The organism is Streptomyces sp. FXJ1.172 (assembly GCF_001636945.3).
In the GTDB taxonomy this organism is placed as follows: domain Bacteria; phylum Actinomycetota; class Actinomycetes; order Streptomycetales; family Streptomycetaceae; genus Streptomyces.
In genome coordinates, this window is sequence record NZ_CP119133.2 from 7447202 (window position 1) to 7562544 (window position 115343).

The following is a 115343-nucleotide window of genomic DNA, read 5'->3' on the forward strand; positions in this document are numbered from 1 at the left end:
TCCACCAGATGCTCGAACCCGTCCAGCACCAGCAGGACCGGGCGGCCGGCGAGATGCCCGAGCAGGGTCTCCCGGGGCGGCCGGGTGGTGTGGTCGGTCAGACCCAGCGCCTCGACCACCGCGTACTCCACGAACTGCGGATCGCGCACCGGCGCCAGCTCCACCCGCCCGCACGCCCCGGACGCCCACCCGGCGGCAGCCCGCGCGGCCAGCCGGGACTTGCCGACGCCCCCGAGCCCGGTCACGGTCACCAGCCGCGCCGCACCGAGAGCCGCGGCCAGCTCGGCGAGTTCGGCCGAGCGCCCGACGAAAGTGGTCAGTTCCAGGGGCGGATCGCCGTCGGGGAAGGGGTCTGGGCGCTGAGGACCTCGCATGGGACACGGAGCGTACTGAAGTGTGCGCATTGCGTACAATCGCTTCCCGCAACTCCGTCCCCGCCACCGGGTAATCCGGTACGGAGCGCAGGTCCCGGCGCGATAGGCTCGGACACGAGTTTTTCGATGTTTTCGATGTCGAGGCACGTTTCAGGGAGCGGGTGCGCACAGTGTCCGGTGGAGAGGTGGCCGGGATCCTGGTGGCCGTCTTCTGGGCGATCCTGGTCTCCTTCCTCGCGGTGGCTCTCGTGAGGCTGGCCCAGACGCTCAAGGCGACCACCAAGCTCGTGGCGGACGTGACCGACCAGGCCGTCCCGCTGCTCGCCGATGCCTCGGCGGCGGTGCGTTCCGCGCAGACCCAGATCGACCGCGTCGACGCGATCGCCTCCGACGTCCAGGAGGTCACGTCGAACGCCTCCGCGCTGTCGACCACCGTCGCCTCCACCTTCGGCGGCCCGCTGGTGAAGGTCGCCGCCTTCGGCTACGGCGTCCGCCGGGCGCTGGGCGGCCGCAAGGAGGACGTGCCCGCGAAGGCGCCCCGGCGTACCGTGATCGTGGGCCGCACGGTCCCCGCCGCACGACGCAAGCGGAAGTAAGGACTGAGACCGAGCGATGTTCCGCCGTACGTTCTGGTTCACCACAGGTGTCGCCGCCGGGGTGTGGGCCACCACCAAGGTCAACCGCAAGCTGAAGCAGCTGACCCCCGAGAGCCTCGCCGCGACCGCGGCGAACAAGGCCCTGGAGACCGGTCACCGGCTGAAGGACCGCGCGGTGGGCTTCGCGCTCGACGTCCGCGACAACATGGCCGTGCGGGAGGCCGAGCTGGAGGAGGCCCTCGGGATCCACGAGAACCCCGAACTCCCCGCACCCCGGCGGTTCGCCGCCATCGAGAACAACCGCAGCAACCCGAAGTACATCCAAGCCCCGATGTACTCGTACAACCGGAATGAGGACCACTGATGGAGTCGGCTGAGATCCGCCGCCGCTGGCTGAGCTTCTTCGAGGAGCGCGGGCACACCGTCGTGCCTTCGGCGTCGCTCATCGCGGACGACCCGACTCTGCTCCTCGTCCCGGCCGGCATGGTGCCCTTCAAGCCCTACTTCCTGGGTGAGGTCAAGCCGCCGTTCCCGCGCGCCACCAGCGTGCAGAAGTGCGTGCGCACTCCCGACATCGAAGAGGTCGGCAAGACCACGCGCCACGGCACGTTCTTCCAGATGTGCGGCAACTTCTCCTTCGGCGACTACTTCAAGGAAGGCGCCATCAAGCACGCCTGGGAGCTGCTCACCACGCCCCAGGCCAAGGGTGGTTACGGCCTGGCGCCGGAGAAGCTCTGGATCACCGTCTACAAGGACGACGACGAGGCCGAGCGCATCTGGCACGAGGTCGTCGGCGTGCCGAAGGAGCGCATCCAGCGCCTCGGCATGAAGGACAACTACTGGTCCATGGGTGTGCCCGGTCCCTGCGGCCCCTGCTCCGAGATCAACTACGACCGCGGCCCCGAGTTCGGCGCCGAGGGCGGCCCCGCCGTCAACGACGAGCGGTACGTGGAGATCTGGAACCTCGTCTTCATGCAGTACGAGCGCGGCGAGGGCATCGGCAAGGACAACTTCGAGATCCTCGGCGAGCTGCCCAGCAAGAACATCGACACGGGCCTCGGCCTGGAGCGCCTCGCCATGATTCTGCAGGGCGTGCAGAACATGTACGAGATCGACACCTCCATGGCCGTCATCAACAAGGCCACCGAGCTGACCGGCGTGGCCTACGGCGACGCCCACGCGTCGGACGTCTCGCTGCGCGTGGTCACCGACCACATGCGCACCTCCGTGATGCTCATCGGCGACGGTGTCACCCCCGGCAACGAGGGCCGTGGCTACGTCCTGCGCCGCATCATGCGCCGCGCCATCCGCAACATGCGCCTGCTCGGCGCCACCGGTCCGGTCGTCAAGGACCTGATCGACACCGTGATCGGCATGATGGGCCAGCAGTACCCTGAGCTGATCACCGACCGCGAGCGCATCGAGAAGGTCGCCGTCGCCGAGGAGAACGCCTTCCTCAAGACGCTGAAGGCCGGCACCAACATCCTCGACACGGCCGTCACCGAGACCAAGGCCGCCGGCTCCACCGTCCTGGCCGGCGACAAGGCCTTCCTGCTCCACGACACGTGGGGCTTCCCGATCGACCTCACCCTCGAAATGGCCGCCGAGCAGGGCCTCTCGGTGGACGAGGACGGCTTCCGCCGCCTGATGAAGGAGCAGCGGGAGCGCGCCAAGGCCGACGCCCAGGCCAAGAAGACCGGTCACGCCGGTGCCGGTGCCTACCGGGAGATCGCCGACAAGGTCGGCGAGACCGACTTCATCGGCTACACCGACACCGAGGGCGAGTCCACGATCGTCGGCATCCTGGTCGACGGCGCCTCCTCGCCGGCCGCCACCGAGGGCGACGAGGTCGAGATCGTCCTCGACCGGACCCCGTTCTACGCCGAGGGCGGCGGCCAGATCGGCGACACCGGCCGGATCAAGGTCGACTCCGGTGCCGTCATCGAGGTCCGCGACTGCCAGAAGCCGGTCCCGGGTGTGTACGTCCACAAGGGCGTCGTCCAGGTCGGCGAGGTGACCGTCGGCGCCAAGGCCCACGCCTCGATCGACTCCCGCCGCCGCAAGGCCATCGCCCGCGCCCACTCGGCCACGCACCTGACCCACCAGGCTCTGCGCGACGCCCTCGGCCCGACGGCCGCCCAGGCCGGTTCCGAGAACCAGCCCGGCCGTTTCCGCTTCGACTTCGGCTCCCCGGCCGCCGTTCCGACGGCCGTGATGACCGACGTCGAGCAGAAGATCAACGAGGTGCTCGCCCGCGACCTCGACGTGCGCGCCGACATCATGGGCATCGACGAGGCCAAGAAGCAGGGCGCCATCGCCGAGTTCGGCGAGAAGTACGGCGAGCGGGTCCGCGTCGTGACCATCGGCGACTTCTCCAAGGAGCTGTGCGGCGGCACGCACGTGCACAACACCGCCCAGCTGGGCCTGGTGAAGCTGCTCGGCGAGTCCTCCATCGGCTCGGGTGTCCGCCGTATCGAGGCCCTGGTCGGTGTGGACGCCTACACCTTCCTCGCCCGCGAGCACACGGTCGTCAACCAGCTGACCGAGCTGCTCAAGGGCCGCCCGGAGGAGCTGCCGGAGAAGGTCTCCTCGATGCTCGGCAAGCTGAAGGACGCCGAGAAGGAGATCGAGAAGTTCCGCGCCGAGAAGGTGCTCCAGGCCGCCGCCGGTCTCGCCGGGTCCGCCAAGGACGTCCGCGGCGTGGCCGTCGTCACCGGCCAGGTTCCGGACGGCACCACCCCGGACGACCTGCGCAAACTGGTCCTCGACGTGCGCGGCCGCATCCAGGGCGGACGCGCCGCCGTTGTGGCTCTTTTCACAGTCACGAGCGGCAAGCCGCTGACGGTCATCGCCACCAACGAGGCCGCCCGTGAGCGTGGTCTGAAGGCCGGTGACCTGGTCCGTACCGCCGCCAAGACCCTCGGCGGCGGCGGTGGCGGCAAGCCGGACGTCGCCCAGGGCGGCGGTCAGAACCCGGCCGCCGTCGGCGAGGCCGTCGACGCCGTCGAGCGCATGGTCGCCGAGACCGCCAAGTAACGGGCACGTAAGGAAACGGTCGGAAATGCGCAGAGGACGTCGACTTGCGATCGACGTCGGGGACGCCCGGATCGGGGTCGCCTCGTGTGACCCCGACGGTATCCTCGCCACCCCGGTGGAGACCGTCCCCGGCCGGGACATCCCCGCCGCCCACCGCCGGCTGCGGCAGCTGGTGGAGGAGTACGAACCGATCGAGGTCGTCGTCGGACTCCCTCGCTCCCTCAAGGGGGGCGAGGGCCCGGCCGCGGTCAAGGTCCGCGCCTTCGCCCAGGAGCTGGCCAAGGGCATCAAGCCGGTGCCGGTCCGCCTGGTGGACGAGCGGATGACGACCGTGACGGCCAGCCAGGGACTGCGTGCCTCGGGCGTGAAATCGAAGAAGGGCCGCTCGGTCATCGACCAGGCAGCCGCCGTCATCATCCTCCAGCAGGCCCTCGAATCCGAACGGGTGTCAGGTAAAGCACCGGGCGAGGGCGTCGAAGTGGTCATCTGATCGCGATACGGTAACGTTCCGCGCGGTGTGCCGGTGTTCGAACAGCCGGCCCACAGCAACAGGAGGCGGAACGGAAGCGGGCCCACCGGCCGCGTGCCCGGTCGGCCTCGCGGCTCTAGGGGATCGATGACTGAGTATGGCCGGGGCCAAGGCTCCGAACCGTGGCATCCGCACGACCCGTTGTACGGGGACGGCGGATGGGGAGGGCAGCAGCCGCACGGCGGCCAGCAGCCTTACGGCGGCCAGCCGCAGCACTACCCCCAGCACTACCCTCAGCAGCCGCAGTACGACAACTGGGGCCAGGAGCAGCAGCCCGGATACGGCCACGAGCAGTACCCGTACTACGACGAGCAGGGGCATCCGCAGTACGCCGGGCCCCAGCAGCAGTACCAGCAGCAGGGCGGCTGGGACACGACCGGAACCCACGCCCAGGTCCCCTACGCGGCCGATCCCGGCGACCCCTACGGCCCGCACCCCGGCGCCTACGGGGGCGAGCAGCCCGACTTCTACGGCACCGAGGACGCCTACCCGCCGCCGGAGCCGCCCGGCCGCCGGCGCCCCGGGCCGGAGCTGGATCCGGATCCGGATCCGGAGGACGTGCCCGAGGAGGAGAATCACCCCTTCTTCACGGGCGGCGGCGACGACGATGACGACGACGAGGACCACGAACTCGCGGGCCGGCGCGACCGGCGAGGCAAGGGCAAGAAGCCGGCCAAGCCCAGGAAACGGCGCACCGGCTGCGCCTGCATGGTGGTCGTCCTGGTCTTCGGCGGCGGCCTCGGCGGCGCCGGCTACTTCGGCTACAGGTTCTACCAAAATCGTTTCGCCCCGGCTCCCGACTACAAGGGCGACGGCGTCGGCGGGACGGTGACCGTCGAGATCCCCAAGGGCGCGGGCGGCTGGGACATCGGCAACCGCCTGAAGGAGGCCGGCGTCGTCAAGAGCGCCGAGGCCTTCGTGCACGCGCAGGGCGAGATCCAGGGCGGCGGCGGCATCCAGGCCGGCGCATACCTCCTGAGGAAGGAGATGTCCGCCGCCAGTGCCGTGAAAATGATGCTGGACCCGAAGAGCCAGAACAATGTCGTGGTGACCCCGGGCGAACGCAACGCGGGTGTCTACGCGGCGATCGACGAGAAACTCGAACTCACCGCCGGTACCACCAAGAAGGCCGCCCAGGCGGAATACAAGAACTTCGGCGTGCCGGCCTGGGCGCAGAACACCGCTGAGGTCAAGGACCCGTTGGAGGGCTTCCTCTTCCCGGGCACCTACCCGGCCGCCAAGGGCATGAAGCCGGACACGATCCTGAAGCAGATGGTCGCCGAGGCCAAGTCCAAGTACGACGCCTACGGCCTGACCGCCAAGGCCGAGTCCCTGGGCCTGAACAACGCGTTCCAACTCGTCACCGTCGCGAGCCTGGTGCAGGCGGAGGGCAAGACTCACGACGACTTCCGCAAGATGGCGGAGGTGGTCTACAACCGCCTGAAACCCACCAACACCCAGACGAACCAGCTGCTCCAGTTCGACTCGACGTACAACTACCTCAAGGGCACCAGCAACATCCACATCTCCGAGAGGGAGATCAACAGCAACCACAACCCGTACAACACGTACACCCACAAGGGGCTGCCGCCCGGTCCGATCGGAAACCCCGGCGAGGACGCGATGATGGCGGCACTGAATCCGACCCACGACGGCTGGATCTATTTCGTGGCGACCGACGGCCAGAACAACACCGAGTTCGCCAAGACCTACGCCGAATTCCAGCAGCTCAAGGAAAAATTCAATGCCACATCGGGCAACTGACGCCCGCCGCGCCGCCGTGCTCGGGTCGCCCATCGCCCACTCCCTCTCCCCGGTGCTGCACCGGGCGGCGTACGACGAACTCGGGCTCACCGACTGGTCGTACGACCGCTTCGAGATCGACGAGGCCGGCCTGCCCGGCTTCTTCGAGACGCTCGGACCGCAGTGGGCGGGGCTGTCCCTGACCATGCCGCTCAAGCGGGCGGTCATCCCGCTGCTGGACGAGATCAGCGACACGGCCGCCTCCGTCGACGCGGTCAACACCGTCGTCTTCACCGAGGACGGCCGCCGCGTCGGCGACAACACCGACATCCCGGGCATGGTGGCCGCGCTGCGCGAGCACGGCGTCGAGCAGGTCGACTCCGCCGCGATCCTCGGTGCCGGTGCCACCGCCTCCTCCGCCCTCGCCGCCCTCGCCCGGATCTGCACCGGCGACATCACCGTCTACGTCCGCAGCGAGGCCCGTGCCGCCGAGATGCGGCAGTGGGGCGAACGGCTCGACGTGGACATCCGCACGGCGGACTGGGCGGACGCCGGGCAGGCGCTGCGCGCGCCCCTGGTGATCGCCACCACGCCGGCCGGCACCACCGACGCCCTGGCCGCCGCCGTACCCGAACGCCCGGCCACCCTCTTCGACGTGCTCTACGAGCCCTGGCCCACCGAGCTGGCGGCCCGCTGGTCCATGTTCGGCGGTGCCGTGGTCGGCGGCCTCGACCTGCTGGTCCACCAGGCCGTCCTCCAGGTCGAGCGGATGACCGGCCGCTCCCCGGCGCCCCTGGAGGCGATGCGGCACGCCGGCGAGAAGGCGCTCGCCGCCCGCTGACGCCCCGCTCGCCACCTCCTTCGCGTCCGTTTGCTGGACCGGCGGCCGGACGGACACCCGGACGTGGGAGGATCGGAGGTGGCGTACCGGGGTCGCGCACCCGGTGGCGCCGTCGCCGTACGCGAGGACACGCGTACGCAGGGCAGTACCGGGCGCGAGCATTGAGGAGCACCGTTGAGCAGGCTGCGTTGGCTGACCGCGGGAGAGTCCCACGGTCCCGCACTTGTCGCGACGCTGGAGGGCCTTCCCGCCGGCGTGCCGATCACCACGGAGATGGTGGCGGACCACCTCGCGCGGCGGCGGCTCGGCTATGGCCGCGGTGCGCGGATGAAGTTCGAGCGTGACGAGATCACCTTTCTCGGTGGCGTCCGGCACGGTCTGACACTCGGCTCCCCGGTCGCGATCATGGTGGGCAACACCGAGTGGCCCAAGTGGGAGCAGGTCATGGCGGCCGACCCGGTCGACCCCGAGGTGCTGGCCGGGCTCGCCCGCAACGCGCCGCTGACCCGCCCGCGCCCCGGCCACGCCGACCTCGCCGGCATGCAGAAGTACGGCTTCGACGAGGCCCGCCCGATCCTGGAGCGCGCCTCCGCCCGCGAGACCGCCGCCCGGGTGGCGCTCGGCGCGGTCGCCCGGTCGTACCTGAAGGAGACGACGGGCATCGAGATCGTCTCGCACGTGGTCGAGCTGGCCTCCGCCAAGGCCCCGCAGGGCGTCTACCCGACCCCGGCCGACGTCGAGCGGCTGGACGCCGACCCGGTGCGCTGCCTGGACGCGGACGCCTCGAAGGCGATGGTCGCGGAGATCGACCAGGCCCACAAGGACGGCGACACCCTCGGTGGCGTGGTCGAGATCCTGGCCTACGGTGTGCCCGTCGGCCTCGGCTCCCACGTGCACTGGGACCGCAAGCTGGACGCCCGGCTGGCGGGCGCGCTCATGGGTATCCAGGCGATCAAGGGCGTCGAGATCGGCGACGGCTTCGAGCTGGCCCGGGTGCCCGGCTCGCAGGCGCACGACGAGATCGTGAAGACCGACGAGGGCATCAGGCGGGTCTCCGGCCGGTCCGGCGGCACCGAGGGCGGCCTGAGCACCGGCGAGCTGCTGCGCGTGCGCGCCGCGATGAAGCCGATCGCGACCGTGCCGCGGGCCCTGCAGACGGTCGACGTCACCACCGGCGAGGCGGCCCAGGCGCACCACCAGCGCTCCGACGTCTCCGCGGTGCCGGCCGCCGGCATCGTCGCCGAGGCCATGGTCGCGCTGGTGCTGGCCGACGCGGTCGCGGAGAAGTTCGGCGGCGACAGCGTGGCCGAGACCCGCCGCAACGTGCGGTCGTACCTCGACAACCTCCGCATCCGGTGAGCGCCGTGCCTGCGGTCGTGCTGGTCGGCCCGATGGGCGTCGGCAAGTCCACCGTCGGACAGCTGCTGGCCGAGCGCCTCGGTGTCGGCTACCGCGACACCGACGACGACATCGTCGCCGCAGAGGGCCGCACCATCGCCGAGATCTTCGTCGACGAGGGCGAGCCCGCCTTCCGGGCGATCGAGAAGCGGGCGGTCGCCACCGCTCTCGCCGGGCACGAGGGCGTCCTCGCGCTCGGCGGCGGCGCCGTCCTCGACGCCGACACCCGCGCACTGCTCGCCGGGCACCGCGTGGTCTACCTCTCGATGCACGTGGACGAGGCCGTCAAGCGCACCGGCCTGAACGCGGCCCGCCCGCTGCTCGCGGTCAACCCGCGCAAGCAGTGGCGCGAGCTGATGGAGGCCCGGCGGCACCTGTACGAGGAGGTCGCGACGGTCGTCGTACCGACCGATGGCCGCACCCCCGAAGAGGTCACCCAACAGGCCTTGGAAGCACTGGAGTTGAAGAAGGCATGAGCGAGGCAGTCACGCGGATCCAGGTCGCCGGCACGGCGGGCACCGAGCCGTACGAGGTGCTGGTCGGCCGCCAACTCCTCGGTGAGCTGGGCGGATTGATCGGCCGGCAGGCCCGGCGGGTCGCGGTGATCCACCCGGAGGCACTGGCCGAGACCGGTGACGCGCTCCGTGCCGACCTGGCCGAGCAGGGCTACGAGGCCGTCGCCATCCAGGTGCCCAACGCCGAGGAGGCGAAGACCGCCGAGGTCGCCGCCTACTGCTGGAAGGCGCTCGGCCAGTCCAACTTCACCCGCTCCGACGTGATCGTCGGCGTGGGCGGCGGCGCGAGCACGGACCTCGCCGGTTTCGTGGCCGCGACCTGGCTGCGCGGGGTCCGCTGGATCGCCATCCCGACCACGGTCCTCGCCATGGTGGACGCGGCGGTCGGCGGCAAGACCGGCATCAACACCGCCGAGGGCAAGAACCTCGTCGGCGCGTTCCATCCGCCGGCCGGCGTCCTGTGCGACCTCGCCGCGCTGGACTCCCTCGCGGTCAACGACTACGTCTCCGGGCTCGCGGAGGTCATCAAGGCCGGTTTCATCGCCGACCCGGTGATCCTGGACCTGATCGAGTCCGACCCCGAGGGCGCCCGCAGCCCGGCGGGCCCGCACACGGCCGAGCTGATCGAGCGCTCGATCCGTGTGAAGGCCGAGGTCGTCTCCTGCGACCTGAAGGAATCGGGTCTGCGGGAGATCCTCAACTACGGCCACACGCTGGGCCATGCCATCGAGAAGAACGAGCGCTACACGTGGCGGCACGGCGCCGCGGTCGCGGTCGGCATGCACTTCGCCGCCGAACTGGGCCGTCTGGCGGGCCGGTTGGACGACGCGACGGCGGACCGGCACCGTACGGTCCTCGAGGCGGTCGGCCTGCCGCTGCACTACCGCTACGACCAGTGGCCCAAGCTGCTGGAGACGATGAAGGTCGACAAGAAGTCCCGCGGCGACCGGCTGCGCTTCATCGTCCTCGACGGCCTGGCCAAGCCGACGGTCCTGGAGAGCCCGGACCCGGCCGTGCTGCTCGCCGCGTACGGCGAGGTCGGTCAGTAAGTCCCCGACTGTTCCGTCCGTCCGATTCCCGTCCGATCTCCTTTCCGGAATGGGCACTTCAGGCCGCCCCCGGCCGTTCACCAAACGCCGGCCGGGGACGGTACCGTTCGGTAGGGAGCGGGGCTCGACCCCCGCTACCAGCACGAATTGCCTGCCGCGAGTGAGCTGGAGGGGCGCTTCGGTGTCGAGGGGCCGTGAGGGAGCGCGGAAGCCCGAAGGGCTGAGCACGCTCGGGCCGTCGACACCGGCTCAGGCGCCCCGGAGGTGAACGAGCCGAAGACGACGAGACGGAGTGGCAACGGATGCAGCACGCAGTGGGGTCGCCGCTGCCGCCGCCCCAGCAGCCGGGGCACGGGCCGCAGGCCGCCTGGACACCGGCCGCACACCACCCGGTCCGCCCACCGTCCCCCACCCAGGGCACCACAGCCCCCTCCCACCCGGCGCCCGCCCCCGTGCCACCGCCGCATCACCTGTCCGCCCAGGGCCCTGGTCCCGTGCCACAGCCGGATCCGGGTCCTGTCCAGGGGTCCGCGCCCGTTCCTCCCGTGCCGCCCGCCCAGGGCCCCGCGCCCGTTCCTCCCGTGCCGCCCGCTCAGGGCTTTCCCGGAGCAGGTGTTCCGCCGGCTCCGGCCGGTCCCGTGCCGGCGGCCCCCGCGCAGCCGCTTACCCGCAGCACGCCGCGGCGGCGCCCGGGCACGACGCCACCGGCCATGTGCCGCTGCCGCCCGGTGGTCCCGTCGGCGTGCCCATGGCGCCGCCGGCCGCGGCCGCGGTGCCCGATCCGACGACCACCACCCTGGCCGTCCTGCTGATCGGCCCGGCGGGCGCGGGCAAGACCAGCGTCGCCAAGTACTGGGCGGACCACCGCAGGGTGCCCACCGCGCACATCAGCCTCGATGACGTCCGCGAATGGGTCCGCTCGGGCTTCGCCGACCCCCAGTCCGGCTGGAACGACAACTCCGAGGCCCAGTACCGCCTGGCCCGCCGCACCTGCGGCTTCGCCGCCCGCAACTTCCTCGCCAACGGCATCTCCTGCATCCTGGACGACGCCGTGTTCCCGGACCGCCCGGTGGTCGGGCTCGGCGGCTGGAAGCGGCACGTCGGCCCCGGCCTGCTCCCGGTCGTCCTCCTCCCTGGCCTGGACATCGTCCTCGAGCGCAACGCCGAACGCACCGGCAACCGCCGCCTCACCGACGAGGAGGTGGCCCGCATCCACGGCCGCATGGCCGGCTGGTACGGCTCCGGTCTCCCGATCATCGACAACTCCCAACTGGACGTCCCCGGCACGGCAAGAGTCCTGGACGAGGTGCTGGCCAGGGCGATAGCAAGCCCCCCGAGCTGGTAGGCCCGCACCGGCCCCGCACCCACTCGGCCCCCGCAAATCAGCACAACCGCCACAAAACTCCTACGCTCGTCTCATGTCAGAGGTGTACGCGACCCGTCGGTCCCGGCTGAGAGACCACTTCACCGCGGCCGGCACCGCGGCAGCGCTCGTCACCCGCCCGGCCAACGTGCGCTACCTCGCCGCCGCGGCCCCGCAGGGTTCCGCCCTGCTGCTCGGCAAGCGCGAGGATCTCCTCGTCTGCGCCGGCCCGCCCGACGACCGCCCCTACGAGGGCCGGCCAGACGAGAACCTGCGCCTGCACGTCCTCCCCCCGAACGGCGGCGACGCGGCGGTCGTGGCGGCGGACCTGGCCGTGGCCCAGGACGCCGACTCCCTGGCCCTCGAGGAACACCACCTCACGGTCGCCCGGCACAGAGCCGTCCGCGCCGTAGCCCCCGGACTGCGCCTCGGCGACCTCGGCGGAGCCGTCGAGCAGCTCAGGGTGGTCAAGGACGAGGAGGAGATCTCCTGCCTCCGCATCGGCGCCGAGATCGCCGACCAGGCCCTCGGCGAGCTGCTGGAGTCCATCCTGGTCGGCCGTACCGAACGGCACCTCGCGCTGGAGCTGGAGCGCCGCCTGGTCGACCACGGCGCCGACGGACCGGCCTTCCCCACCTCCGTGGCGACCGGCCCGAACTCCGGCCGGCCCGGTCACCGCCCCACCGACCGCCGGGTGGAGGAGGGCGACTTCCTCTCCGTGTGCCTGGGCGCGACCTATCGCGGCTACCGCTGCGAGATCGGCCGTACCTTCGTGATCGGTACGTCGCCCGCCGACTGGCAGGTCGAGCTGTACGACCTGGTCTTCGCCGCCCAGCGCGCCGGGCGCGAGTCCCTGGCGCCCGGTGCCGCCCACCGTGACGTGGACCGCGCGGCACGCCAGGTGCTGGACTCGGCCGGCTATGCGGAGGCACTGTCACCGTCGACCGGACACGGCGTCGGACTCGAAATCGACGAGGACCCGCAGTTGGCGCCCGCGTCCATGGGTAAACTGGACGCTTGCGTGCCGGTCACCGTCGAACCGGGGGTCCACCTCCCGGGCCGGGGCGGCGTCCGGATCGATGACACGCTCGTCGTACGCCCCGAGGCGGACGGCGGACCCGAGCTACTCACCATCACGACCAAGGAGCTGCTCGCCCTCTAGGCAGTGGCGTGACCCGGGGTCGTACGTCAGTCCAGGAGATTCCGCAACCGTGGCTTCCACGAACGACCTCAAGAACGGCATGGTGCTCAAGCTCGAAGGCGGCCAGCTCTGGTCCGTCGTCGAGTTCCAGCACGTCAAGCCCGGCAAGGGCCCGGCCTTCGTGCGCACCAAGCTGAAGAACGTGCTGTCCGGCAAGGTGGTCGACAAGACCTTCAACGCCGGCGTCAAGGTCGAGACGGCCACTGTCGACAAGCGCGACATGCAGTTCTCGTACATGGAGGGCGACTACTTCGTCTTCATGGACATGGAGACCTACGACCAGCTGCACATCGACCGGAAGACCGTCGGCGACGCCGCGAACTTCCTGATCGAGGGCTTCGAGGCCACCGTCGCCCGCCACGAGGGCGAGGTCCTCTACGTCGAGCTGCCGGCCGCCGTCGAGCTGGTCATCAAGGAGACCGAGCCCGGCGTCCAGGGCGACCGCTCCACCGGTGGCACCAAGCCCGCCACCCTGGAGACCGGCCACCAGATCCAGGTCCCGCTCTTCATCACCACCGGTGAGAAGATCAAGGTCGACACCCGCACGAGCGACTACCTCGGCCGGGTGAACAGCTAACCGTGGCTGCTCGCAACACGGCCCGCAAGCGCGCCTTCCAGATCCTCTTCGAGGGCGACCAGCGCGGCGCCGACGTCCTGACGGTCCTCGCCGACTGGGTCCGGCTGTCCCGGTCCGACACCCGGCAGCCCCCGGTCAGCGAGTACACGATGCAGCTGGTCGAGGGCTACGCCAAGCACGCGAGGCGCATCGACGAGCTGATCGCCCAGTACGCGGTCGGCTGGACGCTCGACCGGATGCCGGTCGTGGACCGCAACATCCTGCGGCTGGGCGCGTACGAGCTGATCTGGGTCGACGAGACCCCGGACGCCGTCGTCCTGGACGAGATGGTGCAGCTGGCGAAGGAGTTCTCCACGGACGAGTCGCCCTCGTTCGTCAACGGCCTGCTGGGCCGTCTGAAGGAGCTGAAGCCCTCGCTGCGCCGCGAGGAGGCGTAAGCCGGTACAACAACGCCGGAGGGCCCGCAGCGCGTCCGCTGCGGGCCCTCCGGCGCTTTGTGTGTGCTGCCCGCACGACAGCGATGCGCCGATGCGCCCGCACCGCGTCAAAAGCCGCCGGGGCAGCCGGAACCATAGGTTCCGGCCACCCCGGCGGCGGCACGTTTCTGCGCAGGTGCTGAGCGGGTCAGCCCTCTTCGTGCGTGGCCACCGCGCGGCGCGCGTCCGCGTCCAGGACACCCCAGCTGATCAGCTGTTCGGTCAGCACCGAGGGGGACTGGTCGTAGATGACGGCGAGTGTGCGCAGGTCGTCCTGGCGGATGGAGAGCACCTTGCCGTTGTAGTCACCACGCTGGGACTGGATCGTCGCCGCGTAGCGCTGAAGCGGGCCCGCCTTCTCGGCCGGCACCGTGGCCAGCCGCTCCAGGTCCAGGACCAGCTTCGGCGGCGGCTCGGCGGCGCCGCCCGGCGTCGTGCCCGGCAGCAGCTCCTGCACCGGAACACCATAGAAATCGGCCAGCTCGGCGAGCCGCTGCACGGTCACCGCACGGTCGCCACGCTCGTACGACCCGACCACCACGGCCTTCCAGCGACCCTGGGACTTCTCCTCGACACCGTGGAGGGAAAGGCCCTGCTGGGTGCGGATGGCCCGGAGCTTGGCCCCGAGCTGTTTGGCGTATTCGCTGGACATATAGCTCCCCGGACACTGTGTCGACGCGGCCGGCGCTGTTGCCCGCCGCGCGGCTGGTAACTCACTGTGAGGTTACGCAGCGTGACTCTTGTGCGTCAAGCCGAATGGTCCACACCGACTCTTCCGTGGTGGCGGCATCCGGTTGGGCCAAGGGAGTGAAGGAGGGGGTGATCGGGGGGCTTCCCGCGACCTGATACGGTGGATGGCGCAAATCCGACGTCCTTTAAGGTCCGTCCCGTGAGGCGGAGAAGGAGGTCCGTTTCGTATGGACAAGCACGACTCGTCTGCGCACCCGCAGGCGTCCGATGCGCGGCCCGTTCTCGAGGGCCCCGACATCGCGCGGGTACTGACCCGCATCGCCCACGAGATCGTCGAGCGCGCCAAGGGCGCCGACGACGTGGTGCTCCTCGGCATTCCCACCCGGGGCGTCTTCCTCGCCCAGCGGCTCGCCGTCAAGCTGGAGCAGGTCACCGACCGCAAGATCCCGGTCGGCTCGCTCGACATCACCATGTACCGCGACGACCTGCGCATGCACCCGCCGCGCGCGCTGGCCCGCACCGAGATCCCCGGTGACGGCATCGACGGCAAGCTGGTCGTCCTCGTCGACGACGTGCTCTTCTCCGGCCGCACCATCCGGGCCGCCCTGGACGCCCTGAACGACATCGGGCGCCCGCGCGCGGTGCAGCTCGCGGTCCTGGTCGACCGGGGCCATCGCGAACTGCCGATCCGCGCCGACTACGTCGGCAAGAACCTCCCCACGTCGTTGCGGGAGACGGTCAAGGTCCAGCTCGCCGAGGAGGACGGTCGCGACACCGTGCTGCTCGGCGTGAAGCAGACCGGCCAGTAGCCAATCAGGCGCGCAAGTCCGCTTCGGCGTACCCGCGTACGCGCCTGTTTGCCCCGAATCTCCCGAATGAACTGCCTTACGGAGCCTGACAGATGCAGCGCCATCTCATCTCGGCCGCCGACCTCACCCGTGACGACGCCGTCCTGATCCTCGACACCGCCGAGGAGATGGCCCGGGTCGCCGACCGGCCGATCAAGAAACTGCCGACCCTGCGCGGCCGCACCGTCGTGAACCTCTTCTTCGAGGACTCCACGCGCACGCGCATCTCCTTCGAAGCCGCCGAGAAGCGCCTGTCCGCCGACGTCATCAACTTCTCCGCGAAGGGCTCGAGCGTCTCCAAGGGCGAGTCCCTGAAGGACACCGCCCAGACCCTGGAGGCGATGGGCGTCGACGCCGTCGTCATCCGGCACGGCGCCTCCGGAGCCCCGTACCGCCTTGCCAACTCCGGCTGGATCGACGCTGCCGTCATCAACGCCGGCGACGGCACCCACCAGCACCCCACCCAGGCCCTGCTGGACGCCTTCACCATGCGCCGCCGGCTGATCGGCCGTGACACCGGCCTCGGCAAGGACCTGGCCGGCAGGCGCATCACCATCGTCGGCGACGTCCTGCACAGCCGGGTGGCCCGCTCCAACGTCGACCTGCTGCACACCCTCGGCGCCGAGGTCACCCTGGTCGCCCCGCCCACCCTGGTGCCGGTCGGCGTCGAGAACTGGCCCTGCGAGGTGTCGTACGACCTCGACAGCGCCCTGCCGAAGTCCGACGCGGTGATGATGCTCCGTGTCCAGCGCGAGCGCATGAACGCCGCGTTCTTCCCGACCGAGCGCGAGTACTCGCGGCGCTACGGCCTCGACGGCGAGCGCATGGCCAAGATGCCCGAGCACGCCATCGTGATGCACCCCGGCCCCATGGTCCGCGGCATGGAGATCACCGCCGAGGTCGCCGACTCCGACCGCTGCACCGTCGTCGAGCAGGTCGCCAACGGCGTCTCCATCCGGATGGCCGTCCTGTACCTGCTGCTCGGCGGCAACGAACCCGCCGTCAGCCACGCCCGCACCAACGAGGAGAAGTAAGACCCATGAGCAAGATCCTGATTCGTGGTGCGAAGGTGCTCGGCGGCGAGCCGCAGGACGTGCTGATCGACGGCGAGGTCATCGCGGCCGTCGGCACGGGGCTGTCCGCCGAGGGCGCTCAGATCGTGGAGGCCGCCGGCAAGGTGCTGCTGCCGGGCCTGGTCGACCTGCACACCCACCTGCGCGAGCCGGGCCGTGAGGACTCCGAGACGGTCCTGACCGGCACGCGCGCGGCCGCGTCCGGCGGCTACACGGCCGTGTTCGCCATGGCCAACACCTTCCCGGTCGCCGACACCGCCGGTGTCGTCGAGCAGGTCTACCGGCTCGGCCAGGAGCACGGCTACTGCGACGTACAGCCCATCGGTGCCGTCACCGTCGGGCTGGAGGGCAGGAAGCTCGCCGAGCTGGGCGCCATGCACGAGTCGGCCGCCGGCGTCACCGTCTTCTCCGACGACGGCAAGTGCGTGGACGACGCGGTGATCATGCGCCGTGCGCTGGAGTACGTGAAGGCCTTCGGCGGTGTCGTCGCCCAGCACGCGCAGGAGCCGCGGCTGACCGAGGGCGCCCAGATGAACGAGGGCGTCGTCTCCGCCGAGCTGGGCCTGGGCGGCTGGCCGGCCGTCGCGGAGGAGTCGGTCATCGCGCGGGACGTGCTGCTCGCCGAGCACGTCGGCTCCCGCGTCCACATCTGCCACCTGTCGACCGCAGGCTCCGTCGAGATCGTCCGCTGGGCCAAGTCCCGCGGCATCGACGTCACCGCCGAGGTCACCCCGCACCACCTGCTGCTCACCGACGAGCTGGTGCGGACGTACAACCCCGTCTACAAGGTCAACCCGCCGCTGCGCACCGAGCGGGACGTGCACGCCCTGCGCGAGGCGCTCGCCGACGGCACGATCGACATCGTCGCCACCGACCACGCCCCGCACCCGCACGAGGACAAGGACTGCGAGTGGGCCGCGGCCGCCATGGGGATGGTGGGGCTGGAGACCGCGTTGTCAGTGGTGCAGGAGACCATGGTCGACACGGGCCTGCTGGACTGGGCCGGCGTCGCCGACCGGATGTCCGTCAAGCCCGCACACATCGGACAGGCCACCGGACACGGCCGTCCCGTCTCGGCTGGTGAGCCCGCCAACCTCACCCTCGTCGACACGGAATACCGTGGCCAGGTGGACCCCGCGGGCTTCGCCTCGCGCAGCCGCAACACCCCCTACGAGGGGCGTGAGCTGCCGGGCCGTGTGACGCACACGTGGCTGCGGGGCAAGGCCACGCTCGTCGACGGGAAGCTCACGTGACACCTCTCATCCTGCTCGCGGAGGCCAAGAAGTCGGCCGCCGTCACCGACTGGCCGGCCCGCATCGGCTGGCTCGTCGGACTCGTCCTCTTCATCGCGCTCGTCTACTGGCTGATGCGCGAGGGCTGGAAATGGCGCGGCACGCTCCAGAGCGACCTGCCGGAGCCGCCCAGCGCGCCGGAGGAGACCGGCCCGGCGAAACTGAGCATGAGCGGCCGCTACCACGGCTCCACCACCGCCGGGCAGTGGCTGGACCGCATCGTGGCCCACGGCCTGGGCACCCGCAGCCGGGCCCAGCTCACCCTGACGGAGGCGGGCCTGGAGGTCGAGCGTCCCGGGGCGGCCGACTTCTTCGTCCCCACCGCCGCACTGCGCGGGGCCCGGCTGGACAAGGGCATCGCCGGCAAGGTCCTCCCCGAGGGCGGACTGCTGGTGGTGACCTGGGCACTGGGCGACAAGCTGATCGACTCCGGCTTCCGCTCCGACCACGTGGCCGAGCACGCCGAGTGGGTCGACACCCTGAACGACATGATCAACGACACGGAAGGCGCACGATGACGACCTCCACCAGGGGAGCCGCCAAGGTTCCCGCCGTACTCGTCCTGGAGGACGGCCGCACCTTCCGCGGCCGCGCCTACGGGGCCGTGGGGGAGACCTTCGGCGAGGCCGTGTTCTCCACCGGCATGACCGGCTACCAGGAAACGCTGACCGACCCGTCGTACGACCGCCAGATCGTCGTCGCGACTGCCCCCCAGATCGGCAACACGGGCTGGAACGACGAGGACGACGAGTCGAGCCGGATCTGGGTCTCCGGCTACGTCGTGCGCGACCCCGCGCGCGTGCCCTCCAACTGGCGCGCGAAGCGCTCCCTGGACGACGAACTGGTCGCGCAGGACGTGGTCGGCATCTCCGGGATCGACACCCGCGCCCTCACCCGCCACCTGCGCGAGCGCGGCTCGATGCGCGCCGGCATCTTCTCCGGCGAGGCGATCGCCCCCGAGGCCGAGCTGCTCGAGCGCGTGCAGGCCCAGCCGCACATGAAGGGCGCGAGCCTCTACGAGGAGGTCGCGACCAAGGAGGCCTACGTCGTCCCGGCCATCGGTGAGAAGCGGTTCACCGTCGCCGCGATCGACCTCGGCATCAAGGGCATGACCCCGCACCGCATGGCCGAGCGCGGCATCGAGGTGCACGTCCTGCCCGCGACGGCCACGGCCGACGAGGTCTACGCCGTCAGCCCTGACGGTGTGTTCTTCTCCAACGGCCCCGGCGACCCGGCCACGGCCGACGGCCCGGTGGCGCTCATGACCGCCGTCCTGGAGCGGAAGACGCCCCTGTTCGGCATCTGCTTCGGCAACCAGATCCTCGGCCGCGCCCTCGGCTTCGGCACCTACAAGCTGAAGTACGGCCACCGGGGCATCAACCAGCCGGTCCAGGACCGTACGACCGGCAAGGTCGAGGTCACCGCGCACAACCACGGCTTCGCCGTGGACGCGCCGCTCGACACGGTCAGCGAGACGAAGTTCGGCCGCGCCGAGGTCTCGCACGTCTGCCTGAACGACAACGTCGTGGAGGGGCTGCAGCTGCTCGACCAGCCGGCCTTCTCCGTCCAGTACCACCCCGAAGCGGCAGCGGGCCCGCACGACGCCGCCTACCTGTTCGACCGCTTCGTTTCCCTGATGGAGGGCCAGCGTGCCTAAGCGCACCGATATCCAGTCCGTCCTGGTCATCGGCTCCGGCCCGATCGTCATCGGCCAGGCCGCCGAGTTCGACTACTCCGGCACCCAGGCGTGCCGCATCCTGCGCGCCGAGGGCCTGCGCGTGATCCTCGTCAACTCCAACCCGGCGACGATCATGACCGACCCGGAGATCGCCGACGCCACGTACGTCGAGCCGATCACCCCGGAGTTCGTCGAGAAGATCATCGCCAAGGAGCGCCCCGACGCCCTGCTGCCCACCCTGGGCGGCCAGACGGCCCTGAACACCGCGATCTCGCTGCACGAGAACGGTGTCCTGGAGAAGTACGGCGTCGAGCTGATCGGCGCCAAGCCCGAGGCCATCCACAAGGGCGAGGACCGCGACCTGTTCAAGGAGGTCGTGGAGGAGGTCCGGCGCAAGACGGGCCATGGCGAGTCCGCCCGCTCGGTCATCTGCCACTCCATGGACGACGTCCTCCAGGGCGTCGAGACCCTCGGCGGCTACCCGGTCGTCGTCCGCCCGTCCTTCACCATGGGCGGCGCCGGCTCCGGCTTCGCCCACGACGAGGAGGAGCTGCGCCGCATCGCCGGCCAGGGCCTGACCCTCTCGCCGACCACCGAGGTGCTCCTGGAGGAGTCCATCCTCGGCTGGAAGGAGTACGAGCTGGAGCTGATGCGCGACAAGCACGACAACGTCGTGGTCGTCTGCTCCATCGAGAACTTCGACCCGATGGGCGTGCACACCGGTGACTCGATCACCGTCGCGCCCGCGATGACGCTGACCGACCGCGAGTACCAGATCCTGCGCGACATCGGCATCGCCGTGATCCGCGAGGTCGGCGTCGACACCGGCGGCTGCAACATCCAGTTCGCGGTGAACCCCGAGGACGGCCGCGTGATCGTCATCGAGATGAACCCGCGCGTGTCGCGTTCCTCCGCCCTCGCCTCGAAGGCGACCGGCTTCCCGATCGCGAAGATCGCCGCCAAGCTCGCCGTCGGCTACACCCTGGACGAGATCCCGAACGACATCACGCGGGAGACCCCGGCCTCCTTCGAGCCCACGCTCGACTACGTCGTCGTCAAGGCCCCGCGCTTCGCGTTCGAGAAGTTCCCGCAGGCCGACTCCACGCTGACCACCACCATGAAGTCGGTCGGCGAGGCCATGGCCATCGGCCGGAACTTCCCCGAGGCGTTCCAGAAGGCGCTGCGCTCGCTGGAGAAGAAGGGTTCGCAGTTCACCTTCGTCGGCGAGACGGGTGACAAGGCGGCACTCCTGGCGGAGTCCGTACGGCCCACCGACGGCCGGATCAACACGGTCATGCAGGCCATCCGCGCGGGCGCCACGCCCGAGGAGGTCTTCGAGTACACGAAGATCGACCCGTGGTTCGTGGACCAGCTCTTCCTGATCAAGGAGGTCGCCGACGAGCTGGCCGAGGCGCCCGAGCTGACCGCCGACCTGTTCGCCGAGGCCAAGCGGCACGGCTTCTCCGACGCCCAGATCGGTGAGATCCGCGGCCTGCGCGAGGACGTGGTCCGCGAGGTCCGCCAGGCCCTCGGCATCCGCCCGGTCTACAAGACGGTCGACACCTGTGCGGCCGAGTTCGCCGCGAAGACGCCGTACTTCTACTCCTCCTACGACGAGGAGAACGAGGTCGCGTCCCGCGAGAAGCCCGCCGTCATCATCCTGGGCTCCGGCCCCAACCGCATCGGCCAGGGCATCGAGTTCGACTACTCCTGTGTCCACGCCTCCTTCGCGCTCAGCGACGCGGGCTACGAGACGGTGATGGTCAACTGCAACCCGGAGACCGTCTCCACCGACTACGACACCTCCGACCGCCTGTACTTCGAGCCGCTGACGCTGGAGGACGTCCTCGAGATCGTCCACGCCGAGCAGCAGGCCGGCCCGGTGGCCGGCGTGATCGTGCAGCTGGGCGGCCAGACCCCGCTCGGCCTGTCCCAGGCCCTGAAGGACAACGGCGTGCCGGTTGTCGGCACCTCGCCGGAGGCGATCCACGCCGCCGAGGACCGCGGCGCCTTCGGCCGGGTCCTCGCCGAGGCCGGCCTCCCGGCCCCGAAGCACGGCACCGCCACCACCTTCGAAGAGGCGAAGGCGATCGCCGACGAGATCGGCTACCCGGTCCTGGTCCGCCCGTCGTACGTGCTGGGCGGCCGGGGCATGGAGATCGTCTACGACGAGACCCGCCTCGCCTCCTACATCGCCGAGTCGACCGAGATCAGCCCCTCCCGCCCGGTCCTGGTCGACCGCTTCCTGGACGACGCGATCGAGATCGACGTCGACGCCCTCTACGACGGCGAGGAGCTGTACCTCGGCGGCGTCATGGAGCACATCGAGGAGGCCGGCATCCACTCCGGCGACTCGGCGTGCGCCCTGCCCCCGATCACCCTCGGCGGCTTCGACATCAAGCGCCTGCGCGCCTCGACGGAGGCCATCGCCAAGGGCGTCGGCGTACGCGGTCTGATCAACATCCAGTTCGCGATGGCGGGCGACATCCTCTACGTCCTGGAGGCCAACCCGCGCGCCTCGCGCACCGTGCCCTTCACCTCGAAGGCGACCGCGGTACCGCTGGCCAAGGCCGCCGCGCGGATCTCGCTGGGCGCGACCATCGCCGAGCTGCGCGCCGAGGGCCTGCTCCCGGCGAACGGCGACGGCGGTGAGCTGCCGATGGACGCGCCGATCTCCGTCAAGGAAGCGGTCATGCCGTGGTCGCGGTTCCGCGACATCCACGGCCGCGGCGTGGACACCGTCCTCGGCCCGGAGATGCGCTCCACCGGCGAGGTCATGGGCATCGACTCCGTCTTCGGCACGGCGTACGCCAAGTCCCAGGCGGGGGCCTACGGCCCGCTGCCCACCAAGGGCCGGGCGTTCATCTCGGTCGCCAACCGGGACAAGCGCTCGATGATCTTCCCGGCGCGCGAACTGGTCGCCCACGGCTTCGAGCTGCTCGCCACCTCCGGCACCGCCGAGGTGCTCAGGCGCAACGGCATCAACGCCACCGTCGTGCGCAAGCAGTCCGAGGGCACCGGCCCGAACGGCGAGCGGACCATCGTCCAGCTCATCCACGACGGCGAGGTCGACCTCATCGTCAACACCCCCTACGGCACGGGCGGCCGGCTCGACGGCTACGACATCCGTACGGCCGCGGTGGCCCGCTCGGTGCCGTGTCTGACGACGGTGCAGGCCCTCGCGGCGGCCGTCCAGGGCATCGACGCGCTCAACCACGGTGACGTGGGCGTGCGTTCGCTCCAGGAACACGCGGAACACCTGACCGCGGCCCGCGACTAGCAGCCCCGAGGGGGACACCGGAAACGGTGTCCCCCTCTGTATGAGGACCCTGAGGACTTTCTGGATGTACAAGCTCTTCTTCCGTCTGGTTTTCAAACGGATGGATGCCGAGAAGGCCCATCACCTGGCCTTCCGCTGGATCCGCCTGGCCGTGCGCATCCCCGTGCTGCGCACCTTCGTCGCGGCCGTCCTCGCGCCGCGCCACAAGGAACTGCGCACGCAGGCCTTCGGGCTGCGCATGCACGGGCCCTTCGGGCTCGCCGCCGGCTTCGACAAGAACGCCGTCGCCATCGACGGCATGTCGATGCTGGGCTTCGACCACGTCGAGATCGGCACGGTGACGGGGGAGCCCCAGCCCGGCAATCCCAGGAAGCGGCTGTTCCGTCTCGTCGCGGACCGCGCACTGATCAACCGCATGGGCTTCAACAACGACGGTTCGCTGGCCGTGGCGGCGCGCCTCGCCACGCGCAAGCCGGTGTTCAGGACCGTTGTGGGCGTCAACATCGGCAAGACCAAGGTCGTCCCGGAGGCGGAGGCCGTCGGCGACTACGTGAAGTCCGCCGAGCGGCTCGCGCAGTACGCCGACTACCTGGTGGTCAACGTCTCCTCGCCGAACACGCCCGGCCTGCGCGATCTGCAGGCCACGGAGGCGCTGCGGCCGCTGCTGACCGCGGTGCGCGAGGCGGCCGACCGCACGGTCGCGAACCGCCGCGTCCCGCTGCTGGTGAAGATCGCCCCGGACCTCGCCGACGAGGACATCGACGCCGTCGCCGACCTGGCCGTGGAACTGGGCCTGGACGGCATCATCGCCACCAACACCACCATCGCGCGCGAGGGCCTCGGCCTGCGCTCCGCGCCCTCGATCGTGCATGAGACCGGCGGCCTGTCCGGTGCTCCCCTCAAGGAGCGCTCCCTGGAGGTCCTGCGCCGCCTGTACGCGCGCGTGGGCGACCGGATCACCCTGGTGGGCGTCGGCGGTGTCGAGACCGCCGAGGACGCCTGGCAGCGCATCCTGGCCGGCGCCACGCTGGTCCAGGGCTACAGCGCCTTCATCTACGAGGGCCCCTTCTGGTCACGCGCGATCCACAAGGGCCTCGCCGCCCGCCTGCGCACCAGCCCCTACACCACCCTCGCCGACGCGGTCGGCGCCGACGTGAGGAACTCCCGGTGACCAGCAAGACCCCGACGGAGCCCTTCGGCGCCCGGCTGCGCCGCGCCATGGACGAGCGCGGCCCGCTGTGCGTCGGCATCGACCCGCACGAATCCCTGCTCGCCCAGTGGGGCCTGGACGACGACGTGGCCGGTCTGGAGAGGTTCAGCCGTACGGTCGTCGAGGCCGTCGCCGACCGGGTCGCCGTGATGAAGCCGCAGAGCGCCTTCTTCGAGCGCTTCGGCTCCCGTGGCGTCGCCGTCCTGGAGACGGTCGTCCGGGAGGCGCGCGCGGCCGGCACGCTGGTCGTGATGGACGCCAAGCGCGGCGACATCGGCTCGACCATGGCCGGCTACGCGCAGGCGTACCTGCACCAGGACGCCCCGCTGTTCTGCGACGCGCTGACCGTCTCGCCGTACCTGGGCTACGGCTCGCTCAGCCCGGCCGTCGCGCTGGCCCGGGAGAGCGGTGCCGGTCTGTTCGTGCTGGCGCTGACCTCGAACCCGGAGGGCCCCGAGGTGCAGCACGCGGTCCGCGCCGACGGCCGCAGCGTGGGCGCGACGATGCTGGCCCACCTGGCCGCCGAGAACGCGGGGGAGGAGCCGCTGGGCTCCTTCGGCGCCGTCGTGGGTGCCACGGTCGGTGATCTGTCGTCGTACGACCTCGCCATCAACGGCCCGCTCCTCGCGCCCGGCGTCGGCGCGCAGGGGGCGACGGCGGCCGACCTCCCCAAGGTCTTCGGGCCGGCGCTGCGCAACGTCGTGCCGAACGTCAGCCGGGGTGTTTTGCGTCACGGTCCCGACGCCGGGGCGCTGCGCGCCGCCGCGGAGCGCTTCGCCGAGGAGATCCAGGCCGTCGTCACGGCTTTCTGAGCCCTTTCGGCGGGTTCCGGAGTCCTCCGACGAGTGCCCCGGCGGGCGGCGGCCCGGCGACTTGAGTGTGAATACATCCTCAAATCGGGGGCATTATGTCTGAAATGTCCGGCCTGACGGAGGCTGACCAGGACTTTTCCGCTGTTCTCGCTGACTCTGGCGGACTTGCCCGCTAGTCTCCGAGCAGTGGGGGCACCTCCCACGCCCTTCAGGCAGTGGGGGAGAACGGGCAGCGTGTTGCTCGTGGCTCCCCAGGTGTGGGGCGACTAGGTTCCTCACCGGTCCGTATCCGACAGTTCGACATCCGAGGTGACGTAGGCGTGGCTCTTCCGCCCCTTACCCCTGAACAGCGCGCAGCCGCGCTCGAAAAGGCCGCCGCGGCTCGCCGGGAGCGGGCCGAGGTCAAGAATCGACTCAAGCACTCCGGCGCCTCCCTGCACGAGGTCATCAAGCAGGGCCAGGAGAACGACGTCATCGGCAAGATGAAGGTCTCCGCACTGCTCGAGTCGCTGCCGGGCGTGGGCAAGGTCCGCGCCAAGCAGATCATGGAGCGTCTGGGCATCTCCGAGAGCCGCCGCGTGCGGGGTCTCGGTTCCAACCAGATCGCTTCCCTGGAGCGTGAGTTCGGCAGCACCGGCTCCTGAGTCCGTCTCCCGACGGACCGGGAGTCCCGGGCACCCCGGGATTGCTGGAATAATCGCTGCATGAGTGAACGTCCGCGGCTGACCGTGCTCTCCGGCCCCTCGGGGGTCGGCAAGAGCACGGTCGTCGCCCATATGCGCAAGGAACACCCCGAGGTCTGGCTCTCGGTCTCGGCCACCACCCGCAAGCCGCGCCCCGGCGAGCAGCACGGGGTCCACTACTTCTTCGTCACCGACGAGGAGATGGACAAGCTGATCGCCAACGGTGAACTGCTGGAGTGGGCCGAGTTCGCCGGGAACCGCTACGGCACGCCCCGCGCGGCCGTGCTGGACCGCCTGGAGAACGGCGAGCCCGTTCTGCTGGAGATCGATCTCCAGGGCGCCAGGCAGGTCCGGGAGTCGATGTCCGACGCCCGGCTGGTGTTCCTGGCTCCCCCCTCCTGGGAGGAGCTGGTGCGCAGGCTGACCGGCCGGGGCACCGAGCCGCCCGAGGTCATCGAGCGCCGCCTGGACGCGGCCAGGACCGAGTTGGCGGCCGAGCCGGAGTTCGACATGACCTTGGTCAACACCTCCGTCGAGGACGTGGCGCGCGAGCTGCTAGCCTTGATGGACATTGTGTGATCGTGACTGATCTTTTCCCCTCTTTCGGAAGGTAGAGCGTGTCCTCTTCCATCACCGCGCCCGAGGGCATCATCAACCCGCCGATCGACGAGTTGCTTGAGGCCACCGACTCGAAGTACAGCCTCGTGATCTACGCCGCCAAGCGGGCCCGTCAGATCAACGCGTACTACTCCCAGCTCGGCGAGGGCCTCCTCGAGTACGTCGGTCCCCTGGTGGACACCCACGTCCACGAGAAGCCGCTTTCGATCGCCCTGCGCGAGATCAACGCGGGCCTGCTGACGTCCGAGGCCATCGAGGGCCCCGCCCAGTAGTCCTGTGCAGTAGTACTTTCAGACTGCGATCGACTTATCCACAGGCCCGGCAGCACGTTGCCGGGCCTGTGGTGTGTGATGGACTCGTACGGTGCCGAGCCGGGGAGAGATGCGGGGAGCGATGGTGGACAAGCCGAGGGTCGTCCTGGGGGTCAGCGGCGGAATCGCCGCCTACAAGTCCTGTGAGCTGCTGCGCAGGCTGACCGAGTCGGGTCACGACGTACGCGTCGTCCCGACCGCGTCCGCGCTGCACTTCGTGGGTGCCGCCACCTGGTCCGCCCTGTCGGGCAACCCGGTCTCGACGGAGGTCTGGGACGACGTCCACGAGGTCCCGCACGTCCGCATCGGCCAGCACGCCGACCTCGTGGTCGTCGCACCCGCCACGGCCGACGTGCTGGCCAAGGCCGCCCACGGCCTCGCCGACGACCTGCTGACCAACACCCTCCTGACCGCCCGCTGCCCGGTCGTCTTCGCGCCCGCCATGCACACCGAGATGTGGGAGCACCCGGCCACGCAGGAGAACGTGGCCACCCTGCGCCGGCGCGGCGCCGTCGTCATCGAGCCCGCCGTCGGCCGGCTCACCGGCGTCGACACCGGCAAGGGCCGGCTGCCCGACCCGGTGGAGATCTTCGAGGTCTGCCGCCGGGTGCTGGCCCGCGGGGTCGCCGAGCCCGACCTCAAGGGCAGACACGTGGTCGTGTCCGCCGGCGGCACCCGCGAGCCCCTGGACCCGGTCCGCTTCCTGGGCAACCGGTCCTCCGGCAAGCAGGGCTACGCCCTCGCCCGCACCGCCGCCGCCCGCGGCGCCCGTGTCACCCTGATCGCGGCCAACACCGGCCTGCCCGACCCGGCGGGCGTGGACGTCGTGCCGGTCGGCACGGCCGTCCAGCTCCGCGAGGCCGTCCTGAAGGCGGCGGCGGACGCCGACGCGGTCGTCATGGCCGCGGCCGTCGCCGACTTCCGTCCGTCGGCCTACGCCGCCGGGAAGATCAAGAAGAAGGACGGACGGGAGCCCGACCCGATCGTCCTGGTACGGAATCCGGACATTCTCGCGGAGATCTCGGCCGATCGCGCCCGCCCGGGACAGGTGATCGTCGGCTTCGCCGCCGAGACCGACGACGTGCTCGCCAACGGCCGTACCAAGCTCGCCCGCAAGGGCTGTGACCTGCTGGTGGTCAACGAGGTGGGGGAGCGCAAGACGTTCGGTTCCGAGGAGAACGAGGCCGTCGTGCTCGCCGCCGACGGCAGCGAGACCCCCGTACCGCACGGGCCGAAGGAGGCCCTGGCCGACACCGTCTGGGACCTCGTCGCCCAGCGGCTCGGCTGAGCGGCGCGCCCTCGCGCACGCCCGCTGGGGGCGCACGCGAGGAACGATCAATTCGCGTGTGGCGACCCTGGCCAACGCGGCCCGGCATTGTGCAGAATGCCCGTGCCGCAGGTCACAGCGCTCCCGAGAGGCGAGACGGTGGCCCACAGCGCGAGTGCGACCGATAAACTGTTCAGGGTCGGCACCGGGCGCAGCCCTCGTGCCGACTGCAAATGATCAGCCAGCAGCCGCTGCAACCACAGGGAGCGTAGTGTCCCGTCGCCTGTTCACCTCGGAGTCCGTGACCGAGGGTCACCCCGACAAGATCGCTGACCAGATCAGCGACACCATTCTCGACGCGCTTCTGCGTGAGGACCCGACCTCCCGGGTCGCCGTCGAGACGCTGATCACCACCGGCCTGGTGCACGTGGCCGGCGAGGTCACGACCAAGGCTTACGCGGACATCGCGACCCTCGTCCGCGGCAAGATCCTCGAGATCGGCTACGACTCCTCCAAGAAGGGCTTCGACGGCGCTTCCTGCGGCGTGTCGGTCTCCATCGGCGCGCAGTCCCCGGACATCGCACAGGGTGTCGACACGGCGTACGAGTCCCGGGTCGAGGGCGCCGCCGCAGGCGACGAGGCCGACGAGCTGGACAAGCAGGGCGCGGGCGACCAGGGCCTGATGTTCGGCTACGCCTCCGACGAGACGCCGACCCTCATGCCGCTGCCGATCTTCCTGGCGCACCGCCTGTCCAAGCGCCTGTCCGAGGTCCGCAAGAACGGCACCATTCCCTACCTGCGCCCCGACGGCAAGACGCAGGTCACCATCGAGTACGACGGCGACAAGGCCGTCCGCCTCGACACGGTCGTCGTCTCCTCGCAGCACGCCTCCGACATCGACCTGGAGTCGCTGCTCGCTCCCGACATCCGCGAGTTCGTCGTGGAGCCGGAGCTGAAGGCCCTGCTGGACGAGGGCATCAAGCTGGAGACCGAGGGCTACCGCCTGCTGGTCAACCCGACCGGCCGCTTCGAGATCGGCGGCCCGATGGGCGACGCCGGCCTGACCGGCCGCAAGATCATCATCGACACCTACGGCGGCATGGCCCGGCACGGCGGCGGCGCCTTCTCCGGCAAGGACCCGTCCAAGGTCGACCGCTCCGCCGCGTACGCGATGCGCTGGGTGGCGAAGAACGTCGTGGCGGCGGGCCTGGCCTCCCGCTGCGAGGTCCAGGTCGCCTACGCGATCGGCAAGGCCGAGCCCGTCGGCCTCTTCGTGGAGACCTTCGGCACCAACAAGGTCGAGACCGAGAAGATCGAGAAGGCGATCGACGTCGTCTTCGACCTCCGCCCGGCCGCGATCATCCGCGACCTCGACCTGCTCCGCCCGATCTACGCCCAGACGGCTGCGTACGGCCACTTCGGCCGTGAGCTGCCCGACTTCACCTGGGAGCGCACCGACCGCGTGGACGCCCTCCGCAAGGCAGCGGGCCTGTAAGCCCGCACCTCCTTCTCGCCGAGGCCCGGCTTCCCTTCGGGGGCCGGGCCTCGGCGTGTCCGGAGCGGTCCGAGGCGGCGGGGGCCGTTGTCAGTGGGGTTTGGTAAGAATGCAAGCGTGAGCAGCGAGAACGGGGTGTCCCGGGCAGCGGGGGACGGCGGGGCCGAGGGTGCGCCGCCGGAGCAGCTCGCGCTCATCCGGGAGAGCGTGCGCAAGGCGAACACGCCGCGCGCCAAGCCGCGCACCTGGCGGGGGGCCGCGCTCGCCAAGGAACTGCCCGTCGCGCGGGTGCTCGTCGACAAGGGAGTACTGCACCTCGACCGGTACTTCGACTACGCCGTGCCCGAGGAGCTGGACGGCCAGGCGCAGCCCGGAGTGCGCGTGCGGGTCCGGTTCGGTGCCGGGCGGCACCGGGTGCGTGAGGGGCGCCGCGAGGGCGGCGGGCTGATCGACGGGTTCCTCATCGAGCGCCGCGCCGAGTCCGACTACTCCGGGCCGCTGGCCGCGCTGGCCCAGGTCGTGTCGCCCGAGCCGGTGCTGAGCGAGGAGCTGCTGGGCCTCGCCCGGGCCGTCGCCGACCGCTACGCGGGCAGCCTCGCCGATGTGCTCCAGCTGGCCGTGCCGCCGCGCAGCGCACGTGCCGAGCAGCGGTCGTCGCCCGCGCCGCTGCCGCCGCCGCACACCCCGGACGCCGGGCCCTGGGCGAGGTACGAGCACGGGGGTGCCTTTCTCGAGGCCCTGGCCTCGGGCGCAGCACCCAGGGCCGTCTGGAACGCGCTGCCGGGTCCGTCGTGGAGCGAGGAACTGGCCCGGGCCGTCGCCGCCACGCTCGCCTCGGGACGCGGCGCCCTCGTCGTCGTACCGGACGGGCGGGCCGCCGCGCGGGTCGACGTCGCGCTGACCGCGCTGCTCGGCGCGGGCCGGCATGCGCTGCTCACCGCCGACGCGGGTCCCGAGAAGCGGTACGCGCAGTGGCTCGCGGTGCGGCGTGGATCCGTACGGGCCGTGGTCGGGACGCGGGCGGCCATGTTCGCGCCCGTGCGGGATCTCGGGCTCGTCGCCGTGTGGGACGACGGCGACGACAGCCTCAGCGAGCAGCATGCCCCGCAGCCGCACGCGCGCGACGTGCTGCTGCTGCGCGCCGCGCTGGACAAGTGCGCGTTTCTGCTCGGCGGATTCAGCTGCACTGTCGAGGCCGCCCAGCTGGTGGAGAGCGGCTGGGCCCGGCCGCTGGTGGCCGGCCGCGAGCAGGTCCGGGCGGCCGCGCCCCTGGTCCGCACGGTCGGGGACGACGACCTCGCACGCGACGAGGCCGCCCGCGCCGCCCGGCTCCCGACCCTCGCCTGGCAGGCGGCCCGGGAGGGACTGCGGCACGGTCCGGTGCTGGTGCAGGTGCCCCGGCGCGGCTACGCACCCCGCATGGCCTGCGCCCAGTGCCGGGCGCCCGCGCGCTGCCGGCACTGTTCAGGACCGCTCCAGGGGCAGGACGCGGGAGTTCTGCGGTGCGACTGGTGCGGGCGCGAGGAGAGCGCGTGGCACTGCCCGCAGTGCGGTGGCTTCCGGCTGCGCGCCCAGGTGGTGGGAGCGCGGCGGACGGCCGAGGAACTGGGGCGCGCCTTTCCCGCCGTACCGGTGCGGACCTCGGGACGGGAACACGTGCTGGACACCGTGCCGGACACACCCGCGCTGGTGGTGAGCACCCCGGGCGCCGAACCCGTGGCGGAGGGCGGCTATGCGGCGGCCCTCCTGCTGGACGGCTGGGCCATGCTCGTACGGCCCGACCTGCGGGCCGGCGAGGACGCGCTGCGCCGGTGGATCGCGGCCGGCGCGCTGGTGCGGCCGCAGGGCGAGGGCGGCACGGTGGTCGTGGTGGCCGAGCCGACCCTGCGGCCGGTGCAGGCGCTGGTGCGCTGGGACCCCGTCGGGCATGCGGTGCGGGAACTGGCCGAGCGGGCCGAGCTGGGCTTCCCGCCGGTGTCCCGGATGGCGGCCGTCACCGGGGCGCCCGCTGCCGTCGCCGAGTTCCTGACCTCGGTCGAACTGCCGCCGGACGCCGAGGTGTTGGGGCCGGTGCCGGTGCCGTCCACACCTCCCGGCCGACCGCGCAGGCCCGGGGCGCCGCCGCCCGGTGAGCACTGGGAGCGGGCGCTCGTCCGGGTCCCGCCGGGGAGCGGGGCGGCGCTGGCCTTCGCGCTGAAGACCGCCCAGGCCGCTCGGATGGCGCGGGGGAGCGGGAGCGCTGAGGCGGTTCGGGTACGGATCGATCCGCCGGACATCGGCTGAGGGGGGAGCAGCGGGAGGCCGCGGCGGAGGGGCCGGCGGAGGGCTTCCGGGACAAGTCTGCCCTCCCGGAAAGGGGCCGGGAGGGCAGGGCGGGGGCGTCAGCCGTTGCACGGCTCGGGGAACGTCAGCCGTTGCGCGGCCCGGGGAACGCCGTCGGGCGGGCGTCGTCGCGCAGGGCGGGGCTGCCCGCGGTCGGCTGGGTGGGCATGGAGCGGGCCGCGGGAACCGTGGGGACCGACGGCAGGCCCGTGTTCACATTGAGCGTGCGCGTGCCGGACGGCTCGGGGGACCGCTCGGCCTCGGCGGCCGCCTGGGCCGCGGCACGGCGGGCGCCGTAACGGCGGTGCACCGCCTGCTTGGTGACTCCGAGCGCCGAGCCCACCGCGTCCCACGAGAAACCGAGTGAGCGGTCGAAGTCCACGGCGGCCGTGACCAGGGTTTCCACGCTGTCGCGGAGTTCCTGGGCGAGGCGGACCGTCGGGGCGGGGGCGCGTCCGTAGACAACGAAGCCTGTGGACGGGCCGGAGCGGCGCGGGCGGTAGACGTTGCCCAGCTGGGCGGTGAGCGTACGCAGTGCGTCCACCTGCCGGCGGACCCGCTCGATGTCCCGCACCAGCAAGTGCAGGCTGGCCCGGGCCTGGGCGTCGTGGGTTGCGTGGTCGGCCATGAACAAGCCTCTCGAACCGGCGTTGAAAGGAATTGGGCCGCGAAAGCGGCCCGATGTGGTCAACTCTTTCTTGACCAACGCGTGTGCGCTCCGCTGGTCACGGGCTGGGGGCGTACGGGCATATGCGTACGCCGTGTGCCCACCCGCGCGCCGCCTGTTCTGTCGGCGGACAGGCTGGACAACCTGTGGGTGCGCTCGCCGTCGGCGGCTTTCCGCCCGTGGTCATAGACTGGTGCGCTGCCCGTCCAACCCCCGCCCGAGAGGCCCGATCCCGCCCATGAAGCTTGTCTTCGCCGGTACCCCCGAGGTCGCAGTTCCCGCCCTGGACGCTCTGATCGCCTCCGGGCGGCACGAGGTGGCCGCCGTCGTCACGCGGCCCGACGCGCCGGCCGGGCGCGGGCGCAGGCTGGTCGCGTCGCCCGTGGCCGAGCGGGCGATGGAGGCCGGGATCGAGGTGCTCAAGCCCCTCAAGCCGCGCGACCCCGAGTTCCTGGAGCGGCTGAAGGAGATCGCCCCGGACTGCTGCCCGGTCGTCGCCTACGGCGCCCTGCTGCCCAGGGTGGCCCTCGACATCCCGGCGCACGGCTGGGTCAACCTGCACTTCTCGCTGCTGCCCGCCTGGCGCGGGGCCGCGCCGGTGCAGCACGCGATCATGGCGGGCGACGAGATCACCGGCGCCTCCACCTTCCTCATCGAGGAGGGACTCGACTCCGGGCCCGTCTACGGCACCGTCACCGAGGAGGTCAGGTCCACCGACACCAGCGGAGACCTGCTCACGCGGCTCGCCTTCGCCGGAGCCGGGCTGCTCGCCGCGACCATGGACGGCATCGAGGACGGCAGCCTGAAGGCCGTACCGCAGCCGGCCGAGGGCATCACCGTCGCGCCGAAGATCACTGTCGAGGACGCCCAGGTGGACTGGGCCGCGCCCGCGCTGCGCGTGGACCGCGTCGTGCGCGGCTGCACCCCGGCGCCCGGTGCCTGGACCACCTTCCGCGGCGAGCGGCTCAAGCTGATCCAGGTCACGCCGGTGCCCGAGCGCACCGACCTCGCACCGGGCCGGATGGCGGCCGGCAAGAACAGCGTGCACGTGGGCACGGGTTCGTACGCCGTCGAGCTGCTCTGGGTGCAGGCCCAGGGCAAGAAGCCGATGCGTGCGGCCGACTGGGCCCGCGGTGTGCGCATCTCCGAGAGCGACACGCTGGGCGGCTGAGGCCCGCGGGGCGGCATGGTTCCCGGGCCGCGTGGTGCCCGGGACCCGGGGCGTGGGTGCGGGCGGTCGTCGCCCCGGACCGCCGGTGCGACGTCGCCTCGACGTACGCTGGACACCGCACCCTTCCTTCATATCCGGAGCACCTTTTTCGTGACTGAGCAGTCCCGGCGGCCCCGTAAGCCCGCCAAGCCCTACCGTCGTCCGCAGAAGGATCCCGTCCGCATCCTGGCCTTCGAGGCCTTGCGCGCGGTCGACGAGCGGGACGCGTACGCCAACCTCGTGCTGCCGCCGTTGCTGCGCAAGGCGCGGGAGAAGGAAGGACCGGAGAAGTTCGACGCCCGGGACGCGGCTCTCGCGACCGAGCTGGTGTACGGCACGCTGCGGCGGCAGGGGACGTACGACGCGGTGATCGCCGCTTGTGTCGACCGGCCCCTGCGCGAGGTCGACCCACCGGTGCTGGACGTGCTCAGCCTCGGTGTGCACCAGCTGCTCGGCACCCGGATCCCCACGCACGCCGCCGTGTCGGCCTCCGTGGAGCTGGCGCGGGTGGTGCTCGGTGACGGGCGGGCGAAGTTCGTCAACGCCGTGCTGAGGAAGGTGGCCCAGGACGATCTCGACGGGTGGCTGGAGAAGGTCGCGCCGCCGTACGACGAGGACCCGGAGGATCACCTCGCCGTCGTGCACTCGCATCCCCGCTGGGTCGTCTCGGCGCTCTGGGACTCCCTCGGCGGCGGACGCGCCGGGATCGAGGATCTGCTGGAGGCCGACAATGAGCGGCCCGAGGTGACCCTGGTCGCGCGGCCGGGGCGGGCCACCGCCGGGGAACTGCTGCGCGAGGAGGCCGCCGTGCCGGGGCGCTGGTCGCCCTACGCCGTGCGGCTCGCCGAGGGCGGTGAGCCGGGCGCGGTGGAGGCCGTGCGCGAGGGGCGGGCCGGGGTGCAGGACGAGGGCAGTCAGCTGGTCGCCCTGGCGCTCGCCAACGCGCCCGTCGAGGGGTCCGACACGAAATGGCTCGACGGCTGCGCCGGGCCCGGTGGCAAGGCCGCGCTGCTGGCCGCCCTCGCCGCCGAGCGCGGAGCCACGCTGCTCGCCTCCGAGAAGCAGCCGCACCGGGCGGGGCTGGTCGCCAAGGCGCTGGCCGGCAATCCCGGGCCGTACCAGGTCATCGCCGCCGACGGCACCCGGCCGCCGTGGCGGCCCGGGACCTTCGACCGCGTGCTGATGGACGTGCCGTGCACCGGGCTCGGCGCGCTGCGCAGGCGGCCCGAGGCCCGCTGGCGGCGGCGCCCGGAGGACCTGGAGAACTTCGCGCCGCTCCAGCGCGCCCTGCTGCGCACCGCGCTCGACTCGGTGCGCGTCGGCGGGATCGTCGGTTACGCCACCTGCTCGCCGCACCTTGCCGAGACCCGGTCGGTCGTCGCCGACGTGCTCAAGCAGCGCCCGGAGACGGAGCTGGTCGACGCGCGCCCGCTGCTGCCCGGCGTGCCGGCGCTCGGCGATGGGCCGGACGTCCAGTTGTGGCCGCATCTGCACGGCACCGATGCGATGTATCTGGCGCTCATCCGTCGTACCGGCTGAGGCCACGGGCTCGTCGGGCGTCGTCCACAGGCGGAGGCATTCGTCGTACTCGTACGATGAACTGGTCCTGCCTGTGGACCGGCGCGAACATCAGTGCTCCGGACATGGCAGTCTTGGGGCATGGCCGTGCAGATCAACCCCAGCATCCTGTCCGCCGACTTCGCCCGCCTGGCGGAGGAGGCCAAGGCGGTCCAAGGCGCCGACTGGCTCCATGTCGACGTGATGGACAACCACTTCGTCCCGAACCTCACGCTCGGCGTGCCGGTCGTGGAGTCCCTGGCGCGTGCGACGGACACCCCGCTGGACTGCCATCTCATGATCGAGGATCCCGACCGCTGGGCCCCTCAGTACGTCGAGGCGGGCGCCTCGTCCGTCACCTTCCACGTGGAGGCCGCCGCCGCGCCCGTGCGACTCGCCCGCGAGATCCGTGCCAAGGGTGCCCGCGCCTCCATGGCGCTCAAGCCGGCGACGCCGATCGAGCCGTTCGAGGACCTGCTGCCGGAACTCGACATGCTGCTGATCATGACGGTCGAGCCCGGCTTCGGCGGCCAGGCCTTCCTCGACATCATGCTGCCGAAGATCCGCCGCACCCGGGAGCTGATCGGCAAGCATGGCCTCCAGCTGTGGCTGCAGGTGGACGGCGGTGTCTCGGCGTCGACGATCGAGCGGTGCGCGGACGCGGGAGCGGACGTCTTCGTGGCCGGCTCGGCGGTGTACGGGGCCGAGGACCCGGCGGAGGCGGTCCGTGCCCTGCGCGCCCAGGCGGAGGGCGTTACCGCCAAGGCGTCCTGGGCATGCGACCACTGAGCCACAGATACGTGAACGGTTAAGTGAACGGCGCCCATCAGGGCAGATCAGTCGCCCCGAATCTGCAAGGATGAACGGCGAATCCAGAGTGTGAACAGCAGTGAGGAGATCGCCGTGTCGGGTATGTCGGCGGGCCGGTCAGCCATGCGGATGGGACCCGCTGAGCTGGTCCAGGCGGCGGCCATGGCCCGCCGCTTCTACCTCGAGGGGAAATCCAAGATCCAGATCGCAGAGGAGTTCGGCGTCAGCCGCTTCAAAGTGGCCCGGGTCCTGGAGACGGCCCTCGAACGGGATCTCGTGCGTATCGAGATCCGTGTGCCGGCCGAACTGGACGCCGAGCGCTCCGACGCGCTCCGCGCCCGCTACGGCCTGAGGCACGCCGTCGTGGTCGAGTCCCCGGCCGAGGCCGAGGAGACCCCCGACCCCGAGAACCTCGGCGAGGTCGCCGCCGACCTGCTCGGCGAACTGGTCAACGAGGGGGACGTGCTGGGGCTGGCCTGGGGCCGGTCCACGATCCACATGGCGGCGGCGCTCGACCGGCTGCCGCCGTGCACGGTGGTGCAGCTGACGGGCGTGTACGACGCCGGGACCGCCGAGCGCGGCTCGGTGGAGGCCGTGCGCCGTGCCGCGCAGGTGTCGGGCGGGGACGCGCACCCCATCTACGCGCCGATGCTGCTGCCGGACGCGGCCACCGCGGCGGCGCTGCGCAATCAGACCGGGATCGCCCGGGCCTTCGAGTACTTCGACAAGGTCACGGTCGCCTGCGTCTCCATCGGCTCCTGGGAGCCGGGCATCTCGACGGTGCACGACATGCTCAGCGACGAGGAGCGGGCGCACTACGCCTCGCTCGGTGTCGCCGCCGAGATGTCCGCGCACCTCTTCGATGCCGAGGGACGCAGGATCGGCCGGGACCTGGGGGAGCGGTGCATCACGGTCAAGGCCGACCAGCTGCGCCGGATCCCGGAGGTCGTGGCGATCGCGGGCGGGCAGCGCAAGGCTGCCGCGATCGACGCGGTGCTGCGGTCCGGGCTGGTCACCAGCCTGGTCACGGACACCTCGGCCGCGGACTACCTGATGACAGCGGGCCCGACCCCGAAGCCCGCACTCAGCCGGGCGGACCCGGACGGGCTCTGACGGGGCCGGTCCTGCGGATCCTCACGGTCATGGCGGCCCCGGCAGGCCGTGGCGGCTCGGTCGGTTGTGGCGGCTCGGTCGGTCGTGGTGTCCGGGCGGCTCGCCGAGGCGCGGTGGGTCATGGCGTCCCGGCGGGTCGTCCTGGCCGAGGAGCGGGCTGGGCGTGGGAGCATCTCCGCATGCTGTCGCGTTTCGGCCCCCACATGCCGAGAGTGCCCCGGAGCCTGCCCCGTGCGCTCGCGGGGCTGCTGGCCGTCGTGCTCGCCGTGCTGCTCGCGGGGTGCTCGTCCGGTCCGCAGGCGAGGTCCGGTGCCGGGACCGGTTCCGGCACGGAGCCGGCCGCGTCCGCTCCGGCGTGGGCCCACGGCATGGGCACCGTCAGGGAGTCCCAGCTGCCGGCCGAGGCCCGCAGGACCCTCGCCCTGATCGACAAGGGCGGCCCCTTCCCGTACGCCAAGGACGGGGTCGTCTTCGGGAACTTCGAGGGACATCTGCCCGGGCGCCCGCGCGGCTACTACCACGAGTACACGGTCAGGACGCCCGGCTCGCGCGACCGTGGGGCCCGGCGCATCGTCACCGGCCGGGGCGGGGAGATCTACTACACCGATGATCACTACAACTCGTTCCGGGCGGTGCTGAGATGAGCGAAGACCTGGCGGGCCGCCACCTGGTCACGCTGGATCTTGACGGTGTGACCGACAAGGCCAGCCTGATGGACCGGGCCGCCCGCGCCCTGACGCTGCCCGACTGGTTCGGCCGCAACTGGGACGCGCTGGCCGACTCGCTCGGCGACCACACCGTGTGGCCGCCGGGCGCCGTGGAACAGGGGATGCTGATCGTCGTCCGGGGCTGGCAGCCGTATGCCGAGGCGCGCCCCGAGGAGTGGCGGACGGCCCAGGAGGTGTTCACGGAGGCGGTGGACCGTACGCCGTCCCTGGCCGTCGTGCTGGCCCTTGGAGGAACCTCCTAAGGCCCTGCCTCCGGCCTGGACGTTCTGTTGGGGCATGACAAGTCTCCCGTCATGGGACAATGAGGTACGTGCTCTTTTCCCCTGGCACACCTGTCGGGGGTCACCTCTGAACGACTGGGATGTGCAGCACGTGCGTTTCCTCAATGACATCCAGCCCGCGTACGACCTGACGTACGACGACGTGTTCATGGTGCCGAGCCGCTCCGCGGTCGGCTCGCGTCAGGGCGTGGACCTCAGCTCGCCGGACGGCACGGGCACCACCATCCCGCTCGTCGTCGCCAACATGACCGCCATCGCCGGCCGCCGCATGGCCGAGACCATGGCCCGCCGCGGCGGTCTGGTGGTCATCCCGCAGGACATCCCGATCGACGTCGTCACTGATGTCGTCTCCTGGGTGAAGAGCCGCCACCTGGTGCTCGACACGCCGATCGTGCTGGCCCCGCACCAGACGGTCGCCGACGCCCTGGCCCTGCTGCCCAAGCGGGCCCACAACGCGGGTGTCGTCGTGGACGAGAACCGGCGGCCCGTCGGTGTCGTCACCGACCAGGACCTGACCGGCGTCGACCGCTTCACCCAGCTCGAAGTGGTCATGTCCAAGGACCTGCTGCTGCTCGACGCGGACATCGACCCGCACGAGGCCTTCAACACCCTCGACCACCACAACCGCCGCTACGCCCCGGCCGTCGACAAGGACGGCAAGCTGGCCGGCATCCTCACCCGCAAGGGCGCCCTGCGCGCCACGCTGTACACGCCGGCCGTCGACAAGGACGGCAGGCTGCGCATCGCCGCCGCCGTCGGCATCAACGGCGATGTGGCGGGCAAGGCCAAGCAGCTGCTCGACGCGGGCGTGGACACGCTCGTCATCGACACCGCGCACGGTCACCAGGAGTCGATGATCAGCGCGATCAAGCTGGTGCGCGCGCTCGACCCGCAGGTGCCGATCGCCGCGGGCAACATCGTCTCCGCCGAGGGCGTCAAGGACCTCATCGACGCCGGCGCGGACATCATCAAGGTCGGTGTGGGCCCCGGCGCCATGTGCACCACCCGCATGATGACCGGCGTGGGCCGGCCGCAGTTCTCCGCGGTTCTTGAGTGCGCCGCCGAGGCGAAGAAGTACGGCAAGCACGTGTGGGCCGACGGCGGTGTCCGGCACCCGCGCGACGTGGCCATGGCCCTCGCGGCCGGTGCGTCCAACGTGATGGTCGGCTCCTGGTTCGCGGGCACCTACGAGTCCCCGGGCGACCTCCAGCACGACGCCGACGGGCGCGCCTACAAGGAGTCCTTCGGCATGGCGTCCGCGCGCGCGGTGGCCAACCGCACGTCGGAGGAGTCGGCCTACGACCGGGCCCGCAAGGCGCTGTTCGAGGAGGGCATCTCCACCTCCCGCATGTTCCTCGACCCGGCCCGCCCGGGCGTCGAGGACCTGATCGACTCGATCATCGCGGGCGTCCGCTCCTCCTGCACCTACGCGGGTGCCGGCTCCCTGGAGGAGTTCGCCGAGAAGGCCGTCGTCGGCATCCAGAGCGCCGCCGGCTACGCCGAGGGCAAGCCGCTGCACGCCAGCTGGAGCTGACCCTCAAGGCCTCCAGGCCTCTCAAGTCCCTTCCGTACGGCCCCCGTTGATCCCGAGCCCGGGACCGGCGGGGGCCGTCGGCATGTTCAAGACTTCGCAAAGGGGATCTGTGGGACAGCTGCGCAACGGTCGGCAGCCCGTGTGCAACGAATTGGCATTCTCGGCCGATGAACGCAATGATCATCCGGGGACGCGCAAGGTTGCTGCATTACGTCCGTGAAGGCCACCCCCGTAGGGTGCTGCGCTGTACGTGGCGTGGCGGGGACTCCGCTCGGTGGGTTCCTGCCCCTGCAGGGCTGCCCCCGGTCCCCGTCCGCAATGACCGGCAGCGATAAGGAGCCAGCGCGTGCTCGACCAAGGTGCACCCCCGCACGACCGCACAGCGACCACCCCCGCGTCCCCGGGTGTCGCAGCGCGCCTCATGCGGCGCAAGCCCGTGGAACGCCTGGTCGCGGAGGGCGGCCAGGGTGAGGGAGGTTCGCTGCGGCGATCCCTCGGGCTGTGGCAGCTGACCATGATCAGCATTGGCGCCACCCTCGGCACCGGCATCTTCGTCGTCCTCGGCGAGGCCGTCCCCAAGGCGGGTCCGGCCGTCACCCTCTCCTTTGTGATCGCCGGTCTCACCGCGCTGTTCTCGGCCCTGTCCTACGCCGAGCTGGCGGGCACCATCCCGGTCGCCGGCTCCTCGTACTCGTACGCATACGCAACGATGGGCGAGCTGATCGCCTGGGTCTGCGGCTGGTGTCTGCTCCTGGAGTACGGCGTCTCGGTGGCCGCGGTGGCCGTCGGCTGGGGCCAGTACCTGAACGAGCTGCTGGACGGCACCGTGGGCGTCACCATCCCGGACGCCCTGTCGGCCCCGCCCGGCCAGGGCGGCATCTTCAACCTGCCCGCCCTGATCGTCGTCCTCCTCGCGATGGTGTTCCTGCTCGGCGGCGCCAAGGAGTCCGCGCGGGCCAACACCGTCATGGTGTCGGTGAAGATCGCCGCCCTGATCCTCTTCTGCGCCATCGGCTTCATGGGCTTCAAGTCCGGCAACTACTCGAACTTCATGCCGCTCGGCATGGCGGGCGTCAGCGCGGCCGGCGCCACGCTGTTCTTCTCGTACATCGGCTTCGACGCCGCCTCCACCGCCGGTGAGGAGGCGAAGAACGCCCAGCGTGACCTGCCGCGCGCGATCATGCTGTCCCTGGTCATCGTGACCGCGCTGTACGTCCTCGTCGCGGCCGTCGCCGTGGGCGCCTGGCCCTGGAAGAAGTTCAAGGACTCCGAGGCCGCGCTCGCGCAGATCATGACCGACGTCACCGGGCAGAGCTTCTGGGGCACGCTGCTCGCGTTCTGCGCGGTCATCGCCATCGCCAGCGTCGTGCTGACCGTGCTCTACGGCCAGACCCGCATCCTGTTCGCGATGTCCCGCGACGGCCTCGTGCCGGGGATCTTCGCCAGGGTGCACCCGAAGACCGGCGCGCCGCGCGCCAACACGGTCATCGTGTCCGTGTTCTGCGGTGTCCTCGCCGCCGCCATCCCGCTGGGCCAGCTGGCGGACGCCACCAGCATCGGCACGCTGTTCGCCTTCGCGCTGGTCAATGTCGCGGTGGTCGTGCTGCGCCGCACGCGCCCGGCCATGCACCGCACCTTCCGCGTGCCGCTGTCGCCGGTACTGCCCGCGCTGGGCTTCCTCTTCTGCATCTGGATGATGGGCAGCCTGTCCGAGGTCACCTGGATCGTGTTCGGTGTCTGGATGGCCCTCGGGCTCGTGTTCTACTTCGTGTACGGCTATCGCCGTTCCCGTCTCGCGACCGGTGAGGACCTCGCGGTGACGGCAGAGAAGTGACCGGACCGAAGAAGTGAACCACCCGCTGTGCTGAACGATCTCGACGAACGCATCGTGCACGCCCTCGCCGAGGACGCCCGCCGCTCCTACGCGGACATCGGGCAACTGGTCGGACTGTCCGCGCCCGCCGTGAAGCGGCGCGTGGACCGGCTGCGCGCCACCGGAGCCATCACCGGATTCACCGTCCGGGTGGATCCGGCGGCGCTCGGCTGGGAGACCGAGGGGTTCATCGAGATCCACTGCCGGCGCAACACCTCGCCGGAGACCATTCAGCGGGGCCTGGAGCGCTACCAGGAGGTCGTGGCCGCGTCGACCGTCACCGGCGACGCGGACGCGATCGCCCAGGTCTTCGCCTCCGACATGCGTCACTTCGAACGGGTCCTGGAGCGGATCGCCGGGGAGCCGTTCGTGGAGCGGACCAAGTCCGTGCTGGTGCTGTCGCCGCTGCTGCGGCGCTTTTCTTCCGGGGCGCCGGGGTAGGGGACCCCAACGGCAAAGCCCCCCGAGTTCTATCCCGGTGTCGTGCGCGCCAGCGCATTGTTGCCGATTGAATTGTGCACACTGAAGCTCACCGCGTCCGAGCGGTACCGGTCGTCCGACCACTCCACCGGCCGCCCCTCGCGGGTCGTCGTCACACGCCGGACCCGAAGGAGCGGACTTGTGCGCCGCACCCCCAGCAGCTCCGCGTCCTGCGCGCCTGCCGCCACCGCGTCGATGACGTGCTCGCCGTAGGCGAAGACCAGCCCCGTGTCGTCGTACAGCCGCTGGGTGACGGAGGGGCAGTCCGGTTCGATCGACTCCACCGCGGGGGAGATCCAGTCGGCGTACACCGTGCGCTCCAGCAGTACCGGTTCGCCGTCCAGGCCGCGTACCCGGAGCACCTGCAACACCCGTGTGCCGATGGGGAGTTGGAGACGTATGGCGTCCTCGTGGGTCGCCGGGCGGTACTCCTGTGCCACCACGTGGCCGGTGGCCTCGCGGCCCATCGCGCGGGCCCACTGGGCGAAGCTGCGCAGTTCCTCGAAGCTCTGGCTGCGGCGGCTGGCGAGCACCACGCGCCGGGCGCCCTGGCGGGAGCCGATCAGGCCCTCGGAGGTCAGAGCCGCGACGGCCTGGCGGACCGTGCCGCGTGAGACGCCGTAGTGCGCGGCCAGTTCCGACTCCGAGGGCAGCCGGCTGCCGACCGTGTACTCCTCGCGGTCGATGGCTCGCCGCAGCTCGTCGGCGATCTCCTCGTGTCGCGCCGTCATGCTTCCCCTCTGCTCGGGTCACTGTGCACAGCGTGACCAGCCTAATCGACACACCTTGGTGATCCGTGTCAGTCGGAAGTGTGCAGGGAAACAGCGGGCGCTGTTTCGGCGCCGTTCATGAACAGGACACCGGGGCCGGGCGTACTGAGGCCAACTTGTTCAGACAAGTTCTCCCCTCGCTTCTCATGTGTCCCCCTGGAGAGACCGTGAACGTGTCCTTGCCGAGAAACGCCGTGATCGGCGGCTGCACCGCCGTCGTCGCCGCGTTCGCCCTCAGCGCCTGCGGCGCCGCCCCCGACAACGCGTCGACCACCACCAAGGACGGCAAGAGCGCCGCCACCGCCACCTCCGCGGCCGCCTTCGGCGGCATGGACGCCCTGGTCAAGGCGGCCAAGAAGGAGGGCACGCTGCACATCATCGCGGTGCCCCGCGACTGGGCCGACTACGGCGCGATCATCGACGGCTTCCAGAAGAAGTACGGCATCAAGATCGACGACGAGAGCCCCGACGGCACCAGCCAGGACGAGATCAACGCCGTCACCTCCAGGAAGGGCCAGGACCGCGCCCCCGACGTCCTCGACCTGGGTAGCTCCTTCGCGCTGAGCGCCGCCCAGCAGGGGCTGCTCGCGCCGTACAAGGTGGCCTCGTACGGGGACATCCCCGAGGCCCAGAAGGACCCGCAGGCCCGCTGGTACAACGACTACGGCGGCTACATCTCCATCGGCTGCGACGACAAGCGCGTCAAGGACTGCCCCACCAGCTTCAAGGACCTGCTCAAGCCCGAGTACAAGGGCCAGGTCGCGCTCAACGGCAACCCGACCAAGTCCGGCTCGGCCTTCGGCGGCGTCTACGCGGCCGCGCTCGCCAGCGGCGGCTCCTTCGACGACATCCAGCCCGGCCTGGACTTCTTCGCCAAGCTGAAGAAGAGCGGCAACTACACGCCCGTCGAGTCCACCCCGGCCACCGTCGAGAAGGGCGAGACGCCGATCTCCATCGACTGGGACTACCTGAACGCCGGGTACGCCGACGAGTTCAAGTCCAAGGGCCTGGACTGGAAGGTGAACATCCCCACCGACGGCCAGTACGCCCAGTACTACTCCCAGGCCATCAACAAGGACGCCCCGCACCCGGCGGCCGCCCGCCTGTGGCAGGAGTACCTCTACAGCGCCGAGGGCCAGAACCTGTGGCTCAAGGGCTACGCCCGTCCGGCCCTGATGGCCGCCCTGGACAAGGCCGGGACGCTGGACAAGACGGCCGCGGCCAGGCTGCCCCAGGTCACCGGTACGCCCTCCTTCCCGGCCGAGGCCCAGCAGAGCAAGGCCAAGACGGTCATCGCGCAGGGCTGGGGCAAGGCCGTCTCCGGATGACCGCCACCCTCACGCGCGCGGACGTGGCGCCCGTCGCTTCGGCGAAGCGGCGGCGCCGCGCCCCCGGCTGGCTGGCCGTCGTACCGCTGCTGGTGTTCGCCGCCGTCGCCTTCGGCCTGCCCGCCTTCGCCATCCTCGACGGCGCCTTCACGGTCGAGGGCCACTACGGCACGCGGAACCTGACCGGCTCGCTCCAGGGCCCGTACCTCACCGCCCTGCTCGGCAGCGTCAAGCTGTCCGCGATCGCCGCCGCGCTCGGCGCGCTGCTCGGGCTGCCGCTCGCCCAGGCCGTGGTCGGCTCCCGCTCCCGCTGGCTGCGCGAGGCCGTGCTGACCGCCTCCGGCGTGCTCGCCAACTTCGGCGGCGTCCCGCTGGCCTTCGCCTTCGTCGCCACCCTCGGCAACGCCGGCGTCCTGACCGTCCACCTCGGCCTGAAGGACAGCGGCTGGAACCTCTACAGCTTCTGGGGCCTGGTCCTCGTCTACCTGTACTTCCTCATCCCGCTGATGGTCCTCACCATCACCCCCGCGCTGGACGGCCTGCGCACCCAGTGGCGGGAGGCCGCGCTGAACAACGGCGCCACCGGCGTGCAGTACTGGCGCCATGTCGCCCTGCCCGTCCTCGCGCCCTCGCTGCTCGGCGGCCTCGTGCTGCTCTTCGGCAGCGCCTTCGCCGCCTACGCCACCGCCGCCGCCATGGTCGGCAGCGCGGTCCCCCTGGTCACCCTGCAGATCGCCGACGCCCTGTCCGGCAACGTGCTCGTCGGCCAGGAGAACATCGCGCTCGCCCTCAGCCTCGACATGGTCCTGGTGGCCGGCCTGGTGATGGCCGTGTACCTGCCCCTGCAACGCCGGAGCGCCCGATGGCTCGACGCCTGACCCCCTGGCGCTGGGCCGTCCTCGGCCTCGCCGCCCTGTACTTCCTGGTGCCGCTCGGCGCGTCCGTGATCTTCACCGTCGACGTGCCCGGCCAGGGCGTCTCCTTCGACGCCTACACCAAGATCCTGTCCGCCGACGGCTTCGTCTCCAGCCTGCTGCTCTCGCTGGAGCTGGCCCTGGCGACCATCGCGGCCGTGCTGCTGCTGATGGTGCCCGCCATGGTCGCGCTCCGGCTCGGCGCGCCCCGGCTGCGGCCGGTGGTCGAGGTGGTCTGCTCGCTGCCGCTGGTGGTGCCGCCGATCGCGTTCGTCGCCGGGATCGTCACCGTGCTCAAGTGGGGCCCGGACCATCTCTCCCGGACCCCGCTGTTCGAGACGTTCGTCGCGATCCAGAACCCGAGTTTCCCCCTCGTGCTGGTCCTCGCCTACGTCGTGATGGCGCTGCCGTTCGTGTACCGGGCGCTGGACGCGGGCCTGCGCGCCATCGACGTACGCACCCTGGTCGAGGCCGCCCGCAGCTGCGGTGCCTCCTGGCCGCAGGCGCTGGTCCGGGCCGTGCTGCCGAACCTGCGCGGGGCGCTGCTCAACGCGTCCTTCCTCACCCTGGCGCTGGTGCTCGGCGAGTTCACCGTCGCCCAGCTGCTCGGCTACCAGCCCTTCGCCGTGTGGATCTACAACGTCGGCGGCTCGCAGGCCCAGATGTCCGTCGCCGTCTCCGTGCTCAGCCTGCTCGTCACCTGGGCCCTGCTCCTCGCGCTCGCCGGTGCCGGCGGCGGACGCACCCGAACCGCCAACTCCCGGGGATGACACACACCATGACCGCCACCACGCTCGAGAAGGCCACTGCCGAAAAGGCGGCGACCGTCGAATTCCGCTCACTGCGGCGGGAGTTCGGGGCCACCGTCGCGCTCGACGGACTCGACCTCACCGTCCGCCCCGGGGAGTTCCTGGCCCTGCTCGGCCCCTCCGGCTGCGGCAAGACCACCGCGCTGCGCATGCTCGCCGGCTTCGAACACCCCGACTCCGGCGCCGTGCTGGTGGACGGCGAGGACGTCACCCACGTCCCGGCCCACCGCCGCGACGCCGGGATGGTCTTCCAGTCGTACAGCCTCTTCCCGCATCTGAGCGCCGTCGACAACGTCGCCTTCGGGCTGCGCATGCGCGGCGTCCGTACGGCCGAACGCCGGGCCCGAGCAGCCGAGTTGCTGGAGCTGGTCGGCCTCGGCGACAAGGGTGAGCGCTATCCGCACCAGCTCTCGGGCGGCCAGCAGCAGCGCATCGCGCTGGCCCGCGCCCTCGCGCTGCGCCCGCGGGTGCTGCTCCTCGACGAACCGCTCTCCGCGCTCGACGCCAAGGTCCGCCTGACCCTGCGCGAGGAGATCCGCCGGCTCCAGCAGGAACTCGGCATCACCACCCTGTTCGTGACGCATGATCAGGAGGAGGCCCTGTCGGTTGCCGACCGGGTCGCCGTCATGCGCGCCGGACGCCTCGAACAGTGCGCCGAACCCGCCGAGTTGTACGGCCGGCCCGCCACCGCCTTCGTCGCCGAGTTCGTCGGCACGATGAGCCGGATCCCGGGCGAGCTGACCGACGGCACGGTCCAGGTGCTCGGGCAGCGGCTGCCCGCCGACGCCGCGGTGCCGGACGGACCGGTGGACGTGCTGGTGCGGCCGGAGGCCGTACGAATCCTTGCCGACGAGCAGGGCACCGCCCGCGTCGTCGCCACCGCCTTCCTCGGCGCGGTCGTCCGGGTCGCCGTACGGCTCGCAGACGGCACCGAGGCCAAGGCCGACCTGCCCGCGCACGAGGCCACCGGGCTCGGCGCCGGAGCCGCCGTCGCCGTGTCGCTGCCCGAGCGGCCGGTGCTGGTGGCCGAACGCATCCAGAAGTGAGGACTGACCCGAACGTGACCCCCCACACCCCCCGACTCCCGCTGCAGGCCGTCCTGTTCGACATGGACGGCACGCTCGTCGACACCGAGCGGCTGTGGTGGGAGGCGGTCGAGCAGGTAGCCGGACGCCCGCTGACCGAGGCCGACCAGCCGGACGTGCTCGGCCGCCCGGTCGAGCACACCGCCGCCTGGCTCGGCGCGGCCACCGGCCGGTCCGCCCCGGACCTCGCCGCCGACCTGCACCGCGAGTTCGCCGACCGCGTCCGCACCGGCATCGTGCCCCGCCCCGGCGCCCTGGACCTGCTGGCCGCGCTGGCCGCCGCCGGCGTCCCGACCGCGCTGGTCACCGCGTCCCCGCGGGCGGTCGCCGACGTCGTCCTCGACGCCCTGGGCGCCGGGCGGTTCGCGGCCTCCGTCACCGCCGACGACACCGCCCGCACCAAGCCGGCCCCCGACCCGTACCTCGCCGCCTGCCGGGCCCTCGGCGTTGACCCGGCCGGCTGTGTGGCCGTCGAGGACACCGAGACCGGGGTGGCCTCCGCCGAGGCCGCCGGCTGTGCCGTACTCGCCGTGCCGTCCCTCGCCCCGATCGGCGCGGCACCCGGCCGGAGCGTACGGGAGAGCCTGGCCGGGGTCACGGTCGAGGAGCTGCGCGCGATGGCCACGCCCGAACTGCGGGTCATGAGCTGGAACCTGTGGCTCGGCGGCAGCCCCGTCGACGACCACCGGGCCAAGCAGCTCAAGGTCATCCTGGAGAGCGGCGCCGACGTCGTCGGCCTCCAGGAGACGGGCGGCACGGCAGCCGAGGAGCTGGCCGAGGCCCTCGGCTGGCACCACCACCGGGCCGGCGAGAACCTCGGCGTCATCAGCCGCCACCCGATCACCGCCCGCTTCGGCGACCCGGACGTCGGCTTCTACGGCGCCGCGGGCGTCCGGATCGCCGTGGCGCCCGGCCGCGAGGTCGACGTGTGGACCGCGCACCTGCACTACACGCCGTACGGGCCCTACGAGTCCGTCTTCGACGGGCTGCCGGCGGCCGAGCTGATCGCCCACGAGGAGGTCCGGCTCGCACAGATGCGGGACGCGCTGGAGCGGATCGACGACTCCTCGGCCCACGGCGTCCCGGTGGTCCTCGTCGGCGACTTCAACTGCCCCTCCCACCTGGACTGGCCGGCCGTCGCGTGGCCGGTGACCAAAGCCGCCGAGGACGCGGGCTTCGCCGACTCCTACCGCGAGGCCCACCCGGACCCCGCCGCCGCGCCCGGGCACACCTGGTCGCCGATCCACCCCGTGCACGAGGACGGCAGCGGCCGGCTCGAACCGCAGGACCGGATCGACTACGTCCTGCACCGCGGCCTGACCGTGCTTCAGGCGCGCACCCTCGTCACCGGCACCCCGCGCCCCTGGCCGGACGTGGCCGGCAACGACTGGCCCTCCGACCACGCGGCGGTCGTCACGACCTTCGCGCCGCCTTCGAGGTGACCTGGGGTTACCGCAGGTCACCATTGCGGCGCGGAGATTGATCCCGTAGGTTGTGCCGCGCTCTCTACTGACTGGTAACACCGGCAGGTACTCCATGCGCTGGCCCATCCGCCGCCCCACCACCGTCCGCGCGCGGATCGTGGCGCTCGCGCTCGCCCCGGCCGTCGCGCTGATGGCGCTGTGGAGCTTCGCCATGTGGTCCGTCACCGGCGAACTGCGCGCACTGGTCCGGGTCCAGGGGGTGTACGAGGACTTCGGCACCCCCGTGGACACCGCGATCGGTCAGATCCAGATCGAGCGCCGGTTGTCCGCCGCCTACCTGGGCGCCCGCCTCGACACGGCCGCCGCCGGCCAACTGCTCGAGCAGCAGCGCCGTACCGACCAGGCCGTCGAGGCCATGAAGCGGGCGGTGCAGGGCGGCGACCGGAGCCGGCTGACGGCCCGGCAGCGGCACGCCGTGGACGCCATGGCCGCGGCCACCGGCCGGCTGGAGGGGCTGCGCGAGCGCGTGCTGTCCCGGGACATCACCTGGGACCGGGCGGTCGACGAGTACAGCGCGCTGGTGGAGCCCGGCTTCGACGTGCAGTCCACGCTCACCTCCCTGCAGGCCGGACAGCTCGCCCGCGAGGCCCAGGTCGTCATCGAGCTGGTGCGGGTCCGCGAGTACGTGTCACGGGAGGACGCGCTGGTCGCCGGGGCGCGGGCGGCCGGCACCCTGAGCGGCCGGCAGTACGGCGCACTGACCACGACCATCGAGGACCGGCGCGTCTTCCAGCGGACGTACGTACCGGACCTGCCCGCCGACTCGCGCGGTCTGTTCGACCAGTTCCAGCGCGGTGACCTGTACGGCTCGCTGGTACGTGGCGAGGACGCGCTGCTGCGGGCCGGCGCGTCCGGCGCCGGGAAGGCCGTCCGGGCCGGCACCTGGCGCTCGACCGTCGACCGGGCCGTCGTCCGCTACCGCGAGCTGTGCACCAGCTCCGCCGAGAACTCCGCCGCGCGCGGGCGCGCCTTCGCCTACCGGGAACTGGCCAAGGCGGCCGTCGTCGGCGCGGTCGGGCTGGCCGCCGCCGGGGTGTCGCTGTGGTTCGCGGTGCGCGGCGCCCGGCGCATCTCGCGGCGCCTGGAGACGCTCAGGGACGCGGCCGACGTCCTCACCAGGGACCAACTGCCGGACGTCATGCGCAGGCTGAGCGCCGGTGAGGAGGTGGACGCGCTCACCGAGGCACCTCCGCTGGCCGCCGACGAGGTCGGCGACGACGAGATCGGGCAGGTCGGCCGGTCCTTCAACACCGCGCGGCACGCCGCCGTCGAGGCCGCGGTCCAGCAAGCCGGGCTGCGACGGGGGCAGTTCGCGGTGCTGCTCACCATCGCGCGCCGCAACCAGGCCCTGGTGCACCGCCAGCTGAAGCTCGTCGACACGCTGGAGCGGCGCACCGACGACCCGGACGTGCTGCGCGAGCTGTTCGGCATCGACCACCTCACCACCCGTATGAGGCGGCACGCCGAGAGCCTGATCATCCTCTCCGGCGCCACGCCCGGCCGCCGCTGGCGCCGGCCGGTGCCGCTCGCCGACGTCGTCGCCTCGGCGGTGGGTGAGATCGAGGACTACGCGCGCGTGGTGGTGCCGCCGATGCCCGAGGTGGGAGTGGCCGCGGACGCGGTCGCCGACGTGGTCCATCTCGTCGCCGAACTCCTGGAGAACGCCACGGTGTTCTCGCCGCCGCACACCCGGGTCACCCTGCGCACCGGGCGTGTGGGCAGCGGGTTCGTCCTGGAGATCGACGACCGGGGCCTCGGCCTCGACACCGACGCTCGTGCCCAGGCCCACGCCACCCTCACGGACCCCGACGCCTTCGACCCCACCCGCCACGACCGGCTGGGCCTCTACGTCGTCGGCCGCCTCGCCGCCCGCCACGGCATCGAGATCACCCTGCGGGACTCGCCGTACGGGGGGACGACGGCGGTGGTGCGACTGCCTTCGGCGGTGCTGGCGGAGGTGGCGGAGAGGGAGCCGGCGGAAGGGGAGCCGACGGGTGCGGGCGTGGGTGCGGGTTCCGGTGCCGGGCTGCGGCAGGCGGGTACGCCCGCCGAGCTGAGGCCCGCCGGAACGACCGCGGTCGTACGGGAGCTGCCGACCCGGAAACGGACAGGTGCCCGGCCCGCTGCCGACAGGGCGCTGCCGCCACGGAAGCCGTCCGCCACGGAACCCGCCGCCAGGCCGGTGGTGCCCGTGGAGTCCGTCGCGCCGGAGGTGCCCGACGAGCCGCCGGCGGTGCCCGGGGCAGAACGCCCCGCCCCCGTCCCGGCCCCCGCTCCCGTGCTCCCCACCCGTACCCGGCAGGCCTCCCTCGCCCGGGAGCTGCGGGACGATCCGCCGCCGCGGTCGGCGCCGCCCGGGCGTGAGGTCGATGCCGACGAGATGCGGGCGATCTTCGGCGCCTTCCAGCGCGGCCTCGACCGCGGCCGCCGGGGCCTGCCGGCGACGGACGACGTGACGCCCTCCGGCACCGGTGCCCCGAGGCCGACGGCACCGCGGCTCCCCGGGGACGCGACCAGCCCCCACGTACCCGCACCCGGCCAGGCACCCGGCTCCGGCCCCGCGGACCATGAGGCCGCCGACACCGACACCGACACCGACACCGACACCGGCACCGACGCCGTGACCACCCACGCCCACGAAGGGACGGACACCGACGATGCACGGTGACGATCAGACCCCCGAGACCCCTGTCCCGCCCGCGGGAGCGCCTGGTACGGATCTCGGCTGGCTGCTCGACGACCTCGTGGCCCGCACCGGCGAGGTCCGCCAGGCCGTGCTGCTCACCGCCGACGGCCTGCCGATCAGCAGCTCCGACGGCATGCGCCGGCCGGACATCGAGCATCTGGCCGCCGTCTGCTCCGGCTTCCACGGCCTCGCCCGCTCGGCGGGGGAGCGGTTCGGCGCGGGCGAGGTCCGCCAGACCATGGTGATGCTCGACGACGCCTACCTCTTCATCACCCCGGCCGGCCACGGCAGCCGGCTCGCCGTCCTCAGCGAGGCCCACACCGACGTCGGCCAGCTCGCCCACGAGATGGCCCTGCTCGTCCGCCGCCTCGGCCGCCACCTGGACGCGGCCGCCCGTACGGCCCCCTGATCCCACCGTGAGCGACGAGCACTGGTACGAGGACGAGACCGGGTCGATGGTGCGCCCCTACACGGTGACCCGGGGCCGCACCCGGCCCTCCGGCGCGCACGCCATCGACCTGATGTCCCAGGTCGGCGCGGTGGAGATAGACGCGCCGGGCCCCGACATCGACCACGCCCGTGCCGCACTGCTCGACCTGATCCGGCGCGGCCGGCGCCCCGTGGCCGAGCTGGCCGCCGACGCCGACCTGCCGCTGACCGTGCTGCGCGTCCTGCTCGGCGACCTGGCCGAGGCGGGCCTGATCCGCATCGACGCGCCCCGCCGCTCCCCGGCGGGCGGACCGGCCGCCGATCCGGAGCTGCTGCGGGAGATCGTGGAGCGGTTGCGGGAGATCTGAGCAGGTCCGGAAGCTCTTGTAACAGGCACGTACTAGGGGTGTGCCGAGCGGAACGGCGCAGGCGCCCCGGACGGTCTCCCTGGGCGGCACGTCACCCGCGCCGCTCGCGCCGATCAGTGAGCGGCAACGCCCTGAAGGGGAACCATGCGCGTCCAGAAGCTCTCGCTGCTCGCCATCGCCGCCGTCGCCGGTCTGTCGCTCACCGCCTGTTCGGGCAGCGGCAACGGCTCGTCCGGCAAGAGCGGCTCCCCCACCCCCGGCCAGAGCGCTGCCTCCCAGGACTCCGGCTCCCAGAGCACCGGTGGCAGCGGCGCGACCTCCGGCAAGGGCACCGGCACCGGCCAGTCCGGCTCGGGCGGCGGTGGCACGGCCGTGGGTGGCGGCGCGGGCGCGTGCCGGACCTCCCACCTCGTGTTCAGCACCTCCGGCGCCATGGCCGAGGGCGAGCTGATCGTGAACCTGAAGAACGCCGGCTCCGCCACCTGCACCCTCAAGGGCTTCCCCGGCGCCGACCTCAAGAGCAAGGACGGCACCATCAGCGCCAAGCGCAGCACGGTCGCCCCCGTGCCGGTGAGGATCAAGCCGGGCGAGGAGACCCGGTTCACGCTGCACTACCCCCCGAACACCTCCGGCGGCACCGGTGAGACCTTCACCAGCCTGATCGTCACGCCGCCGAACGAGACGCACTCGCACGCCCTGCCGGTCACCATCAACGTCCCCGTCTCGGACGGCACCGGCTCCGCCATCACCGTCGACCCGGTCGGCACCGGGAAGTAGCCGGAAAGCGGTACGGCCCCCGGCCGCCACTCACGACCCAGGCGTCACCCGGTCCCCGTCCGTACCCCGCACCCGCGGAGGACCGGGGACCCTCCCTTGCGGGCGCGCAACGAATCGCCGCCCTGCCCCCGCCGCACGCAACAAACCGCGCACCGGCGCGCAACGGCTCCTTCTTGTCCGGCCGAGCGCGCCGACCGTACCTTCTTTGTGGCCCCCCAACCCCCCGTTCGGTGAGGATCACGCATGCGCACCGCCCTGCTCCAGAGCTCAGGCCGCCCCGGCTCGACCGCCGAGAACCTCAAGGTCCTCGACGCCGCCGCGGGCCGGGCCGCCGCCGCGGGTGCCGCGCTGCTCGCCGTACCGGAGATGTTCCTGACCGGGTACGCGATCGGCGACGACATCGCCCGCCTCGCCGAGCCCGCCGACGGCGACAGCGCGGACGCGATCGCCGAGCTGGCCCACCGGCACGGCCTGGCGATCGCCTACGGCTACCCGGAGCGCGACGGCCAGACCGTGTACAACTCCGCCCAGCTGATCTCCGCCGACGGCGCCCGGCTCGCGAACTACCGCAAGACCCACCTCTTCGGCTGCTTCGAACGCGACCACTTCACGCCGGGCGAGCAGCCGGTCGTCCAGGCCGAGCTGAACGGCCTCACCGTCGGCCTGATGATCTGCTACGACGTCGAGTTCCCGGAGAACGTGCGCGCCCACGCCCTGGCCGGCACCGACCTCCTCGTCGTCCCGACGGCGCAGATGCACCCCTTCCAGTTCGTCGCCGAGTCCCTCGTGCCGGTCCGGGCCTGGGAGAACCAGATGTACGTCGCGTACGTCAACCGGGCCGGCCAGGAAGGGGAGTTCGAGTTCGTCGGACTCTCCGTGCTCGCCGGCCCCGACGGCATCGCCCGCACCCGCGCCGGCCGCGGCGAGGAGCTGGTGTTCGCCGACGCCGACCCCGCCTTCCTGGCCGCGTCCCGCGAGGCCAACCCGTACCTGCAGGACCGCCGCCCCGGTCTGTACGGGTCCCTGGCCTGACACCCTCCGAGCTTCCCCCGAGCTTCCCCCGAGCCTCCCCCGAGCTTCCCCCGAGTTCTTTCGCGCAAGGAGTCCGTACCCCATGACGTCCACGGTGCCCAACGCCGTCGAGCACACCGACGAGCAGCAGCCGCCGATCACCATGTTCGGCCCGGACTTCCCCTACGCCTACGACGACTTCCTCGCCCACCCGGCGGGCCTCGGCCAGATACCCGCGACCGAGCACGGCACCGAGGTCGCGGTCATCGGCGGCGGTCTGTCCGGCATCGTGGCCGCGTACGAGCTGATGAAGATGGGTCTCAAGCCCGTCGTGTACGAGGCCGACCAGATCGGTGGCCGGCTGCGCACCGTCGGCTTCGAGGGCTGCGACGAGTCGCTGGGCTGCGAGCTGGGCGCGATGCGCTTCCCGCCGTCGTCCACCGCCCTGCAGCACTACATCGACCTGGTCGGCCTGGAGACCAGGCCCTTCCCCAACCCGCTGGCCGAGGCGACGCCCTCCACCGTCGTGGACCTCAAGGGCGAGTCGCACTACGCCGAGACCATCGACGACCTGCCCCAGGTCTACCGGGACGTCGCCGACGCCTGGAACAAGTGCCTCGACGAGGGCGCCGACTTCTCCGACATGAACCGCGCCATGCGCGAGCGGGACGTGCCGCGCATCCGCGAGATCTGGGCGAAGCTCGTCGAGAAGCTCGACAACCAGACCTTCTACGGCTTCCTCTGCGACTCCGAGGCCTTCAAGTCCTTCCGGCACCGCGAGATCTTCGGCCAGGTCGGCTTCGGCACCGGCGGCTGGGACACCGACTTCCCGAACTCCATCCTGGAGATCCTGCGCGTCGTCTACACCGAGGCCGACGACCACCACCGCGGCATCGTCGGCGGCTCCCAGCAGCTGCCGCTGCGCCTGTGGGAGCGCGAGCCGGAGAAGATCGTCCACTGGCCGTACGGGACCTCGCTGAAGTCCCTGCACGCCGACGGCGAGCCGCGCCCGGCCGTGACCCGGCTGCACCGCACCGCGGGCAACCAGATCACCGTGACCGACGCAGGCGGCGACATCCGCACCTACCAGGCGGCCATCTTCACCGCCCAGTCCTGGATGCTGCTGTCCAAGATCGCCTGCGACGACTCGCTCTTCCCGATCGACCACTGGACCGCGATCGAGCGCACCCACTACATGGAGTCGAGCAAGCTCTTCGTGCCCGTCGACCGGCCGTTCTGGCTGGACAAGGACGAGGAGACGGGCCGGGACGTCATGTCGATGACGCTCACCGACCGCATGACCCGTGGCACCTACCTGCTGGACGACGGCCCGGACAAGCCGGCCGTGATCTGTCTGTCGTACACCTGGTGCGACGACAGCCTGAAGTGGCTGCCGCTGTCCGCGAACGAGCGGATGGAGGTCATGCTGAAGTCGCTCGGCGAGATCTACCCGAAGGTCGACATCAGGAAGCACATCATCGGCAACCCGGTGACCGTCTCCTGGGAGAACGAGCCCTACTTCATGGGCGCGTTCAAGGCCAACCTGCCCGGCCACTACCGCTACCAGCGGCGCCTGTTCACGCACTTCATGCAGGACCGGCTGCCCGAGGACAAGCGGGGCATCTTCCTCGCCGGCGACGACATCTCGTGGACGGCCGGCTGGGCCGAGGGCGCGATCCAGACCGCGCTGAACGCGGTCTGGGGCGTCATGCACCACTTCGGCGGCGCGACCGACGCGACGAACCCCGGCCCGGGCGACGTCTACGACGAGATCGCCCCGGTGGAGCTTCCCGAGGACTGACCGGGCTCACCGGCAGCAAGGACCAAGGCGTGGGCGGCCGGCCTCAGACTCCGGCCGCCCGCGCCTTCTCAAACACCTCGGCGGCGACGTCCTTCAGCTCCTGCGCGTCCCGCGCGGTGCCCTGCAGGTCGATCAGGATCTCGTCCATGCCGAGCGCCGCGTGCTCCACGAGATCCGCCACGATCTGGTCGGCACTGCCCTGGAAGGGCCTGCGGTCGGCACCCTCGTACGGTTTCGCCTCGCGCGTGGCGTTCACGCGCAGCACCGTCCGGATCGGCCGCGTACGGCCCCGCTCCTCGGCCAGCTCCCGCAGCTGCCGCCACTGGCCGGCGACCTGCTCGGCGCTGAAGCCCGCCGGCAGCCAGCCGTCGGCGTGGTCGACCAGCCGCCTGAAGGCCCGCCTGTTGCCCGCGGCCAGCATGAGCGGGATCGGCCGCACCGGCTTGGGCCCGACCACGGCGGAGGCGATCTTCGTCAGGGCGCCGTCGTAGCGGACCGGATCCGGTCCCCACACCGCCTGGCAGACCTCGATGATCTCGTCCAGCACCTTGCCGCGCTCCTCGAAGGGCCGGACCGCCGAGGCCGCGTACTCGTCCAGGGACCAGCCGGTGCCCAGGCCCGCGATCACCCGCCCGCCGCTCGCCACGTCCAGCGAGGCGAGCGCCTTGGCGAGCTGGAACGGCACGTGCAGCGGGGCCACCAGGACGCTGGAGCCCAGCTCCGCGCGCTCGGTGGCGGCCGCGGCCAGGGTGAGGGCGACCAGCGGGTCCGCCACACTGCGGTACTGGTCCGGCCAGGGCAGGCCCGCCATGTTGTACAGCCCCTGGGTGGCGGGTTCGGGGAACAGGGCCCGCTCGAAGACCCACAGGCTCTCGTATCCGATCCGCTCGGCGGCACGGGCCACATCGGGCACGTCCTTGCCGATGGAGTACTGCCGCATCTGGGGAAGACCGAGACCGAGCCGCGTTGCCATGTCCGCTCCTTCGCGATGGGGTGCCCGGGGTCAACGCGCGGCGACGACACCGCTGTTCCGGGATGCCCGGCGCGGGGTCCGGATCCGGCCAGGCGGCTTCGTGCTCAGTTTGCGAGCGGAGTGAGCAGCATCCGGCCCGCGAAACCCACGGCCGCGTCCAGCCGTTCGGTGAACTCCTCGGCGACCTCGCCGCAGTGGCGCAGCGCCCACAGCGCCCGTGCCGCCGCCCAGGTCGCGTCCCGGGCCCGCTCCAGGCTCCAGGAGCCCAGCAGATGGGTGAGCGGATCGGCGATCTGGAGCAGATCGGGGCCCGGCATCAGATCCTCGCGGATGCGCTCCTCCAGCGATACGAGGAGATCGCCCACGCGGTCGAACTCGTCCTCCAGATCGGCCGGTTCGCAGCCGAGCGTACGGCAGGCGTCCACCACGGCGAGCGCCAGGTCGTGCCCGATGTGGGCGTTGATGCCCGCCAGCGCGAACTGCAGCGGCCGTACCCCGGGATGGCCGCGCAGCTGGAACAGCGGCCGCCAGCAGGCGGGCGGCCGGCGGTCCGCCGCGGCCGCGTCGACCGCCGCCAGGTAGCGCTCCGCGAACCGCACGTCCAGCGCGGTCGCCGCCCGCGGGTCCGGGAACTCCCCGGCGTCCAGGCGCCGGTCGATCTCCTCGGTGACGGTGAGGTAGACGCGGTTGAACACGGCGACCCCGTCGCGCTCGGGCAGGGCCGCGTCGAGGGCGCGCATCCGAAGGACCACCGCGTCGACGGGAGTGGTGAAGTGTTCCAGCTGCGCCATGGGGGAAGGGTCCCAGCCCCGGACCGGCCGGCGTGCCGACCGGCCCGGCGCTTCGCCGGAACGGGGGAACGCCGGACGGGGCCTGGGGGTGCGGGCCCGGGGGACGTGTCCCTGTGCGGAGGGGGGAACGGCACGGTGTCAGGCTCACGGGTCCGGCGCCTCGCGGAGCGCCGGGCCGCGCGCAGGCGTGCCGTGCGGCGCACGGCGATGGTTGGCGCTGGCCTCGGCGGTGACCGCGATCGCCACCTACCTCTGGGTGAAGCTGCCGGGGGAGTCCGACGGATGCCGGGGGGCGGCCGGGACGTTCAGCCCGTCCTACGCCTACGACTTGGCGCGCGGCTCGCCGGCGTCGTAGCTGGAGGTGCCCTCGTCCAGCAGCGGCTCCTGCTTCTTCAGGTGGGCCGGGGCGAAGGCGCGCAGCGCGTGGTAGCCGGTGATGACGACCAGGGTGCCGAGGGCGATGCCGCTGAGCGAGAAGGTGCTGGTGAACTTCATGCTCACGTTGCCGACGCCGATGATGATGCCCGCGGCGGCCGGCACCAGGTTCAGCGGGTTGCGCAGGTCCACCTCGGCGTTGAGCCAGATCTGGGCGCCGAGCAGGCCGATCATGCCGTAGAGGATGACGGTGATGCCGCCGAGCACACCGCCCGGGATCGCTGCCACGACCGCGCCGAACTTCGGGCAGATCCCGAAGAGCAGGGCGAAGCCGGCGGCGGCCCAGTAGGCGGCGGTGGAGTAGACGCGGGTGGCGGCCATCACGCCGATGTTCTCCGAGTACGTGGTGTTCGGCGGGCCGCCGACGGCCGTGGACAGCATGGAGGCGACGCCGTCCGCCGAGATCGCCGTGCCGAGCTTGTCGTCCAGCGGGTCGCCGGTCATCTCGCCGACCGCCTTGACGTGGCCCGCGTTCTCCGCGACGAGCGCGATGACGACCGGCAGCGCGACCAGGATCGCCGACCACTGGAAGGCCGGTCCGTGGAAGTGCGGCAGCCCGATCCAGTGGGCCTTGCCGACGCCGGACAGGCCGAGGCGCCAGTGGTCGGTGATCCTGCCGCTGCCGTCGGTCGAGTGGATCTTGCCGAAGATCCGGTCGAAGACCCAGGAGATGCCGTACCCGAAGACAAGTCCCAGGAAGATCGCGATGCGCGACCAGAAACCGCGCAGACAGACGATCGCCAGGCCGGTGAAGAGCATGACCAGCAGGGCCGTCCACTGGTCCTGCGGCCAGTAGGTGGAGGCGGTCACCGGGGCCAGGTTGAAGCCGATCAGCATGACGACGGCGCCGGTGACGATCGGCGGCATGGCCGCGTGGATGATCCGCGCGCCGAAGCGCTGCACCGCGAGTCCCACCAGGAACAGCACGGCGCCGACGACGAGCACCGCCCCGGTCACGGTGGCGCTCGTACCGCCCTGCGCGCGGATGACGGCCGCCACACCCACGAACGACAGGGAGCAGCCGAGATAGCTCGGCACCCGGCCGCGGGTGGCGAGCAGGAAGATCACGGTCGCCACGCCCGACATCATGATCGCCAGGTTCGGGTCGAGACCCATGAGTACGGGTGCGACGAAGGACGCCCCGAACATCGCGACCACATGCTGGGCGCCCAGGCCCACCGTGCGGGGCCAGGTGAGCCGTTCGTCGGGGCGTACCACCGCTCCGGGCGCGGGCGTACGCCCGTCACCGTGCAGTTTCCAGCGCACGCCGAGGTCCATGGTGCGGTTTCGCTTTCTTACGTACGTGAAGACGGTCCGCACCATTGTCACGGGTGACGAGCGGCTCTACGCTCACACGGTCCTAATCGTGAACCGAGTTCACATAGCTGGTTCAGCTTCGACGGACGGGACGCAGACCTGCGCCCAGGGCACCGGGGTGCTGCCCGGCCGGCTGACGTCTCTCAGGGGTGCGGGTCGGGGACGGCGGCGGACTGCGCGGCGATCCTTGCCCGCCCGTCGCGCTCGGCGCCGCGCAGCACGCCCGCGAACACCGCGAGCCCGCAGGCCAGTGCCGTCACCACGCAGAAGGACACCACCAGGCTGGTCGCCTGGGCCACCCCGCCGATCAGGCTCGGCGCGACCAGCCCCGAGGTGTAGGTGATCGTCGCGACGCCCGCTATGGCCTGGCTGGGGTTCGGCCCCGCGTGCCCGGCCGCGGCGAAGCACAGCGGCACGACCACCGCGATCCCGAGCCCCATCAGCCCGAACCCGGCCATGGCCACCACGGGGTCCCCGGCGAGGACGATCAGCAGCCCGCCCAGCGCGGCCAGCACTCCGCCGGCCCGCACGGTGCGGACCGTGCCGAACCGGTTCACGATCGCGTCACCGGCGATCCGGGCCACGGCCATCGTCAGCATGAACCCCGTCGTACAGGCCGCCGCCACCGCGGCCGAGCTGTCCAGCCGGTCCCGCAGGAACACCGCCGACCAGTCCAGGCTCGCGCCCTCGGCGAACACCGCGCAGAAGCCGACCGTCCCGATCAGCAGCGCCGAGCGCGGCGGCAGCGCGAACCGCGGCGGCGGCTCCTCGTCGGCGGCGGGCTGGACGTCCAGCACCCAGGAACACGCCACCAGTCCGAGCACGGTGAGCACGGCCGAGGCGAGCACGAAGTGCAGGCGGCCGCCCGCGCCCAGGTGCGCGGCGAGCGTGCCGGCCGCGGAGCCGGTCAGCGCGCCCGCGCTCCACATGCCGTGCAGCCCCGACATGACCGACTTGCCGAGCAGCCGCTCGACCTCGACGCCGAGCGCGTTCATCGCGACGTCGGCCATGCCCGAACTCGCGCCGTAGGCGAACATCGCCAGGCACAGGGTGTACAGGTTCGGCGCCAGCGACGGCGGAACCAGTGCGAGCGTCCACAGCGCGAGCAGTCCGCGCAGCGCCGTACGGCTGCCGAAGCGGTGGCTGATCCGGCCCGCGAGCGGCATCGCGCACGAGGCGCCGAACGCCGTGAACGCCAGGGCGAAGCCCAACTGGCCCGCGCCGAGCGAGGCATGGTCCTGGATCCACGGCACCCGGGTGGCGAAGGAGCCGGTCACCGCGCCGTGCACGGCGAACACGGCCGCCACGGCATACCGGGCGCGCCTCACCTCGCCGGGCGCGTACCCCATGTCACCCATGTTCCATTCCCTCCCCACAGGTCACCCTCGCGGCACGCGGCGTAAACTATCAGGGACCCTGCCTGATAGATAGACGGTTTTACGGCCGCTGCCCGCAGGTGAGTTGCTCCGGGGTGCGTTGCTCCGAGGGCGCGTCGCTCGAGGGCGCGTCGCTCCGGGAGGGCGGCCGATCTGGGAGGATTCCCGTCATGCCCGCATCACCCAGCACCGCCCGGGCCATCAACGACCGCCTCGCCCTGCGCCTGCTCCAGCAGGAAGGCCCGCTGACGGCAGGGCAGTTGAAGCAGCTGACGGGGCTGTCCCGGCCGACGGTCGCCGACCTCGTCGAGCGGCTCACCACCGCCGGGCTGATCACGGTGGTCGGCGAGTCCGGCGAGCAGCGCCGCGGCCCGAACGCCCGGTTGTACGGCATCGTCGCCGACCGCGCCCATCTGGCCGCGCTGGACGTGCGCACCGAGGGTGTCTTCGTGCTCGTCTCCGACCTGCTCGGGCGGGTCCTCGCCGAGGCGTCCGTGCCGATCGGCGCGGGCACCGGGACCGGGCCCGCCGTGGAACAGGCGGTGGCCGCGGTGGAACGCACCGCCAAGGAGGCGGGGGCCGACCGGCTGCACACCGTCGGCATCGGCGCCCCGGGCCTCGTCGACCCCGCCACCGGCGACCTGCGGGACTCCGGCGGGCTGCCCGCCTGGCACCGCAGCCTGGCCGCCGCCCTGCAGGAACGACTGCCCGGGGCCCGCGTCACCGTGGAGAACGAGACCAACCTCGCCGCCCTGGCCGAACAGCGCGAGGGTGCCGCCCGGGACCGGGACACCTTCGTCCTGCTCTGGCTCGGCCACGGTGTCGGCGCGGCGGTCGTCCTCGACGGCACCCTGCGCCGCGGCGCCTCGGGCGGCACCGGCGAGATCGGCTTCCTGCCGGTCCCGGGCACCGGCTCCCTGCCCTCGGCGACGGACTGCGACGGCGGCTTCCACTCCCTGGCGGGCGCGGCGGCGATCGGCACCCTGGCAGCGGCCTGCGGCCTTGCGGTACCGGCCACGATGGACGGACCGGGTGCGGCGTCGGTGATACGGGCGGCCACGACGGAATCCGCCCCGATCACCGCCGACGGTGATCCGGCCCCGGCCGTGTCCGGGGAGCACCCCGCCGGTCGCTTTCTGCACGCGCTCGCCGATCGGATCGCCGTGGGGGCCGCCTCCGTCGTGGCCGTCCTCGATCCCGGCTGTGTGGTGCTCGGCGGGGAGGCCGGGCAGGCCGGCGGGGCGGTGCTCGCGGGGCTGGTGGAGGAGCGGCTGCGCCGGATGTCGCCGCTGCGCACGCAGGTCCGGGCGAGCGCCCTCGGCGGCACGGCGGTGCTGCGCGGGGCACTCCTGACAGCCCGTGACCGCGCCCAGGACGAGCTGTTCGCTCCGCCGGGCCCGAGCTGACCCTTGTCTCCTCGGCTTTCTCCTCAGCCGCCGAACCGCCGCCCCGGGTACTCCTCGAACGTCACCTTCCCCACCGCCTGTTCCGGTGCAAGACGGCCGCCCGCGCGGACGACGCGGCACGTCCTGCCGGGCGGCGGCACCCGGGCCACCGCCCGGCGGCGGCCACCCGCCCGGCCGGCGCGGCGAGCGCCAACTCGGCCAGCCGGCCGACGACTTCGGTCACCTCCACCGGCTGGTCCGGCACGGTCAGCTTCGGCATGCAGTGGCCGAACGGCACCGGGATCGTGGTCATGCTGTCGGCCTGCGAGAACACGCCCTGCGCCGGGGCGGCGTGACCTGGCGGCCCGGCGACGGGCAAGGGCCGTCGTCACCGCCGCCGGACCCGTGCGCACCCTAAAAGGACTAGACCAGTACGGTCAATGGTCCGGACCGCCGTCAACCCGTCACTCGCGTAGGGCAGTTGCCGCACGTGACTGCGCCGCGCAAGCCCGGCGACACGTGCTGTGAGGGAGCCCACACCGCTCGCCTGTCTGGATGATGCTTCGGCGTGGCACACTGGCCGTGTACCAGAAGCAGCGCACTCCGGGGTCGGTGAAAGTCCGAACCGGCGGTTACAGTCCGCGACCCGGTCGCTTCCAGCGGCCGGTTGACCAGGTGAAATTCCTGGACCGACGGTTAAAGTCCGGATGGGAGGCAGTGCGCGGCGAGCGGGCACACATCCGTGCGCGCCGTCGTATCTGGACGCGTCCGCACCCGGACGGGTCCTTGTCGGCGTCAGCGTTCACGGTGTTGCTCACTCGTACATTCTGTCGTCATCGACAGGCCCCGGAGTCCGTGCCCGAATGAGGCAGGAGGACCCGGGAAGTGTTCACCGGAATCGTCGAAGAGCTGGGTGAGGTCACCGCCGTCGAGAACCTCGGCGACGCCTCCCGCTTCAGGCTCCGCGGCCCCGTCGTGACCGAGGGCGCGCAGCACGGCGACTCCATCGCCGTGAACGGGGTCTGTCTCACCGTCGTGGAGCACGAGGGCGACGAGTTCACGGCCGACGTCATGGCCGAGACCCTGAACCGCTCCAGCCTCGGCGCGCTCGCCGTCGGCTCCCGCGTCAACCTCGAACGCCCCATGGCCGTCGGTGCCCGCCTCGGCGGCCACATCGTGCAGGGCCACGTCGACGGCACCGGCGAGGTGCTGGAGCGCAAGCCCTCCGACAACTGGGAGATCGTGAAGATCTCGCTCCCCGCGGACCTCGCCCGCTACGTGGTCGAGAAGGGCTCCATCACCGTCGACGGCATCAGCCTCACCGTCGTCGAGGCCGGCCCGGACTTCTTCACGGTCAGTCTCATCCCGACCACCCTCGACCTCACCACGCTCGGCCACAAGCAGCCCGGCGACCCGGTCAACCTCGAGGTGGACGTCGTCGCCAAGTACGTCGAGCGGCTCCTCGGCGACCGCGCCCAGGGAGCCGGCAAGTGAACTGGCTCAACTCCGAGGCGTTCACCCTCTTCGGCCAGCACATCATCTGGTCGGACATGGTCGGCAACATCCTCGGCCTGATCACCCTCGCCCTCGGCTGGCGCCGCTCCCTGTGGACCTGGCCCGTGCAGTTCCTCTCCGGCCTCGTCCTGTTCGCCGCCTTCTACGGCCACCTGACCGGCAGCGCCGGCAAGCAGGCCGTCGTCATGGCCGTGGCCCTCTACGGCTGGTGGCAGTGGCAGCGCACCAGGGACCGGGCCGGCGACGGCCACATCGTCCCCCGCTTCGCCACCTGGCGCGAGCGCGCGGCCATGCTCGCCGCGGCCGCCGCCGGCACGGTCGCCGTCGCCCTGTTCTTCCAGGCCCACCCCAGCCTGTCCTGGGACCCCTGGCCCGACGCCTACATCTTCGTCGGCACCGTCGTCGCCATGTACGCCCAGGCCAAGGGCATGGTCGAGTTCTGGATCGCCTGGCTCCTGGTCGACCTCGTCGGCGTCCCCCTCAACTTCACCAACGGCTACGCCTTCTCCGGTTTCGTCTACGTCATCTACGGCGCGCTCGTCCTGTGGGGCATGCGCGACTGGTGGCTGCGTTCCCGCAGGCATCCGCAGCCCGTCCTGGAAGGAGCACCGGCATGACCCCGGCAACTCTGCTCTATGACACCGACCCCATCGAGGACTTCCTGCTCGACCCCGTCGAACAGGCTATCGCCGACATCGCCGCCGGCCGCCCGGTCGTGGTCGTGGACGACGAGGACCGGGAGAACGAGGGCGACCTCGTCATCGCCGCCGAGAAGGCCACCCCCGAGATCGTCGCCTTCATGATGAGCGAGTGCCGCGGGCTCATCTGCGCCCCCATGGAGGGTGAGGAACTGGACCGGCTGCGGCTGCCGCAGATGGTCGAGGACAACACCGAGTCGATGAAGACCGCGTTCACCGTCTCCGTGGACGCCTCCGCCGCGCACGGGGTGAGCACCGGCATCTCGGCCGCCGACCGCGCGACCACGCTCCAGCTCCTCGCGGGCGGCACGGCGGAGCCCGCGGACTTCGTCCGTCCCGGCCACGTCTTCCCGCTGCGCGCCAAGCCCGGCGGTGTCCTCGTGCGCAACGGCCACACCGAGGCCGCCGTCGACCTCGCCCGGCTCGCGGGCCTGCGCCCGGCCGGCGCCATCGTGGAGATCGCCGGGGAGGACGGCCGGATGCTGCGGCTGCCCGAGCTGATCCCGTTCGCCCGCAAGCACGGCCTGACGATCATCTCCATCGAGGACCTGATCGCCTACCGCCGCAGCAGCGAGCCCACCGTCCGCCGCGAGGCCGAGACCCGACTGCCCACCGTCCACGGCACGTTCACCGCCTACGGCTACCGGTCCACCGTCGACGGCGTCGAGCACGTCGCCCTCGTGCACGGCGAGATCGGCGACGGCGAGGACGTCCTGGTCCGCGTCCACTCCGAATGCCTCACCGGCGACGTCTTCGGCTCCCTGCGCTGCGACTGCGGCCCCCAGCTGGACGCCGCCCTGGAGCGCATCCAGAAGGAGGGCCGGGGCGTGGTGGTCTACCTGCGCGGACACGAGGGACGCGGCATCGGCCTGCTGTCCAAGCTCAGGGCCTACGAGCTGCAGGAGCAGGGCCGCGACACCCTCGACGCCAACCTCGAACTCGGCCTGCCCGCCGACGCACGCGACTACGGCGCCGGCGCGCGGATCCTCACCGACCTCGGCGTGCGCAGCGTCCGGCTCATGACCAACAACCCCGACAAGACAGACGCGCTGCTGCGCCACGGCCTGAAGGTCACCGGCCGCGAGCCGATGCCGGTCCAGGCCGGCGAGCACAACCTGCGGTACCTGCGCACCAAGCGGGACCGGATGGGACACGATCTGCCCTGGCTGGACACGCCCGCCGTGCCGGCCTCCTGCGGCAACCAGTAAGCACGAACGCACTGAGGAGAGAAGTGAGCGGCAAGGGTGCACCGGAACTGTCCGTACGAGGCGCGAGCGACCTCAGGGTCGCCGTCATCGCGGCACAGTGGCACGAGAAGGTGATGGACGGTCTGGTGAACGGTGCCCTGCGCGCCCTGCACGAACTGGGGATCGACGAGCCGACCCTGATCCGGGTCCCCGGCAGCTTCGAACTGCCGGTCGCCGCCAAGGCCCTCGCGGGCCGCGGCTACGACGCGGTGGTCGCCCTCGGCGTCGTCATCCGCGGCGGCACCCCCCACTTCGACTATGTGTGCCAGGGCGTCACCCAGGGCCTCACCCAGGTCAGCATCGAGACCGGCGTCCCCGTCGGCTTCGGCGTGCTCACCTGCGACACCGAGGAGCAGGCCCTGGACCGGGCCGGCATCGAGGGCTCGAACGAGGACAAGGGGCACGAGGCGGTGACGGCGGCGGTGGCGACGGCAGCCACGCTGCGCTCAGTATCCGAACCCTGGCACTAGGTCGGCCGCCATTACGGCTAGGGTGGGGCACACCATGTCCAAGAAGACGTTCGAGCAGCTCTTCACCGAGCTGCAGCACAAGGCCGCCCACGGCGATCCCGCCACCTCCCGCACCGCAGAGCTGGTCGGCAAGGGTGTCCATGCCATCGGCAAGAAGGTCGTCGAAGAGGCCGCCGAGGTCTGGATGGCCGCCGAGCACGAGGGCAAGGAAGCGGCCGCCGAGGAGATCTCGCAGCTCCTGTACCACGTGCAGGTGATGATGGTCGCCCGCGGGATCTCCCTGGACGACGTCTACGCCCACCTGTGAGCCACGCGCCGCAACACGCGCAAAAGCCGTACAAGCCGTAAGCCGTAGAAACCCGTCACGCAAAGGAAGCCGACCTCATGCTGCGCATCGCCGTCCCCAACAAGGGTTCACTGTCCGGCCCTGCGGCGGACATGCTGCATGAGGCCGGCTACCAGCAGCGCCGGGAGTCCAAGGAGCTGCGGATCGTCGACCCGGAGAACGAGGTCGAGTTCTTCTACCTCCGCCCCCGCGACATCGCGATCTACGTCGCCTCCGGCCGCCTCGACATGGGCATCACCGGCCGCGACCTGCTGATCGACTCCGGCGCCGACGCCGAGGAGATCCTCCCGCTCGGCTTCGCCCGCTCCACCTTCCGCTTCGCCGCCAAGCCCGGCACGGCGAACGGCATCGAGGACCTCAAGGGCAAGACGGTCGCCACCTCCTACGAGGGCATCGTCGCCGGACACCTCGCGGACAGCGGTGTCGACGCCTCCGTCGTCCACCTCGACGGCGCCGTGGAGACCGCGATCGAGCTGGGCGTCGCCGAGGTCATCGCCGACGTCGTCGAGACCGGCACCAGCCTGCGCAACGCCGGCCTGGAGGTCTTCGGCGAGCCGATCATGAAGTCCGAGGCGATCGTCATCCGCCGCACCGGCGCCGCCGAGGAGGCGGCCGAGCCGAAGGTCCAGCAGTTCCTGCACCGCCTCCAGGGCGTGCTGGTCGCCCGGACGTACGTGATGATGGACTACGACTGCCGCGTCGAGCAGCTGGAGAAGGCCGTCGCGCTCACTCCCGGCCTGGAGTCCCCGACCGTCTCCCCGCTGCACAACGAGGGCTGGGTCGCGGTGCGGGCCATGGTCCCCGCCAAGGAGGCACAGCGGATCATGGACGACCTGTACGCCATCGGCGCCCGCGCCATCCTGACCACGGCCATCCACGCCTGCCGCCTCTGAGGGGTACGCCGACCGATGTCCGACCTGACCCCCCTTCCCGACCTCCCCGTCACCTTCCGGCCGGGCCACACCCGGGCCATCCTGCTCACCGCGGGCGTGGCGATCTTCCTGACGATCACGGCGATCGCGCTGCTGCTGGAGCATCTGGGCCCGGGGGAGCGGCTCAGCTTCATCGTCACCGGCGCGCTCATCTCCTGGGTCCTGGCCCGGCTGGCCCGCATCAAGGTGGTCGCCGACGACTCCGGTGTCACCGTGGTGAACATCGCCGGCAAGCGGCGCCTGGACTGGGCGGAGATCGTTCAGGTGAACCTCCGTCCGGGCGACCCGTGGGTCTTCCTCAACCTCAGTGACGGCACCAGCCTGCCCGCGCTCGGCATCCAGCCGGGCCTCGCCAAGCAGCGGGCCATCGCCGACGCGCGGGCCCTGCGGGCGCTCGCCGAAGTCCGCTCGACGGCCGCCGGAGCCGAGCACAGGGGCTGATCCGGGGCACCTCGGGGCTCGCTCGGGGTGAGATCGGGGCCGACTCGGGGGCGCCCACCCTGCCCGAGCGGCCCGTGACTTGATTAATCTGGTGGCGGAGGCCATTTCGCTGTGCCTCCGCCCCTGCGCACCGCCCGGTGTCCAGGGGTTCCTGCTACCCGAGGAGTGACTCCCTCCAGCGATGGACGGATCGTCCTGTAGTACCTGCGCCGCCCCGACCCGACATACCGGGAAGGCGGCGGCATCGTGACCACCTCTCTGCTGCTCCTGGCAGCCGCCCTCCTGCTGATCCTCGCCAACGGGTTCTTCGTGGCGGCCGAGTTCGGCCTGGTGACGGTCGAGCGCCCGGAGGCCGAGAAGGCCGCCGCCGACGGCGACCGACGCGCCCGTACGGTCGTGGAGTCGCTCAAGGAGCTGTCCTTCCAGCTCTCCGGCACCCAGCTCGGGATCACCATCACCTCCCTGGTCGTCGGCATGCTCGCCGAACCGGCCCTGGCCCGGCTGCTGCACGGCCCCCTCGCCGCGCTCGGCCTGCCCGACGGCGCCGTCTCCGGGATCGCCGTGGTCGTCGGCATGCTGCTGGCCTCCGCGATCCAGATGGTGATCGGGGAACTGGTGCCCAAGAACTGGGCGGTGTCCAAGCCGCTCCAGGTCGCGCGCTTCGTGGCCGGCCCCCAGCACCACTTCTCCCGCCTGTTCCGGCCGGTGATCGCCGCGCTCAACACCGTCGCCAACCGGCTCGTACGGGCCCTCGGCGTCGAGCCGGCCGAGGAACTGGCCTCCGCCCGCACCCCGGGCGAACTGATGTCCCTGGCCCGGCACTCCGCCCAGGCCGGCGCCCTGGAACAGGACACGGCCGACCTGTTCGTACGGACCCTGTCCCTGGGCGAGCTGACCGCACAGCACGTCATGACCCCGCGCGTGAAGGTCAGCGCCCTGCAGGACTCGGCCACCGCCGAGGACGTCGTCAACCTCACCCGGGCCACCGGCCTGTCCCGCTTCCCCGTCTACCGGGGGAAGATCGACGAGATCGTCGGTATGGCCCACCTCAAGGACGCCCTGGCCGTCCCGGTGCGCGACCGGCTGCGCACCCCGGTCGGCCGCATCGCCCGCAAGGCGCTGCTGGTCCCCGAGACCCTGCCGGTCCAGCCCCTGCTCGCCCGGCTGCGCAGCGAGCAGCCCATCGCGGTCGTCGTCGACGAGTACGGCGGCACGGCCGGCGTCGTCACGCTGGAGGACATCGTCGAGGAACTCGTCGGCGAGGTCCGCGACGAGCACGACCGCCCGGACGCGCCGGAACTCGCCGCTGCCCCGCCGCAGGACGGCAAGCCCGCCTGGGACGTGGACGGCAGCGTCCGTGTCGACATCCTCCAGCGCATAGGCCTGGACGTGCCCGAGGGGCCGTACGAGACGGTCGCCGGCCTCGTCGCCGACCTGCTCGGCCGGATCCCGGTCCCCGGCGACCGGGCCGAGCTGCCCGGCTGGCGGCTCTCCGTCCGCCGGGTCGGCCACTACCGCGCCGAACGGGTCCGCCTGGTCAGGACGGCCCCGGCGGCGAACGCGATGGAGGCCGCCCGATGAGCGTCCTCCAACTCGTCTTCGCCGGGCTGCTCGTGCTCGCCAACGGCTTCTTCGTCGGCGCCGAGTTCGCGCTGGTCTCGGTGCGCCGCAGCCAGATCGAACCGCTGGGCACGGCGCGGGCCCGCCAGGTGCTCTACGGCCTGGAGCGCCTGCCCCAGATGATGGCCGCGGCCCAGTTCGGCATCACCGTCTGCTCCCTGACACTCGGCGCGGTCGCGGAGCCGACGGTGGCCCGTCTGCTGGAGCCGGCGTTCGCGGCCGTCCACCTCCCGGACGGCGTGATCCACCCGCTGGGCTATGTCATCGCCCTGGCCGCCGTGGTCTTCTTCCACCTGGTCATCGGCGAGATGGTGCCGAAGAACCTCGCGATGGCGGCCCCCGAGAAGGCGGCGCTCTGGCTCAGCCCGGGCCTGGTCTACTTCGCCCGCCTGTGCAAGCCGATCACGGTGTCCCTGGGCGCCTGCGCCCAGGCCATCCTGCGCCTGTTCCGGGTCGAGCCCAAGGACGAGGTGGAGGCGGTGGTCACCAGCGAGCAGCTCAACCGCCTGCTGGAGGACTCCGGCCAGGCCGGTCTGCTCGACCCCGAGGAGCAGGAGCGCCTCGAGGACGCCCTGGAGCTGGGCTCCCGCCCGGTCACCGACGTCCTGCTGCGCCGGGAGTCCCTGGTCACCGTGCCCCCGTCGGTCACCCCGGGCGAGATCGTCGAGCTGACGGCCCGCACGGGCTACTCCCGCTTCCCGGTCTCGGCGACGGACAAGGGCGCCTTCATGGGGTACGTCCACGTCAAGGACGTCCTGGACGTGGAGCACTCCGACCGCGCCGTCCCGCAGCACCTGTGGCGCCCCATGACCACCCTGCGGGCCGAGCTGCCGCTCGACGACGCCCTCACGGTCATGCGCCGGGCGGCCACCCACCTGGCCCAGGTGGCGGACGCCTCGGGCCGGATACTGGGCCTGGTGGCCCTGGAGGACGTACTGGAACTGCTCGTGGGCGAGGTCACCGACCCGGCCCACCGGGAGATTCCCGGCGTGAAGCTGACCGAGCCGAGGGCCGCCGGGGAACCGGAGGGAGTGCTCGCCAACTAGGTGGTGACGGGGCTGTGCGGCCGCGGGCCGTTCGCGGCCGGCCGGGCCGGCGCGGCGGAGCCGCAGGACGGCACGGCCCCGCGCCCCCGCGGGCGCACCCGCGCCGGCGCTCACAGACCCGGCGGATCCTGCGGCCCCCGCCCCGACAGCACCTCCCCGTACGCCTGCATCAGGTCCGCCAGCCGCAGGGTCGCGAGGTCCTCCCGGCAGAGCGTGCCCGGATAGGCGGACAGCCGCAGGTCCCGGTACGCACAGCTCTTCTCGTACAGCGTGCGCAGGAAGCGGCCGTTGCCCAGCTCGTCGATCCATCCCTGCTCCACGACGTGCCCGGCGATCGACCGCAGCTCCTCCAGCGCCTCCTCGTCCCACATGTCCCCGTTCTCCGCCGCCAGCACCTTGCCGATCTCGGTGAGTTCCTGCGGCCGGTAGGAGGGGAAGTCGACACGGGTCGTGAAGCGGGAGGACAGCCCGGGGTTCGCCGCCAGCAGCCGGTCCATGCCCTCGGGGTAGCCGGCCAGGATCACCACCAGGTGGTCCCGGTTGTCCTCCGCCCGCTTCAGCAGCACCTGCAGGGCCTCGTCGCCGTACGCGTCCCCCTTGCCGTAGCCGGAGTTGGACAGCGAGTACGCCTCGTCCACGAACAGCACGCCGCCGATCGCGGAGTCGATCAGCTCGTTGGCCTTCACGGCGGTCTGTCCGAGGTACTCGCCGACGAGGTCCGCCCGCTGGGCTTCCACCAGATGGTCCCCGCCGAGCAGGCCCAGTGCGTAGAAGACCCGGCCGAGGATCCGGGCCACCGTGGTCTTGCCCGTCCCCGACGGCCCCGAGAAGACGAAGTGCCGCTTGGGCGGCTGCACCGGCAGCCCCTGCCCGGCCCGCAGCCGGGCCATGTTCAACTGCGCGGACAACGCCTTCACCTGGCGTTTCACCGGTTCTAGCCCCACCATGCGCTCCAGCTCGGCGAGCGCCTCCTCGAGGAGGGCGGGATCGGTCGGCCCGGCCGGGATCGGCGAGGAGTCAGCGGACTTCGCCCGCACCGCCGGACCGGGCGCCGACGGCAGCGGTCCGGTCGGCAGATCCGGCTCCGGGAGCCGCAGATCACGGCCTTCGGTGCCGAAGAGCGGATCGAAGCCGTCGGGCCCGTCGACGCTGTCCTGCCCGGCGCCGGTGAGGCTGATCGCGGCGAGGTCGGCGCTGTCGTCGTACCCGTCGCCCTCGGCGATCGCCGCGAGCCGTGCCGAGGTGTCCATGAAGGCCGGGTCGACGCGGTGCACCGCCCGGTACAGGGGCAGCGCCGCCGCCGAGCGGCCCGTGCCCTCGTGCGCCCGCGCCAGCCAGTAGCGCAGCTCCTTGCGCTGCGGCTGCTCGCTGCGGCAGCGCATCAGCGCCGCCGACAGCAGCGGCTCGGCCTGGCCGTACATCTCCAGCCTGACCCGGGCCATGCCACCGAACAGGCCCGCCTCGATGCCGAGCAGGGCATCGTCCAGCAGCGGATCGGTGTGCCGGACCAGCTGTTCCCAGTCCTTGACCAGATAGGCGCGGCAGGCGTGCAGGAAGCGGACCTGGGGGTCGGTGTCGACCGGGGGCAGCCCGGCGAGCGCCCGGTCCAGCTCCGGCACGTGCCGGCCGTCCAGCCAGTGCGAGGCGTGCGCCAGCAGCAGATCGCGCGGACTCTCCAGCACCGGCTGCACCCACCAGCCGAGCCAGTACCAGGAGTTGAGGGTTCTGCGGTGCCGGGCGCGCTGTTCGCCGAAGCGGTCGCGGTGCCGGAACATCCGCAGCAGCGCGGTCGTCGTGTCGACCCGGAGGGCGTGCAGTCCGAGCCAGCCGTCGGCCATCCCGGCGTCCATCCGCACCGCGGTGCGGAACTCCTCCTCCGCCTGCGGATAGGCCCCCATCGTGTAGGCGTCCACACCCCGCAGCCAGGCGAGGTCGGCCGGGGCGTCGCGGCCCTGCGTGCCGAAGTCCATCCGTCCCCCCACAGACCGTGCCCCCGTGGTTCACCACCGGGCGGTCGCCCGGGGCCCGCCGCGGTCGAACAGCCCTGCCGCGGACCGGAGTTGCAGGTGCGCGAGGCAGCTGCTCGAAGGTCGCACCGAAGGCATCGTACCCGCGGTACGACCGCGTGCCGAAGGGTGTCGTACAGGCCGTTCGACGAGGTGGGAGCAGACGGGCGCGCAGGCTGTCGTGACCGAGGGTGAGCGGATCGGTGCGCGGGGCGCCCGGAAAACCGCTTCGGAGCAGAACGAAGCCCCCGGTCACGGGGGAACAACCGGGGGCTTCGCGTCACTGGGCGGTCCTCAGCGACCGCTCATTGAGAACGTAAGTCCTGTACGGGCCCCGGGTCAAGCGGAGTTGAGGCACTCCGGGAAGTTCACCCGCAGGCGCCTTCACAACTTCACCACAACGCGGACGACCCGTCACCCTGCGTCACATTCTGGTCCGGTCCAGGGGTTGACCCGGGCCCCGGCAGCACCTCGTACCCCCCGGATTTCTGCAGCACCAGGAGATCGGCATGGGGGCGCGAGGGGTCCTCGGCGAAGTGTGCGTGCTCCGCCTCGACCCAGCCGTCCCAGAACTCCCGCTGCTCCATGCCGTCGCGCCGCCGGCCGCGCGTCCAGGACTCCCCGCGGGGCAGCTCCATCCACAGCAGCCGGGCCAGATGCGGCCTGAGGGCGCGGCGGCCGGCACCGACGCCCTCCAGCAGCACCACGGGTGCGGCCGGCAGCGGGCGCGGTGCGCCGAAGGCCCGGGCCCGCCAGTCGTAGGGGGTGTAGTGCCCGCTCTCGCCCCGGGCGAGCGGGTGGATCACCTGGGTCATGAGCCGGCCGGTCCACGCGAAGAGCTGCTCGTGGCTGGCGATGTCGTCGAGGTGCAGCACCGGGGCTCCGCCCAGCTCGGCGGCCAAGTGCCCGGCGAACGTGGACTTTCCGGAGCCGGCGTGCCCGTCCACGCCGATCAGCCGGACCGGCCCGAGGGAGGGGGGAAGCCGGCGCAGCCGGGCGGCGAGGTCGCGAATGGTCATTCCCGTGGTGTGGGGCGGTGTGGGTGGTTTTCCGGAAACAGTGTAGTAGGGGCCCATAGGCGCCGGACCGCCGCGGTCTCGAGGGCGGAAAATGTCGCGGTTTGAATCACCGGCTGGCAGCCAGTCAATGGCCCCGGATAAACATTCGGGGACCACCTGGCCGATATGTTGAATCAGGCGTTCCGGGGATGCCCGCCGCTGAGTAGGGTGCCTTCAGCGCACCTACGGTGCGTCGTACGGGGACGGGCAGGGGGACATGGCCGCGGAGTTATTCGAAGGGCACTACGTCTGGCATCCGGCGGCCGACGACCGTGTGCTGGCGAGCGTATGCGTCGATGTGCGCGCCGGACGTTATCGATACGCGTACGAGGCGCTCGCCGAGACCCGCTCCGACTTCGGTCTGCGCGCCCATCGCTCGCTGGTGCTCGCCTCCGAGGCCGCCGGCACCGATCTGGTCGAGCGCTGGCTGGCCGAGGAGCCGAGCCCCGAGGCCGCGCTGCTGTGGGCCCGGGTCGCCGTGCAGCGCGCGCTGCGGGCCGCCGACGCGCGTGACGAGCGCGTCGAGGCGCTGGAGCGGATCGCGCTGACCGCCTGCGACCGGGCCGCCGCCCTCGCCCCCGGGGATCCCACCCCCTGGGTCGCCAAGCTGGCCATGGCCCGGCTGCACCGGCTGCGCGACCCCGCCCCGCAGGGCCTGCTGACCCAGCCGAAGGGCCCCTGGCGGCTGTTCGCGCACATCCTCTCCCTCGACCCCTGGCACCGCGAGGCCCACCACCGCTTCCTGTCGTGCTTCTTCACGCGCCACGGCGGCTCCGTCAACGCGGCCTGGGACGTGGCCGCCTTCCTCAGCCAGCGGGCGCCCGCCGACTCCGTCCTGCGGCTGCTGCCGCTGGTGGCCCTGGTGGAGAGCTACAACCCGACCCAGCTGCTCGCCGACCGGGTCTGGGAGCAGCCGCAGTGGCGCTCCACCGCGCTGACGATCTACCAGAACTGGCTGCCCGCGGTGGCCGGTTACCGCTTCACCCCGGTGCTCGACCTGGCCTACCTCGCGCACGCGCTGGTCATGGCCCAGCGCGAGTTCGAGGCCCGGGCGGTGTTCACGGCGATGGGCCCGTACGCCTCGCGGATGCCCTGGAGCGCCTTCGGTGACCCCGCCGAACAGCTCTCCCGGGCCCGGCGCGGCTGTGGCCTGCCCGTCCCGGGAGCCGCCTGACCCTCCACGTGCTCCGCCCCCCACCGAGAGAAAGGCGAACTGTGCCGGAACGGATGTCCGCAGGCCGGGCGAAGGCCCGCGCGGGAGAAGACCGGGTCGTGCTCGACGACGACGCGACCCTGCATGCGATGGGTTATCCCAGAAAACTCACCAGGCGTTTCCAGGCGTTCGACAATTTTGCGATCTCCTTCACCATCATCAATATCCTCTCGGGAATTTTCTCCTCCTTCGGATTCGGTATGGGCGCGGGCGGTCCCCGCATTCTCGTATTCGGCTGGATCGGTGTCTCCGTCATGGTGCTGCTCATCGGCGCGGCCATGGCGGAGGTGGCCTCGGCCTATCCGACGAGTGGCGCCCTGTATTTCTCCGCCGGGAAACTCGCCAAGCGGCACAAGGGGGCCTGGTCCTGGTTCACCGGCTGGCTGAACTTCGTGGGCCAGATCGGCGGCACCGCCGCCACCGGTTACGCGGCCGCCACCTTCATCCAGGCCTTCGTGAACCTCCAGTGGCCCTCCTACCGGCCCACCGCGCACCAGACGGTGCTGATCACGGCCCTGATCATCGTGGTGCAGGGACTCGCCAACACTTACACCGTCCAGCTCGTCGCCGTGCTGAACCGTATTTCCGTGTGGTGGCTGCTGGTCGGACTCGTCGTGATCGTGGGCGCACTCATAGTGATGCCGGATCATCATCAGCCGGCGTCCTTCGTGACGCATTTCGAGAACAACACCGGCTTCACGAGCGGACTTTACGGCGGCATGCTCGGTCTGCTGGTCACCAGCTGGACCTTCACCGGCTTCGACGGCAGCTTCCACATGTCCGAGGAAACGGTCCGCGCGACGGTCAATGCGCCGAAGGGGATCACGCGGGCCATCGGCTATTCGGCGATCACCGGCCTGATCCTGATGCTGGCATTGGTCTACAGCATTGGCGACTACGCCAAGGTGGCCTCTTCCAGTGCGCCACCCGTCCAGATCCTCATCGACGGCCTCGGCCTCGGTACCGCCAAGGTCATGCTTTTCATCGTCATCGGTGCGATGCTCTTCTGCGGTCTCGCCAACCTCACCAGCAACACCCGGCAGATCTTCGCCTTCTCCCGGGACGGCGCGATGCCCGGCTCGCGCTGGTGGCACTCGGTCTCGACGCGCACCCGGACGCCCGTGAAGGCGGTGTGGCTGGCGGTGGCCTGCTCGCTCGCCCTCGTCGTGCCCGGCTGGTGGTCGCACACGGCCTTCACCGCGATCGTCAGCGTCAACGTGGTCGGCCTCTTCCTCGCCTACGCCGTGCCGATCTTCCTGCGGCTGCGGCTCGGCGACGCGTTCGAGCCGGGGCCCTGGCACCTGGGCCGCTGGGGCCGGCCGGTCGGCTGGCTCGCGGTGATCTGGATCCTGCTCAGCAGCGTCCTGTTCATGCTGCCGCAGGCCTCGCCGATCACCGTCGACTCCTTCAACTACGCGCCGATCGCGCTCGCCGCCGTCCTGCTCGTGGCCACGGTGTGGTGGTTCGCCACGGCCCGCCGCCGCTTCCAGGGCCCGATCAGCTACGGCCGCCCCGACGAGGTCGCGGCGATGGACCTCATCTGACCGACGCCCACCTCACGGCCCCGGCCCACGTCACCACGTACGGGCCGGGGCCGTTCGCCGCGTGCGTCCTTCCAGTGGCCGAGACCAATAATCATCGCGCGGCATGCGCCGAAGTGCTGGCAGGGCCATGCCGCCTGTTCCATAGTTGGCGCGAACCGTGCACCGGACCAGCACCGACCCGGACACCTGGGGGTAACCGCGCCCATGAGCAGAGCCCAGCAGCCCTCCCGCAGAACCGTCCTCACCGCCGCCGCGGCGGTCGCCGCGGCCCTGGCCGGCGCCGCAGCCCCCGCTGCCGCCGCGCAGCGGCCCACCGCCGAAGCCGACGACGACCCCGCCCAGGCCCGCCCGGTCGACTACCGGGCCTGGACCACGTACCGCGAGTGGCGCCTGGGCAGCGCCCGGGGCGTGCGGGCCGTGGCCGGTTCCCGCCCCGGCGTCGTGATCGACACCCCCGCCGGCCGCACCGACTACACCGACCCGCACACCGGCACGACCGCCACCTGGGAGTACGCCGTGTGGACCGCCCCGGTCCACCTGCTCACCGTCCCCGCCACCGAGGTCGTCGCCTCCTGGAACGCGCACACCCCGGCCGGCACCTGGCTCCAGGTCGAGCTGCAGGGCACGTACTCCGACGGCACCACCACTCCCTGGTACGTGATGGGCCGCTGGGCGGCCGGCGACCAGGACATCAGGCGGACCTCGGTGGACGGCCAGGGCGACGGCAAGAGCGGGATCTCGACCGACACCTTCGCCATCGGGGACGCGAGCACCGGCCTGCGCCTGACGTCGTACCAGCTGCGCCTGACCCTCTACCGCAGGCCCGGCACCGGGCTGACCCCGACCGTCTGGCGGCTCGGCGCCATGGGCTCCGACGTCCCCGACCGCTTCACGGTGCCCCCCTCCACCCCCGGCCTCGCCCGGGAACTGGCCGTCCCGCGCTACTCGCAGGAGATCCACAAGGGCCAGTACCCGCAGTACGACAACGGCGGCGAGGCCTGGTGCAGCCCCACCTCCTCGCAAATGGTCGTCGAGTACTGGGGCGGCCGGCTCACCCCCGAGCAGCTGTCCTGGGTCGATCCTTCCTACGCCGACCCCCAGGTCGACAACGCCGCCCGCTTCACCTACGACTACCAGTACGAGGGCTGCGGCAACTGGCCGTTCAACGCCGCCTACGCGGCCACGTTCGGCGGCATCCAGGGCGTGGTCACCCGGCTCGTCTCGCTCGCCGACCTGGAGACACTGATCGCGGCCGGCATCCCGGCCATAACGTCCCAGTCCTTCCTGGCGAGCGAGCTGACCGGCGCGGGCTACGGCACCTCCGGGCATCTGATGACCGTGATCGGTTTCACCGCGGACGGCGACGTGATCGCCAATGACCCGGCCTCGCCGGACGACGCCGCGGTGCGCCGGGTCTACCTGCGCCGGGAGTTCGAGAACATCTGGCTGAGGACCAAGCGGTACAACGCCTCCGGCAAGGTCGCCTCCGGCACCGGGGGAGTCTGCTACCTCTACTTCCCGGCCCGGCCGGCCCCGCACCAGCGCAGGGCGCTCGAGGCGGTGGGCGTGCGCTGACCGTGTGAGCAAGCTCATCACCGCAAACGCCGTCGCGGGTGGCAAGGTGGACAAACAGGGGGCAATGCACTCCGTACGTCCGACCTCTGCGAGTAACACCATGACCGCACACCAGGCCACCGCCACCCGCGTCCGCGCCCGCACCGGAGGGCCTCGGGAGGACGGCCCGAAGATCGCCGAGCACGTCATGGGCTGGGTCCTCGTCGCGGTGGTCGCCATGCTCGTGACCCAGCTCGGACTGCTGTGAGCCGATCCGCTCACGCGTGCGGCATGTTCTGACATACTGCGGATGTCCCGCCGACCGCCTGGAACAGGGTCGAAATTGACTATGCCGCAGCAGCGTGCCGCCGCCCGTCCCCGGGCGCGAGGTACGGAGCGCTCGGAAGCGCGTCGCGCCGAACTCATCGCCATCGGGCGGAAGTTGTTCGCCGACACGTCCTACGACGCGCTGTCCATGGACGACATCGCCCGCCAGGCGCATGTTGCCAAGGGGCTGATCTACTACTACTTCCAGTCCAAGCGCGGCTACTACCTGGCGATCATCAAGGACTCCGTCGCCGACCTGGTCACCTTCGCCTCGAGCGGGCTCGAACTGGCCGCCGTCGACCGCGTCCACCGCACCGTCGACAGCTATCTGCGCTACGCCGAGCACCACCAGGCCGCCTACCGCACCATCGTCAGCGGCGGTGTCGGCTTCGACGCCGAGGTGCACTCCATCCGGGACGGTGTGCGCGAGGCGATCGTCGCCACCATCGCCGAAGGCGCCTACGGCCGCCGCGACATCTCCTCGCTGGCCCGGATGAGCCTGCTGTCCTGGGTGTGCAGCGTCGAGGGCGCGACCCTGGACTGGATCGACCGCCCCGAGCTGTCCCGCGACACCATGCGCGAGCTGCTGGTGAAGACGCTCGGCGGAGCCCTGCGCGCCGTGGAGGAACTGGATCCGGCCTACCCGGCCCCGCAGCCGGCCCGCCGCGAGGCCTGACGCCCGCCCGCGCTGTTCGGACCGATGGTGTCAGCCCGGCACCCGCCGTCACTTTCCGTTGGAATCCGTGCGCGCCAAGTAGCCGGACTTTCCTGAAGTAAGCGGTCGTTAACTGGTGACGGGAGGTCGCCGATCGGGCATACTCACAGCGCACAGCCGCTGGTCAGCAGCTCCCGAGACCCGGGAGCGGGCGCCGGTGGCCATACGGAACGACCAGGCGGAGCCGCCCCCACCCCACGGGCCAACCGCCCGTGCCCGACAGGGAGGAGACCGACGCCATGTCCGACCGCGACCCGCAGCCGGTGGAGCGTCAACTGCCCACGGAAGAGGCGAGGGATCTGCTCGCGCTCGTCCGTGAGATCGGCCGGCGCGAGATCGCGCCGAAGGCCGCGGAGGAGGAGGACGCGGGACGCTTCCCGCGTGAGGTCTTCACCCTGCTCTCCGAATCCGGCCTGCTCGGCCTGCCGTACGACTCCGAGTACGGCGGCGGCGACCAGCCCTATGAGGTCTACCTCCAGGTCCTGGAGGAGCTGGCCATGGCCCGGCTCACCGTGGGCCTCGGCGTCAGCGTGCACACGCTCGCCTCGTACGCGCTCGCCACCTACGGCACCAAGCAGCAGCAGGTCGAGCACCTGCCCGCGATGCTCGGCGGCGGCCTGCTCGGCGCGTACTGCCTCTCCGAGCCGTCCTCCGGCTCCGACGCGGCCTCGCTGCGCACGAAGGCCGTGCGGGACGGCGACCAATGGGTGATCAACGGCACCAAGGCCTGGATCACGCACGGTGGCATCGCCGACTTCTACACCGTGATGGCCCGCACCGGCGAGGACGGCCCTCGCGGGATCACCGCCTTCCTGGTCCCCGGCGACACCCCCGGCCTGAGCGGGGCCGTGCCCGAGAAGAAGATGGGCATGAAGGGCTCACCGACCGCGCAGGTCCATCTCGACGGCGTCCGCGTCGGCGACGACCGGCGGATCGGCGAGGAGGGCCAGGGCTTCTTCATCGCCCTGTCCGCCCTCGACTCCGGACGGCTCGGCATCGCCGCCTGTGCCATAGGCCTCGCCCAGGCCGCCCTGGACGAGGCGGTCGCCTACGCCACCGAGCGCCGGCAGTTCGGCCACCCGATCGCCGACTTCCAGGGCCTGCGCTTCATGATCGCCGACATGGCCACCCAGGTCGAGGCGGGCCGCGCGCTCTACCTCGCGGCGGCCCGGCTGCGCGACGCCGGCAAGCCGTTCGCCAAACAGGCCGCGATGGCCAAGCTGCACTGCACCGACGCGGCCATGAAGGTCACGACCGACGCCGTGCAGATCCTCGGTGGCTACGGCTACACCGCCGACTTCCCGGCCGAGCGCTACATGCGCGAGGCCAAGGTCCTGCAGATCGTCGAGGGCACCAACCAGATCCAGCGGATGGTCATCGCCCGTCACGTGGCGGGACCCGAAGGTCGCTGAACTGCCCCGTGCGGACCGTCGGGGCCGCCAGCCTGATCCACTCCGGGTCGTGGCGGCCCGGCAGAGTACGGCCCCGGTCCGCCCAGGTCCGCATCAGATCGCGGTAGATGGGCGGATCCGGCGGAACCGGCGGCGGAACCGATTCTGCGGGCCGGGGCACGAAGATGCGGCGCCCGGTGACCGAGTACATGAGGGTCATGCCTGGGCAACGCGGTACCAGCCGGACAGGTCACCGCCCGGCGGAATCGTGCGTCAGTTCACGCACGTCCCGTTCCGCCTCTGGCCTCCGGCACTTGTCTGACGTACCGTCAGCGGACCGTCCACCAGGGGGTGTCCGTGGCCGACGACCGTCCCGTACCGCTCGACGAATACCCCGTGCACCAGGTGCCCCTGTCCATGAGGCACGTGGCGACCGGCGACCGGAACGCCTACGACCGCTGCATCTTCCACGTCTTCGACCACGCCGGCCACGCCCTGCTCATCCTCGGCCTCGGCGTCTATCCCAACCTGGGCGTGATCGACGCCTACGCCACCTTGCGCACGGGGGACACCCTGCACGCCGTCCGCGCCTCGGACGCCCTCGGCGAGGACCGGATGCGGCTCGCCGTCGGCCCGCTGCGCATCGAGGTCGCCGAGCCGCTGCGCCGGCTGCGCCTGACCTGCGCGGACGAGCAGCTGTCGTACGACCTCACGTGGACGGCCGCCTTCCCGGCCCTGTGGGAGCCGCACCACCTCCAGCGCCGAGGCGACCGGCTCACCCTGGAAGGCCGCCGCTTCGTCCAGGCCGGCACCGCCGAGGGCGTGATCCGGGCCCGGGGAGCGGAGTTCCGGGTCACCGCTCAGGACTGGACCGGCACCCGGGACCGCAGCTGGGGCGTGCGGCCGATCCCCGGCGAGGACGGCGGACCGCTCGCCGAGGAGCATCCCACCGAGGGCTTCCACTGGATCTGGTGCCCGGTCCGCTTCGAGGACCGCTTCCTCATGGTCATCACCCAGGAGGACGCCGACGGACACCGCTCCCTGAACGACGCCACCCTGGTCCGCCCCGGCCACCGTGACCGCCAACTGGGCTGGCCCCAGGCCGAGATCACCTACCGTCCCGGCACCCGCCACCCCGAACACGCCATCATCCATCTGGGTGACGCACGCAGCTCGCAGAGACTTGACGTCGAGATCCTGGCCTCCTCCCCGCTCGCCGTCGGCGCCGGCTATCCGCCCGCCGACGACTGGCAGCACGGCACCTGGCGCGGGCCCGGCTGGACCGACCGCCGTACCTACGACATGACCGTGCCCCAGCCGCTCGCCGCCTACGGGGTCACCGACCACTCGGCCCGCTTCCGGCTCGACGGACGGACCGGCCACGGCATCTTCGAGCACGGCTCGTTCGGCCGGCACGACCCGAGCGGCTTCACCGGCTTCGACTCGGTCGCACCCTGAGGAAGGAGTGCGTCATGGCCACCGCACCACGTCCGCGCACCAGTACCCGCGATCCCGGGGAACTGGCCCGGCGCCTCACGGCCTGGCTGGGCACCCGGCTGCCCGGCGCCAGGGCCACCGCGGTCACCGTCCCCGCCTCCAACGGCATGTCCAGCGAGACCCTGCTGTTCGACATCGAGCACCCCCGAGCGGCGTCGCGCGCCTGTGCGTTGCGGCTGGCGGCGGACCCCTCGGCGTACACCGTCTTCCCGGAGTACGACATGGCCCGCCAGTACCGCACCCTGCGCCTGGTGGCCGAACACACGGACGTGCCCGTACCCCGGGTGCTCTGGCTCGAGGAGGACCCGGGCCCGCTCGGGGCGCCGTTCTTCGTCATGGAACGGGTGGCGGGACGGGTGCCGCCGGACGTCATGCCGTACACGTACGAGGGCAGTTGGCTGCACGCGGCGAGTGACGCCGAGCGTGAGCGCCTGGAAGCGGCGACGATCGGACTGCTGGCCCGGCTGCACGACCAAGTACCGCCCGCGGAGGCGGAGTTCATGATGCTCCCCGGTGAGGGTGACACCCTGCGCCGGCATGTCACGGCCCAACGCGCCTACTACGCCTGGGTGACCGACGGTCTGCCCCGCTCCCCGCTCATCGAGGCCGCCTTCGACCGGCTCGAGCGACTGTGGCCGCGCGAGCCCGGCGAACCCGTCCTCACCTGGGGCGACGCACGCATCGGGAATGTGGTCTACGACGGTTTCGACCCCGTCGCGGTCCTCGACTGGGAGATGGCGGCGCTCGCCCCGCGCGAGGTCGACCTCGGCTGGACGGTCTATCTGCACCGCTTCTTCCAGGACCTCACGGTCGCCTCCGGGCAGCGCGGACTGCCCGGACTCCTGCGCCGCGACCGGGTCGAGGCCCGGTACGCGGACCGGACCGGGCACACCCCGCGGGACATGGACTTCTACATCCTCTACGCCGCCCTGCGGCACGCGATCGTCATGCTGCGCATCGCCTACCGCCAGGCGTACTTCGGCGAAGTGGCCGTCCCGGCGGACCCGGACACACTGATCCTGCACCACGACAGCCTGCGCGCCATGGTGCAAGGCACCTACGGGAGTTGAGCCGGGGCCGGCCGGAAGGAACTCAGGCGGCCCGGTCGCCCATCGCCGGCACGCGCATCGGGCGCGAGCCCGGGCCGCCGACGTGCGAGAAGGGCTGCGTCCGCCAGTCCAGTCCCTGGGGGAGCGTCAACAGCAGGGCGGTGTCCTGCTCCTGCGGCTCGAAGGACTCGTCGGCGGGGCGGGCGTCGGCCGCCGCACGGCCCGTCCCCGCACAGGCCGTGAGCCCGAACGGGTTCCACGGCGAGACGCACAGCGCGTGCTCCGGCAGGACCTCCTCGTCCGCCAGCAGCGCGATCGGCTGCGCGCAGTCCGGGCAGATCACCCGGTACATCTCGAAGGTGTCGTAGGCGTCCAGCTCCTCGTCGAAGGCGTCGGGTTCGACGTCCTCCGGCTCGGGCTCGACGACCGGCAGCTGCCGCTTGGACGTGCTGCGACCAGGGCGATGGACACTCTGCATGGGATTCTCCCCCTAAGGCTGGGCCGTGAAGGCGCTGCGGCCTCGACCACAGCAAGCACTTCCCGTCCGCCCTCGGCGGTAATCACGAGAACATCACGGAGCCTGTTCGAAGGGTGTGGCATTCGTCACATGCCACATGCAGGTGCGCACGGCGGGCGGTTGGCAGTGCTTTTTGTATCGAACCGGCCATGACCTGCGCTCTCGGCTATCCCAGGAGATCAACCGCACGGTAGGTTTTGGCGCCATGGAGGAGCTGGACCGACAGATCGTGCAGCTGCTCGTCAAGGACGGGCGGATGAGCTACACAGACCTGGGCAAGGCCACGGGCCTGTCCACGTCGGCCGTGCACCAGCGGGTGCGCCGGCTGGAACAGCGTGGCGTCATCCGCGGCTATGCCGCGGTGGTCGACCCCGAGGCCGTCGGACTGCCGCTGACCGCTTTCATTTCGGTGAAACCGTTCGACCCCAGCGCCCCCGACGACATCGCGGACCGCCTGGCCGGTGTCCCCGAGATCGAGGCCTGCCACAGCGTCGCCGGCGACGAGAACTACATCCTCAAGGTCCGCGTGGCCACCCCGCACGAACTGGAGGAGCTGCTGGCCAGGCTGCGCAGCCTGGCGGGAGTGTCGACCCGGACGACGGTCGTACTGTCGACGCCGTACGAGGCACGGCCGCCGAAGATCTAGCCCGGGCGGCCGCCCGCCCGCCCCAGGTGCGGCTCCGCCCCGACGGCGAGGGAAACTGTCGGTCATGAGTGAGCGCACCGCCGAGCCCCCCAAGACCGTCCTCCTGCGCCGCGGCGAGGTGCACAGCCCCGCGGACCCCTTCGCGACCGCGATGGTCGTGGAAGCGGGCCAAGTCGCCTGGGTCGGCTCCGAGGGCGCCGCCGACGCCTTCGCCGACGGTGTGGACGAGGTGGTCGACCTGGACGGCGCCCTCGTCACCCCGGCCTTCACCGACGCCCATGTGCACACCACCGCCACCGGCCTCGCCCTGACCGGCCTCGACCTCTCCTCGGCGCCCTCGCTGGAGGCCGCTCTCGCCCTGGTCCGCGAGTTCGCCCCCGCCCGCCCGGACGACCGCGTCCTGCTGGGCCACGGCTGGGACGCCGCCCGCTGGCCCGGCGGCCGCCCCCCGACACGCGCCGAACTCGACGAGGCCACCGGCGGCCGCCCGCTGTACCTGTCCCGCATCGACGTCCACTCGGCGGTCGTCACCACCGCCCTGCTGGACCTGGTCCCCGGCGACGTCCCGCGCACCGACGCCCCGCTCACCCGGGACGACCACCACGCCGTACGCCGGGCCGCGCTCGAGGCCATCACCCCGGCCCAGCGCGCCGAGGCCCAGCGCACCGCCCTGGCCCGTGCGGCCTCCCTCGGCATCGGCTCGGTGCACGAGTGCGGCGGCCCGCAGATCTCCTCCGAGGACGACTTCACCGCCCTGCTCCGGCTCGCCGCCGAGCTGCCGGGCCCACGGGTCGTCGGCTACTGGGCCGAGCAGAATGCCGACCGGGCCCGGGAACTGGGCGCCGCGGGCGCGGCCGGCGATCTCTTCGCCGACGGCGCCCTCGGCTCGCACACCGCCTGTCTGCACGAGCCGTACGCCGACGCCGCGCACACCGGCACCGCCTACCTGGACGCCGAGGCCGTCGCCGCCCATGTGGTCGCCTGCACCGAGGCGGGCCTGCAGGCCGGCTTCCACGCCATCGGTGACGCCGCGGTGAGCGCCGTCGTGGAGGGTGTGCGCGCCGCCGCCGAGAAGCTCGGCCTTGCCCGCGTCCGCGCCGCCCGCCACCGCGTCGAACACGCCGAGATGCTCACCCCTGAGACCGTCGCCGGCTTCGCCGAACTGGGCCTGATCGCCTCCGTGCAGCCCGGCTTCGACGCCCTGTGGGGCGGCGAGGAGGGCATGTACGCCCGGCGGCTCGGCGCCGAGCGGGCCCGCACCCTCAACCCCTTCGCGGCCCTGCTGCGGGCCGGTGTGCCACTCGCCTTCGGCTCCGACAGCCCGGTCACCCCCCTCGACCCCTGGGGCACCGTGCGCGCAGCCGCGTTCCACCGCACGCCCGAGCACCGGGTCTCCGTGCGCGCCGCGTTCACGGCCCATACGCGCGGCGGCTGGCGGGCCGTGGGACGGGACGACGCAGGGGTCCTGGTGCCGGGCGCCCCCGCCGACTACGCCGTCTGGCGCACCGACGACCTGATCGTCCAGGCCCCCGACGACCGGGTGGCCCGCTGGTCGACCGACCCGCGCTCGGGCACCCCCGGACTGCCCGACCTCACCCCGGGCCACGACCTGCCGGTCTGTCTGCGCACGGTGGTGGGCGGACGGACGGTGTTCGTACGGCCGGGCGAGTGATCTACGGGGGTGGCGCGGCGGCCGCCGGTCGCCGCTGCCGCGCCGCCCGACCTGGGCATCCTCTGGGCTGGACCCGCCGCATGGGCCGTCGTAGCAGGCCAGAGGGCTATTGACAGTCGGCGGCCGGGGGCCGGTAGGTTCGTCCGAGTCCACCACCGGACGCCCGACCGGGGAGCGTTCACGCCACTCGTCGCAGCGCCGCTGGGTCAGGGACGGTGTGCCGCACCGGGGCACCGTCACTGGGAGCCAGGCTCAGCGCCCGCGCCGACGAGGGAACGTTCCGGCCGGTCGGCAAGGTGTGACCCGGGTGGGGCCCGGTCGCTCAGTAGACAACGGCTTTCGGTCGATCCGCAGCCAGCGGGTCCCAGGTCGGCCCGAAGGGCGCCGGGCCCCCATCCGCCGTGGTGGAAAGGTACTGAATGCCCGCCATGAAGGTGCCGAAAAACACATTCTTACCCCACTCTTGTGGAATCGACACCGCCATACGAACGGGCCCGGTGCGACCTGCCGGTCCGCGAGCACTATGGTGGACCCCTGCGTACGACCAGAAGGGGCAGCAGTGAACGACGGCGACGGGACCCTGGACTCCAAGAGCCAGGGGAGGCAGTTCGGTCCGCTCGGCACGGCCTTGGTGATCATTCCGACCTACAACGAGGCGGAGAACATCAAGACGATCGTCGGCCGGGTACGCAAGGCCGTCCCCGAGGCGCACGTGCTGATCGCGGACGACAACAGCCCGGACGGCACCGGCAAGCTCGCCGACGAACTGGCCGCCGAGGACGCAAACGTCCAGGTCATGCACCGCAAGGGCAAGGAAGGCCTCGGCGCCGCCTACCTCGCGGGCTTCCGCTGGGGCCTGGAGCGCGACTACGGCGTGCTGGTCGAGATGGACGCCGACGGCTCCCACCAGCCCGAGGAGCTGCCCCGGCTGCTCACCGCCCTCAAGGGCGCCGACCTGGTGCTCGGCTCCCGCTGGGTGCCGGGCGGCCGGGTGGTCAACTGGCCCAAGTCCCGCGAGTTCATCTCCCGCGGCGGCAGCCTCTACTCCCGCCTCGCCCTCGACCTGCCGCTGCGCGACATCACCGGCGGCTACCGGGCCTTCCGGCGCGAGACCCTGGAGGGCCTGGGCCTCGACGAGGTCGCCTCGCAGGGCTACTGCTTCCAGGTCGACCTGGCCCGCCGCGCCGTCAAGGCCGGCTACCACGTCGTCGAGGTCCCGATCACGTTCGTCGAGCGCGAACTCGGCGACTCCAAGATGAGCAAGGACATCCTCATCGAGGCGCTGTGGCGGGTCACCACCTGGGGCGTCGGCGAGCGCGTCGCCAAGCTCAAGGGCAAGGGCAAGCGGGCCTGACGTCCGCCGCTCACAGTGGCTGATCAACCCCTTATCCCGCGCTGAGCCGGGGCCAGGCACACTGGGAGCATGACGACTGGCGCTCCGACCTCTCCGTATTCCCTCCGGCCCCGGCGTTCCCGGCTGCGCAGGTTCCTGCCGCTCGGGGTCGCCGCGTGGCTGGTGCTGGAGATCTGGCTGCTGACCCTGGTCGCGGGCGCGGCGGGGGGCCTGGCCGTGTTCCTGCTGCTCGTCGCGGGCTTCGTTGCCGGTTCCGTGGTCATCAAGCGGGCGGGCCGCCGTGCCTTCCAGAGCCTGAACGAGGCCCTGCAGCGGGGCGGCTCCCCCAAGCGGGGCGGTGGCAACGGCCTGATGATGCTCGGCGGCCTGCTGCTGATGATCCCCGGCCTGGTCTCCGACGTCGTCGGTCTCCTCCTGCTGCTCCCGCCGGTCCAGAAGGCCGTCGGCCGGTATGCCGAGGGCGCCCTGGACAAGCGTCTGCGCGCAGCGGGTCCGGGCAGCCTGGGTGATGCCTTCCAGCAGGCCCGTATGCACCGCCCCGACGGCAAGGTGGTGCAGGGCGAGGTCATCCGCGAGGACCGGCCGGAGCCGGGGGAGCCGGGCGGACAGTGGCCGCCGCTGGCGCGCTGAGCGCGTCTCCCGCGTCCACACGCGTCTGTCCCGTGTCCACACCGGACGCAGCCACACCAAAACCGCGGGCGCCGTACGTCAACTCGACGTACGGCGCCCGCGGTTGTTGTTTCAGCGTGCGCTGTATCCCAGCCCCGCAGGGACTAGGCGGACTTACGGCTGTCCCGAGGGTGAACCGCGATGTTCATCGCCCCCGAGCGCAGAACCGCCAGGCGCTCCTCGAGGACCTCTTCGAGTTCCTCACGGGTGCGCCGCTCCATCAGCATGTCCCAGTGCGTACGCGCGGGCTTGGCCTTCTTCTCCTCAGGGCCGTCGCCGTCGACGAGGAGTGCCTGGGCCCCGCAGACTTTGCACTCCCACTCCGGCGGGATCTCCGCCTCGACCGAGAAGGGCATCTCGAAGCGGTGCCCCTTCTCACATGCGTACTCCACGGCCTGGCGCGGGGCCAGGTCGATACCGCGGTCCGTCTCGTAGCTGGTCACCACGAGGCGCGTACCGCGAAGAGCTCGCTCACTCATGAATCGTGCCTCCCGGGCTTGTCGCCCACAGGACAGGTGTCGCTGTCGTCGTCATCCGGTCAACGTCCGGTCGGCGGTAAAGATTCCCGTTCCGAGTCCCGTTCCGGGTCATGCGTCGCCGTCGTAGCCGCCCCTTGTTGTACCCACCAGCGCCCGGTTTGTCACATCTGCTAGCAGATGTCACCCAGCGTTTCGGCATCTTTGACGCGCAGTAACGGTACGCCTGGCAGGCCAAACGCGTACACTACCGCCCTTTCGCCTCGAGCGCTAAATCCGCGCTAGATCTTCTCGGGGACCGGGTTCCCGGCCTCGGCGATCGCCCGCCGCACCGGGACCCGGGCGAGCAGGGTGAAGCCGATGACGAAGAAGGCCACCAGCGAGATGATCGCGGAGCGGTAGCTTCCGGTCAGCTGGTAGGTCACGCCGAACAGCAGCGGCCCGAGCCAGCTCATCCCGCGGTCGCTCATCTCGTACGCCGAGAAGTACTCGGCCTCCTTGCCGGGCGGCACCAGGTGGGAGAACAGCGACCGGGACAACGCCTGGCTGCCGCCGAGGACCAGACCGATCCCGCCGGCCAGCACGAAGAAGAACACCGGCGCCTTCGCGGGCAGGAAGTAACCGGCCGCCAGGGTGACCGTCCAGGCCACCAGCGAGCCCAGGATCGTGCGCTGTGCGCCGTGCGTCCGCGCCAGCCGCCCCATCGCCAGTGCCCCGGCCACGGCCAGCACCTGCACCAGCAGCACCGCCACGATGAGCGTCGACTGCCCGAGCCCCAGCTCCTGGGAGCCGTAGACCGAGGCCTGGGAGATCACCGTCTGGATGCCGTCGTTGTAGATCAGGTACGCCAGCAGGAACGCCAGCGTCAGCGGATGCCGCCGCATGTCCCGGACCGTCGCCGCGAACTGGCGCAGCCCGGGTGCCGTCGCGCGCTCCACGCGCGTGTGCCGGTCGCGCAGCCTGCGCAGCGGTACGAGGGTGAAGGCGCCCCACCACAGGCCCGCCGCGGCCAGGCAGATCCGCACCGCCTCGGTCTGGGACAGGCCGAAGGAGCCGTGCGCCGAGTACAGCACCAGGTTGCCGACGAGGACCGAGGAGCCCGCGGCGTAACCGAAGGCCCAGCCCCGCGAGGAGATCGCGTCGCGTTCCTCGGGCGGGGCGATCTGCGGCAGGTAGGAGTTGTAGAGCATCATCCCGACGGACTGCGCCGCGTTGGCCACGACGAGGAGCACCCCACCGAGCAGATACCGGTGGCCGTCGAGGAAGAACATGCCCGTGGTCGCGGCCGCGCCGGTGTACGCGGCCGCCGCGAGCAGCGGTTTCTTGCGGCCCGTGCGGTCGGCCGCGCTGCCCACGAGCGGCATCAGCACGACGGCCAGGATCACCGAGAGGGACACGGAGTAGGCGAAGAAGGAACCCGCCCGCACCGGAACGCCCAGTGGGTGCACATAGCCGTCGGCGTCCGCGGCCCGCTCGGCGACCGAGGTGAGGTAGGGCCCCAGGAAGACCGTGAGGACGCTGGTCGAGTAGACCGAGCAGGCCCAGTCGTAGACGTACCAGCCGCGTTGCTCGCGCCTGAGAGCGGCGGTCTCGTCCGCCGTCCGTGTGCGCACGGTGTCGGTTTCCACCCGTGCCCTCGCTTCCCCGTTCTTCTGCGAAGGCTCGGGCCGGAGGCGGCCGGGTCGTCAGACCCAGACGCCGCGGTCTTCCATGACCTTGCGCAATGTGTCGATGTGATCGGTCATGATGCCATCGACGCCCAGTTCCAGGAGCCGGTGCATCCGTTCCGGTTCGTTGATCGTCCACACGTGCACATGCAGCCCGCGCGCGTGGGCCGCGCGCACGAAGCGCTGGTCGACCACCGGCACGCCCGACTGGGCCTCGGGCACCTGGGCGGCGACGGCGGACCGGCGCACGGCGGCCGGCAGGCCCCACGAGCGCAGCCGCAGGCTGACCACCCCGCGCGTGCCGAACGAGGTGGCCAGGCGCGGCCCGGCCAGCCGCTGGGCGCGCAGTACCCGCGCCTCGGAGAAGGAGCCCACGCACACCCGGTCCCAGGCGTCCCTGCGCTCGATCAGGTCCAGCAGGGGCCGCAGGGCGGGCTCCGCCTTGACGTCGACGTTCCAGCGGACCTCGGGGAAGGTCTCCAGCAACTCCTCGAACAACGGCACCGGTTCACGCCCGCCCACGCGCGCGTGCCGTACGTCCTCCCACGGCAGGTCCGCGATCCGGCCCGCGCCGTCGGTGACCCGGTCCAGAGTCGAGTCGTGGAAGGCGACGAGGCGGCCGTCCGCCGTGGCGTGCACGTCGGTCTCGATGTACCGGTAGCCCATCTCGACCGCGCGCCGGAACTGCGCCACGGTGTTCTCGATGCCGTCGGCGGCCCCGCCCCGGTGGGCGAAGGGTATGGGGCCGGGGTGGTCGAGGTAGGGATGGCGCTGCGAGGGTGTCGTGAGGGTCACGGACGCAGTATCACTCGTTCCGGTGTCGCTTCGGCAACGACCGTGCTTCGGGTCGATGCCGCCGGGGCGGCGAACACCCGCAGGAAGAACTGGGCCAGCGGGCCGATGGACACCGCGTACAGCACGGTTCCCACCCCGATGGTGCCGCCCAGGGCGAAGCCGGTGGCCACCACCGCCACCTCGATGGTCGTCCGTATCAGCCGGATCGACCGGCCGGTGCGCCGGTGCAGCCCGGTCATCAGGCCGTCGCGCGGGCCGGGGCCGAAGCGCGCGGAGATGTACAGGCCGGTGGCCGCGCCGTTCAGCACGATGCCCGCGAGCAGCAGCGGGACGCGTACGGCGAAGGCGTGCGCGTCCGGGACCAGCGTGAGCGTGCCGTCCATGGCGAAGCCGATGACGAGCACGTTGGAGACCGTGCCGAGTCCCGGGCGCTGGCGCAGCGGGATCCACAGCAGCAGCACCGCCGCTCCCACGATGGTCAGCACCACGCCGATGCTCAGTCCGGTCAGCTCCGCGAGCCCCTGGTGCAGCACGTTCCAGGGCTCCAGGCCGAGGCCTGCCCGCACGAGCAGCGCGGAACTGGCGCCGTACAGCATGAGCCCGGCGTACAGCTGGATCAACCGTCGGCCGAGACGGTCCGGAGTGGACATGAGATACCCCCCTGGGTGGTGGCGGTGGCCTGACTCGTGACACTCTGTGGCTTGGGATGGAGAGCCATCCATGGCCAATTCGGGGAAGGTGGACTGATCTTCATGGCGCAGTGGACCTCTGCGATGGGTGCCGCGCAACTCGCCCGGCTGCTCAACTCCCAGCAGGACCGCCCGGCCGGCCCGGGCACCCGCCGCCCGCCCGCCTACCGAGCCCTGGCCGACGGCGTCCGGCTGCTGGTGCTCGAAGGGCGCGTGCCGGTCGCCGCCCGCCTCCCCGCGGAACGCGAACTGGCCCTCGCCCTGTCCGTGAGCCGCACCACCGTCGCGGCCGCGTACGAGGCCCTGCGCAGCGAGGGCTTCCTGGAGTCCCGGCGCGGCGCCGGCAGCTGGACCGCCGTACCGGCAGGGAACCCGATTCCGGCCCGTGGTCTCGAACCCCTGCCCCCGGAGGCGCTGGGCTCGATGATCGACCTGGGCTGTGCCTCACTCCCGGCCCCTGAGCCATGGCTCACCCGTGCCGTGCAGGGTGCCCTGGAGGAACTTCCCCCGTACGCGCACACGCACGGCGACTACCCGGCCGGGCTGCCCGCCCTGCGTGCGATGATCGCCGAGCGCTACACCGCGCGCGGGATCCCCACCATGCCCGAGCAGATCATGGTGACGACCGGCGCGATGGGCGCCATCGACGCGATCTGCCACCTCTTCGGCGGCCGTGGTGAGCGCATCGCGGTCGAGTCCCCGTCCTACGCCAACATCCTGCAGCTGATGCGCGAGGCGGGCGCCCGGCTGGTTCCGGTCGCGATGGCCGAGGGCCTCACCGGCTGGGACATGGACCGCTGGCGCCAGGTGCTGCGCGAGGCCGCGCCGCGCATCGCCTACGTGGTCGCCGACTTCCACAACCCCACCGGCGCGCTCGCCGACGAGGACCAGCGGCGCCGGCTGGTGGACGCGGCGCGCTCGGCCGGCACGGTGCTGGTCGCGGACGAGACGATGTCCGAGCTGTGGCTGGAGGAGGACCTCGGGGCGACGGGCATGCCGCGTCCCGTGTGCGGGTTCGACCCGGCCGGCTCCACGGTGATCACGGTCGGCTCGGCCAGCAAGGCGTTCTGGGCGGGCATGCGCATCGGCTGGGTGCGCGCGGCGCCGGACGTGATCCGCAGCCTGGTCGCCGCGCGGGCCTACGCCGACCTCGGCACCCCGGTGCTGGAGCAGCTGGCCGTCAACTGGCTTTTCAGTACGGGGGGTTGGGCGCAGGCGGTCGAACTGCGGCGCGCCCAGGCCCGGGAGAACCGGGACGAGCTGGTGGCGGCACTCCGTCGCGAACTGCCGGCCTGGGAGTTCGAGGTGCCGCAGGGCGGGCTCACCCTGTGGGTCCGGGCCGGGGGCCTGTCCGGATCCCGGCTCGCCGAAGCGGGCGAACGGACCGGCGTCCGCGTGCCCTCCGGGCCTCGCTTCGGCGTGGACGGCGCGTTCGAGGGCTATGTGCGACTGCCGTTCACCGTCGGGGGAGCGGTGGCGGAGGAAGCGGCGATTCGGCTGGCCGCCGCGGCCCGGCTGGTGGAGACGGGGGCCACCGGGGCGACGGAAGCGCCGCGGACGTTCGTGGCCTGACACCTGCGGTCGCACGGATCCCCGCGCGGCTTCGGGGGCACGGGGTCCGCATCAGGGTCCCTCATCGGGGTCCCTTACGAGGTCTCCTACGAGGTCTCCGCCCCCACGGTGTCCCCCACGGCGTCCGCGGACACCGCCGGCTTGGTCAGATCCGCCGGCTGCGCCTCCACGGCGGAGGCCCGTGGGGGCAGCAGGTCCAGCACCGCGGCCCGGTCGGCGTCGCTCGTGGCGTCGTCGTACGGGTCCGGTGTCCTCGGCACCTGAAGCCGTAGCACCGGGCCGGAGCCCAGGCGCGCGTACCCGCGTCCCGGCGGCATGTCCCCGAGCGGCGTCGTGTGCGCAGGGGCGCCCAGGACCGCCTCCACCTGCCGGGGCGTCGCGGACCCGAGCACGACACGCGCGCGTGTGTGCTGCCGTACCGCGTCGCTCAGCGTCTCCGCGCTGTCGAACTGCTCGGCCACGACGACGGTCATGTTCGCCGCGCGGCCGTGCCGCAGCGGTACCTGGAGCAGTTCCTGCGGATCCTTGCGCCCGTCCGAAGCGGCGAGGTGCGCGAAGACCGCCGGGCGGTCCAGCAGGATCCACAGCGGACGCCGGGTGTCCGCCGGCGGCGGATCGCCCGCCTGCCGGGCCAGATTGATGGCGATGAGCCGCCGCTCGGTCTCCTGCGCGGCCCATTCCAGGCTCGCCAGGGCGCCGGGCAGGGCGCACTCCACGGCCAGTACGCCGTCCCGGCCGGTCAGGCACGCGTACTCGCCGGTGCCGCCGCCGTCGACGACGAGGACGTCGCCGTGGCGCAGGGCCTGCAGGGCGATGGAGCGCAGCAGGGTCGACGCCCCGCAGCCGGGGTGGCCCATGGCCAGCAGGTGCGGCTCGGTGGAGCGCACGCCGGTGCGCCAGACGACCGGCGGAACGTCGATCTGTTCCTCGCCGTAGGCGAGGGGGAGCGTGCGCTGCACCTCGCTCGCGTCGGTGAAGCCGAGGACGGTCTCGCCCGGCGCGGTGACGAAGTGCTGGGCGGTGATGTCGGTGGGCAGCGGGGCGAGGACGGTGACGGTGAGCTGGTTGCCCTCCTCGTCCCAGGCGAAGCGGTACTCGCGGCCGCGTCCGGCCTTGGCGGTGAGCAACTGCTCGATCCGCGCCCGGACCTCGGGCTCGCCGTCCGGGAAGTAGGCGGGGTAGCGGATCACGAGATGGCCGACACGTCCGCCGTCGTCGAACTCGTGTTCCGTGAAGGCCTTCTCCCACTCCCCGCCGTGCGCGTACAGCGGCGCCGGGTCCTCGGGGCTGGAGAAGTACGGCACCAGAGCCTCGTAGAGGATCTGGAGCCGTTCGAGCTGCGACTCGTCCGGCCCCTCGGGGGCCGGTTCGGTGCGGTCACGGCCGTACCAGGCCGCCGCCGCCATCACGGTGATGACGGCGAGCAGCGGGCCGTACGGCACCAGCGCCACGGCCAGGACCAGGGAGGCAACCAGGAACAGCAGTGGCCCGCGCCTGTCCTTGGGCGTGTCCGCCCACTTGCGCTGTCCGACCGAGGCCAGCCGGCGCAGTCCGCGCGTGACGGTGATCAGCGGGTGGAGGACGTCGGTGGCGCTGTCGGCCGCAGTCCGGGCCAGCTCCCGGCTCCGGGCGATCTGCGTCCGGGCGATCCGGGCGCTGTCCTTGCTCAGAATGCGGGGGAGGGGGCGCCGGGCCACTGCTGTCTCCTGACGGTGCGTGCGGGAGGGGCGGGCGGGGTCAGAACTTGATGCCTCCGAGGAGGCTCGCCAGGCTCTCTCCGCCGGCCTTGATGCTCGGGGCGATGCCCGTGCTGGCCAGGTAGAAGCCGAACAGGGCCGACGTGCATGCGTGCGAGCCCTTGAGGCCGTCCTTTCGAAAGAAGAGGAAGACGACGACGCCGAGCAGCATGACGCCTGAGACGGAGAGGATCATTTCGGGCCTCCTGGTGTCGAAGGTGGGGGACAGTCACCATGAGTTCTTCCAGGATCACAGGATGTATCCATACGATAAAAGGTGCAAATGGGTGAAATACGGCCCATTTCAACCAGTTGGCGGAGCGGCCTCGCCCCGGTTGGCCGGGGCCGGCGGCGCCGGCGTGGCCCGTGGGTGATCTTTACCTCGGGCACATCGGGTCATGTGCCACGCGAGCCAGTACTCTGGCGATTCACTCGTACGGCCGTGTTCCGCTCGCTGCCGTACGCTCCCTGCAGTTCCCGAAGTTTCCAGGAGAGGCGGTCCGGCCGATGAGCGAAGCCCCCGACCCCGAGGTCGTGGAGCTGGCGACCAAGATCTTCGATCTGGCCCGGCAGGGGCAGACCGAGGCGCTCGTGGCGTACGTGGACGCCGGCGTTCCGGCCAGCCTCACCAACGACCGCGGCGACTGCCTGGTGATGCTCGCCGCCTATCACGGCCACGCCGACGCGGTGCGCGCGCTGCTCGCCCGCGGCGCGGCGGCGGACCGGGTCAACGACCGAGGCCAGACCCCTCTCGCGGGTGCTGTCTTCAAGGGCGAGACCGAGGTCATCAAGGCGCTCCTGGAGGGTGGGGCCGATCCCGCCGCCGGAACGCCCTCGGCGGTCGACACCGCCCGGATGTTCGGCAGGACGGAACTCCTGGAACTGTTCGGCGCACACTGATGCACATGTCCTGACCAGGTACGACACACAAAACGGGGGAGGCGGTACAAGGCCGCCGGAAATACGGTCGCGGCAGCACACACCGCGGGTCATCATGACGACGTGATTCACGGACGCGATGGCTGGGCAGGTGTTGCCGCACCGCGCGGGCCGTGATGCGGTCCGCATGGGCCACCGACGAGAGGCAGAGAGAAATGGTCTACAGCAAGCAAGAGACGGCGGGCGCTCCGACGTTGTGTCACGCGGCCAGGTAGTGCGTGTTCCCCGGTTGCGTCGACGCTTGATGTGAGGCTGTTTCCCATGTTCGATCCGGTCATAGCGCCCAGCGGTACGCTGCTCGGCCTGCTCCAGCGGGGCCGTGGCGACGGCACCTTGCACGCGCTCACCGCCCCGCGCGCCGAGGCGCTCGCGGCCCTCAACCACTGTGTGCTGCGCGACCCCCGCCACGACTGGCAGGTGGAGAACCGCTCCCTGTACTACGCCCGGCTCTACCTCGACCTGAACGGCGAGCTGGACGCGATCGAGGCGCACCTCTTCGACCCCGAGGACCTCCTCGACACCGACGAGTCCCGCACCGGCCTCGCTCTCGCCGTGCTCGGTCATCTCGCCTCCTACGGCAGGCTTGACGCACTCGAACTGCTGCGCAGGTACGCCGCCCACGGCGCCAACTGGGCCTGGGCCCTGGACGAGCTGGCCCTCAGGGACGACGACGCGGGCCTTCGCGCCCTCGCCGCGCCGGTGCTGGCCCGTTTCGCCACCGATGCCCAGGGCGAGGCCGAACTGGCCACCGTCGTCCGGGACGCCTTCGAGCCACGGCCGTGGCGGCTGTGGGCGGAGGATCCGCGCGAATCGATCGCCACGCGCGTGCGTGCCGCGCAGGAGACCGGCTGTTTCGACCGCTGGCAGCGGCAGATGCGGCCCACCGGCCCCCGGCCCGGATGGAGCGTGCGCGCCGTCTTCGAGTGGGCCCAGCAGGGCATGGACCGCGGCGCCGCCCTCCACGTGCCGGCCGCCCGCTGTCTGGTCGCCGTGGCCGGCCCCGAGGACCGCCCGGAGATCCTGCAGGCCGCTCGCGGCGGCATCGACGGAGCCCGCTGCACCGCACTGCGCTACCTCGCCGACGGCAACGACCCCGCAGCCCTCGACCTGATCGAGGCCGCGGTCGCCGACGGCACGACGGTCGTCGTGGAGGCCGCCGTCGACGCCTTCGAACGGATGCGCAGCGTCGCCGCCGTCGAGCGTGCCCGCCGCTGGGCCCAGCGCCCCGACGCGCTCGGTGCCGCCGCCGGCCGCATGCTCGCCTGCCGCGGCGGGGCGCGCGACAAGGACCTGGTCCTCGGCGCCCTGCGCGAGGCCGTACGCGGCGAGGGGCCCGACGCACCCACCCTGTGGACCCTCGTCGACGGCGCCGGACGCCTCGGCATCGCCTGCGCGGCCCCCGTCCTGCGGCACATCTACCGCGAGACGGCCTCCTCCCACCTGCGCGGCAGCGCCGCCCGCGCCCTGGCCGCCACCGACCCCTCCTTCGCCACCGGCTTCGCCGTCGAATGCCTGTGGGACTGCGAGGAGACCACCCGCGAGATCGCCGCCCGGCACGCCGAGACCGGTGATGCCCGGGTCGTGGAGCGCCTGCGCCGCCTGGCCGCCGATCCGGCCGAGGAGGACGAGGTGCAGACAGCGGTGCGCAGCCGCTTCGGCCCCGACACCGCCGCCGACTGACCCCTGCGCACCGTCGCGGTTCCGGGCGGACGACCGCCCGCCATGTGAACACCGGGTGACCCGCGGGTCAGGCGGCCATGACGGCCGTCTGGCCCGCTCGGGTGTGCAGCCCAACGCTCATGGGACGTTCCCCGAGCGGAAAGATCGACGTTGACGCGGCCACGTCCTGCGCGGCGACAACACCCGTATGCGTGTCGTCATCGTGACCGAATCCTTTCCCCCCGATGTGAACGGCGTGGCCCACTGCGCGCTCCAGACCGCCCGGCACCTCGTAGATCGCGGTCACTCCCCGCTCGTCGTCGCGCCGGCCCCCGCCCCCGGCAGCGCGCCGGACACGGACGCCCCGTGCCCGGTCGTCCGTGTCCCCTCGCTCCCCCTTCCCGGCTACCCCCAGGTCCGCGTCGCCCTCCCCAGTCGACGCCTCGCCGCGGCTCTCCTCGACCACCGCGCTGACCTGGTCCATCTCGCCAGCCCCTTCGTCCTCGGCGTCCGCGGCATGGCCGCCGCCGCCCGGCTCGGCATCCCCGCCGTCGCCGTCTACCAGACCGATCTCGCCGGGTACGCGCGTACGTACATGGGCGCCGGGGAGGCGGCGGCCTGGCGGCGGATCCGCTCCGTGCACGCCGCCGCCGACCGCACCCTGGCTCCCTCCAGCGCCGCCCTCGCCGACCTCGAAACCCACGGCGTCCCCCGGGTCCGGCTGTGGCCACGCGGCGTGGACACCATACGTTTCCGGCCAGGGCACCGTGACGAGGCACTGCGCCGCGAACTCGCCCCGGACGGCGAGCTGATCGTCGGCTACGTCGGCCGGCTCGCTCCCGAGAAACACGTCGAACTGCTCGCCGGCGTCTGCGGACTGGAAGGCGTCAAGGTCGTGGTCGTCGGCGACGGGCCGAGCCACGCCCATCTGACCGAGGCCCTGCCCGGCGCCGTCTTCCTCGGCCGCCGCACCGGCCCCGAACTCGCCCGGATCTTCGCCTCGCTGGACGTCTTCGCGCACACCGGCCCCTTCGAGACGTTCTGCCAGACCGTCCAGGAGGCCATGGCCAGCGGCGTCCCGGTCGTCGCGCCCGCGGCCGGCGGTCCGCTGGACCTGGTCGCCCACGAGCACACCGGACTGCTCGTCCCGCCGCGCGAGGCCGCCGCCGTGACTCAGGCCGTGCGCACCCTGGCGGCCGACCCCGAGCGCCGGGCCGCGTACGGCCTCGCAGCCCGCACGACGGTCGAGGGCCGCACCTGGGCCGCCGTCGGCGACCAGCTGATCGGCCACTACGACGCCGTCCTCGCGGCCCGCAGGACGGCGGTGGCGGCATGACCGGCTCCTCGCTGCGCATCGTCCGGCTCGCCAACTTCGTCGCCCCCGCCTCCGGCGGTCTGCGCACCGCCCTGCGCGAGCTGGGCAGGGGCTTCCGGGCGGCCGGCCACGAACCGGTGCTCGTCGTGCCCGGTGAACGGCACACCGACCAGGACACCGAGCAGGGCCGCGTCATCACCCTGCCCGGCCCGCTGCTGCCGGGCACCGGCGGATACCGCGTGCTCACCGACAAGCGGCGTGTGGCCGCCCTCCTGGAGGAGCTGGGTCCGGACCGGCTGGAGGTCTCCGACCGGACGACCCTGCGCTGGACCGGCCGCTGGGCCCGCCGCGCGCGCGTGCCCGCCGTGATGGTCTCCCACGAGACCGCCGACGGCGTGCTGCGCACCTGGGGCCTGTCGGAGAACCTCTCCCGGCGGGCGGCCGACGCCCTCAACACCCGTACCGCGCACGTCTACTCACGGGTGGTGTGCACCACGGAGTTCGCCGAGCGCGAGTTCGTACGCATCGGCGCGCGCAATGTCGTACGCGCCCCCCTGGGCGTCGACCTCATGGAACGCCGCCCCGCCCTGCGCGATGCCGGGCTGCGAGCCCGCCACGCGCGCGGGGACGAGGCGCTGCTCGTCATGTGCTCGCGCCTGTCCGTCGAGAAGCGGCCCGGCACCGCCCTGGACGCCCTGGAGACGCTGGTGCGGCGGGGCAGGCGGGCGGTGCTCGTGGTCGCCGGGGACGGGCCGCTCAGGGCCCGGCTGGAGCAGCGTGCGGGAGAGCGGGGCCTGCCGGTGACCTTCCTGGGGCACGTCGCCGACCGGGCCCTGCTCGGGGCGCTCCAGGCGTCCGCCGACGTCGCCCTCGCACCCGGGCCCGCCGAGACGTTCGGGCTCGCCGCCCTGGAGGCCATGGCGTGCGGCACGCCCGTCGTGGCGAGCGCGTCCTCCGCGTTGCCCGAGGTGATCGGGTCCGCGGGCGCGACCGCGGCCGACCGCGGCGAGGCCTTCGCCGACGCCGTGGAACTGCTCCTGGACCGGGGCGAGCCCGAGCGCCGCGAAGCCGCACGCGCGCGTGCGGAGTGCTTCGGCTGGGGCAGGGCCGTGGAGGCGTTCCTCGCCGCGCACGACGCCCCGGTGACCGCGCCCCGGCCCGGTGCCGTCCCGGAGGGCGTGGCATGAGACACGTCCGTTTCGTCGCCCTCGGTGACTCGCTGACCGAGGGCGTGGGCGACCCCGTCACCACCGGGCGGCGGGGCTGGGCCGCGCTGCTGGCGCCCTCGCTCGCCGAGGAGGTGGAGTTCACCAACCTCGCCGTCAGCGGGGCGCAGACCCGGGACGTGCGGGAGCGGCAGATTCCGGCCGCCCTCGAACTGCGCCCGGACATCGCGTCCGTGGTCATCGGCGTCAACGACACCCTGCGCCACACCTTCGACATCCGCGCGGTGGCCGCACGCCTGGACGAGGTCTACGCGGCCCTCACCCGGCAGGGCACCGTCCTGCTCACCGCCTGCCTGCCCGACCCCGGCGCGATGCTGGGCCTCCCGGGCGCCCTCGCCCGCCCGCTGGCCCGCCGGCAGCGGGCCGTCAACACGGTCGTCCACGCCCTGTCCGAGCGGTACGGCGCCGTCCATCTGCACGCGGCGGAGGGCGCCTGGATCACCGACCGGTCCCTGTGGAGCGCCGACCGGCTGCACCCCGGCGAGCGCGGCCACCGGCAGTTCGCCGTCCGCTTCCACGCCCTGCTCGCCGAGACGGGCCGGGCGACCGGCCCGCCTCCTTCGCCCGAGCCGGAGTTCCCCGCACCGACCCGCACGGCGAGTCTGCTGTGGCTGGCCACCGCGGGCACCGGCTGGGTGGTCCGGCGGTGCAGGGACCTCCTGCCGCAGTTGCTGCGCCTGGCCGCCGACGAACTGCACCACCGGGCCCGGGGCACCAGCGCCCGCCTCGACCTCAGCGCGTCGGCGGCGGTGTCGGCGGCCCTGGCCGCGCTGTCGGAGGGCACCGGCGAGGGGGCCGAGGCGCAGCGGCGCCGTACCCTCACCGTCACGCATCGCACCGCGGCGCCCGAAGGGGCTCCCCGCCGAGAGGGCGCGGAGGCGGTGGCCAACGGCATTGGATAGTGGATCGTTCAACGATCCGGCGATATCCATGTTGTCCCGTTCCGGTTGTGTGCGATTGAATTCCCGGCATGGCAGAGCAGCTGACGGGACTGGCCGGAGACCGGGCGCTCCTGGGGCGTACGAGCACGGCGGAGCGGGTGTCGGACATCCTCCGCAGCCGTATCGCCGACGGGTACTTCCCGCCCGGCACGCGGCTGTCGGAGGACGGCATCGGCGGGGCGCTCGGGGTCTCCCGCAACACCCTGCGTGAGGCCTTCCGGCTGCTCACGCACGAACGCCTGCTGGTCCACGAACTGAACCGGGGCGTGTTCGTCCGGGTCCTGACCGTCGAGGACGTCGAGGACATCTACCGCGCGCGCACGCTGGTCGAGTGCGCGGTCGTGCGCGGGCTCGGCGAGCCGCCGTACCCGCTGGACGGGCTCGCCGCGGCGGTCGCCGAGGGGGAGGAGGCGACCGCCGGCAGCGACTGGAAGGCGCTGGGCACCGCCAACATCCACTTCCACCGGGAGCTGGTCGCCCTCGCCGGCAGCGAACGCACCGACGAACTGATGCGCAGCGTCTTCGCCGAACTACGCCTCGCCTTCCACGTCGTGGACGACCCGCGCCGGCTGCACGAGCCGTACCTCGCGCGCAACCGCCAGATCCTCGAGATGCTCCGGGCCGGGGAGCGGCGCGCGGCGGAAGAACTGCTGGAGACCTACCTCGCCGACTCGCTGGAACGGGTGGTGGAGGTGTACCGGCGCAGGGTCGGAGAGGAGGGCGCCGGGCTCTCCTGAACCGCTGTGACGCCCGTCGCTTCTGCGTCGTTTGGGTCGATGTCAGACCGAGGACCTAGTCTGTGCACCGTGACTTCGCCTGCATCGACGGACAGCGTTCCGCCCCAGTTCAGCGCGGGGCCGCGCCCGGCTCCGGGCCCGGCCGCCGACGAGGGGCTGGCGCGTCGGCTGCGCGCACTCGCCTGCACCGCGCCGCTGCACGACCTCGACGCGCGCAAGGCCAACCTGGCCGGTGAGTACTCGGTCTACGGGATGGCCGAGGTGGCCCTCGCCGCCATCGACCTCGTCACGCTCAACATGGACTTCGACACCGGCGCCGACCACGAGCAGATAGTGGCCCGGCTCGTCCCGCGCATCGCCGCCCAGGCCCCGCACCGGCCGGTCACCGAGCACGAGCGCGTGGCCCGCTGGGTCCTGGAGAACCTGATCAACGTCGGCAGCGTGGACCGCGGCTTCCGCGCGGTCTACGGCACCTTCGCACCGGATGGCACATACGTCCGCCGCGACTACGACTTCAAACTGATCGAAGAGGTCCCCGGCCCCGGCGGCACGGTCTATCTGCGCACCACGGACGAGGCGGTCAACGTCCTGGTCGGCGCCCTGGACACCGACGTCACCAGCGCCCAGATCGCCGCCGAGGTCAAGCTCGAGGTGCTGATCAGCCGCGGCCGGCTCGCCGACGCCCAGCTCGCCGCCGAACAGGCCCGCTACCGCACCGTGCAGTACTCCGAGACCCTGCGCCGCGCCCTGGACGCCACCCGGCGCAACGTCCGCGCGGTCGACTGGCTGAACGCCGTGCCCGACATGATCACCGAGGCCCTGGACCACGTGGCCGACCGCTACCGCCACGAGAACGCGATCCTCACCAACATCCGCAAGGCCCGCGACGAGACCGAGGAGCCCGAGCACAAGCGCCGCGCCGCCGAACTCGTCGACATCGTCAAGGACTGCATCCGGCGCCACACCCAGCTCCAGTCCCGCCTGCTGGAGGCGGGCCCGCTGTTCCGCGCGGAGCAGGACCGGCAGGCCTTCGCCGCGCCCATGACGACGTCCGGCATCGACCTGTACGGCCATCTCGTCGCCCCCGTCCTGCCGCTGCCCCTGGAACAGGCGATCCGGGTCACGGACGCGTTCTTCGCGCAGGGCACCGGGCTGCGTACACCGGTCTCCGTGCGCGTGGCGGACCTGGTCGGCATCCTGCTGACGCCGCCCGTCGAACGGGAGCACCTGGGCGCGGAGATGCCCGAGCCCGACCTCATCGCCACGCCGGACGACAGCCGGTTCAGCGAGGAGCAGCTGGCCGCCGCCATGGACCTGCTGGACCTCCCGGCCGACGCACCGAGGAGGCTGTCGGGGCTGCTGTCCGAGGCCCGGCGCACCGGCGATCCCGACCTGGCCTATCTGGTGGCCCTGCTGGCCGTCCACGCGGCCAGTCCGGCGGTCGGCACCGCCTACCGGCAGGGTGAGGAGAAGCTGCTGTTCGCCGTGGACGACGGCACCGAACTGGACGACCCCGAGTTCGGCGGGGCGGACCTGATCGTGGGGACCGCGCTGCTGGACGCGGCGGGGATGGCCGCGGACCGGACGGAAGCAGCATGAGCACACAAGAACGCGACAAGGAGCCCAAGCCGTGACCGAGCACGTCGACCGGAGCGAGCCCGAGCCCGCCGCCGCGCCGGCCGGTTCCGCCGTCACCCCCGCCGACGCCGCCGACGCGGCGCGGCTCGTCGCCTTCGGGCTGCAGCCCAAACTGCAGCCCGCGCGCGACCAGGAGTACACGGAACTGCTGCGCCGGTACCGCGAGGACCCGGCGTTCGCCCGGCTCGCCGACGCCGTCGCCGCGGGCCTCGGGCTCGTCGTGCTGGAGGTGTCCCCGCGCGCGGGAATGGCCGTGACGGCCGCCGAGGACTCGGTGTTCGCCGTCCGCATGGGCGACTACGCGCGTCGCGCCGCCGCCGACTCCGGCGACCGCTTCCTGCACGGGCTCGCCCATCTCGCCGCCGCCGCACTGGCGTTCCCGCGCCCCGAGGACCTGGCCGACGACTCCTACATCGGCCGCGTCACGGTCAACGGCGTCGACTCCTTCGTACGCCAGGCCTGCCGGCGCCTGGAGGAGCGGGCCGAGGAGCAGGGCGAGAACACCGACCCTGCGACCGACGCGCCCGGCCTGGAGGCCGCCTGGCGGATCTGGGCCAGACGCAGCGCCACGGGTGCCACCAAGGACGCCCGCCGGCCGGCCGCCTCCACCACCGGCATCGTCGCCAAGGCCCTGGCCTTCCTGACTGACTCGGGCTTCCTGCAGCGCACGGGCGACGACGGCGGCGGCACATACCGCACCACGGCCCGCTACCAGCTCCAGGTCCGCGACATGGCCGGCAGCGCGGCGATGGCCGAACTGCTCGAGCTGGGCGTCGTCCCGGTGACCGACGGCACGGCCAGCCTGCTGCCCGCCGAGGACACCGAGGACCTGGAACTGGTGGCCGACGCCGGGCTGCCGTTCCACTCCTGACGCGCCCCGGCGACCGCATTTTTCCGAAGACCTACGAAGACTTACGACGAGAGTCCGCCATGTACGAGCTGTCCCGGGTCCGCCTCTACTCCATCGGGCCCGCCGGTGCGCGCTATGCCGACACCGTGCTTGACCTGCGGGGCGTGGGCGAGCCCGTGCCCGACCCGGCGCCCACGCAGGCGGAGTTCTTCGAGGAGGAGCCGTCCGGCCCGCCGCGCCGGCCCGCGCCCGCGGGCGTGCTGTTCCTGGAGAACGGCGGCGGCAAGTCCGTGCTGCTCAAGCTGATCTTCTCGGTGATGCTGCCGGGTCACCGCAACACCCTCGGCGGCGCCAGCTCCGGCGTGCTGCGCAAGTTCCTGCTCGCCGACGACTGCGGACACGTGGCCCTCGAGTGGCAGCACGTGCAGACCGGCGAGTGCGTCGTCGTCGGCAAGGTGAGCGAGTGGCGCGGGCGGCAGGTCTCCAACGACCCGCGCAAGTTCGCCGAGGCCTGGTACTCCTTCCGGCCCGGTCCCGGCCTGAGCCTGGACAACCTGCCGGTCGCCGAGTCCACCGCCGTACGGCCGCACGTCGAGGGCAGCTCGGGCGCGCAGGGCCGGCGCCGCACCATGAAGGGCTTCCGCGACGCCCTCATGGAGGCCGGCAAGGCCTACCCGTACCTGGAGGTGCACTGGGAGGAGATCCACGACCGCTGGATCGAGCACCTCGGCGACCTCGGCCTCGACCCCGAACTCTTCCGCTACCAGCGGGAGATGAACGCCGACGAGGGTGAGGCGGCCGGCCTCTTCGCGGTCAAGAAGGACTCCGACTTCACCGACCTGCTGCTGCGCGCGGTCACCGACACCCGCGACACCGACGGCCTCGCCGACCTCGTCAGCGGCTTCGGCAACAAGCTCGGCCGACGCGCCGAGCTGATCGCCGAACGCGACTTCACCGCAGGGTCGGTCGACCTGCTCGGGCGGATCGTCGAGGCCGCCGAAGCCCGCTCACGCGCGCGTGACGTGCACGCCGGCGCCGAGCGCCGCACCCGCACCCTCGCCCGGCGGCTGTCCGCGCGAGCCGCGCGGGAGCGGGTGCGGGCCGCCGACCTCGCCCAGCGGGTCACGGCCGCCGCGTACGCCGTCACGCACTCCGAGGGCGCCCGCGAGCGCAGCGCCCTGGTCGCCGCCGAACTCGCCTACCGGCACGCCTCCCTGGCGCTCGCCGCCGCCGAGAAGTCCGCCGCCGCGCAGAAGCGCGAGCTGGCCGACGCCCGCACCCTGCACTCCGCCTGGCAGGCCGCCGAGGCCGTGCTGCGGCACCGCGCCGCCGCCGACCGCGTCGCGCGCGTGTCCGCCGCCATCCAGGAGGCCGAGCGGGATGCCGCGCCCGCGCTCGCGGCCCGCGCCAAGGCCGCCGTGGACCTCGTACGCGCCCTGCACGCGGCCGCCGAGAGCGCCGAAGCCCTCGCCAACGAGGGGGAGGAGCGCTCCGCCGCCCTGCAGGAGGCCGGTGACTGCGCCTACCGCGACTCCACCACCGCCGCGACCGAGGCGCAGCGCGCCCGCAGCGAGGCCGGGCACCTGCGCCAGCGCCTCACCGAGGTCGAGCAGGAGACCGCCGAGGCGGTCCGCGCGGGCTGGCTCGACGACAGCGCCCCGGACGCCGACCCCGCGCGTGCCGCGCTCGCTGCCAGCGACGCCGAGAAGACCGCGGTGGCCGCCTGGGACGCGGCCCGTGAGGCCGCCCGCAAGGTCACCGAGCACGCGCGCGAGACGGCCGTCGCCGAGTCCCGCGCGGAGCTGACGGCGGCCCGCGCGGCGGACGCCGCCACCGCGGCCGAGCGCGCCCACGAGGCCGAGCGGCGCCTCGCCGAGTCCCTGGCCGCCGAGGAGCGGCTCGCGGAACTGCTCAGCCTGCCCGGTGCTCCGGGCCGGGTGCGCGTCCCGGGCCCGAGGACGGACACGGACGACGACACGCGCGCGGCACCCGCCCCGGAGACCGGAGCCGAGGGCCCGCTCCTGCCCGAGGAACTCGACCGGTTCGCCGACGAGTTGGCCCAACTCCTCGACGACGCCGTGACAACCGCCGAACGGCACCTCTTCGAGCTGCGCACCGCCGCCGCCGACGACGCGCGCATCCTCGGTGCGCTCGGCGACGGCGGGCTGCTGCCGCCGGGCCCGGACGTGCTGGCCACCGTGGAGTTCCTCGGCGAGCACGGCATCCCCGCGCTGCCCGGCTGGCGCTATCTCGCTCAGTCCGTCGACCCCGCCGACCACGCGCGCGTGCTCGCCGCCCGGCCGGAACTGGTCGACGGCGTGATCATCACCGACCCGGACACCCACGCGCGTGCCCGCGAGGCCCTCGGCGACGCCGCCCTGCTGCCCCGCTCCGCCGTGGCCGTCGGCACGGCCGCCGCCCTGCTCGCCCCGCCCCCGGCCACCGACGCCGCCTCCGGCGACGTCTTCCTCGTGCCGCCGAACCCGGCCATGCACGACGAGCACGCCGCCGACGAGGAGCGGCACGCGCTGCGCGCGCGGGCCACCGAGCGCGACGACGAGATCCGCACGCTGGCGGCCCGGCTCGGCAAGGACCGCGAACTGGCCGCCCGGCTCGCCTCATGGCGCACCGGCTGCCCCGCCGGACGCCTCACCGAACTCGCCCAGGCCGCCCGGGAGGCCCGCGCGTTCGCCGAGGAGGCCGAGGCCGAGCTGGCCGAGACACGCGCCGCGCGCGCGGAGGCCGACGAGACGGCCGCCGAGGCCGTACAGGTGCGCGAGGAGCGCCAGGAGGCCGCGCAGAAGGCCCGCCGCGCCGCCGACGCCCTGGCCGGCCTCGCCTTCCGGCTCCGCGAGCGTGCCGGCTGGCAGGTGAAGCTGCGCGAACTCGCCGACGAGGCCGCCGAGTCCGAGGCCCGCGCCCAGGCCTGCCTGGAGCGCGCCCGCGCCGCCGACGAGGACCGGCGCGCCGCCCAGCGCGCCGCCGACGACGCCCGCCGCACCGCGCGCGCCCTGCGCGCCGAGCGTTCCGAGATCGCCGGCGCTCCCGATGACGTACCCGTCGAGGACGCGGACGCCCCGAAGGCGTCCCTGCCCGCCCTCCGCGAGGCCTACCGGGCCGCCTCCCAGGTGTACGAGAAGGTCGGCGTCGGCGCCGACCTGCGCGCCGAGCAGGCCCGCGCGGAGAGCGACGAGAGCGCCGCCCGCGCCGAACTGGACCGGCTCAGCAACAAGGTCCGCACCCGCGCCGAGCAGCTGCTTCAGTCGCCCGACGGCTCCGACGGCCCCTCCCGGCAGGCCGCCGCCGCGCGCGCGGAGGAGCTGGTGCAGCTCCTGGAGACCCGCATGTCCACCGCGAGCGAGCAGCTCGGCCGGCTGCGCGGCGAGGCCGAGCGGCACGCCCCCGAGGACGGCGAGGCGCACACCGAACTGCCCGAGGAACTCTCCCCGCGCGACGCCGAGCACGCCCAGGCCCTGCTGCGCACCGCCACGACCGAACTCGCCACGCGCACCGAGGCACTGGCCGAGGCCCGCGAGGCGCACGCGGAACTGCTGGACGCGCACCGCGCCGCCGAGGACGCCGCCGGCGGCTTCGACGAGATCGCCGCGATGCTCCGCGACCTGCTGCGCGAGCACGCCCCGGAAGAGGAGCAGGAGGAGCCGGAGCCGTACCCCGGCAGCCTGGAGGAGGCCCGGCACTCCGCCGCCGAGGCCCGCCGCTCGCTGCGCGGCTGCGCCGCCGACCTGTCCGCCGCCGAGACGGCCGTGCGCGAGGCGAGCGACGTCCTCGTCCGGCATGCCAACTCCACGCGCTACGAGCAGGTCCGCACCCCGGCCCGGCAGCAGATCCGCGAACTGCCCGCCTCCGCGCTGCCCGAGCACGCCCAGAAGTGGGCCGACGCCTTCGCACCGCGACTGCGCGTCCTGACGGACGAGCTGGCACAGCTGGAACGCAACCGCGACTCGATCGTGGACCGGCTGCGCGGACTGGTCGAGTCCGCGCTCGCCACGCTGCGCTCCGCCCAGCGGCTCTCCCAGCTGCCCGAGGGGCTCGGCGAGTGGTCCGGCCAGGAGTTCCTGCGCATCCGCTTCGAGGAGCCCGACCAGGCCACGCTCACCGAACGGCTCGGCGAGGTCATCGACGAGGCCACCCGCGCGGCCGTGAAGAAGAACTCCGACCTGCGCCGCGACGGCATGTCCCTGCTCCTGCGGGGCGTCGCGGCAGCCCTCCAGCCCAAGGGCGTGGCCGTCGAGATCCTCAAGCCCGACGCCGTGCTGCGCGCCGAGCGCGTCCCCGTCGGGCAGATGGGCGACGTGTTCTCCGGCGGCCAGCTGCTCACCGCCGCCATCGCGCTGTACTGCACGATGGCCGCCCTGCGCTCGAACGACCGGGGCCGCGACAAGCACCGGCACGCCGGCACCTTGTTCCTGGACAACCCGATCGGCCGCGCCAACGCGACGTACCTGCTGGAACTCCAGCGAGCCGTGTCGGACGCGCTGGGCGTGCAGCTGCTCTACACCACCGGCCTGTTCGACACCACCGCCCTGGCCGAGTTCCCGCTGGTCATCCGCCTGCGCAACGACGCCGACCTCAGGGCGGGCCTGAAGTACATCAGCGTGGAGGAACACCTGCGCCCCGGGCTGCCCCAGCAGCCCCAGGCCGGAGAAGCGGTGCACAGCGAGATCACGGCGACCCGGATGTTCAAGAAACCGGCGTAACCGTCGCACGGTGGGGCGGACCGCGTCGGCCCGGGTCAGGGGTGGGACAGCCGGCCGGCACCGCCCCGCCTGCGTATCCGCTCCTGCTCACGCAGGGCCGCCCGCTCCCGGCGCCGGCGGGCCCGCCGTTCCCGGCGCAGGGCCCGGGCCGTGCTGCTCGGCTCGGAGACGACGCCGTGCCGCTGGTTCCACACCTGGCGGGTGACCCATACGTCGACCACCGCCCAGGTGGCCACCACCGTGCTCACCACACTGCTGATCACCATGGGAAAGGCCGGCCAGGAGCCGGCCATCGTGCACAGGAACGCCACCATGGCCTGAATCAGCGTCACCGCGATGATCAGGACCGCCCGCACCGCCGCCGTACGCACCGGATCGGGCATCGGGTGCCGCCGGGCCGGCTCCTCGATCCACAACGGCCGGTACCCCGGCTGCCGTTCAGCGGCGACGAACTCTCCGGCGCGTACACGCGCCGGAATGTCGCGATCCGGCTCCTCGTGTCCCCGCCGCGCCGTCGCGCGCCCGGTCCCGCGCTCCTCGGGCGCTTCGCGCCGCTCCGCCGTCCCCATCACCGTGTCCCTCCCCACCGCCGGCAGACCGCTCGCTCCCGGTGTCCGAAGACTCCGACTCCCCAGTGGCTGCCCGGCTTGCGCAGTTTTACGCCGCCAGAGTGCGGGATGTGGCACCTGTGGCCCATTCCGCCCCCATTTCCCGTAGACAAAGACGAACGAGATCGCTTGAAGATTCCCCGCAGGCGAAAAAATCCAGCCAACCACCCGGTCGTGTCGTCGCGTTCGGGCCGGGAGCGGCCATCCGATCGCGGGGGCAATCTCCCGCAATGCCCGGACAACTCGGCATGTCTCGCCGTCGGAGCGGAAGTTCGCGCTCCGGACATGTCTTCGAGTTAACTGTGAGGCGGTAGTAGGCTCGCGCCGTTTGTTGACGCACATGTGCACCCCCGGCCGGCGGGGGTCGAGCTGGGGGAGGCCATGCGCTTTCGCGGGAAGTCGATCCGCCGGAAGATCGTGGCGCTGCTTCTCGTGCCGCTGGTGTCCCTGACCGCCATCTGGGGCTTCGCCACGGTACTCACAGGACGTGAAGTCGCCCAGCTGTTCCACGCCAACGACATCACGAAGGGCATCGGCTACCCCACTGAGGACACCGTCCGCGCAATCCAGCAGGAGCGCCGCCAGACCCTCGTCTACCTCGCCGACCCACGGGCCGCCGACGCGCTCTCCGCGCTGGAGCACACCCGCACCGTCACCGACCGGGCGATCGCCAAGATCCGCAAGGACGCCAAGGACCACGACGTCGTCAACGGCATGGACGCGGCCGACGGCGAACGCCTCACCTCGGTCCTGGACGCCCTCGACGGCGTCGACTCCCTGCGCCGCAGCGTCGAGCAGGGAACGGTCGACCGCGCCCAGGCCCTGGACCTCTACAACCATCTGGTCGACCCCTGCTACACGCTGCTCGACGCCCTGGACGGCGTCGACGACGTCGAGCTGGACAAGCAGGCCCGCGCCCTGGTCAACGTCACCCGCGCGCGCGAGCTGCTCTCCCGCGAGGACGCCCTGCTCGGCTCCTCCCTCGTCGTCGGCCGGCTCACCCGCGAGGAGACCCAGGACATCTCCGACCTCGTCGCCCAGCGCAATCTCCTGTACGACATCAGCCTGCCGCTGCTGCCTGCCGGCGAGCGGGACCGCTACGAACGCTTCTGGCGGGATGCCTCCACCGCCCCGCTGCGCACGGCCGAACAGTCCGTCATCGGCGCGGAGTCCGGTACGCCCCGTGACGTCACCGCCAAGAGCTGGGACACCGCGGCGGCGGGCGTCCTGGACGACCTGGGCACCCTGGACGACCAGACGGGCGACCGCTTCCAGGACCGTACCCGCCCCGTGGCCATGACCGTCATCCTCCAAGCGGCCATCGCCGGCCTCCTCGGCCTGGTCGCCCTCCTGCTCTCCCTCGTCCTCTCCGTCCGGGTCGGCCGCAGCCTCATCCGCGACCTGCGCCAGCTGCGCCTGGAGGCGCACGAGGCCTCCGGCGTCCGGCTGCCCAGCGTGATGCGGCGCCTGTCCGCCGGCGAACAGGTCGACGTCGAGACGGAGGCACCGCGCCTGGAGTACGACAAGAACGAGGTCGGCGAGGTCGGCCAGGCCCTCAACACCCTCCAGCGGGCCGCCGTCGAGGCCGCCGTCAAGCAGGCCGAACTGCGCGCCGGTGTCTCGGAGGTGTTCGTCAATCTGGCCCGCCGCAGCCAGGTGCTGCTGCACAAGCAGCTCACGCTGCTCGACACGATGGAGCGCCGGACCGAGGACACCGACGAACTCGCCGATCTCTTCCGCCTCGACCACCTCACCACCCGTATGCGCCGGCACGCCGAAGGCCTGGTGATCCTCTCCGGCGCCGCACCGTCCCGGCAGTGGCGCCGCCCGGTCCAGCTGATGGACGTCGTCCGGGCCGCCGTCGCCGAGGTCGAGGACTACGAGCGCATCGAGGTCCGCCGCCTCCCGCGTGTCGCCGTCACCGGCCCGGCCGTCGCCGACCTCACGCACCTCGTGGCCGAACTCCTGGAGAACGCCACGGTCTTCTCGCCCCCGCACACCGCCGTCCAGGTCCTCGGCGAACGCGTCGCCAACGGATTCACGCTGGAGATCCACGACCGGGGTCTCGGTATGACGGCGGAGGCACTCCTGGACGCCAACCTGCGCCTCGCCGAGACGCCCGAGTTCGAACTGTCCGACACCGACCGGCTCGGGCTCTTCGTGGTCAGCCGCCTCGCCCAGCGGCAGAACGTCCGCGTCTCCCTCCAGCCCTCGCCCTACGGCGGCACCACCGCCGTCGTGTTCCTCCCGGACGCGCTGCTGACCGACGACGTACCGGACACCAACGGACTCGGTTTCCGCCTCGACCGGGACCGCCCGGCGAAGGAGACCGGGCAGGCCGCGGGCCGGGTCGTGGGCCGTTCCCCGGCGCCGGTGCAGCTGCCCGGCCTGCCGACCTCCCTGCTGGACGGTCCCGTCGAGCTGGAGGCCCCCGTCGATCTCGACGCCCTCGAGGACTTCCCCGGCGCCCTGGCGGACGAGGACAGCGAGCGTGGCGGACTGTTCCGGCCCCGCCGCTCGCTCGCCCACGACGACGAGCGGACGGCCTCCCAGTCCAGCGACCGCCCGCCCCGGGACACGGCGGGCGACCGCGGGCCCGTACCGCTGCCGCGGCGCCAGCCGCCCAAGCTGGTCAGCTCGCACGGCAAGCCCGTCACCGACCAGCGCTCCCGCCGTGACGAACCCGGCGAGCAGTCCTCCGCCGAGCCCCGCCGCTCCGAGCCGGGCGTACTGGCCCCGTTGCCCTCCCGCCGACGCGGCGCGGCCGCCCCGCGCCCCGGCGACCTCACGGACCGCGCCGAGGAAGGCGCTCCGTCCCCCGCCACCGGCGCCGCCGACCCGGCCGAGGCCCCGCCACTGCCCCGCCGCGCCCGGCGTGCGGCGCCCACGACCGACGGCCCCGACGCCCCCGGCGGCTCCGGCCTCACGGCCGGGCGGGGCAGCGGCGCGGCCCTGCCACCGGGCGATGCGGACCGGTCCACCAGCGATGCGCCCCGGCCGGCCGGGGACGCGGCTGCACCCACCGGCGGCCCGGCTTGGCGGACCGGGGATGCGGCGTCGCCCACCAGCAACACGGCTTGGCCGGGCGAGTACGCGGATTCGCCCACCACCGACCGGCACGCGGATTCGCCCACCACCGACCGGCACGCGGATTCGCCCACCACCGACCGGTCCCGCGCCGACGGCGCCCTCCCGTCCGTCGGTGGGGTCTCCCGCCCGGGCGACAGCGGTGGACCGGCGGCCGACGCGGCCGGCTCCGGTTACGCCGCCCGACCGGTGGCCGGCTCTGGCGACGCCTTCCGGCCGCCCGCCGACGTGGCCCGCTCCGGCGACGCGATCCCGCCCGCCGGCGATGGGATACGCTCCGGCGACGCACCACTCCGGCCCGCCCCCCGGGCGTCGTCGGCGAGCGGCGCCACGGATCCCTCCCGGGCCGGCGCGGCCGCGCCGGACGGGACCGCAGACTTCACCACCGGTGACGCGGCCGCCCGGCCGGCCGTGGCGCCGGGCGGTACCGGGCCGCTGCCCCGGCGGGTGCGCCAGGCCAGCCTGGCTCCCCAGCTCAAGCAGGACACCGCACGACGCGCCGAACGCGCGGGGCAGCCCGCCGACCGCGACGCCGAGGAGGTCCGCAGCCGGATGGCCTCGCTCCAGCGTGGCTGGCAGCGCGGCCGGGAGGAGAACGCCGCGGGCGACGGGTCCCGGGACGGCACAGCACCAGGAACGACAGAGGGGGACGGTCGATGACCGCACCGAAGGCCACCGGCCACACGGCGACCGACAAGGGGGAGCTGAACTGGCTCCTGGACGACCTGGTCGACCGGGTCGCCAGCATCCGCAAGGCCGTCATCCTGTCCGGCGACGGACTGCCCATGGGCGTGTCCAAGGACCTGACCAGGGAGGACGGCGAGCATCTGGCCGCCGTGGCGTCCGGCTTCCACAGCCTCGCCAAGGGTGTCGGCCGCCACTTCGACGCGGGCAGCGTCCGTCAGACGGTCGTCGAGCTGGACGACGCCTTCCTGTTCGTCACCGCCGCCGGGGACGGCAGCTGTCTCGCCGTCCTCTCGGACGCCGACTCCGACGTCGGGCAGGTCGCCTACGAGATGACGCTTCTGGTGAAGCGGGTCGGCGTGCATCTGGGTACCTCCCCGCGCACCGATCTGCCCGCGGGCGGGTAGTGGGATGACATGAGCGGAGACGGTCAGGGAAGAAGCCACTGGTTCGACGACGAGGCCGGGCCGGTCGTCCGTCCGTACGCCATGACACGCGGCCGCACCACGAGTCCGGCCCAGCACCGGCTCGACCTGATCGCGGTGGTCGTCACGGAGCCCGGCGCGGACGACCCGGACGCGGATCCGACGCTGTCGCCCGAACACGTGGCGATCGTCGGACTGTGCCGGGACGCCCCCCAGTCGGTCGCCGAACTCGCCGCGGAGATCGATCTGCCGATCGGCGTGGTCCGGGTTCTCATCGGCGATCTCGTGCACGCCGAACTCGTCCATGTCACCCGCCCGGTGCCCCCGGCCGAGCTGCCCGACGAGAGCATTCTGCGTGACGTGATCAACGGCCTCCGGGCGCTGTGACAGTCCCCCGACCCCATCAAGCAGGAGAAGAATCCGATGATCTTCGGGCGTTCTGAGCGCGGCAAGCCCCCGGTCGAGCCCGTCACGCTCAAGATCCTGGTGGCCGGCGGTTTCGGCGTGGGCAAGACGACCCTCGTCGGCGCGGTCAGCGAGATCAGGCCGCTGCGCACCGAGGAGGTGCTCACCGAGGCCGGGCGCCCGGTCGACGACACCAACGGTGTGGAGAGCAAGCACACCACCACCGTGGCCATGGACTTCGGCCGCATCACCCTGCGCGAGGACCTCGTGCTGTACCTCTTCGGCACGCCCGGGCAGGAACGGTTCTGGTTCATGTGGGACGAGCTGTCCGAGGGCGCGCTCGGGGCCGTCGTGCTCGCCGACACCCGCCGCCTGGAGGACTGCTTCGCAGGCGTCGACTACTTCGAGCGGCGCCGCATCCCCTTCCTCGTCGGTGTCAACTGCTTCGAGGGGGCGGACCGTTACCCGGCCGAGACCGTCCGGCAGGCCCTCGACCTGGACGACGACGTCCCCCTCGTCCTGTGTGACGCGCGCGACCGGGAATCGGTCAAGGACGTACTCATCGGAGTCGTCCGGCACGCGATGGAGTACGCGGCCGACCACCGCCAGCCCGCCATCGGCTGATCACCGCAGCCGGCCATCGGCTGATCACAGCAGCCCGCCATCGGCTGACCTGCGCGGGCTCGCCCTGGGCTGACCGCCGTAGGCCGACGGTCACAAGGCCACCGTGAGCCGGCCGGAACGACACGGCCCGTACCCCCGCCGACCGGGGTACGGGCCGTGGTCCGGTGAGGAGCACACGCGCGTACGGAGATTTCCGTCCCCCGTGAGATCTACGCCCCGTCCTCCTCCAGCCAGCCGAAGCTCTTCTCCACGGCCCTGCGCCAGTTGCGGTACTCGCGCTCGCGCACCGGAGCCTCCATCGCGGGCGTCCACTGCGCGTCCTCCTGCCAGTGAGACTTCAGCTCGTCCAGGTCGTTCCAGACGCCCGTCGCCAGACCGGCCGCGTAGGCGGCCCCGAGGCAGGTCGTCTCCGACACCCGGGGACGGATCACCGCAACGCCGAGGACATCCGCCTGGTGCTGCATGAGCAGGTTGTTCCCCGTCATGCCGCCGTCGACCTTCAGGGTGCTGATCCGCACCCCGGAGTCCTGGTACATGGCGTCCACGACCTCCCGCGTCTGCCAGCTTGTCGCCTCCAGCACCGCGCGCGCGAGATGCGCCTTCGTGACGTACCGGGTGAGGCCGGTGACGACCCCGCGCGCGTCGGAGCGCCAGTACGGCGCGAACAGACCGGAGAACGCGGGCACGATGTAGGCGCCGCCGTTGTCCTCGACGCTCGCCGCCAGGGTCTCGATCTCGTCGGCGCTGCGGATGATCCCCAACTGGTCGCGGAACCACTGCACCAGCGCGCCCGTTATCGCTATGGACCCCTCCAGGCAGTACACCGGCGCCTCCCCGCCGATCTTGTAGCCCATCGTCGTCAGCAGCCCGCTCTTGGACGGCACCGGCCGGTTGCCGGTGTTCAGCAGCAGGAAACTGCCCGTGCCGTAGGTGTTCTTGGCGCTGCCCACGTCGTAGCAGGCCTGCCCGAACACGGCGGCCTGCTGGTCGCCCAGCGCCGAGGCCACGGGCACTCCGGCGAGCTGACCGACCGCCGTGCCGTAGACCTCGGCGGAGGACCGGATCTCCGGCAGCATCGCCTCGGGGAGGTTCATCGCGGACAGGATGGAGGGATCCCACTGGAGCGTTTCGAGGTTCATGAGCAGGGTACGGCCGGCGTTCGTCACGTCGGTGACGTGCCGGCCGCCGTCCGTGCCGCCGGTGAGGTTCCAGATCAGCCAGGAGTCGATGGTCCCGAAGGCGATCTCGCCGCGCTCGGCCCGCTCCCGCAGACCGGGCACGTGGTCCAGCAGCCAGACCGCCTTGGGCCCGGAGAAGTAGCTGGCGAGCGGCAGCCCGGTCTGCTCCCGGAAGCGGTCCTGGCCGTCCGCGCCGCCCAGCTCGCCGCACAGGGCCGCGGTGCGGGTGTCCTGCCAGACGATGGCGTTGTGTACGGGTTTGCCCGTGGCGCGGTCCCAAAGGACCGTCGTCTCGCGCTGGTTGGTGATGCCGAGCGCGCTCAGCTGGTCCGCGCGCAGCCCGGCCTTGGCGAGCGCTCCGGCCACCACGGCCTGCACCTTGGCCCAGATCTCCGTCGCGTCGTGCTCCACCCAGCCCGGCTTGGGGAAGATCTGGCGGTGCTCGCGCTGGTCGACGGCGACGATCGCGCCGCTGTGGTCGAAGACGATGCAGCGGCTGGACGTGGTGCCCTGGTCGATGGCGGCGACGTAGGTGTCGGCGGTGTCCGTCATGGCAGTCCCCTGGGTCGCTGGGTCGG

At 72.1% G+C, this 115343-nt stretch carries 101 protein-coding genes, 2 pseudogenes and 1 riboswitch (1 of these 104 cut by a window edge); of the genes and pseudogenes, 83 read left to right on the top strand and 20 right to left on the bottom strand.

Features of this window, described 5'->3' with window-relative positions:
- Positions 1 to 374, bottom strand: partial view of an ATP-binding protein gene (locus tag A6P39_RS33550; RefSeq protein WP_079133415.1) — the 5' end (the start) only. The gene continues 1825 nt to the left of window position 1, outside the view; the window shows 374 of its 2199 coding nt (coding positions 1-374); its start codon is at positions 372 to 374; its stop codon lies beyond the left edge, outside the window.
- 161 nt (positions 375 to 535) lie between these two features.
- Between A6P39_RS33550 and A6P39_RS33555 the strand changes: the two genes are divergently transcribed.
- From A6P39_RS33555 to nusB, 13 genes and pseudogenes are all read left to right on the top strand, one after another.
- Positions 536 to 970 carry a DUF948 domain-containing protein gene (locus A6P39_RS33555; protein WP_107304360.1) on the top strand — a complete coding sequence of 145 codons (435 nt, stop codon included), beginning with the start codon at positions 536 to 538 and terminating at the stop codon, positions 968 to 970.
- Positions 971 to 986: 16 nt separating this feature from the next.
- Positions 987 to 1334 (top strand): hypothetical protein, encoded by a 348-nt coding sequence (locus A6P39_RS33560; RefSeq protein WP_067046315.1) that lies wholly within the window; start codon positions 987 to 989, stop codon positions 1332 to 1334.
- Positions 1334 to 4006 carry an alanine--tRNA ligase gene (gene alaS / locus A6P39_RS33565; protein WP_067046317.1) on the top strand — a complete coding sequence of 891 codons (2673 nt, stop codon included), beginning with the start codon at positions 1334 to 1336 and terminating at the stop codon, positions 4004 to 4006. The genes A6P39_RS33560 and alaS overlap by 1 nt, the downstream gene beginning before the upstream one ends.
- A 25-nt stretch (positions 4007 to 4031) precedes the next feature.
- Entirely contained in the window at positions 4032 to 4496 is a 465-nt protein-coding gene (ruvX, locus tag A6P39_RS33570) for a Holliday junction resolvase RuvX (RefSeq protein ID WP_031161763.1), read from the top strand.
- Positions 4497 to 4622: 126 nt separating this feature from the next.
- Positions 4623 to 6299 (top strand): endolytic transglycosylase MltG, encoded by a 1677-nt coding sequence (gene mltG, locus A6P39_RS33575; RefSeq protein ID WP_234378930.1) that lies wholly within the window; start codon positions 4623 to 4625, stop codon positions 6297 to 6299.
- Positions 6280 to 7119 (top strand): shikimate dehydrogenase, encoded by an 840-nt coding sequence (locus A6P39_RS33580; protein WP_067046321.1) that lies wholly within the window; start codon positions 6280 to 6282, stop codon positions 7117 to 7119. Before mltG ends, A6P39_RS33580 begins: the two co-directional genes overlap by 20 nt.
- Positions 7120 to 7293: 174 nt before the next feature.
- The gene (gene aroC / locus A6P39_RS33585) at positions 7294 to 8478 is read left to right on the top strand and encodes a chorismate synthase (RefSeq protein ID WP_067046323.1); all 1185 of its coding nucleotides are present in this window, start codon (positions 7294 to 7296) and stop codon (positions 8476 to 8478) included.
- Positions 8475 to 8993, top strand: coding sequence for a shikimate kinase (locus tag A6P39_RS33590; protein WP_067046325.1), 519 nt, complete (start codon positions 8475 to 8477; stop codon positions 8991 to 8993). The genes aroC and A6P39_RS33590 overlap by 4 nt, the downstream gene beginning before the upstream one ends.
- Positions 8990 to 10081 (top strand): 3-dehydroquinate synthase, encoded by a 1092-nt coding sequence (gene aroB, locus A6P39_RS33595; protein ID WP_067046327.1) that lies wholly within the window; start codon positions 8990 to 8992, stop codon positions 10079 to 10081. Before A6P39_RS33590 ends, aroB begins: the two co-directional genes overlap by 4 nt.
- A 302-nt stretch (positions 10082 to 10383) precedes the next feature.
- A pseudogene (locus tag A6P39_RS33600) lies at positions 10384 to 11426 on the top strand (AAA family ATPase).
- Between the two features lie 73 nt (positions 11427 to 11499).
- Complete coding sequence (locus A6P39_RS33605; RefSeq protein ID WP_067046331.1) at positions 11500 to 12606, top strand: aminopeptidase P family protein; 1107 nt, start codon at positions 11500 to 11502, stop codon at positions 12604 to 12606.
- A 49-nt stretch (positions 12607 to 12655) separates the two neighbouring features.
- Positions 12656 to 13222 (top strand): elongation factor P, encoded by a 567-nt coding sequence (efp, locus tag A6P39_RS33610; protein WP_067046333.1) that lies wholly within the window; start codon positions 12656 to 12658, stop codon positions 13220 to 13222.
- A gap of 2 nt (positions 13223 to 13224) precedes the next feature.
- A complete protein-coding gene (gene nusB, locus A6P39_RS33615) occupies positions 13225 to 13659 on the top strand; it encodes a transcription antitermination factor NusB (protein ID WP_067046335.1) in 435 nt (144 codons plus the stop codon).
- 187 nt (positions 13660 to 13846) lie between these two features.
- On the opposite strand, the gene bldD is transcribed toward nusB, so the two are convergent.
- On the bottom strand, positions 13847 to 14350 hold the full coding sequence (gene bldD / locus A6P39_RS33620; RefSeq protein WP_010046440.1) for a transcriptional regulator BldD: 504 nt from the start codon (positions 14348 to 14350) through the stop codon (positions 13847 to 13849).
- A 265-nt stretch (positions 14351 to 14615) separates the two neighbouring features.
- Here bldD and pyrR point away from each other — a divergent pair, with 265 nt between their 5' ends.
- The 14 genes from pyrR to A6P39_RS33690 all read left to right on the top strand — a co-directional run bounded on the left by pyrR (position 14616) and on the right by A6P39_RS33690 (position 31238).
- On the top strand, positions 14616 to 15197 hold the full coding sequence (gene pyrR, locus A6P39_RS33625) for a bifunctional pyr operon transcriptional regulator/uracil phosphoribosyltransferase PyrR (RefSeq protein WP_067046337.1): 582 nt from the start codon (positions 14616 to 14618) through the stop codon (positions 15195 to 15197).
- 92 nt (positions 15198 to 15289) lie between these two features.
- Positions 15290 to 16270, top strand: coding sequence for an aspartate carbamoyltransferase catalytic subunit (locus A6P39_RS33630; protein WP_067046339.1), 981 nt, complete (start codon positions 15290 to 15292; stop codon positions 16268 to 16270).
- 5 nt (positions 16271 to 16275) lie between these two features.
- Complete coding sequence (locus A6P39_RS33635; RefSeq protein WP_067046341.1) at positions 16276 to 17562, top strand: dihydroorotase; 1287 nt, start codon at positions 16276 to 16278, stop codon at positions 17560 to 17562.
- Positions 17559 to 18119, top strand: a complete 561-nt coding sequence (locus tag A6P39_RS33640; protein WP_067046348.1) for a PH-like domain-containing protein — start codon at positions 17559 to 17561, stop codon at positions 18117 to 18119. Before A6P39_RS33635 ends, A6P39_RS33640 begins: the two co-directional genes overlap by 4 nt.
- Positions 18116 to 19258, top strand: coding sequence for a glutamine-hydrolyzing carbamoyl-phosphate synthase small subunit (gene carA, locus A6P39_RS33645; protein WP_067046350.1), 1143 nt, complete (start codon positions 18116 to 18118; stop codon positions 19256 to 19258). Before A6P39_RS33640 ends, carA begins: the two co-directional genes overlap by 4 nt.
- Entirely contained in the window at positions 19251 to 22559 is a 3309-nt protein-coding gene (carB, locus tag A6P39_RS33650; RefSeq protein WP_067046352.1) for a carbamoyl-phosphate synthase large subunit, read from the top strand. Before carA ends, carB begins: the two co-directional genes overlap by 8 nt.
- Positions 22560 to 22623: 64 nt before the next feature.
- Positions 22624 to 23730, top strand: coding sequence for a quinone-dependent dihydroorotate dehydrogenase (locus A6P39_RS33655; protein ID WP_067046354.1), 1107 nt, complete (start codon positions 22624 to 22626; stop codon positions 23728 to 23730).
- Entirely contained in the window at positions 23727 to 24581 is an 855-nt protein-coding gene (gene pyrF / locus A6P39_RS33660; RefSeq protein WP_267893325.1) for an orotidine-5'-phosphate decarboxylase, read from the top strand. The genes A6P39_RS33655 and pyrF overlap by 4 nt, the downstream gene beginning before the upstream one ends.
- 320 nt (positions 24582 to 24901) lie before the next feature.
- Positions 24902 to 25225: an integration host factor gene (locus A6P39_RS33665; RefSeq protein ID WP_003977346.1), complete on the top strand. Its 324-nt coding sequence runs from the start codon at positions 24902 to 24904 to the stop codon at positions 25223 to 25225.
- Between the two features lie 60 nt (positions 25226 to 25285).
- Positions 25286 to 25843: a guanylate kinase gene (gene gmk, locus A6P39_RS33670; RefSeq protein ID WP_067046356.1), complete on the top strand. Its 558-nt coding sequence runs from the start codon at positions 25286 to 25288 to the stop codon at positions 25841 to 25843.
- Positions 25844 to 25881: 38 nt separating this feature from the next.
- Positions 25882 to 26154 (top strand): DNA-directed RNA polymerase subunit omega, encoded by a 273-nt coding sequence (gene rpoZ, locus A6P39_RS33675; protein ID WP_005319902.1) that lies wholly within the window; start codon positions 25882 to 25884, stop codon positions 26152 to 26154.
- A gap of 124 nt (positions 26155 to 26278) precedes the next feature.
- Positions 26279 to 27481, top strand: coding sequence for a bifunctional phosphopantothenoylcysteine decarboxylase/phosphopantothenate--cysteine ligase CoaBC (gene coaBC, locus A6P39_RS33680; protein WP_067046518.1), 1203 nt, complete (start codon positions 26279 to 26281; stop codon positions 27479 to 27481).
- Between the two features lie 250 nt (positions 27482 to 27731).
- The gene (metK, locus tag A6P39_RS33685; protein WP_067046358.1) at positions 27732 to 28955 is read left to right on the top strand and encodes a methionine adenosyltransferase; all 1224 of its coding nucleotides are present in this window, start codon (positions 27732 to 27734) and stop codon (positions 28953 to 28955) included.
- A 117-nt stretch (positions 28956 to 29072) separates the two neighbouring features.
- The gene (locus A6P39_RS33690; protein WP_067046361.1) at positions 29073 to 31238 is read left to right on the top strand and encodes a primosomal protein N'; all 2166 of its coding nucleotides are present in this window, start codon (positions 29073 to 29075) and stop codon (positions 31236 to 31238) included.
- A gap of 124 nt (positions 31239 to 31362) precedes the next feature.
- On the opposite strand, the gene A6P39_RS33695 is transcribed toward A6P39_RS33690, so the two are convergent.
- Positions 31363 to 31905 (bottom strand): hypothetical protein, encoded by a 543-nt coding sequence (locus A6P39_RS33695; protein WP_067046363.1) that lies wholly within the window; start codon positions 31903 to 31905, stop codon positions 31363 to 31365.
- Between the two features lie 277 nt (positions 31906 to 32182).
- Here A6P39_RS33695 and fmt point away from each other — a divergent pair, with 277 nt between their 5' ends.
- From fmt to A6P39_RS33740, 9 genes are all read left to right on the top strand, one after another.
- Positions 32183 to 33115, top strand: coding sequence for a methionyl-tRNA formyltransferase (fmt, locus tag A6P39_RS33700; RefSeq protein ID WP_067046365.1), 933 nt, complete (start codon positions 32183 to 32185; stop codon positions 33113 to 33115).
- Positions 33116 to 33265: 150 nt separating this feature from the next.
- Positions 33266 to 34693: an RsmB/NOP family class I SAM-dependent RNA methyltransferase gene (locus tag A6P39_RS33705; RefSeq protein ID WP_067046368.1), complete on the top strand. Its 1428-nt coding sequence runs from the start codon at positions 33266 to 33268 to the stop codon at positions 34691 to 34693.
- A gap of 120 nt (positions 34694 to 34813) precedes the next feature.
- On the top strand, positions 34814 to 35500 hold the full coding sequence (rpe, locus tag A6P39_RS33710; RefSeq protein WP_067046370.1) for a ribulose-phosphate 3-epimerase: 687 nt from the start codon (positions 34814 to 34816) through the stop codon (positions 35498 to 35500).
- Between the two features lie 90 nt (positions 35501 to 35590).
- Positions 35591 to 36634, top strand: a complete 1044-nt coding sequence (locus A6P39_RS33715; protein WP_067046372.1) for a sugar-binding transcriptional regulator — start codon at positions 35591 to 35593, stop codon at positions 36632 to 36634.
- A 179-nt stretch (positions 36635 to 36813) separates the two neighbouring features.
- Positions 36814 to 37278: a ribonuclease domain-containing protein gene (locus A6P39_RS33720; RefSeq protein ID WP_079133417.1), complete on the top strand. Its 465-nt coding sequence runs from the start codon at positions 36814 to 36816 to the stop codon at positions 37276 to 37278.
- Complete coding sequence (locus tag A6P39_RS33725) at positions 37275 to 37604, top strand: barstar family protein (RefSeq protein WP_067046374.1); 330 nt, start codon at positions 37275 to 37277, stop codon at positions 37602 to 37604. Before A6P39_RS33720 ends, A6P39_RS33725 begins: the two co-directional genes overlap by 4 nt.
- 130 nt (positions 37605 to 37734) lie before the next feature.
- Positions 37735 to 39177 (top strand): GuaB1 family IMP dehydrogenase-related protein, encoded by a 1443-nt coding sequence (locus A6P39_RS33730; RefSeq protein WP_067046524.1) that lies wholly within the window; start codon positions 37735 to 37737, stop codon positions 39175 to 39177.
- 346 nt (positions 39178 to 39523) lie between these two features.
- Positions 39524 to 41011: an amino acid permease gene (locus tag A6P39_RS33735; RefSeq protein ID WP_067046376.1), complete on the top strand. Its 1488-nt coding sequence runs from the start codon at positions 39524 to 39526 to the stop codon at positions 41009 to 41011.
- Positions 41012 to 41038: 27 nt separating this feature from the next.
- Positions 41039 to 41491: an Lrp/AsnC family transcriptional regulator gene (locus tag A6P39_RS33740; protein WP_067046378.1), complete on the top strand. Its 453-nt coding sequence runs from the start codon at positions 41039 to 41041 to the stop codon at positions 41489 to 41491.
- A gap of 29 nt (positions 41492 to 41520) precedes the next feature.
- Here the strand turns inward: A6P39_RS33740 and A6P39_RS33745 are convergent, their stop codons facing one another.
- The gene (locus tag A6P39_RS33745) at positions 41521 to 42261 is read right to left on the bottom strand and encodes a GntR family transcriptional regulator (protein WP_067046381.1); all 741 of its coding nucleotides are present in this window, start codon (positions 42259 to 42261) and stop codon (positions 41521 to 41523) included.
- Positions 42262 to 42467: 206 nt separating this feature from the next.
- On the opposite strand from A6P39_RS33745, the gene A6P39_RS33750 reads away from it, so the two are divergent.
- The 11 genes from A6P39_RS33750 (at position 42468) to A6P39_RS33800 (ending at position 54992) form a co-directional block, all read left to right on the top strand.
- A complete protein-coding gene (locus A6P39_RS33750) occupies positions 42468 to 43628 on the top strand; it encodes an ABC transporter substrate-binding protein (protein WP_067046383.1) in 1161 nt (386 codons plus the stop codon).
- On the top strand, positions 43625 to 44506 hold the full coding sequence (locus tag A6P39_RS33755; protein ID WP_067046384.1) for an ABC transporter permease: 882 nt from the start codon (positions 43625 to 43627) through the stop codon (positions 44504 to 44506). The genes A6P39_RS33750 and A6P39_RS33755 overlap by 4 nt, the downstream gene beginning before the upstream one ends.
- Positions 44491 to 45312 carry an ABC transporter permease gene (locus A6P39_RS33760; RefSeq protein WP_067046387.1) on the top strand — a complete coding sequence of 274 codons (822 nt, stop codon included), beginning with the start codon at positions 44491 to 44493 and terminating at the stop codon, positions 45310 to 45312. Before A6P39_RS33755 ends, A6P39_RS33760 begins: the two co-directional genes overlap by 16 nt.
- 8 nt (positions 45313 to 45320) lie before the next feature.
- On the top strand, positions 45321 to 46397 hold the full coding sequence (locus A6P39_RS33765; RefSeq protein ID WP_067046389.1) for an ABC transporter ATP-binding protein: 1077 nt from the start codon (positions 45321 to 45323) through the stop codon (positions 46395 to 46397).
- A gap of 14 nt (positions 46398 to 46411) precedes the next feature.
- Positions 46412 to 47878 carry an HAD-IA family hydrolase gene (locus A6P39_RS33770; RefSeq protein WP_067046390.1) on the top strand — a complete coding sequence of 489 codons (1467 nt, stop codon included), beginning with the start codon at positions 46412 to 46414 and terminating at the stop codon, positions 47876 to 47878.
- Between the two features lie 94 nt (positions 47879 to 47972).
- Positions 47973 to 50588, top strand: a complete 2616-nt coding sequence (locus A6P39_RS33775; protein ID WP_079133418.1) for a sensor histidine kinase — start codon at positions 47973 to 47975, stop codon at positions 50586 to 50588.
- Positions 50578 to 51015, top strand: coding sequence for a roadblock/LC7 domain-containing protein (locus A6P39_RS33780; RefSeq protein WP_067046392.1), 438 nt, complete (start codon positions 50578 to 50580; stop codon positions 51013 to 51015). Before A6P39_RS33775 ends, A6P39_RS33780 begins: the two co-directional genes overlap by 11 nt.
- A 7-nt stretch (positions 51016 to 51022) precedes the next feature.
- Positions 51023 to 51403: a DUF742 domain-containing protein gene (locus A6P39_RS33785; RefSeq protein ID WP_234378931.1), complete on the top strand. Its 381-nt coding sequence runs from the start codon at positions 51023 to 51025 to the stop codon at positions 51401 to 51403.
- 144 nt (positions 51404 to 51547) lie between these two features.
- A complete protein-coding gene (locus A6P39_RS33790) occupies positions 51548 to 52180 on the top strand; it encodes a DUF4232 domain-containing protein (RefSeq protein WP_067046394.1) in 633 nt (210 codons plus the stop codon).
- 243 nt (positions 52181 to 52423) lie between these two features.
- Positions 52424 to 53212, top strand: a complete 789-nt coding sequence (locus A6P39_RS33795) for a carbon-nitrogen hydrolase family protein (RefSeq protein ID WP_067046397.1) — start codon at positions 52424 to 52426, stop codon at positions 53210 to 53212.
- A gap of 82 nt (positions 53213 to 53294) precedes the next feature.
- Complete coding sequence (locus A6P39_RS33800) at positions 53295 to 54992, top strand: flavin monoamine oxidase family protein (RefSeq protein ID WP_067046398.1); 1698 nt, start codon at positions 53295 to 53297, stop codon at positions 54990 to 54992.
- A gap of 43 nt (positions 54993 to 55035) precedes the next feature.
- On the opposite strand, the gene A6P39_RS33805 is transcribed toward A6P39_RS33800, so the two are convergent.
- The 4 genes from A6P39_RS33805 to A6P39_RS33820 form a co-directional block, all read right to left on the bottom strand.
- Positions 55036 to 55965 carry a TIGR03619 family F420-dependent LLM class oxidoreductase gene (locus A6P39_RS33805; RefSeq protein WP_067046400.1) on the bottom strand — a complete coding sequence of 310 codons (930 nt, stop codon included), beginning with the start codon at positions 55963 to 55965 and terminating at the stop codon, positions 55036 to 55038.
- 104 nt (positions 55966 to 56069) lie between these two features.
- Positions 56070 to 56756: a DUF5995 family protein gene (locus A6P39_RS33810; protein WP_067046402.1), complete on the bottom strand. Its 687-nt coding sequence runs from the start codon at positions 56754 to 56756 to the stop codon at positions 56070 to 56072.
- Between the two features lie 321 nt (positions 56757 to 57077).
- On the bottom strand, positions 57078 to 58469 hold the full coding sequence (locus tag A6P39_RS33815) for a uracil-xanthine permease family protein (RefSeq protein ID WP_067046529.1): 1392 nt from the start codon (positions 58467 to 58469) through the stop codon (positions 57078 to 57080).
- A gap of 182 nt (positions 58470 to 58651) precedes the next feature.
- Entirely contained in the window at positions 58652 to 59866 is a 1215-nt protein-coding gene (locus tag A6P39_RS33820) for an MFS transporter (RefSeq protein WP_067046404.1), read from the bottom strand.
- A 188-nt stretch (positions 59867 to 60054) separates the two neighbouring features.
- Here A6P39_RS33820 and A6P39_RS33825 point away from each other — a divergent pair, with 188 nt between their 5' ends.
- A complete protein-coding gene (locus A6P39_RS33825; RefSeq protein ID WP_067046406.1) occupies positions 60055 to 61290 on the top strand; it encodes an ROK family transcriptional regulator in 1236 nt (411 codons plus the stop codon).
- A 23-nt stretch (positions 61291 to 61313) separates the two neighbouring features.
- Here the strand turns inward: A6P39_RS33825 and A6P39_RS33830 are convergent.
- A pseudogene (locus A6P39_RS33830) lies at positions 61314 to 61534 on the bottom strand (nucleoside-diphosphate sugar epimerase); the annotation flags it as partial.
- Positions 61535 to 61863: 329 nt separating this feature from the next.
- Positions 61864 to 61994: riboswitch (FMN riboswitch) on the top strand.
- A gap of 160 nt (positions 61995 to 62154) precedes the next feature.
- On the opposite strand from A6P39_RS33830, the gene A6P39_RS33835 reads away from it, so the two are divergent.
- The 9 genes from A6P39_RS33835 (at position 62155) to A6P39_RS33875 (ending at position 69584) form a co-directional block, all read left to right on the top strand.
- Positions 62155 to 62763, top strand: coding sequence for a riboflavin synthase (locus A6P39_RS33835; RefSeq protein ID WP_067046410.1), 609 nt, complete (start codon positions 62155 to 62157; stop codon positions 62761 to 62763).
- Positions 62760 to 63401, top strand: a complete 642-nt coding sequence (locus tag A6P39_RS33840) for a nicotinamide mononucleotide transporter family protein (RefSeq protein WP_067046412.1) — start codon at positions 62760 to 62762, stop codon at positions 63399 to 63401. The genes A6P39_RS33835 and A6P39_RS33840 overlap by 4 nt, the downstream gene beginning before the upstream one ends.
- The gene (locus A6P39_RS33845) at positions 63398 to 64690 is read left to right on the top strand and encodes a bifunctional 3,4-dihydroxy-2-butanone-4-phosphate synthase/GTP cyclohydrolase II (RefSeq protein ID WP_067046414.1); all 1293 of its coding nucleotides are present in this window, start codon (positions 63398 to 63400) and stop codon (positions 64688 to 64690) included. The genes A6P39_RS33840 and A6P39_RS33845 overlap by 4 nt, the downstream gene beginning before the upstream one ends.
- A gap of 23 nt (positions 64691 to 64713) precedes the next feature.
- Entirely contained in the window at positions 64714 to 65199 is a 486-nt protein-coding gene (ribH, locus tag A6P39_RS33850; RefSeq protein WP_067046417.1) for a 6,7-dimethyl-8-ribityllumazine synthase, read from the top strand.
- Positions 65200 to 65233: 34 nt separating this feature from the next.
- Positions 65234 to 65506: a phosphoribosyl-ATP diphosphatase gene (locus tag A6P39_RS33855; protein WP_067046426.1), complete on the top strand. Its 273-nt coding sequence runs from the start codon at positions 65234 to 65236 to the stop codon at positions 65504 to 65506.
- A gap of 77 nt (positions 65507 to 65583) precedes the next feature.
- The gene (hisG, locus tag A6P39_RS33860; RefSeq protein ID WP_067046429.1) at positions 65584 to 66438 is read left to right on the top strand and encodes an ATP phosphoribosyltransferase; all 855 of its coding nucleotides are present in this window, start codon (positions 65584 to 65586) and stop codon (positions 66436 to 66438) included.
- A gap of 15 nt (positions 66439 to 66453) precedes the next feature.
- Entirely contained in the window at positions 66454 to 66918 is a 465-nt protein-coding gene (locus tag A6P39_RS33865; protein WP_067046431.1) for a PH domain-containing protein, read from the top strand.
- Positions 66919 to 67164: 246 nt separating this feature from the next.
- Positions 67165 to 68499: a hemolysin family protein gene (locus A6P39_RS33870; RefSeq protein ID WP_067046433.1), complete on the top strand. Its 1335-nt coding sequence runs from the start codon at positions 67165 to 67167 to the stop codon at positions 68497 to 68499.
- Entirely contained in the window at positions 68496 to 69584 is a 1089-nt protein-coding gene (locus A6P39_RS33875) for a hemolysin family protein (protein WP_067046435.1), read from the top strand. Before A6P39_RS33870 ends, A6P39_RS33875 begins: the two co-directional genes overlap by 4 nt.
- A gap of 110 nt (positions 69585 to 69694) precedes the next feature.
- On the opposite strand, the gene A6P39_RS33880 is transcribed toward A6P39_RS33875, so the two are convergent.
- The gene (locus tag A6P39_RS33880) at positions 69695 to 71554 is read right to left on the bottom strand and encodes an AAA family ATPase (RefSeq protein WP_067046437.1); all 1860 of its coding nucleotides are present in this window, start codon (positions 71552 to 71554) and stop codon (positions 69695 to 69697) included.
- Between the two features lie 428 nt (positions 71555 to 71982).
- A complete protein-coding gene (locus A6P39_RS33885; RefSeq protein WP_067046439.1) occupies positions 71983 to 72609 on the bottom strand; it encodes a uridine kinase family protein in 627 nt (208 codons plus the stop codon).
- 256 nt (positions 72610 to 72865) lie between these two features.
- Between A6P39_RS33885 and A6P39_RS33890 the strand changes: the two genes are divergently transcribed.
- The 8 genes from A6P39_RS33890 to A6P39_RS33930 all read left to right on the top strand — a co-directional run bounded on the left by A6P39_RS33890 (position 72866) and on the right by A6P39_RS33930 (position 81959).
- Positions 72866 to 73822, top strand: a complete 957-nt coding sequence (locus A6P39_RS33890) for a hypothetical protein (RefSeq protein ID WP_067046441.1) — start codon at positions 72866 to 72868, stop codon at positions 73820 to 73822.
- Between the two features lie 53 nt (positions 73823 to 73875).
- Positions 73876 to 75405: an amino acid permease gene (locus A6P39_RS33895; RefSeq protein ID WP_234378932.1), complete on the top strand. Its 1530-nt coding sequence runs from the start codon at positions 73876 to 73878 to the stop codon at positions 75403 to 75405.
- A gap of 204 nt (positions 75406 to 75609) precedes the next feature.
- On the top strand, positions 75610 to 76980 hold the full coding sequence (locus A6P39_RS33900) for a peptidase C39 family protein (protein ID WP_067046445.1): 1371 nt from the start codon (positions 75610 to 75612) through the stop codon (positions 76978 to 76980).
- 100 nt (positions 76981 to 77080) lie between these two features.
- Positions 77081 to 77227 carry an SCO1431 family membrane protein gene (locus A6P39_RS33905; protein WP_107304363.1) on the top strand — a complete coding sequence of 49 codons (147 nt, stop codon included), beginning with the start codon at positions 77081 to 77083 and terminating at the stop codon, positions 77225 to 77227.
- A gap of 81 nt (positions 77228 to 77308) precedes the next feature.
- The gene (locus tag A6P39_RS33910) at positions 77309 to 77962 is read left to right on the top strand and encodes a TetR/AcrR family transcriptional regulator (protein WP_443053009.1); all 654 of its coding nucleotides are present in this window, start codon (positions 77309 to 77311) and stop codon (positions 77960 to 77962) included.
- Between the two features lie 278 nt (positions 77963 to 78240).
- Complete coding sequence (locus A6P39_RS33915; RefSeq protein WP_067046531.1) at positions 78241 to 79413, top strand: acyl-CoA dehydrogenase family protein; 1173 nt, start codon at positions 78241 to 78243, stop codon at positions 79411 to 79413.
- 336 nt (positions 79414 to 79749) lie between these two features.
- Positions 79750 to 80850 carry a hypothetical protein gene (locus A6P39_RS33925; protein WP_067046533.1) on the top strand — a complete coding sequence of 367 codons (1101 nt, stop codon included), beginning with the start codon at positions 79750 to 79752 and terminating at the stop codon, positions 80848 to 80850.
- Positions 80851 to 80864: 14 nt separating this feature from the next.
- Complete coding sequence (locus A6P39_RS33930) at positions 80865 to 81959, top strand: phosphotransferase family protein (protein ID WP_067046451.1); 1095 nt, start codon at positions 80865 to 80867, stop codon at positions 81957 to 81959.
- A 22-nt stretch (positions 81960 to 81981) separates the two neighbouring features.
- Here the strand turns inward: A6P39_RS33930 and A6P39_RS33935 are convergent, their stop codons facing one another.
- Entirely contained in the window at positions 81982 to 82416 is a 435-nt protein-coding gene (locus A6P39_RS33935) for a hypothetical protein (protein WP_067046453.1), read from the bottom strand.
- Between the two features lie 244 nt (positions 82417 to 82660).
- Here A6P39_RS33935 and A6P39_RS33940 point away from each other — a divergent pair, with 244 nt between their 5' ends.
- The 4 genes from A6P39_RS33940 to fxsA all read left to right on the top strand — a co-directional run bounded on the left by A6P39_RS33940 (position 82661) and on the right by fxsA (position 86757).
- Complete coding sequence (locus A6P39_RS33940; protein ID WP_067046457.1) at positions 82661 to 83101, top strand: Lrp/AsnC family transcriptional regulator; 441 nt, start codon at positions 82661 to 82663, stop codon at positions 83099 to 83101.
- A 64-nt stretch (positions 83102 to 83165) separates the two neighbouring features.
- The gene (locus A6P39_RS33945) at positions 83166 to 84773 is read left to right on the top strand and encodes an amidohydrolase (protein WP_067046459.1); all 1608 of its coding nucleotides are present in this window, start codon (positions 83166 to 83168) and stop codon (positions 84771 to 84773) included.
- Positions 84774 to 85332: 559 nt separating this feature from the next.
- A complete protein-coding gene (locus tag A6P39_RS33950; protein WP_067046460.1) occupies positions 85333 to 86127 on the top strand; it encodes a polyprenol monophosphomannose synthase in 795 nt (264 codons plus the stop codon).
- Between the two features lie 69 nt (positions 86128 to 86196).
- A complete protein-coding gene (gene fxsA, locus A6P39_RS33955; protein WP_067046461.1) occupies positions 86197 to 86757 on the top strand; it encodes an FxsA family membrane protein in 561 nt (186 codons plus the stop codon).
- Between the two features lie 143 nt (positions 86758 to 86900).
- Here fxsA and A6P39_RS33960 read toward each other — a convergent pair whose 3' ends face one another.
- The 4 genes from A6P39_RS33960 to yczE form a co-directional block, all read right to left on the bottom strand.
- Entirely contained in the window at positions 86901 to 87275 is a 375-nt protein-coding gene (locus A6P39_RS33960; RefSeq protein ID WP_003977404.1) for an RNA polymerase-binding protein RbpA, read from the bottom strand.
- Between the two features lie 278 nt (positions 87276 to 87553).
- Complete coding sequence (locus tag A6P39_RS33965; protein ID WP_067046465.1) at positions 87554 to 88900, bottom strand: MFS transporter; 1347 nt, start codon at positions 88898 to 88900, stop codon at positions 87554 to 87556.
- A 57-nt stretch (positions 88901 to 88957) separates the two neighbouring features.
- A complete protein-coding gene (locus tag A6P39_RS33970) occupies positions 88958 to 89734 on the bottom strand; it encodes a glycerophosphodiester phosphodiesterase (protein ID WP_067046472.1) in 777 nt (258 codons plus the stop codon).
- Complete coding sequence (yczE, locus tag A6P39_RS33975) at positions 89731 to 90384, bottom strand: membrane protein YczE (protein ID WP_067046474.1); 654 nt, start codon at positions 90382 to 90384, stop codon at positions 89731 to 89733. The genes A6P39_RS33970 and yczE overlap by 4 nt, the downstream gene beginning before the upstream one ends.
- 102 nt (positions 90385 to 90486) lie before the next feature.
- Here yczE and A6P39_RS33980 point away from each other — a divergent pair, with 102 nt between their 5' ends.
- Positions 90487 to 91995 (top strand): SCO1417 family MocR-like transcription factor, encoded by a 1509-nt coding sequence (locus tag A6P39_RS33980; RefSeq protein WP_067046475.1) that lies wholly within the window; start codon positions 90487 to 90489, stop codon positions 91993 to 91995.
- An 86-nt stretch (positions 91996 to 92081) separates the two neighbouring features.
- On the opposite strand, the gene A6P39_RS33985 is transcribed toward A6P39_RS33980, so the two are convergent.
- On the bottom strand, positions 92082 to 93692 hold the full coding sequence (locus tag A6P39_RS33985) for a hypothetical protein (RefSeq protein WP_067046478.1): 1611 nt from the start codon (positions 93690 to 93692) through the stop codon (positions 92082 to 92084).
- A gap of 40 nt (positions 93693 to 93732) precedes the next feature.
- On the bottom strand, positions 93733 to 93927 hold the full coding sequence (locus tag A6P39_RS33990) for a hypothetical protein (RefSeq protein ID WP_067046482.1): 195 nt from the start codon (positions 93925 to 93927) through the stop codon (positions 93733 to 93735).
- 311 nt (positions 93928 to 94238) lie between these two features.
- Here A6P39_RS33990 and A6P39_RS33995 point away from each other — a divergent pair, with 311 nt between their 5' ends.
- From A6P39_RS33995 to A6P39_RS34035, 9 genes are all read left to right on the top strand, one after another.
- Positions 94239 to 94631 (top strand): ankyrin repeat domain-containing protein, encoded by a 393-nt coding sequence (locus A6P39_RS33995; protein WP_067046485.1) that lies wholly within the window; start codon positions 94239 to 94241, stop codon positions 94629 to 94631.
- A 300-nt stretch (positions 94632 to 94931) separates the two neighbouring features.
- Positions 94932 to 96350: a hypothetical protein gene (locus A6P39_RS34000; RefSeq protein ID WP_067046488.1), complete on the top strand. Its 1419-nt coding sequence runs from the start codon at positions 94932 to 94934 to the stop codon at positions 96348 to 96350.
- A gap of 187 nt (positions 96351 to 96537) precedes the next feature.
- Positions 96538 to 97665, top strand: a complete 1128-nt coding sequence (locus tag A6P39_RS34005) for a glycosyltransferase family 4 protein (RefSeq protein WP_067046491.1) — start codon at positions 96538 to 96540, stop codon at positions 97663 to 97665.
- Entirely contained in the window at positions 97662 to 98831 is a 1170-nt protein-coding gene (locus A6P39_RS34010) for a glycosyltransferase (protein WP_067046494.1), read from the top strand. The genes A6P39_RS34005 and A6P39_RS34010 overlap by 4 nt, the downstream gene beginning before the upstream one ends.
- A complete protein-coding gene (locus A6P39_RS34015) occupies positions 98828 to 99772 on the top strand; it encodes an SGNH/GDSL hydrolase family protein (protein ID WP_079133420.1) in 945 nt (314 codons plus the stop codon). The genes A6P39_RS34010 and A6P39_RS34015 overlap by 4 nt, the downstream gene beginning before the upstream one ends.
- A gap of 68 nt (positions 99773 to 99840) precedes the next feature.
- On the top strand, positions 99841 to 100548 hold the full coding sequence (locus A6P39_RS34020) for a GntR family transcriptional regulator (RefSeq protein ID WP_067046497.1): 708 nt from the start codon (positions 99841 to 99843) through the stop codon (positions 100546 to 100548).
- Positions 100549 to 100617: 69 nt separating this feature from the next.
- Positions 100618 to 102147: a hypothetical protein gene (locus tag A6P39_RS34025; RefSeq protein WP_067046500.1), complete on the top strand. Its 1530-nt coding sequence runs from the start codon at positions 100618 to 100620 to the stop codon at positions 102145 to 102147.
- Positions 102148 to 102178: 31 nt separating this feature from the next.
- On the top strand, positions 102179 to 103057 hold the full coding sequence (locus A6P39_RS34030) for a hypothetical protein (protein ID WP_067046503.1): 879 nt from the start codon (positions 102179 to 102181) through the stop codon (positions 103055 to 103057).
- Between the two features lie 59 nt (positions 103058 to 103116).
- Positions 103117 to 107754, top strand: a complete 4638-nt coding sequence (locus A6P39_RS34035; protein ID WP_275883929.1) for a hypothetical protein — start codon at positions 103117 to 103119, stop codon at positions 107752 to 107754.
- 35 nt (positions 107755 to 107789) lie between these two features.
- Here the strand turns inward: A6P39_RS34035 and A6P39_RS34040 are convergent, their stop codons facing one another.
- A complete protein-coding gene (locus A6P39_RS34040; RefSeq protein ID WP_067039007.1) occupies positions 107790 to 108323 on the bottom strand; it encodes a hypothetical protein in 534 nt (177 codons plus the stop codon).
- Positions 108324 to 108743: 420 nt separating this feature from the next.
- Here A6P39_RS34040 and A6P39_RS34045 point away from each other — a divergent pair, with 420 nt between their 5' ends.
- From A6P39_RS34045 to A6P39_RS34060, 4 genes are read left to right on the top strand one after another with little or no spacing between them, the layout of a single operon-like run.
- The gene (locus A6P39_RS34045) at positions 108744 to 112109 is read left to right on the top strand and encodes a sensor histidine kinase (protein ID WP_079133065.1); all 3366 of its coding nucleotides are present in this window, start codon (positions 108744 to 108746) and stop codon (positions 112107 to 112109) included.
- Complete coding sequence (locus A6P39_RS34050; protein WP_067039006.1) at positions 112106 to 112540, top strand: roadblock/LC7 domain-containing protein; 435 nt, start codon at positions 112106 to 112108, stop codon at positions 112538 to 112540. Before A6P39_RS34045 ends, A6P39_RS34050 begins: the two co-directional genes overlap by 4 nt.
- Before the next feature lie 9 nt (positions 112541 to 112549).
- Positions 112550 to 112945 (top strand): DUF742 domain-containing protein, encoded by a 396-nt coding sequence (locus tag A6P39_RS34055; protein WP_067039005.1) that lies wholly within the window; start codon positions 112550 to 112552, stop codon positions 112943 to 112945.
- A gap of 36 nt (positions 112946 to 112981) precedes the next feature.
- A complete protein-coding gene (locus A6P39_RS34060; RefSeq protein ID WP_067039004.1) occupies positions 112982 to 113587 on the top strand; it encodes a GTP-binding protein in 606 nt (201 codons plus the stop codon).
- A 209-nt stretch (positions 113588 to 113796) separates the two neighbouring features.
- Here A6P39_RS34060 and glpK read toward each other — a convergent pair whose 3' ends face one another.
- On the bottom strand, positions 113797 to 115317 hold the full coding sequence (gene glpK, locus A6P39_RS34065) for a glycerol kinase GlpK (protein WP_067039003.1): 1521 nt from the start codon (positions 115315 to 115317) through the stop codon (positions 113797 to 113799).
- Positions 115318 to 115343: the final 26 nt, after the last annotated feature.

Coding starts and splice junctions, on each gene's coding strand:
- A6P39_RS33805 (WP_067046400.1), bottom strand. CDS start 55,965: ATGGCAACGCGGCTCGGTCTCGGTCTTCCCCAGATGCGGCAGTACTCC.
- A6P39_RS34015 (WP_079133420.1), top strand. CDS start 98,828: ATGAGACACGTCCGTTTCGTCGCCCTCGGTGACTCGCTGACCGAGGGC.
- A6P39_RS33865 (WP_067046431.1), top strand. CDS start 66,454: ATGTCCGACCTGACCCCCCTTCCCGACCTCCCCGTCACCTTCCGGCCG.
- A6P39_RS33915 (WP_067046531.1), top strand. CDS start 78,241: ATGTCCGACCGCGACCCGCAGCCGGTGGAGCGTCAACTGCCCACGGAA.
- A6P39_RS33995 (WP_067046485.1), top strand. CDS start 94,239: ATGAGCGAAGCCCCCGACCCCGAGGTCGTGGAGCTGGCGACCAAGATC.
- A6P39_RS33890 (WP_067046441.1), top strand. CDS start 72,866: ATGGCCGCGGAGTTATTCGAAGGGCACTACGTCTGGCATCCGGCGGCC.
- A6P39_RS34010 (WP_067046494.1), top strand. CDS start 97,662: ATGACCGGCTCCTCGCTGCGCATCGTCCGGCTCGCCAACTTCGTCGCC.
- gmk (WP_067046356.1), top strand. CDS start 25,286: ATGAGTGAACGTCCGCGGCTGACCGTGCTCTCCGGCCCCTCGGGGGTC.
- aroB (WP_067046327.1), top strand. CDS start 8,990: ATGAGCGAGGCAGTCACGCGGATCCAGGTCGCCGGCACGGCGGGCACC.
- A6P39_RS33855 (WP_067046426.1), top strand. CDS start 65,234: ATGTCCAAGAAGACGTTCGAGCAGCTCTTCACCGAGCTGCAGCACAAG.
- A6P39_RS33755 (WP_067046384.1), top strand. CDS start 43,625: ATGACCGCCACCCTCACGCGCGCGGACGTGGCGCCCGTCGCTTCGGCG.
- A6P39_RS33695 (WP_067046363.1), bottom strand. CDS start 31,905: ATGGCCGACCACGCAACCCACGACGCCCAGGCCCGGGCCAGCCTGCAC.
- A6P39_RS33900 (WP_067046445.1), top strand. CDS start 75,610: ATGAGCAGAGCCCAGCAGCCCTCCCGCAGAACCGTCCTCACCGCCGCC.
- A6P39_RS33635 (WP_067046341.1), top strand. CDS start 16,276: ATGAGCAAGATCCTGATTCGTGGTGCGAAGGTGCTCGGCGGCGAGCCG.
- fxsA (WP_067046461.1), top strand. CDS start 86,197: ATGACGACTGGCGCTCCGACCTCTCCGTATTCCCTCCGGCCCCGGCGT.
- A6P39_RS33990 (WP_067046482.1), bottom strand. CDS start 93,927: ATGATCCTCTCCGTCTCAGGCGTCATGCTGCTCGGCGTCGTCGTCTTC.
- A6P39_RS33880 (WP_067046437.1), bottom strand. CDS start 71,554: ATGGACTTCGGCACGCAGGGCCGCGACGCCCCGGCCGACCTCGCCTGG.
- fmt (WP_067046365.1), top strand. CDS start 32,183: ATGAAGCTTGTCTTCGCCGGTACCCCCGAGGTCGCAGTTCCCGCCCTG.
- A6P39_RS33910 (WP_443053009.1), top strand. CDS start 77,309: ATGCCGCAGCAGCGTGCCGCCGCCCGTCCCCGGGCGCGAGGTACGGAG.
- rpe (WP_067046370.1), top strand. CDS start 34,814: ATGGCCGTGCAGATCAACCCCAGCATCCTGTCCGCCGACTTCGCCCGC.
- A6P39_RS33745 (WP_067046381.1), bottom strand. CDS start 42,261: ATGACGGCGCGACACGAGGAGATCGCCGACGAGCTGCGGCGAGCCATC.
- ruvX (WP_031161763.1), top strand. CDS start 4,032: ATGCGCAGAGGACGTCGACTTGCGATCGACGTCGGGGACGCCCGGATC.
- A6P39_RS34060 (WP_067039004.1), top strand. CDS start 112,982: ATGATCTTCGGGCGTTCTGAGCGCGGCAAGCCCCCGGTCGAGCCCGTC.
- A6P39_RS33940 (WP_067046457.1), top strand. CDS start 82,661: ATGGAGGAGCTGGACCGACAGATCGTGCAGCTGCTCGTCAAGGACGGG.
- A6P39_RS33790 (WP_067046394.1), top strand. CDS start 51,548: ATGCGCGTCCAGAAGCTCTCGCTGCTCGCCATCGCCGCCGTCGCCGGT.
- A6P39_RS34035 (WP_275883929.1), top strand. CDS start 103,117: ATGTACGAGCTGTCCCGGGTCCGCCTCTACTCCATCGGGCCCGCCGGT.
- A6P39_RS33800 (WP_067046398.1), top strand. CDS start 53,295: ATGACGTCCACGGTGCCCAACGCCGTCGAGCACACCGACGAGCAGCAG.
- A6P39_RS33980 (WP_067046475.1), top strand. CDS start 90,487: ATGGCGCAGTGGACCTCTGCGATGGGTGCCGCGCAACTCGCCCGGCTG.
- glpK (WP_067039003.1), bottom strand. CDS start 115,317: ATGACGGACACCGCCGACACCTACGTCGCCGCCATCGACCAGGGCACC.
- A6P39_RS33885 (WP_067046439.1), bottom strand. CDS start 72,609: ATGACCATTCGCGACCTCGCCGCCCGGCTGCGCCGGCTTCCCCCCTCC.
- A6P39_RS34040 (WP_067039007.1), bottom strand. CDS start 108,323: ATGGGGACGGCGGAGCGGCGCGAAGCGCCCGAGGAGCGCGGGACCGGG.
- yczE (WP_067046474.1), bottom strand. CDS start 90,384: ATGTCCACTCCGGACCGTCTCGGCCGACGGTTGATCCAGCTGTACGCC.
- pyrR (WP_067046337.1), top strand. CDS start 14,616: ATGGACAAGCACGACTCGTCTGCGCACCCGCAGGCGTCCGATGCGCGG.
- hisG (WP_067046429.1), top strand. CDS start 65,584: ATGCTGCGCATCGCCGTCCCCAACAAGGGTTCACTGTCCGGCCCTGCG.
- A6P39_RS33720 (WP_079133417.1), top strand. CDS start 36,814: ATGCTGTCGCGTTTCGGCCCCCACATGCCGAGAGTGCCCCGGAGCCTG.
- A6P39_RS33895 (WP_234378932.1), top strand. CDS start 73,876: ATGTCCGCAGGCCGGGCGAAGGCCCGCGCGGGAGAAGACCGGGTCGTG.
- bldD (WP_010046440.1), bottom strand. CDS start 14,350: ATGTCCAGCGAATACGCCAAACAGCTCGGGGCCAAGCTCCGGGCCATC.
- A6P39_RS33760 (WP_067046387.1), top strand. CDS start 44,491: ATGGCTCGACGCCTGACCCCCTGGCGCTGGGCCGTCCTCGGCCTCGCC.
- A6P39_RS33655 (WP_067046354.1), top strand. CDS start 22,624: ATGTACAAGCTCTTCTTCCGTCTGGTTTTCAAACGGATGGATGCCGAG.
- A6P39_RS33875 (WP_067046435.1), top strand. CDS start 68,496: ATGAGCGTCCTCCAACTCGTCTTCGCCGGGCTGCTCGTGCTCGCCAAC.
- A6P39_RS34050 (WP_067039006.1), top strand. CDS start 112,106: ATGACCGCACCGAAGGCCACCGGCCACACGGCGACCGACAAGGGGGAG.
- alaS (WP_067046317.1), top strand. CDS start 1,334: ATGGAGTCGGCTGAGATCCGCCGCCGCTGGCTGAGCTTCTTCGAGGAG.
- A6P39_RS33560 (WP_067046315.1), top strand. CDS start 987: ATGTTCCGCCGTACGTTCTGGTTCACCACAGGTGTCGCCGCCGGGGTG.
- A6P39_RS33810 (WP_067046402.1), bottom strand. CDS start 56,756: ATGGCGCAGCTGGAACACTTCACCACTCCCGTCGACGCGGTGGTCCTT.
- A6P39_RS33945 (WP_067046459.1), top strand. CDS start 83,166: ATGAGTGAGCGCACCGCCGAGCCCCCCAAGACCGTCCTCCTGCGCCGC.
- A6P39_RS33935 (WP_067046453.1), bottom strand. CDS start 82,416: ATGCAGAGTGTCCATCGCCCTGGTCGCAGCACGTCCAAGCGGCAGCTG.
- A6P39_RS33765 (WP_067046389.1), top strand. CDS start 45,321: ATGACCGCCACCACGCTCGAGAAGGCCACTGCCGAAAAGGCGGCGACC.
- A6P39_RS33775 (WP_079133418.1), top strand. CDS start 47,973: ATGCGCTGGCCCATCCGCCGCCCCACCACCGTCCGCGCGCGGATCGTG.
- A6P39_RS34055 (WP_067039005.1), top strand. CDS start 112,550: ATGAGCGGAGACGGTCAGGGAAGAAGCCACTGGTTCGACGACGAGGCC.
- A6P39_RS33905 (WP_107304363.1), top strand. CDS start 77,081: ATGACCGCACACCAGGCCACCGCCACCCGCGTCCGCGCCCGCACCGGA.
- A6P39_RS34005 (WP_067046491.1), top strand. CDS start 96,538: ATGCGTGTCGTCATCGTGACCGAATCCTTTCCCCCCGATGTGAACGGC.
- A6P39_RS33725 (WP_067046374.1), top strand. CDS start 37,275: ATGAGCGAAGACCTGGCGGGCCGCCACCTGGTCACGCTGGATCTTGAC.
- A6P39_RS33815 (WP_067046529.1), bottom strand. CDS start 58,469: ATGGACCTCGGCGTGCGCTGGAAACTGCACGGTGACGGGCGTACGCCC.
- A6P39_RS33630 (WP_067046339.1), top strand. CDS start 15,290: ATGCAGCGCCATCTCATCTCGGCCGCCGACCTCACCCGTGACGACGCC.
- A6P39_RS33605 (WP_067046331.1), top strand. CDS start 11,500: ATGTCAGAGGTGTACGCGACCCGTCGGTCCCGGCTGAGAGACCACTTC.
- carA (WP_067046350.1), top strand. CDS start 18,116: ATGACGACCTCCACCAGGGGAGCCGCCAAGGTTCCCGCCGTACTCGTC.
- A6P39_RS34045 (WP_079133065.1), top strand. CDS start 108,744: ATGCGCTTTCGCGGGAAGTCGATCCGCCGGAAGATCGTGGCGCTGCTT.
- A6P39_RS33795 (WP_067046397.1), top strand. CDS start 52,424: ATGCGCACCGCCCTGCTCCAGAGCTCAGGCCGCCCCGGCTCGACCGCC.
- A6P39_RS33780 (WP_067046392.1), top strand. CDS start 50,578: ATGCACGGTGACGATCAGACCCCCGAGACCCCTGTCCCGCCCGCGGGA.
- mltG (WP_234378930.1), top strand. CDS start 4,623: ATGACTGAGTATGGCCGGGGCCAAGGCTCCGAACCGTGGCATCCGCAC.
- A6P39_RS33930 (WP_067046451.1), top strand. CDS start 80,865: ATGGCCACCGCACCACGTCCGCGCACCAGTACCCGCGATCCCGGGGAA.
- A6P39_RS33825 (WP_067046406.1), top strand. CDS start 60,055: ATGCCCGCATCACCCAGCACCGCCCGGGCCATCAACGACCGCCTCGCC.
- A6P39_RS33580 (WP_067046321.1), top strand. CDS start 6,280: ATGCCACATCGGGCAACTGACGCCCGCCGCGCCGCCGTGCTCGGGTCG.
- A6P39_RS33820 (WP_067046404.1), bottom strand. CDS start 59,866: ATGGGTGACATGGGGTACGCGCCCGGCGAGGTGAGGCGCGCCCGGTAT.
- A6P39_RS34020 (WP_067046497.1), top strand. CDS start 99,841: ATGGCAGAGCAGCTGACGGGACTGGCCGGAGACCGGGCGCTCCTGGGG.
- A6P39_RS33960 (WP_003977404.1), bottom strand. CDS start 87,275: ATGAGTGAGCGAGCTCTTCGCGGTACGCGCCTCGTGGTGACCAGCTAC.
- A6P39_RS34000 (WP_067046488.1), top strand. CDS start 94,932: ATGTTCGATCCGGTCATAGCGCCCAGCGGTACGCTGCTCGGCCTGCTC.
- A6P39_RS33845 (WP_067046414.1), top strand. CDS start 63,398: ATGACCCCGGCAACTCTGCTCTATGACACCGACCCCATCGAGGACTTC.